Source organism: Gordonia sp. 852002-50816_SCH5313054-c, assembly GCF_001665925.1.
In the GTDB taxonomy this organism is placed as follows: domain Bacteria; phylum Actinomycetota; class Actinomycetes; order Mycobacteriales; family Mycobacteriaceae; genus Gordonia; species Gordonia jacobaea.
Genome location: NZ_LZTE01000029.1, coordinates 171,900 through 269,719, shown reverse-complemented (window position 1 = coordinate 269,719; position 97,820 = coordinate 171,900). Strand labels below are relative to the sequence as shown.

At 65.6% G+C, this 97,820-nt stretch carries 92 protein-coding genes and 4 tRNA genes (1 of these 96 only partly in view); 68 read left to right on the top strand and 28 right to left on the bottom strand.

All coding sequences use genetic code 11. The annotated features are described in order from the left end of the window. Positions 1-175: 175 nt before the first annotated feature. The 3 genes from A5788_RS05635 to A5788_RS05625 form a co-directional block, all read right to left on the bottom strand. Positions 176-1,489, bottom strand: coding sequence for a saccharopine dehydrogenase family protein (locus A5788_RS05635; RefSeq protein WP_049698663.1), 1,314 nt, complete (start codon positions 1,487-1,489; stop codon positions 176-178). 85 nt (positions 1,490-1,574) lie between these two features. Continuing rightward, positions 1,575-2,717 carry an AbrB family transcriptional regulator gene (locus A5788_RS05630; protein ID WP_049698664.1) on the bottom strand — a complete coding sequence of 381 codons (1,143 nt, stop codon included), beginning with the start codon at positions 2,715-2,717 and terminating at the stop codon, positions 1,575-1,577. A 59-nt stretch (positions 2,718-2,776) separates the two neighbouring features. Next, positions 2,777-3,394 (bottom strand): class I SAM-dependent methyltransferase, encoded by a 618-nt coding sequence (locus A5788_RS05625; RefSeq protein ID WP_049698665.1) that lies wholly within the window; start codon positions 3,392-3,394, stop codon positions 2,777-2,779. Positions 3,395-3,494: 100 nt separating this feature from the next. Between A5788_RS05625 and menD the strand changes: the two genes are divergently transcribed. From menD to A5788_RS24425, 5 genes are all read left to right on the top strand, one after another. Continuing rightward, complete coding sequence (gene menD, locus A5788_RS05620; RefSeq protein WP_064865277.1) at positions 3,495-5,192, top strand: 2-succinyl-5-enolpyruvyl-6-hydroxy-3-cyclohexene-1-carboxylic-acid synthase; 1,698 nt, start codon at positions 3,495-3,497, stop codon at positions 5,190-5,192. Positions 5,193-5,396: 204 nt separating this feature from the next. Then, entirely contained in the window at positions 5,397-6,128 is a 732-nt protein-coding gene (locus tag A5788_RS24550; protein ID WP_064865281.1) for a DUF3592 domain-containing protein, read from the top strand. Positions 6,129-6,138: 10 nt separating this feature from the next. Next, positions 6,139-7,296 carry a glycosyltransferase family 4 protein gene (locus A5788_RS05610; protein ID WP_049698667.1) on the top strand — a complete coding sequence of 386 codons (1,158 nt, stop codon included), beginning with the start codon at positions 6,139-6,141 and terminating at the stop codon, positions 7,294-7,296. A 13-nt stretch (positions 7,297-7,309) separates the two neighbouring features. After that, a complete protein-coding gene (locus A5788_RS05605) occupies positions 7,310-8,005 on the top strand; it encodes a demethylmenaquinone methyltransferase (protein ID WP_049699010.1) in 696 nt (231 codons plus the stop codon). Positions 8,006-8,106: 101 nt separating this feature from the next. Next, positions 8,107-8,370 (top strand): class I SAM-dependent methyltransferase, encoded by a 264-nt coding sequence (locus A5788_RS24425; RefSeq protein ID WP_331710812.1) that lies wholly within the window; start codon positions 8,107-8,109, stop codon positions 8,368-8,370. Between the two features lie 468 nt (positions 8,371-8,838). Here the strand turns inward: A5788_RS24425 and A5788_RS05595 are convergent, their stop codons facing one another. Both A5788_RS05595 and A5788_RS05590 read right to left on the bottom strand, forming a co-directional pair. Then, a complete protein-coding gene (locus A5788_RS05595) occupies positions 8,839-9,780 on the bottom strand; it encodes an oxygenase MpaB family protein (RefSeq protein ID WP_156525451.1) in 942 nt (313 codons plus the stop codon). Positions 9,781-9,900: 120 nt separating this feature from the next. Continuing rightward, positions 9,901-11,175, bottom strand: a complete 1,275-nt coding sequence (locus A5788_RS05590) for a geranylgeranyl reductase family protein (protein WP_064866758.1) — start codon at positions 11,173-11,175, stop codon at positions 9,901-9,903. 62 nt (positions 11,176-11,237) lie between these two features. Here A5788_RS05590 and A5788_RS05585 point away from each other — a divergent pair, with 62 nt between their 5' ends. Both A5788_RS05585 and htpX read left to right on the top strand, forming a co-directional pair. Next, entirely contained in the window at positions 11,238-12,251 is a 1,014-nt protein-coding gene (locus tag A5788_RS05585; protein ID WP_049698669.1) for a polyprenyl synthetase family protein, read from the top strand. 97 nt (positions 12,252-12,348) lie between these two features. Further along, positions 12,349-13,203 (top strand): zinc metalloprotease HtpX, encoded by an 855-nt coding sequence (gene htpX, locus A5788_RS05580; protein WP_005209130.1) that lies wholly within the window; start codon positions 12,349-12,351, stop codon positions 13,201-13,203. 148 nt (positions 13,204-13,351) lie between these two features. Here the strand turns inward: htpX and A5788_RS05575 are convergent, their stop codons facing one another. Next, entirely contained in the window at positions 13,352-13,843 is a 492-nt protein-coding gene (locus A5788_RS05575; RefSeq protein WP_049698670.1) for a YajQ family cyclic di-GMP-binding protein, read from the bottom strand. Positions 13,844-14,228: 385 nt separating this feature from the next. Between A5788_RS05575 and A5788_RS05570 the strand changes: the two genes are divergently transcribed. From A5788_RS05570 to A5788_RS05550, 5 genes are all read left to right on the top strand, one after another. Then, a tRNA-Tyr gene (locus tag A5788_RS05570) sits at positions 14,229-14,309 on the top strand. A gap of 124 nt (positions 14,310-14,433) precedes the next feature. After that, a tRNA-Thr gene (locus A5788_RS05565) sits at positions 14,434-14,506 on the top strand. 76 nt (positions 14,507-14,582) lie between these two features. Beyond that, positions 14,583-14,656, top strand: a tRNA-Met gene (locus tag A5788_RS05560). Positions 14,657-14,744: 88 nt separating this feature from the next. Then, the gene (gene rpmG, locus A5788_RS05555; protein ID WP_003929651.1) at positions 14,745-14,912 is read left to right on the top strand and encodes a 50S ribosomal protein L33; all 168 of its coding nucleotides are present in this window, start codon (positions 14,745-14,747) and stop codon (positions 14,910-14,912) included. Positions 14,913-15,205: 293 nt separating this feature from the next. Further along, a complete protein-coding gene (locus A5788_RS05550; RefSeq protein ID WP_049698671.1) occupies positions 15,206-16,291 on the top strand; it encodes a fused (3R)-hydroxyacyl-ACP dehydratase subunits HadA/HadB in 1,086 nt (361 codons plus the stop codon). Between the two features lie 151 nt (positions 16,292-16,442). On the opposite strand, the gene A5788_RS05545 is transcribed toward A5788_RS05550, so the two are convergent. Together A5788_RS05545 and A5788_RS05540 are read right to left on the bottom strand one after the other, a co-directional pair. Then, complete coding sequence (locus A5788_RS05545; RefSeq protein WP_049698672.1) at positions 16,443-17,759, bottom strand: diacylglycerol/lipid kinase family protein; 1,317 nt, start codon at positions 17,757-17,759, stop codon at positions 16,443-16,445. Continuing rightward, positions 17,759-18,760, bottom strand: a complete 1,002-nt coding sequence (locus A5788_RS05540) for a DMT family transporter (protein ID WP_049698673.1) — start codon at positions 18,758-18,760, stop codon at positions 17,759-17,761. The genes A5788_RS05545 and A5788_RS05540 overlap by 1 nt, the downstream gene beginning before the upstream one ends. Between A5788_RS05540 and A5788_RS05535 the strand changes: the two genes are divergently transcribed. Beyond that, positions 18,759-20,165 carry an aminotransferase-like domain-containing protein gene (locus tag A5788_RS05535; RefSeq protein WP_049698674.1) on the top strand — a complete coding sequence of 469 codons (1,407 nt, stop codon included), beginning with the start codon at positions 18,759-18,761 and terminating at the stop codon, positions 20,163-20,165. The two genes, A5788_RS05540 and A5788_RS05535, sit on opposite strands and share 2 nt — an antisense overlap. Before the next feature lie 93 nt (positions 20,166-20,258). Here A5788_RS05535 and A5788_RS24255 read toward each other — a convergent pair whose 3' ends face one another. Together A5788_RS24255 and A5788_RS24250 are read right to left on the bottom strand one after the other, a co-directional pair. Further along, positions 20,259-20,807 carry an endonuclease domain-containing protein gene (locus tag A5788_RS24255; protein ID WP_231894106.1) on the bottom strand — a complete coding sequence of 183 codons (549 nt, stop codon included), beginning with the start codon at positions 20,805-20,807 and terminating at the stop codon, positions 20,259-20,261. 6 nt (positions 20,808-20,813) lie between these two features. Next, entirely contained in the window at positions 20,814-21,158 is a 345-nt protein-coding gene (locus tag A5788_RS24250) for a type IV toxin-antitoxin system AbiEi family antitoxin domain-containing protein (RefSeq protein ID WP_231894107.1), read from the bottom strand. Between the two features lie 321 nt (positions 21,159-21,479). Between A5788_RS24250 and A5788_RS05525 the strand changes: the two genes are divergently transcribed. From A5788_RS05525 to rplA, 5 genes are all read left to right on the top strand, one after another. Beyond that, positions 21,480-21,552, top strand: a tRNA-Trp gene (locus tag A5788_RS05525). A gap of 38 nt (positions 21,553-21,590) precedes the next feature. After that, entirely contained in the window at positions 21,591-22,067 is a 477-nt protein-coding gene (gene secE / locus A5788_RS05520; protein WP_049698675.1) for a preprotein translocase subunit SecE, read from the top strand. Between the two features lie 82 nt (positions 22,068-22,149). Further along, a complete protein-coding gene (gene nusG, locus A5788_RS05515) occupies positions 22,150-22,998 on the top strand; it encodes a transcription termination/antitermination protein NusG (RefSeq protein WP_049698676.1) in 849 nt (282 codons plus the stop codon). A 101-nt stretch (positions 22,999-23,099) separates the two neighbouring features. After that, positions 23,100-23,531: a 50S ribosomal protein L11 gene (gene rplK / locus A5788_RS05510; protein WP_005209147.1), complete on the top strand. Its 432-nt coding sequence runs from the start codon at positions 23,100-23,102 to the stop codon at positions 23,529-23,531. Between the two features lie 115 nt (positions 23,532-23,646). Further along, positions 23,647-24,363, top strand: coding sequence for a 50S ribosomal protein L1 (gene rplA, locus A5788_RS05505; protein ID WP_005209149.1), 717 nt, complete (start codon positions 23,647-23,649; stop codon positions 24,361-24,363). 95 nt (positions 24,364-24,458) lie between these two features. On the opposite strand, the gene A5788_RS05500 is transcribed toward rplA, so the two are convergent. Together A5788_RS05500 and A5788_RS05495 are read right to left on the bottom strand one after the other, a co-directional pair. Further along, positions 24,459-25,391, bottom strand: coding sequence for an alpha/beta fold hydrolase (locus tag A5788_RS05500; RefSeq protein ID WP_049698677.1), 933 nt, complete (start codon positions 25,389-25,391; stop codon positions 24,459-24,461). Positions 25,392-25,461: 70 nt separating this feature from the next. Then, positions 25,462-27,033: an amino acid permease gene (locus tag A5788_RS05495; RefSeq protein ID WP_049698678.1), complete on the bottom strand. Its 1,572-nt coding sequence runs from the start codon at positions 27,031-27,033 to the stop codon at positions 25,462-25,464. 264 nt (positions 27,034-27,297) lie between these two features. Between A5788_RS05495 and A5788_RS05490 the strand changes: the two genes are divergently transcribed. Beyond that, entirely contained in the window at positions 27,298-28,254 is a 957-nt protein-coding gene (locus tag A5788_RS05490; protein ID WP_231894108.1) for an L-lactate dehydrogenase, read from the top strand. A gap of 37 nt (positions 28,255-28,291) precedes the next feature. On the opposite strand, the gene A5788_RS05485 is transcribed toward A5788_RS05490, so the two are convergent. After that, positions 28,292-28,615, bottom strand: coding sequence for a transcriptional regulator (locus A5788_RS05485; RefSeq protein ID WP_049698680.1), 324 nt, complete (start codon positions 28,613-28,615; stop codon positions 28,292-28,294). After that, positions 28,612-29,073: a hypothetical protein gene (locus A5788_RS05480; RefSeq protein ID WP_049698681.1), complete on the bottom strand. Its 462-nt coding sequence runs from the start codon at positions 29,071-29,073 to the stop codon at positions 28,612-28,614. Before A5788_RS05480 ends, A5788_RS05485 begins: the two co-directional genes overlap by 4 nt. 155 nt (positions 29,074-29,228) lie before the next feature. Here A5788_RS05480 and A5788_RS05475 point away from each other — a divergent pair, with 155 nt between their 5' ends. After that, positions 29,229-30,065 carry a DUF2786 domain-containing protein gene (locus A5788_RS05475; RefSeq protein ID WP_049698682.1) on the top strand — a complete coding sequence of 279 codons (837 nt, stop codon included), beginning with the start codon at positions 29,229-29,231 and terminating at the stop codon, positions 30,063-30,065. 10 nt (positions 30,066-30,075) lie between these two features. On the opposite strand, the gene A5788_RS05470 is transcribed toward A5788_RS05475, so the two are convergent. Then, positions 30,076-30,519, bottom strand: coding sequence for a hypothetical protein (locus A5788_RS05470; RefSeq protein WP_049698683.1), 444 nt, complete (start codon positions 30,517-30,519; stop codon positions 30,076-30,078). 112 nt (positions 30,520-30,631) lie between these two features. On the opposite strand from A5788_RS05470, the gene A5788_RS05465 reads away from it, so the two are divergent. After that, entirely contained in the window at positions 30,632-31,132 is a 501-nt protein-coding gene (locus tag A5788_RS05465) for a TIGR04338 family metallohydrolase (protein ID WP_049699012.1), read from the top strand. A 36-nt stretch (positions 31,133-31,168) separates the two neighbouring features. Here A5788_RS05465 and A5788_RS05460 read toward each other — a convergent pair whose 3' ends face one another. Beyond that, positions 31,169-33,226, bottom strand: a complete 2,058-nt coding sequence (locus tag A5788_RS05460) for a CocE/NonD family hydrolase (RefSeq protein ID WP_049698684.1) — start codon at positions 33,224-33,226, stop codon at positions 31,169-31,171. Between the two features lie 243 nt (positions 33,227-33,469). Continuing rightward, positions 33,470-34,708: a glycoside hydrolase family 76 protein gene (locus tag A5788_RS05455; RefSeq protein WP_049698685.1), complete on the bottom strand. Its 1,239-nt coding sequence runs from the start codon at positions 34,706-34,708 to the stop codon at positions 33,470-33,472. 292 nt (positions 34,709-35,000) lie between these two features. Between A5788_RS05455 and rplJ the strand changes: the two genes are divergently transcribed. The 15 genes from rplJ (at position 35,001) to A5788_RS05380 (ending at position 56,484) form a co-directional block, all read left to right on the top strand. Then, a complete protein-coding gene (gene rplJ, locus A5788_RS05450; protein WP_049698686.1) occupies positions 35,001-35,525 on the top strand; it encodes a 50S ribosomal protein L10 in 525 nt (174 codons plus the stop codon). 99 nt (positions 35,526-35,624) lie between these two features. Continuing rightward, positions 35,625-36,014, top strand: coding sequence for a 50S ribosomal protein L7/L12 (gene rplL, locus A5788_RS05445; RefSeq protein ID WP_049698687.1), 390 nt, complete (start codon positions 35,625-35,627; stop codon positions 36,012-36,014). Positions 36,015-36,353: 339 nt separating this feature from the next. Beyond that, entirely contained in the window at positions 36,354-37,613 is a 1,260-nt protein-coding gene (locus A5788_RS05440; RefSeq protein WP_049698688.1) for an ABC transporter ATP-binding protein, read from the top strand. Between the two features lie 2 nt (positions 37,614-37,615). Continuing rightward, the gene (locus A5788_RS05435) at positions 37,616-38,422 is read left to right on the top strand and encodes an MlaE family ABC transporter permease (RefSeq protein ID WP_005209182.1); all 807 of its coding nucleotides are present in this window, start codon (positions 37,616-37,618) and stop codon (positions 38,420-38,422) included. Between the two features lie 2 nt (positions 38,423-38,424). Then, complete coding sequence (locus tag A5788_RS05430) at positions 38,425-39,297, top strand: MlaE family ABC transporter permease (protein WP_005209184.1); 873 nt, start codon at positions 38,425-38,427, stop codon at positions 39,295-39,297. Positions 39,298-39,300: 3 nt separating this feature from the next. Then, positions 39,301-40,638, top strand: coding sequence for an MCE family protein (locus tag A5788_RS05425; RefSeq protein ID WP_049698689.1), 1,338 nt, complete (start codon positions 39,301-39,303; stop codon positions 40,636-40,638). Further along, positions 40,635-41,714: an MCE family protein gene (locus A5788_RS05420; RefSeq protein WP_049698690.1), complete on the top strand. Its 1,080-nt coding sequence runs from the start codon at positions 40,635-40,637 to the stop codon at positions 41,712-41,714. The genes A5788_RS05425 and A5788_RS05420 overlap by 4 nt, the downstream gene beginning before the upstream one ends. 2 nt (positions 41,715-41,716) lie before the next feature. Beyond that, positions 41,717-42,772 carry an MCE family protein gene (locus A5788_RS05415; protein ID WP_005209189.1) on the top strand — a complete coding sequence of 352 codons (1,056 nt, stop codon included), beginning with the start codon at positions 41,717-41,719 and terminating at the stop codon, positions 42,770-42,772. After that, positions 42,769-44,085: an MCE family protein gene (locus A5788_RS05410; protein ID WP_049698691.1), complete on the top strand. Its 1,317-nt coding sequence runs from the start codon at positions 42,769-42,771 to the stop codon at positions 44,083-44,085. The genes A5788_RS05415 and A5788_RS05410 overlap by 4 nt, the downstream gene beginning before the upstream one ends. Continuing rightward, entirely contained in the window at positions 44,085-45,419 is a 1,335-nt protein-coding gene (locus A5788_RS05405) for an MCE family protein (RefSeq protein WP_049698692.1), read from the top strand. The genes A5788_RS05410 and A5788_RS05405 overlap by 1 nt, the downstream gene beginning before the upstream one ends. Next, the gene (locus A5788_RS05400) at positions 45,420-46,697 is read left to right on the top strand and encodes an MCE family protein (protein ID WP_064866754.1); all 1,278 of its coding nucleotides are present in this window, start codon (positions 45,420-45,422) and stop codon (positions 46,695-46,697) included. It abuts the gene before it with no gap. Between the two features lie 81 nt (positions 46,698-46,778). Then, positions 46,779-47,411, top strand: a complete 633-nt coding sequence (locus A5788_RS05395; RefSeq protein WP_064866752.1) for a hypothetical protein — start codon at positions 46,779-46,781, stop codon at positions 47,409-47,411. After that, a complete protein-coding gene (locus A5788_RS05390; RefSeq protein ID WP_064866750.1) occupies positions 47,411-48,490 on the top strand; it encodes a hypothetical protein in 1,080 nt (359 codons plus the stop codon). Before A5788_RS05395 ends, A5788_RS05390 begins: the two co-directional genes overlap by 1 nt. 460 nt (positions 48,491-48,950) lie before the next feature. Beyond that, positions 48,951-52,448, top strand: coding sequence for a DNA-directed RNA polymerase subunit beta (gene rpoB / locus A5788_RS05385; protein WP_049699013.1), 3,498 nt, complete (start codon positions 48,951-48,953; stop codon positions 52,446-52,448). 79 nt (positions 52,449-52,527) lie between these two features. After that, positions 52,528-56,484: a DNA-directed RNA polymerase subunit beta' gene (locus A5788_RS05380; RefSeq protein ID WP_064866748.1), complete on the top strand. Its 3,957-nt coding sequence runs from the start codon at positions 52,528-52,530 to the stop codon at positions 56,482-56,484. Positions 56,485-56,680: 196 nt separating this feature from the next. On the opposite strand, the gene A5788_RS05375 is transcribed toward A5788_RS05380, so the two are convergent. Both A5788_RS05375 and A5788_RS05370 read right to left on the bottom strand, forming a co-directional pair. Next, the gene (locus tag A5788_RS05375; protein WP_064866746.1) at positions 56,681-57,052 is read right to left on the bottom strand and encodes a VOC family protein; all 372 of its coding nucleotides are present in this window, start codon (positions 57,050-57,052) and stop codon (positions 56,681-56,683) included. Between the two features lie 193 nt (positions 57,053-57,245). Further along, the gene (locus A5788_RS05370; protein WP_231894170.1) at positions 57,246-57,899 is read right to left on the bottom strand and encodes a TetR/AcrR family transcriptional regulator; all 654 of its coding nucleotides are present in this window, start codon (positions 57,897-57,899) and stop codon (positions 57,246-57,248) included. Between the two features lie 234 nt (positions 57,900-58,133). On the opposite strand from A5788_RS05370, the gene A5788_RS05365 reads away from it, so the two are divergent. From A5788_RS05365 to A5788_RS05320, 10 genes are read left to right on the top strand one after another with little or no spacing between them, the layout of a single operon-like run. Next, entirely contained in the window at positions 58,134-58,913 is a 780-nt protein-coding gene (locus tag A5788_RS05365) for an ABC transporter permease (protein WP_005206518.1), read from the top strand. 17 nt (positions 58,914-58,930) lie between these two features. Beyond that, complete coding sequence (locus tag A5788_RS05360; RefSeq protein ID WP_049698701.1) at positions 58,931-59,794, top strand: MlaE family ABC transporter permease; 864 nt, start codon at positions 58,931-58,933, stop codon at positions 59,792-59,794. Then, on the top strand, positions 59,791-60,813 hold the full coding sequence (locus A5788_RS05355) for a hypothetical protein (protein ID WP_064866742.1): 1,023 nt from the start codon (positions 59,791-59,793) through the stop codon (positions 60,811-60,813). The genes A5788_RS05360 and A5788_RS05355 overlap by 4 nt, the downstream gene beginning before the upstream one ends. Next, positions 60,810-61,868, top strand: coding sequence for an MlaD family protein (locus tag A5788_RS05350; RefSeq protein ID WP_064866740.1), 1,059 nt, complete (start codon positions 60,810-60,812; stop codon positions 61,866-61,868). Before A5788_RS05355 ends, A5788_RS05350 begins: the two co-directional genes overlap by 4 nt. Continuing rightward, positions 61,856-62,872, top strand: a complete 1,017-nt coding sequence (locus tag A5788_RS05345) for an MlaD family protein (RefSeq protein WP_064866739.1) — start codon at positions 61,856-61,858, stop codon at positions 62,870-62,872. Before A5788_RS05350 ends, A5788_RS05345 begins: the two co-directional genes overlap by 13 nt. Beyond that, positions 62,866-63,990, top strand: coding sequence for an MlaD family protein (locus A5788_RS05340; protein WP_064866737.1), 1,125 nt, complete (start codon positions 62,866-62,868; stop codon positions 63,988-63,990). The genes A5788_RS05345 and A5788_RS05340 overlap by 7 nt, the downstream gene beginning before the upstream one ends. Next, positions 63,987-65,018, top strand: coding sequence for an MlaD family protein (locus tag A5788_RS05335; protein WP_064866735.1), 1,032 nt, complete (start codon positions 63,987-63,989; stop codon positions 65,016-65,018). Before A5788_RS05340 ends, A5788_RS05335 begins: the two co-directional genes overlap by 4 nt. Then, positions 65,015-65,974 carry an MlaD family protein gene (locus A5788_RS05330; RefSeq protein ID WP_064866733.1) on the top strand — a complete coding sequence of 320 codons (960 nt, stop codon included), beginning with the start codon at positions 65,015-65,017 and terminating at the stop codon, positions 65,972-65,974. Before A5788_RS05335 ends, A5788_RS05330 begins: the two co-directional genes overlap by 4 nt. 27 nt (positions 65,975-66,001) lie before the next feature. After that, positions 66,002-66,871, top strand: a complete 870-nt coding sequence (locus A5788_RS05325) for a serine/threonine protein kinase (RefSeq protein ID WP_231894169.1) — start codon at positions 66,002-66,004, stop codon at positions 66,869-66,871. Continuing rightward, positions 66,868-67,458: a hypothetical protein gene (locus A5788_RS05320; RefSeq protein WP_064866731.1), complete on the top strand. Its 591-nt coding sequence runs from the start codon at positions 66,868-66,870 to the stop codon at positions 67,456-67,458. Before A5788_RS05325 ends, A5788_RS05320 begins: the two co-directional genes overlap by 4 nt. On the opposite strand, the gene A5788_RS05315 is transcribed toward A5788_RS05320, so the two are convergent. Then, complete coding sequence (locus A5788_RS05315) at positions 67,448-68,194, bottom strand: DUF5134 domain-containing protein (protein ID WP_064866729.1); 747 nt, start codon at positions 68,192-68,194, stop codon at positions 67,448-67,450. The two genes, A5788_RS05320 and A5788_RS05315, sit on opposite strands and share 11 nt — an antisense overlap. Further along, positions 68,191-69,714 carry a PepSY-associated TM helix domain-containing protein gene (locus A5788_RS05310; RefSeq protein ID WP_197494505.1) on the bottom strand — a complete coding sequence of 508 codons (1,524 nt, stop codon included), beginning with the start codon at positions 69,712-69,714 and terminating at the stop codon, positions 68,191-68,193. Before A5788_RS05310 ends, A5788_RS05315 begins: the two co-directional genes overlap by 4 nt. A gap of 243 nt (positions 69,715-69,957) precedes the next feature. Between A5788_RS05310 and A5788_RS05305 the strand changes: the two genes are divergently transcribed. The 5 genes from A5788_RS05305 (at position 69,958) to A5788_RS05285 (ending at position 75,817) form a co-directional block, all read left to right on the top strand. Further along, complete coding sequence (locus A5788_RS05305) at positions 69,958-71,619, top strand: flavin monoamine oxidase family protein (RefSeq protein ID WP_064866727.1); 1,662 nt, start codon at positions 69,958-69,960, stop codon at positions 71,617-71,619. Positions 71,620-71,666: 47 nt separating this feature from the next. Next, positions 71,667-72,464, top strand: a complete 798-nt coding sequence (locus A5788_RS05300) for a carbon-nitrogen hydrolase family protein (RefSeq protein ID WP_064866725.1) — start codon at positions 71,667-71,669, stop codon at positions 72,462-72,464. 330 nt (positions 72,465-72,794) lie between these two features. Then, positions 72,795-73,589: a hypothetical protein gene (locus tag A5788_RS05295; protein ID WP_231894168.1), complete on the top strand. Its 795-nt coding sequence runs from the start codon at positions 72,795-72,797 to the stop codon at positions 73,587-73,589. 54 nt (positions 73,590-73,643) lie between these two features. Then, the gene (locus A5788_RS05290; protein ID WP_064866723.1) at positions 73,644-74,849 is read left to right on the top strand and encodes a DNA polymerase IV; all 1,206 of its coding nucleotides are present in this window, start codon (positions 73,644-73,646) and stop codon (positions 74,847-74,849) included. Next, positions 74,849-75,817 (top strand): esterase/lipase family protein, encoded by a 969-nt coding sequence (locus A5788_RS05285; protein ID WP_064866721.1) that lies wholly within the window; start codon positions 74,849-74,851, stop codon positions 75,815-75,817. The genes A5788_RS05290 and A5788_RS05285 overlap by 1 nt, the downstream gene beginning before the upstream one ends. Here the strand turns inward: A5788_RS05285 and A5788_RS05280 are convergent. From A5788_RS05280 to A5788_RS05265, 4 genes are all read right to left on the bottom strand, one after another. Beyond that, positions 75,814-77,454 carry a SulP family inorganic anion transporter gene (locus A5788_RS05280; protein WP_064866719.1) on the bottom strand — a complete coding sequence of 547 codons (1,641 nt, stop codon included), beginning with the start codon at positions 77,452-77,454 and terminating at the stop codon, positions 75,814-75,816. The genes A5788_RS05285 and A5788_RS05280 overlap by 4 nt on opposite strands. Before the next feature lie 65 nt (positions 77,455-77,519). Further along, on the bottom strand, positions 77,520-77,882 hold the full coding sequence (locus A5788_RS05275) for an ArsR/SmtB family transcription factor (RefSeq protein WP_064866717.1): 363 nt from the start codon (positions 77,880-77,882) through the stop codon (positions 77,520-77,522). Positions 77,883-77,990: 108 nt separating this feature from the next. Further along, complete coding sequence (locus tag A5788_RS05270) at positions 77,991-78,491, bottom strand: SixA phosphatase family protein (protein WP_064866715.1); 501 nt, start codon at positions 78,489-78,491, stop codon at positions 77,991-77,993. Next, positions 78,488-78,838: a hypothetical protein gene (locus tag A5788_RS05265; RefSeq protein WP_064866713.1), complete on the bottom strand. Its 351-nt coding sequence runs from the start codon at positions 78,836-78,838 to the stop codon at positions 78,488-78,490. The genes A5788_RS05270 and A5788_RS05265 overlap by 4 nt, the downstream gene beginning before the upstream one ends. 61 nt (positions 78,839-78,899) lie before the next feature. Here A5788_RS05265 and A5788_RS05260 point away from each other — a divergent pair, with 61 nt between their 5' ends. After that, positions 78,900-79,769 carry a DMT family transporter gene (locus tag A5788_RS05260; RefSeq protein ID WP_064866711.1) on the top strand — a complete coding sequence of 290 codons (870 nt, stop codon included), beginning with the start codon at positions 78,900-78,902 and terminating at the stop codon, positions 79,767-79,769. A 33-nt stretch (positions 79,770-79,802) separates the two neighbouring features. Here the strand turns inward: A5788_RS05260 and A5788_RS05255 are convergent, their stop codons facing one another. Beyond that, entirely contained in the window at positions 79,803-80,261 is a 459-nt protein-coding gene (locus A5788_RS05255) for a flavodoxin domain-containing protein (protein WP_064866709.1), read from the bottom strand. Between the two features lie 263 nt (positions 80,262-80,524). On the opposite strand from A5788_RS05255, the gene A5788_RS05250 reads away from it, so the two are divergent. The 5 genes from A5788_RS05250 (at position 80,525) to A5788_RS24030 (ending at position 84,952) form a co-directional block, all read left to right on the top strand. Further along, complete coding sequence (locus A5788_RS05250) at positions 80,525-82,060, top strand: CoA-acylating methylmalonate-semialdehyde dehydrogenase (RefSeq protein ID WP_064866707.1); 1,536 nt, start codon at positions 80,525-80,527, stop codon at positions 82,058-82,060. Between the two features lie 5 nt (positions 82,061-82,065). Continuing rightward, positions 82,066-83,244: an acyl-CoA dehydrogenase family protein gene (locus tag A5788_RS05245; protein ID WP_064866705.1), complete on the top strand. Its 1,179-nt coding sequence runs from the start codon at positions 82,066-82,068 to the stop codon at positions 83,242-83,244. Between the two features lie 46 nt (positions 83,245-83,290). Then, a complete protein-coding gene (gene mmsB, locus A5788_RS05240) occupies positions 83,291-84,160 on the top strand; it encodes a 3-hydroxyisobutyrate dehydrogenase (protein WP_064866703.1) in 870 nt (289 codons plus the stop codon). Between the two features lie 102 nt (positions 84,161-84,262). Continuing rightward, the gene (locus A5788_RS05235) at positions 84,263-84,523 is read left to right on the top strand and encodes a hypothetical protein (protein WP_064866701.1); all 261 of its coding nucleotides are present in this window, start codon (positions 84,263-84,265) and stop codon (positions 84,521-84,523) included. Between the two features lie 222 nt (positions 84,524-84,745). Beyond that, a complete protein-coding gene (locus tag A5788_RS24030; protein WP_064866427.1) occupies positions 84,746-84,952 on the top strand; it encodes a hypothetical protein in 207 nt (68 codons plus the stop codon). Between the two features lie 34 nt (positions 84,953-84,986). Here A5788_RS24030 and A5788_RS05225 read toward each other — a convergent pair whose 3' ends face one another. Further along, positions 84,987-85,490 carry a MarR family transcriptional regulator gene (locus A5788_RS05225; RefSeq protein ID WP_049698724.1) on the bottom strand — a complete coding sequence of 168 codons (504 nt, stop codon included), beginning with the start codon at positions 85,488-85,490 and terminating at the stop codon, positions 84,987-84,989. Between the two features lie 89 nt (positions 85,491-85,579). Beyond that, complete coding sequence (locus A5788_RS05220; protein WP_064866429.1) at positions 85,580-86,227, bottom strand: TetR/AcrR family transcriptional regulator; 648 nt, start codon at positions 86,225-86,227, stop codon at positions 85,580-85,582. Positions 86,228-86,488: 261 nt separating this feature from the next. Between A5788_RS05220 and A5788_RS05215 the strand changes: the two genes are divergently transcribed. The 11 genes from A5788_RS05215 to A5788_RS05165 form a co-directional block, all read left to right on the top strand. Next, entirely contained in the window at positions 86,489-88,054 is a 1,566-nt protein-coding gene (locus A5788_RS05215; RefSeq protein WP_064866486.1) for an amino acid permease, read from the top strand. 134 nt (positions 88,055-88,188) lie between these two features. After that, the gene (locus A5788_RS05210) at positions 88,189-89,040 is read left to right on the top strand and encodes an urea amidolyase associated protein UAAP1 (protein WP_064866488.1); all 852 of its coding nucleotides are present in this window, start codon (positions 88,189-88,191) and stop codon (positions 89,038-89,040) included. A 289-nt stretch (positions 89,041-89,329) separates the two neighbouring features. Further along, the gene (locus A5788_RS05205) at positions 89,330-89,998 is read left to right on the top strand and encodes an urea amidolyase associated protein UAAP2 (RefSeq protein WP_064866431.1); all 669 of its coding nucleotides are present in this window, start codon (positions 89,330-89,332) and stop codon (positions 89,996-89,998) included. Between the two features lie 26 nt (positions 89,999-90,024). Next, complete coding sequence (locus A5788_RS05200; RefSeq protein WP_064866433.1) at positions 90,025-92,079, top strand: 5-oxoprolinase/urea amidolyase family protein; 2,055 nt, start codon at positions 90,025-90,027, stop codon at positions 92,077-92,079. After that, the gene (gene atzF, locus A5788_RS05195) at positions 92,076-93,755 is read left to right on the top strand and encodes an allophanate hydrolase (protein ID WP_064866435.1); all 1,680 of its coding nucleotides are present in this window, start codon (positions 92,076-92,078) and stop codon (positions 93,753-93,755) included. Before A5788_RS05200 ends, atzF begins: the two co-directional genes overlap by 4 nt. 102 nt (positions 93,756-93,857) lie before the next feature. After that, the gene (locus tag A5788_RS05190) at positions 93,858-95,465 is read left to right on the top strand and encodes a hypothetical protein (RefSeq protein WP_064907285.1); all 1,608 of its coding nucleotides are present in this window, start codon (positions 93,858-93,860) and stop codon (positions 95,463-95,465) included. A 66-nt stretch (positions 95,466-95,531) separates the two neighbouring features. Next, positions 95,532-95,759, top strand: coding sequence for a hypothetical protein (locus A5788_RS05185; RefSeq protein WP_064866439.1), 228 nt, complete (start codon positions 95,532-95,534; stop codon positions 95,757-95,759). Between the two features lie 153 nt (positions 95,760-95,912). After that, positions 95,913-96,107 carry a hypothetical protein gene (locus A5788_RS05180; RefSeq protein WP_064866441.1) on the top strand — a complete coding sequence of 65 codons (195 nt, stop codon included), beginning with the start codon at positions 95,913-95,915 and terminating at the stop codon, positions 96,105-96,107. 70 nt (positions 96,108-96,177) lie between these two features. Then, the gene (locus A5788_RS05175; RefSeq protein ID WP_049699019.1) at positions 96,178-97,074 is read left to right on the top strand and encodes a DUF3558 family protein; all 897 of its coding nucleotides are present in this window, start codon (positions 96,178-96,180) and stop codon (positions 97,072-97,074) included. Next, entirely contained in the window at positions 97,071-97,625 is a 555-nt protein-coding gene (locus A5788_RS05170) for a DUF3558 domain-containing protein (RefSeq protein WP_064866443.1), read from the top strand. Before A5788_RS05175 ends, A5788_RS05170 begins: the two co-directional genes overlap by 4 nt. 52 nt (positions 97,626-97,677) lie before the next feature. After that, on the top strand, positions 97,678-97,820 hold the start of the coding sequence (locus tag A5788_RS05165; RefSeq protein ID WP_156525448.1) for an SMP-30/gluconolactonase/LRE family protein. 802 nt of this gene lie beyond the right edge of the window; only the first 143 of its 945 coding nucleotides appear in the window; the start codon lies at positions 97,678-97,680; the stop codon falls past the right edge of the window.

The window sequence follows — 97,820 nt, the reverse complement described above, 5'->3', positions numbered from 1 at the left end:
GCCGGGGCCGCAGAATTCGCCATAGCCAATTCTCTCAAACCACGAACCATAAACTAATTAACGACACGCGACACTAGGGGTCGTCGGCGCGGCGGTGCGGCTATTTGGTGCCGTGCGGGTGTTGGGGCGGGGTGCAGTTGTTTTGCTTTAGCTGTTTGGCTTCAGGTGTTTGGCTTCAGTGCAGTTCGGTGACCTCGATTGTCGCGCCCGCGGTGTGGAGTCGGTCGATCAGTGCGTCGCCCATCGCGACGGCGGGTGTGAGAACGCCTGCGCGCGAGGGCAACTGGTGGCGGTTCAGTGCGAGTGTCAGTGCGCTCTCGCCGAGCATGACGGCCGTGGCCTTGTATCCGGGGTCGCCCTTCATCGAGAAGGTGGAGCGGAAGCGTCGACCGGTCGTGGTGCGCGTGTAGGTGCGGATCACGAAATAGCCGTTCTCCCGCGCCTTTTCGCTGGGACCGGAGCCCGGTTTCGGAAGCACGCGGTCGAGGAGCGCGCGCGTCGGGGTGAACGACATCGCGCCGAGGAACGCGCCGGACCCGATACCGACGGCGCCCGCGATGACCGTCGACACTCCCGGGACACCGCCGACGGACATGGTCTCGGCGTAGTGGAAGTCCTTGCCGTACGCGCCGTCGAGGAGTGCGTTGGAGCGTCGAACTATGCGCGTGTTGTGCGAAGCCATGAAGAACGGTGCGAGGGTTCCGCGCAGCGATTCGTCGACCTTGTGCGCGTTGATGATTCCGATGTCGCTCGGCTCCGACGACAGCGCGGCTCGCGGGGTCTGGGCGGGTGCGCCCGAGAGCGCCTGTGGGTTGAGTAGGAGGCGTCGGACGCTGGAATCCTTTGCCTGCTCGGCGATCACGCGCATCGAGTCGATGGTTCCGCCCGAGACGCCGCCGCGCATCGCAGCCACGACCATGGTGGTGTCGGTCATTTCGCCCGCGTCGGCATCGGTGACTCCGCGATAGAGCTCGTAAGCGGCGAGATCGGAAGGGACGGAATCGAATCCGCACGAATGCACGATGCGTGCGCCGGTGGCCTCCGCGATCTCGTGGGCTTTCTGGATGGAGTAGTGCACGAAGGGGACCTCGCCGGTGAGGTCGACGTAGTCGGTGCCCGCGCTGGCTGCGGCGACGACGAGTGCCTCGCCGTAGCGCAGGTACGGCCCGACGGTGGTGCAGATGACGCGCGTGCGGGCGACCATGGCGTCGAGCGATGCGGGCGACGACGAGTCGGCGACGATGAGCGGCCAGTTGCGAGCGGCGTCTGGCAGGCGGCGTCGGGTGTCGGCGAGTTTGGTCTCAGAACGCCCCGCGAGCGCGATGCGTGTTCCGGCGGGAGCATGCTCGGCGAGGTAGCGGGCGGTGAGTTCACCGACGAATCCGGTGGCGCCGAAGACGACGACGTCGAATTCGCGGATATCGGGCGCCACGGACGGGCTCGTCGAGGCTGACGACTGGATGTTTTCGGGCTGGCTTTCACCGGTCATGAGTTCAATGTATATGCGACTCCAGTCACAGTAACAATGGGCTGCGTCGTTGTACGGGTGCAGCGTCGCAGGTCAGGCACGGGTTTCAGGGGGTGAGCCTGCGGGCGGCCGCGCGTGCCGCGAAGGGCGCGACGAACAGCATGAGCAGTACGCGCAGGATCTGCGCCGCGACGACGAATGCGACGTTGGAGCCCGCGGCAGTCGCCGCCGCGAGCACCGCGTAGATACCGCCCGGGGTGGTGGCGAGGTAGCAGTCGAACATCGACTCGCCCGTCCACCAGGAGAGGAGCACGCCGAGCAGCGCGCAGCCGACGCCGATCGCGAGGATCAGCACGACTGCGGCGGGCAGGATGCGGCCGATGGCGCGGAGTCGGGGGAGCGTGAACCCGAGGCCCGCCTGCCAGCCGATCACCGCGTATGCGGCGGCGAGCAGGACCGAGGGAACGGCGGCGTCGCCTGCAATCCCGGTGAGTTCTGCTGCCGTTGCGAGGGCCATCGGGCCGAGGAGGCCCGCTGCGGGGAGGTGGATGAGTTTTCCGAGCGGGAGGCCGACCCCGATGCAGATCGCGAGGAGCGCGACGCCCGCGGCCTGTTCTGTCCAGGTCGGCCGGGCGACAACGACATTCGACGACGACGCGTGGAACACCAGCGACGCGACGAGCGGAATGGTGCTGGTCACGAGTGCGACCCGGACGTACTGGACGACCGCGACGACGCGCTCGTCACCACCTAGATCGCGGGTCAGCGCGACGAGACCCGACGCCCCGCCGGCCACCAGAGCGAGTGAGCCGGTCAGGGCGTCGACGTCGCGGTGCAGGCCGAGGAGCGCGCCGCCCGCGACCGATAGCGCGAGCGTGCCGAGCCCCACGACGAGGACCGGCAGCCAGGCGGAGCCGAGGCCCGAGATGGTCGTCGGATCGGCCATGGTGCCGATGTAGACGCCGACCGTGCCCTGCGCCGCCAACATCGCCGCGCGGGGGACCATCGGCGGGTCGGTGGCGTCGTTTTTGGCCTTGTCGGCGGGTTCTGTTGCGCTGTCGGGGTGTGGTGCGGCCGCGGTTTGGGTGCTTGTGTCGGCGAGCGTGCGTGGGCGCGGGGCGTATCCGACGATCGCGAGGAGTGCGGCGACGAGCAGTCCGGCGAACAGGGGTGCGGCGTCGACGTCGATGAGGTCCAGCAGGACACTGACGCCGACCGTGAAGGCGGCGAGCAGGAACCAGCGGGTCATTAGTCGAGCGTAGCGAGGGGGCGAGCGAGCGGTCGGGTGGAGCGAGGGGGCGGTTTGGGTCAGGGGGCGGTTGCGCTGCCCAGGCTGAGTGCGGCGAAGGGTCGGGGTGCGCCGTGTTGGTAGAACTGGTCGAGTGCGGTGAGGTCGAAACCGTTGTCCGTCAACAGTTTCGGGATGTCGCGGGTGAGGTGGCAGCCGCCTGCGGTGCGTTTCTGGATCGGTTCGAGGCGTCGCTGCCAGCGTCGGACGGCGTCGTCGGGCGCGGTGCCGTGTTCGAGAAAGACGACGGTGCCGCCGGGGCGCACGACGCGGGCGATCTCGGCGAGTGCGGCGTCGACGTCGGGGATGGTGCAGAGGGTGAAGGTCGAGAGCGCGGCGTCGAACGTGTCGTTGTCGAAGGGGAGGCGCTGGCCATCGAGTCCGGCGCGGCGGATGGGGACGGGCGAGGCGGTGACGTGCTCGACGGCCATGTTCCACGCGACGTCGGAGGGTTCGATCGCGTCGACGGACGTGACGGCGGCCGGGTAGAGGCCGACGTTGCGGCCGGAGCCGAAGCCGATCTCGACGACCCGGCCAGAGAGTGGCGTGCATGCGCGGCGTCGAAGAGGGTCGAGCATCGACGACCCGCACGTCACGTTGATGACGCGCGGCAGAACGTGATCGGTGTAGAAGCCCACTTGCCAACCTTCCGTCGAGCCGACGGCACGTATCGGAGATCACTTTAGGTGCGGACATAGGCTGGAGCTCATGAATTCCTCGACAGAGTCGACGAACTCCATGCCTGGCGCGGCGAGTTCCACGCCTGCGGAGGCGGGTGGGCCGAATCCGTCGACGTTGCAGGCGCGGGTGATCGTCGACGAGATGATCCGCGGAGGTGTGCGGGAGGCCGTGCTGTGTCCAGGGTCGCGCAACGCGCCGCTCGCCTATGCGCTGTACCTGGCGGATCGGGAGGGTCGGCTGCGGCTGCACGTGCGGATCGACGAGAGGTCGGCGGGGTTTTTGGCGTTGGGGTTGGCGGTGTCGTCGAGGCAGCCGGTGCCGATCGTGATGACGAGCGGCACGGCCGTCGCCAACATGGGGCCCGCGGTGTTCGAGGCGAACTACGCGCGGGTGCCGCTCGTCGTTGTCAGTGCGAATCGGCCGTATGAGCTGCTGGGATCTGGCGCCAATCAAACCGTCGAGCAGTTCGGGATCTTCGGGACGCAGGTGCGGGCGGCGATCAGCATCGGGCTGGCCGAGGAGGGCCTCGACGCGAACAGTCAGTGGCGTTCGGCCGTCGGGCGTGTGTTGGCGTCTGCGCGTGGTGCGCGGACGGGAAATCCCGGGCCCGTGCAGTTCGACATTCCGCTGCGCGAGCCGCTGGTGCCCGACGTCACGAGTACGTCCGAGGATCTCGGCGCGTTCTCCGGACGACCTGGCGGCGTGCCGTGGACGCAGGCGCCCGTGGCCAAGCTCGACGTCCCGCTGCCGATCGATCTCTCGCTGGACACCGTGGTGATCTCGGGGCACGGGTCGGGTGTGCATCCGGAGTTGGCGGGCGTGCCGACCGTCGCGGAGCCGACAGCGCCGCACGCCGCGACGCCGCTGCACCCGCTGGCGCTGGGATCGATCAAGCCGCAGCAGGCCATCATCTGCGGGCGTCCGACGCTGCATCGCGGGGTGTCGCGGCTGCTGGCCGATCCGGAGGTGCGCGTCTATGCGCTGACCACCGGGCCGCGCTGGCCGGACGTGTCGGGCAACGTCTACGCGACCGGAACGCGCGCGGAGGTCAGCGGCGAGCCGCGCGAGGAATGGCTCAAGGAGTGCGCCGCCCTCGAGCAGCGCGTGCTGGGAGCTGTCGACGCCGTGCTCGACGAACCGGGGCCGCCGACCGGGCTGCACGTCGCGCGCGTGGTGAGTGCTGCGTTGTCGGCGGGTGATCAGTTCGTGGTCGGGGCGAGTAATCCGATTCGCGACGTCGCGCTGGCGGGTCGGGTGTCCGAGGGTGTGCGCGTGCTGTCGAACCGCGGCGTCGCGGGGATCGACGGGACCAATTCGACGGCGATCGGCGCTGCGCTGGCCGGGGGTGCGGCGTCGACCGTCGCTCTGATGGGCGACCTGACGTTCATCCACGACTCGACCGGGCTGATCATCGGGCCGGGTGAGCCGCGCCCGTCGTCGCTGCGGATCGTCGTGGCCAATGACGACGGCGGCGGGATCTTCGGGCTGCTCGAGCAGGGCGATCCGCGGCTCGACTCCGGCGCGTTGTCGGGGGCGTACGAGCGGGTCTTCGGGACGCCGCACCGCACCGACCTGGCCGCCCTGTGCGCCGGGATGCGGGTGGCGCATCGTCGGGTGTCGCTGGGCGAACTCGCCGCCGTGCTTGGCGAGGAGCTGCCGGACGACGCCGGGGGCATCGAGGTCGTCGAGGTGGTCACCGACCGCGGCCGACTGCGCGACGTGCACGCCGCCATCGCCGCTCGGGTGTCGGGGTAGGGGTCGGGGCTGGCTTTGGGTCGGGCCGTGCTGCGCGGCTGGGGTGGGGTGGGGTGGGCGGCCGGCGGTGCGCGCAGAAAAGTGCACCCCCCCCTGGGGTGGTCGGGGTGTACCAGTACAGGTCCGCGGCCCACAGGACGTAGTTTTCTGCGCGAGGAGCCGCGCCCGACGGGGGCGTCGGACCCGGCGGTTATCCTGGCAGCCATGAATCCGACCATCCTGCGACGCGTGCAGAAGGTGTTGCTCACGCTCGGGATGGTCGTGACCGCGATGTGCCTTGTGCTCATCGTCGCGTGCTTCCGCAACGACGCGGAGATCGAGAAGCACAAGGCCACGGTCACCGCCGACGTCGTGTACGCCGACCGGCTGCACGCCAACGCGTACTTCCAGACGCCCGACGGCTCGGTGCACAGTCCGCGGCTCGGGCTGCTGTATCCGACGGAGCTGACCGCGGGCCAGCGGATTCGAGTCGACTACAGCACCGCCAACCCCGACCTCGCGAAACCGACAGGGCGCACCGCTGTGCTCTCGATCGTGCCCGCGGTGTCGGTGGCGGTGCTGGGGTGGATCGTCGTCGGGGCGCTGATGCTCGGCGTCGCGGAGTTCTCCCGACGCTGGGGCCGACGCCGCGCTGCCCTCCGCGCCGCGCGCGACGAGGCCGACGCGGGGAGCGCTGGTGCCCAGGCCGACGGTGGTGCGCGCGACGAGGCCGACGCGGAGGGCGCCGGTGCGCAGGCCGACGGCGCTGCGCGGGGCGAAGCCGACGCGGGGAGCGGCGCTGCGCGGGGCGATGACGGTGCACAGAGGTCCGGTGCGCAGGCGGAGGCCGAGGCGTCCTCGACTGGCGCGGAGTCCAAGTCGTCGGCTGCCGAGACTTCACGCGGAGTTTCGAGACCCGACACGTCGGCCGAGGTTGCCGGAAACCTCGGCCGCTGATTCTTGCGGCATGCGCGTCGCAATCGCCGCCGAGAGTTTCCTTCCGCAGGTCAACGGGGTCGTGAACTCGGTTCTCCGGGTCATCGACCACCTCGAACGTCAGGGCCACGAGGCCGTCGTGATCGCTCCCGACTCGGCGCGCGGCGTCGAACGTGGTCCGCGACTGGTGGGTCGGCGCACGCCGGTGCATCTGTTGCCGTCGGTGAAGGTGCCGCGGGTGTCGTCGTTGCCGGTGGGTGTGCCCGCGCCGGTGCTGTATCGGACCTTGCGTGATTTTCAGCCCGACGTCGTGCATCTCGCGTCGCCGTTCGTGGTGGGCGGGGCCGCGGCTGTGGTTGCTCGACGACTCGACATCCCCACGGTCGCGGTGTTCCAGACCGACATCGCGGGTTTTGCCGATGCGTACCGGCTCGGCGTGGCCTCACGCGCGGCGTGGCGCTACACCAAGCGTCTGCACGAGATGTGTGACCGTACGTTGGTTCCGTCGAGTGCGACGCTAAAATCGCTTGGTGCACATGGTGTTCCGCGCCTGTATCGGTGGGGGCGCGGCGTCGACACGCAGTTGTTCAATCCGACTCGGCGCGACGAGGCGCTGCGTCGTGAGTGGATGGGTGATCGGGAGCGGTTGGTCGTCGGATTCGTCGGCCGGTTGGCGCCGGAGAAGCACGTCGAGCGGTTGGCATCGCTCGCGCACGACGACTCGGTGCGGGTGGTGATCGTCGGCGACGGACCGGAGCGCGCGAGGTTGACGCGACTGCTGCCCGACGCGGTGTTCACCGGGGAGTTGCGCGGCGTCGAGTTGGCTCGTGCGTACGCGAGCCTCGACGTGTTCACGCATGCGGGCGAGCACGAGACGTTCTGCCAGGCGATCCAGGAGGCGATGGCCAGCGGGCTGCCGGTCGTCGGGCCGGACGCCGGTGGGCCGCGTGATCTGGTCTCGGCGTGGCGGACGGGGTATCTGCTCGAGCCGGCGTCGTACTCGGCAAAGTTGCCCGAGGTGATCGACGTGCTGCGCGACGACACGCATCGCGCGGCGATGGGGCGGGCGGGGCTTGCGGCGGTGCGCGATCGGACCTGGCCTGCGATCTGCGAGCAACTGGTCGGGCACTACCGCGCGGTGATCGCCGGGCAGAGCGGACTGACCGATTCGGAGCTGTTGGCCGGGTAGTAGCGTGGTCGGCATGGCCATCACCGACCGCGCAGGTCTCGACAAGGCGCCTGCCGAGGTCGCCGCGATGTTCGACGGCGTCGCGAAGCGCTACGACATCACGAATACTGTGCTCTCCTTCGCGCAGGACCGTCGGTGGCGCAAAGCGACACGCAAGGCACTGGCGCTGGGCCCGTCGGACGTTGTCCTGGATCTCGCGGCGGGGACCGCGGTCTCGACCGTCGAGCTGGGGGAGTCGGGGGCGACGTGCATCGCCGCCGACTTCTCGCTGGGCATGTTGAAGGCGGGCGCCGACCGCGACGTTCCCAAGGTCGCGGCCGACGCGCTGGCGTTGCCGTTTGCCGACGGATCGTTTGACGCCGCGACGATCTCGTTCGGGCTGCGGAACGTGCAGGACGTTCCACTTGCGCTGTCCGAACTGAGCCGTGTGCTGAAACCCGGTGGGCGACTTGCGATCTGCGAGTTCTCGACCCCGACCTTCGGGCCGTTTCGCACCGTCTACATGGAGTATCTGATGAAGGCGCTGCCCGTGGTGGCGACCAAGGTGTCGAGCAATCCGGCGGCGTATGTGTATCTGGCGGAGTCGATTCGGGCGTGGCCGGACCAGTTCGGGTTAGGCGACCTGATCCGCGCCGCGGGGTTCACCGACGTGCGCTGGCAGAACCTGACCGGCGGGATCGCCGCGGTGCACACGGGCCGCAAGGCCTAGGGCGACCGGATGCGTACACAATTGTGACGTGAGGGGGGCGCCGAGGAGATTATTGTCTTGGCGTCGCGCTGACGACCGAGTTGTGTACGCGCGCCGCGGGTGTGGCAGTTTGGCGGGCGTCGAGCAAGGTGTCACGCGGGCCTCGATCAGCGGGCCGGGTTCGGGCGCGCGCGGGTGCTGGCCTCGTAGATGTGTGTCTTATCGAAAGATGTGGGTGCTGCAGCACACAGATCCTTCGATTCGACACACATTTAGCCGCCGGGCACTGCTCGGCGCAGCTCTTGAGCGGCGCGGGGTTCACCGACGTGCGCTGGCAGAACCTGACCGGCGGGATCGCCGCGGTGCACACGGGTCGCAAGGCCTAGGGCGGCCGGGTGCGTACACAATTGTGACGTGAGCGGGGGGCCGAGGAGATTATTGTCTTGGCGTCCCGCTGACGACCGAGTTGTGTACGCGCGCTGCGGGTGTGGGGGCTGGGCGGGCGTCGGACAAGGGTGTCGCGCGGGCCTCGATCAGCGGGTAGGGGCACGATGGCGAAACCGCAGCTCCGCTGGTCGAGCGGACGCGAGCGCAGCGAGCACCCGGGTCGAGACCACTGCACCCGGTGGGTGATCTCGACAAGCTCGATCAGCGGCGCGGGGCTCGATCAGCGGGTCGGCTCGATCAGCGGGCGGGGCCCGGTCAGCGTGCTGGGTCTCGATCGGCGGGTCGGGTGATCTCGACAAGCTCGATCAGCGGGCCGGGGCCGGTCCGTAGATGTGTGTTCTGTCGAAGGTTGTGGGTGCTGCAGCACACACATCCTTCGGTACGACACACATTTGGCCGCAGGGGCGCTAGGCCGAGCTCTTGTGCGCGACAGGGCATCCCGTGGGGAAGGTGCCGAGGTCCTCGACGCGGTAGCCGTTCGGGTAGCCGCGGACCTCGGCGGTGTCGATGCCGAAGACCGGTTCGGTGCGGGGTGTGGCGAAGTAGCGGATCGCCAGGCCGCGCGCCTTCAGTCCTGCGGCGACGAGTACACGCTCGGCCCGTGTGGGGTGCGGGTAGTGGAAGGCGTCGAGGAGGGGTTCGTCCATGAGTGCGCGGGCGAGTCGTCGGACGAGCGGGGCGGGAAGGAGTCGGTACGGCATGAAGGTGGTCAGGAGGTCGAGCGTCGAGTCGGCAACGGCGCGGGAGCCTTCGCGGAAGTCGAAGTGCTGTTGCTCGTAGGAGTCCATGAGGGACTCGAACTCGGCGTAAGTGTCGGGAATGTCCTTGATTCCCATGTGCTTTCCGAGTAGGCGGTAGTAGTTGGTGAGACCGTCGATCTCGCGCTGGCTGAGTGTGCGCCACTCGTACGCGTTGATCCAGCGGGGTGGACAGACGACGAACGTCGCGAGGACGTAGAGCATGTCGTCGTTGGAAATGTCGTAGCGGCCGTGCATCTGATTGATCCGACGGACCGCCGCGTGCCCCTCGCTGCCCGGAGCGAAACCGTGCTCGACGGGTGCCGACAGGAGTAGAACCGTGTCGTCGTAGCGCTTCTGGGTTTCGTCGGTGAATTGCACTGTCTTGTAGAGCAATTCGCCGATCGACGGCACCGCGTACGTGCGGAACAGGGCAAAACTGAGCGCCTGCGTTGTGGCCCAGACGAACTCCTTGCTCGACAGTTCAAGGGCGTACGTGCGCGGATCGTCGGCTGGATCGACGGCGGCGAGTTCGTCGCGGCGACGGTACCGCTCGCGTCGACGCGCGGAGATGGTGCCGGAGAGCCGCGAAGGCAATGTCCGCAGATGCATTGTCCGCAGAGGCATGAGGGGCTCCCTTGTCGACGTTGTGGTGCATAACACATTCTCAATGGAACGTATCACGCAAAACGTCTCAAACCAATGGTCGACGCCTCGACGTGGAGCTATGGGTCAGGCGAACGGAGGCCGGTGGTCGATGCGCGTTGAGACGTGGCCTGCGGCACGCCAGGCGCGGGCGACGAGATCGGCGTCGTCGTCGGTGATGAGGTTGCCCATCACGCGCACGACGAGCGACATCAGCTTTGCCGACCGAATGCCCGGCCGCCCGAGCAGCGGCACGGCGCGAGGGACGGTCAGCACGCCGGCGAGGCGTCGAGCGGCCGAGAACGCCAGACCGTAATGCTCGACGAGGGTCTGCTGCCACTGCACGGTGTGGTCGGGGCTGCCGAGGCGCTGGGCGGCGAGGCGGCCGGTCTCGAGGGCGTAGTCGATGCCCTCGCCGTTGAGCGGATTGACGCATGCGGCGGCGTCGCCGATGAGCATCCAGTTGGGTCCGGACACACCCGTCACCGCGCCACCCATCGGCAGCAGCGCCGACGTCAGGCGAGCAGGCTTCCCGGTGATCTGCCACTCGTCGCCGACCATGCGCGCGTAGTGGTCGAGGATGGGCCGTAACGCCATGTGCGCCGGGCGTTTCGACGTCGCCAGTGCGCCGACACCGACGTTCAGCAGGCCGTTCGCGGTGTCGTGCTGATCCGGCCCGCCCCCTGCGCTCCCGAGCGGGAAGAGCCACCCGTAGCCGGGTAGCAGCTCGCCGTCGGGGGCGCGTAGTTCGAGGTGCGAGCCCATCCAGTTGTCGTCGGCGCGTGTCGATGGCACGTAGGCGCGTGCTGCGACGCCAAATGCGGTGTCGCGGTGCCATTCTCGGCCGAGCTTCTTGCCGAGCGTCGAGCGCACGCCGTCGGCGACGATGACCTCGCGCACGCGGATCGTGTTCTGTCGTTCCGGGCTGTCGACGGTGACCGTTGAGATCCGATCGCCGGACATCTCGACGTCGACGGCCTTGGCGCCCTGGAACATTCGGGCGCCGCGAGTGACGGCGAGTGCGCGCAGCTCGTCGTCGAGTTCCATCCGCGTGATGGCGCTGCCGTACGCGGGGAAGCGGCCGGCCGGCCACGGCACGCGCTGCGTGGCTCCCCAGCCGTGCAGTTCGAGGCCGTCGATGTGGGGGCTGGCGGCAAGGCGGTCGGCGAATCCGAGTTCGATGAGCTCGGCGGTCGCGCGCGGCGTCAGGCCGTCGCCGCATGTCTTGTCGCGGGGGAAGGTGGCGGCGTCGAGGAGGACGACGTCGAGTCCGGCGGCGGCGGCGTGGGCGGCGGCGGCAGACCCGCCCGGTCCCGCGCCGACGACGAGGACGTCGGCGCTCTCGGGGATCTGGCTCGTCACTCGACCAGTATGTGGCCTCCCGGCACGCTCGCCACACGCGCCCACCGACTAGGCTCGGCGGAGTGAAGTCGACTTTCGCGGGTCTGGATCTGGGTTCCGAAGAGTTCGCGGGCATGGTGCGGACATCGTTGGGCCAGGTAGAGGAATTGTTGCTGTCCGAGTTGGCATCCGGCGACGACGTCATGACCGAGGCTGCGAGCCACCTGGCCAAGGCGGGTGGCAAGCGTTTCCGTCCGATGTTCGCGATCCTGGCCGCCCAGTTCGGGCCGCGTCCGGACGCGAGCGAGGTGATCACGGCCGCGACGGTCGTCGAGATGATCCACCTCGCGACGCTCTATCACGACGACGTGATGGACGAGGCCCCGATGCGACGCGGCGCGCAGAGCGCCAATGCGCGGTGGTCCAACAGCATCGCGATCCTCTCCGGCGACTATCTGTTCGCCCGCGCGTCGCGCCTGGTGTCGACGCTGGGGCCCGACCCGGTGCGGATCATCGCCGAGACCTTCGCCGAGCTGGTGACGGGTCAGATGCGCGAGACCATCGGCGCCCGCGACGTCGACCCGATCGATCACTACTTGAAGGTGGTGTGGGAGAAGACCGGTTCGCTCATCGCGGCTGCCGGACGGTTCGGTGCGATGACCTCCGGTGCAACCTTGGACGACGTCGAGCGGCTCTCCCGACTCGGCGACATCGTCGGCACGGCGTTCCAGCTCTCCGACGACATCATCGATATCCGTTCAGCCACAGGCGATTCGGGCAAAACGCCCGGAACCGACCTGCGTGAGGGTGTGCACACATTGCCGGTGCTCTACGCATTGGCCTACGACGATGCGGCGTCGAATAGGTTGCGCGAGCTGCTCGTCGTCGACGGTGGTGCCGCGAGGCCGCTGACCGACGACGCCGAGGTTGCCGAGGCGCTCGGCCTGCTCGTCGAGTCGCGTGGCATGACCCAGGCCAACGCGACGCTGCGCGGATACGCAGACGAGGCGGGGCAGGTTCTCGGCGCGCTTCCCGAGGGGCCCGCGCATGCCGCGTTGACGTCGCTGGTCGATTACACGATCGCGCGCACCGGGTAACTCGCCGACGCCGCACGGAAACCCAACCGGACCCTGGATCGTTTGAGAAACTGAGAGCCCCGGCATCGCGTCGGAGGCGAGTTCGAACGAGGATCTGATGCGAAACGGTGTGAAGACGGCACTTCTGCTCGGCACGATGTCTGCGTTGATCGTCGCGATCGGTGCCTGTTTCCGGAGTCCGACGATTCTGTGGGGGTCGGTGATCCTTGCGATCGCCGTGAACGGCTACGTGTACTTCAACAGCGCCAAGATGTCGCTGAAGGCGATGCACGCGCAGCCGGTGACGGAGGTCGAGGCGCCCGTGATGTACCGGGTGGTGCGCGAGCTCGCGACGCAGGCGCGGCAGCCGATGCCCGCGCTGTACATCAGTCCGACGGAGTCGCCTAACGCCTTTGCGACGGGCCGTAACCCGAAGAACGCGGCGGTGTGCTGCACGGCGGGAATCCTGCGGCTCCTCGACGAACGGGAACTGCGCGCGGTGCTCGGGCACGAGCTCTCGCATGTCTACAACCGCGACATCCTGATCAGCTCGGTCGCGGGCGCGATGGCAGCGATCATCAGCGGTCTGGCGAACTTCGCGATGTTCTTCGGGATGTCGGGCAACCGCAACAACGGACCGAACCCGATCGCGCTGATCCTCATCTCGCTGCTCGGGCCGTTCGCTGCGACGTTGATCAAGCTCGCGGTGTCGAGGTCGCGGGAGTTTCAGGCCGACAAGTCGGGTGCCGAACTGACGAACGATCCGTTGGCGCTGGCGTCGGCGCTCGCCAAGATCTCCGGCGGCATCCAGGTGGCGCCGCTACCCCCGCAGCCCGACATCGCCGCGCAGAGCCACGCGATGATCGAGAGTCCGTTCCGCGCCACCGACCGCATGGCCAAGATGTTCTCGACGCACCCGCCGACCGAGGAGCGCATCCGGCGCCTGCAGGAGATGGCGCGCCGGGGGGTCTAGCGGGTCGTCGAGTCAAAAATCGACGAGCGTAGTGAGGAGGCTCGGAGCGAGAGCGGGCCCGCGCATCTGACTAGCGGGTCGCCGAGTGAGAATCGACGAGCGCAGCGAGGAGGCTCGGAGCGAGGGCGGGCCCGCGCATCTGTCCAGCTCAGCGGTAGTTGACGAACTGCAGGGCGATGCCGAAGTCCTCGCCCTTGAGGAGTGCGATGACGGACTGGAGGTCGTCGCGCTTCTTGCTCGACACGCGTAGTTCGTCGCCCTGAATCTGAGCCTTGACGCCCTTGGGGCCCTCGTCGCGGATCTTCTTGGAGATCTTCTTGGCGTGCTCGGAGTCGATGCCCTGCACGAGGTTGCCCGAGATCTTGTAGGTCTTGCCCGACGACTGGACCTCGCCGGCGTCGAACGCCTTGAGCGAGATGTCGCGGCGGATCAGCTTTTCCTTGAACACATCGAGAGCTGCCTGGGCGCGCTCTTCGGCGTCGGAGGTGATGACGATCGTCTCTTCGCCGGACCAGTCGATGCCGGTGTTGGTGCCGCGGAAGTCGTAGCGCTGCGAGAGTTCCTTCGCGGCCTGGTTGAGGGCGTTATCGACCTCCTGGCGGTCGATCTTGCTCACCACGTCGAACGATGAATCAGCCATGGATCACAGCGTAGCCCGACGCCGCTCGGGCCCGGGGCGAGTGGGGTGGTCTCGACAAGCTCGACCAGCGGGGTGCAGCTCGACCAGCGGGGGGCAGCTCGGGCGGTGGGTGGTCTCGACAAGCTCGACCAGCCGTTGGGGCTCGACCCGGCGGCGGGCGCTCGACCGGCGGTGGGTGGTCTCGACAGGCTCGACCAGCGGAGGGGCGCTCGACCAGCGAGAGGGTAGCTCGGCCGGCGGTGGTCTCGACAAGCTCGACCAGCGAGGAGCAGCTCGACCAGCCGTAGGGCGTCGGGCTGACCTGCGGGTTTGCGTCGAAGACAGGGGTTCGTTGTATTCTTCTCGGCGTTGTTCTTACGGTCGTGAAGGTCGTGGGAAACAGCACGGCAGATTGCCCGAGCGGCCAATGGGAGCGGACTGTAAATCCGTCGCGAAAGCTACGCAGGTTCGAATCCTGCATCTGCCACAACGAGGTGAACGTCTGGTCGGCGGTCCATCGGAGAGCTGTGAAAGCAGCGATTTGGTGAGCCGCCGCATCGGTGTGTAACCTCGTTAAGGCTCTCCGGACGCCCGCAAGGGCTGCCGGAAACGCCCCCTTAGCTCAGTCGGCAGAGCGTTTCCATGGTAAGGAAAAGGTCGACGGTTCGATTCCGTCAGGGGGCTCGGTAGGACTTGAACGCCCGACGCCGCAACGCCACCGCGAGGACTGCGTCCACGCTGACGGCGTTCATGTCACCATGGCGGTGTAGCTCAGCTGGTTAGAGCGCACGACTCATAATCGTGAGGTCGAGGGATCGAGTCCCTCCACCGCTACACGTAAGGCTTGTCGCGCGGCCCGGGTCGGGCGAGGCGGCGCCTAGTGCTCCGACGACCCAGACCCACCCGAAAGAAGGCGAACCCAGTGGCTTCCTCAACTGACGTCCGGCCCAAGATCACCTTGGCCTGCGAGGTGTGCAAGCACCGCAACTACATCACCAAGAAGAACCGTCGTAACGATCCCGATCGCCTCGAGATCAAGAAGTTCTGCCCGAACTGCGGCAAGCACCAGGCGCACAAAGAGTCGCGCTGATTTGTCGCTGAGGCCGATGGCCCGGAGCGTCGTCGGATGACGGTGTCAGTCAGGTTGTCGGTGCGCGATCGGATCGTCGAATCCGGTTTGCGTAGTTCGGCGTTGTGCGTCGTCGCGAGATGCGCACCCACGAGTTTTGTGCAACTGCGGGCTGTCTCACACGAGGCAGCCCGCAGTTGTCGTTCAGATGAACAAGTTCAGTACAGTTGCCAGCGAGTATGCGTCTCGACGATGAGCGGTCAGCCCTCCGTCCGTCGGACGTACAGCCAAGTGCAGCGTGAGGAGTCCCACCGATGTCACAGATCACCGATAGCGAGATCCAGGAACGGATCGACGCGTTGAAGAACGGTGTGAAACTGACTCCGGAAGAGATAGCGGCGCACACCACGTCGATGGTCGGTTTCAACTACACGGTCGACGACTACTACGAGGTCGGTCGTGAAGAAATCCGCAAGCACGCTCGTGCGGTGCAGGACGCACATCCCGTCCACTGGGACGAGGCAGCGGCTGCGGAGATGGGTCACGACACCCTGATCGCCGCGCCGACATTTGTCTCGGTGCTCGGGATCATCGCGCAGCGTCGGCTCTTCGAAGACATCGTCACCGGCTACGACCTGTGGCAGATCATGCAGACCGACCAGCGACTGATCTTTCACCAGCCCATCAAGGTGGGCGACCGACTGATCTGCGACGTCTCGCTGGAGTCGTTCCGGCAGATGGGTGGCGCGGACGTGATGGTCACCAAGAACATCATCTGGAATCAGCACGACGAGCCGGTCATGACGACATTCACCAGCCTTGTCGCGCGGGCTGCCGTCGACGCTGATCCCGAGGTCCTCGACGAGCTCGAGCACGTCATGATGAAGGTCGACAAGGAGCCGACGCTGCCGCGTAGCGTGCACGGACCGTTCGACCGCTACAACGATCCGGACCCGGTCGTTGCGCCGAAGCCGTACTCGGCGATCAACTTCGACGACCTCGAGGTCGGCCAGGAGCTGACCCCGATGACCAAGACCCTCACGCGCGGAAATCTGGTCAACTATGCGGGTGTCGCGGGAGATCCCAACCCGATCCACTTCTCCGACGAGCTGGCCAAGGTCATCGGACTCGAGACTGTCGTCGCGCACGGCATGCAGACGATGGGCCTCGGCGCGAGCTTCATCACCGAGTTCGTCGGCGACCCGGCCGCGGTCTACGAGTACAACGTGCGATTCACCAGCCCGGTGTACGTCTATCCCGACACCTACGCGAACGTCGACTTCACGGGCAAGATCAAGTCGCTCGACCCGGAGACTCGACGCGGCGTGATCAGCATCGTCGCCAAGCAGGGCGACCGCAAGATCTTCGGCCGCGCCCAGGCGCACGTGCAGTTCAACTGACGCCTGCGGCTCGGCGGGGTGGTCTCGACAGGCTCGACCAGCGAGGGAAGCTCGACCAGCGGAGAATGCGCTCGGCCGGCGGGTGGGGGCTCGACCGGCGGGTGGTCTCGACAGGCTCGACCAGCGGGTGGGGCTCGGCGCGCGGGAGTGGTCAGGCGGCCTGATGGGTCGCCACGTGGACCGGCTGCCCGAGGGCGATGCGGAAGAGGGCGCGCACCGAGTCGAGCGCGCCGTCGGGCACGTCGGCCGACGGTGAGGCGCCGGGGTGCTGGCGGGCAATGCGGGCGCGCAGCACCTGGTGGCGGATCTCGAAGCGCACGGGCGCGGTCAGTGTTGCGGCCTCGCCGTCGATTCCCGCGTTGAGGTCGGTGTCCGAATCGATCTCGAACGTCGGCGCCACCCATTCGCTCCACAGATGTTGTAGCCGTGTCGAACCGGGACGCGACGTCGGGTCGGCGATGACTGCGACGCCGAGCAGTCCGTCTTCGATGCTCGGGCGGGTACCCGATCCGATGATGTGCCCGAGGCGATACTGGTTGTTGGACACCATGATTGCGGCGACGGACTCGTGTTCTGTGCCGTTGGGGTCGTGCCAGGAGACCGATGGCTGGTCGGCGTTGGGTCCGAGGACCTGCGACGCGACGTCGAGCAGCGTTTTGGCTTTGGCGTTGCGGTAGCTCTCGCGTTGGACGGCCTCGCCGTAGACGCCGAGCGAGACGTTGTTGACGAAGACCTGTCCGTTGACGACGCCGAGGTCGACGCGACGTTCACCACCTTCGACGAAGGAATCGAGGGCTCCGACGGCGTCGTCGCGGTCGACGCCCAGGTCGAGTGCGAAGTGATTGCGGGTGCCCGACGGAATGCATGCGTAAGGCAGATCGTGCGTCGCCGCGACGTCGGCGACGACCGCCTGCGAACCGTCGCCGCCCGCCATCGCAAGTGCATCGGCGCCGTCGGCGATGGCGCCCTCCGCGAGGGCTCGCAGATCGTCGCCCTTGACCAGTTCGATGGTCCGGTAACCCCGACGTTCCGCTTCGTCGGCGAGGTGGAGGCGGTCGGCTTTGCCGTCGCCGGAGCGTCGGTTGTAGATGAGCACCGGGGCGCTCGGGGGTGCGACGACGGGCAACGGCACCGAGACGCGGAACGCTCGCGACGCCGCCGCGATGGCGATCGCGAACAGCGCGATGACGACGAGCGTGCCGATCAGCAACCACCAACTGCGCAGCACGACGATGACGATGGCGACCACAGCCAGGATCACCGCGATGACCAGTTCGGCGAGGCGTCGGTTCCCGATATTGAACAAGCCGTCGACGGCCAGTCCCGCAGCGACGAGCAGCAGCACCAGCGCGATGAGTCCGACGGGGAATTGCTTGCCCGCCGAGACGATGGCGATCACCACGCCGAGAGCGCCCGAGGCGAGCGAGAGGATGGCAAAACCGCGTCGTTGTCCCGCAGATTGTGTCATCAGCTCACGATACGCAGCCGACGAACAGTGAGGCGGGACATCGGGCTGCGGCGCATGGAACTGTCGCGGGATCGACTCCTGACAGTGAACGCAGCGCAGGCAATCACGGCGATGCCACCGGCTACGACCCCGAGCGAAACCCCCTCGTGCAGCAGCAGCGCGCCCCACGCCACCGAAAGGACGGGTTGGACGAGTTGCGTCTGACTGACGACGGTCATCGGCCCGATCGCGAGTCCGCGATACCAGGCGAAGAACCCGAGGAACATGCTGACGGCGCTGAGATATCCGAACGACGCCCACTGCGCCGCGCTGATGTCCGTCGGCGGTTGCAGGTGGATCGAGCGGGCAGAGACCATCGCCATGACAGGCAGCGCGAGCACCAGCGCCCAGCAGATCGTCTGCCACGCGCCGAGTTCGCGCGCGAGAATGCCGCCCTGGGCGTACCCGACCGCGCCGAGCACCACGGCGCAGAGCAGGTAGACGTCGTCGATACCGCTCGACGACGCTCCGCCGTGTGCGAGGAGCGCGAACGTGACCGTTGCGATGGCACCCGCGGACGCACCGATCCAGAACCGCACGCCGGGACGTTCGCGGGTCAGCGTGACCGCGACGACGGCGGTCATCGCGGGAAGCAGTCCGACGATCACCGCGGCGTGGCCGGAATCGGAGTGTCGCAGGGCCAGGGACGTGAACAGCGGAAACCCGACGACCACGCCCGCGGCGACCGGAAGCAGGCGAAGCCACTGCCGGACGGTGGGGAAGCGGGTGCGCGTGACTCCGAGCGCGATGACGGCAAGTGCTGCCGCGACGACGGCCCTGCCGCATCCGACCAGCAGCGGGTCGAGTCCTGCGTCGCCGCCGGAACCGACGGCGATACGGGTCAGTGGCACCGAGAACGAGAACGCGGCCACCCCGACGAAGCCCCAGACCAGCCCGCTCGACGGTGTCTGGTGCGATAGCGGCGTCGAACTTGGTGCGATAGCGCTACTATTGTCTCTCATGTTTGACGATAGCAGCTCGCGGATCGCGCAATACCTGAGATTGCTCGCCGAGCGTGAGCAGCCGGGATCGCGACTGCCGTCGACGCGTGCGCTGGCCAAGCAGTTCGGGGCCGGTCCGGTTACGGTCCAGCGTGCTCTCGCGGCGCTCGTTGCCGACGGCATCGTCGAAACGCGTTCTGGTGAGGGAACATTCGTCGCTTCTCGACGTTCCGCCCTGAGGCGCGACATTGGGTGGCAAACCGCAGCGCTCGGGCCGGAACGTTCCGGAATCCCCGCAACAGGGTCGACGCTGCGGATGGTCCCGCACGACACCATCGCCATGCACGGCGGCTACCCCGACGACGAGCTGCTACCGCAGGAACCTGTCGCGGCAGCGGTGCGTCGTGTGTCGCGAAGGGCTGAGGCATTCACGCGACCGCCTGTCGCGGGCGTTCCGGAGTTGCGTCGCTGGTTCGTGAGCGAGCTTGCCGGGGTCGAGGGCGGTGCCGGCGGTTGGCGTGACTCCGACGTCGTGATCACTTCGGGCGGGCAGGCCGCGCTCGCCGCGACGATGCGGGCGATCGCCGCTCCAGGTGAGGCGATCGTGATGGAGTCGCCGACGTACTGGGGTGCGATCGCCGCGGCACGCCAGGCCGGTCTGGTGATCGTTCCCGTCGCGCGCACCGGGGGCGCACCGAGCGCCGTCGACCTCGACACCGCGTTCGCGACGTCGGGTGCGCGCGTCTTCTACGCCCAGCCCAACTACGCCAACCCGACCGGCGAGCAGTGGTCGGCGCAGCAGCGGGCCGAGGTGCTCGACGTCGTGGCCGCGCATCGGGCCTTCGTCGTCGAGGACGACTGGGCCCACGACTTCGGTATCGACACCGTGCCGCGAACACTCGTCTCCGCGGACGAGAACGGGCACGTCATCTACCTCAGGTCGTTGACGAAGAGCATGTCGTCGTCGATCAGGGTCGCCGCGGTGATGGCGCGCGGCCCGGTGCGGCAGCGCATCGAGAGTGCGCTGGCGCTCTCCGACCTGTATGTGTCGCCGATCCTGCAGCTCGCCGCGCTCGACGTCGTGACCAGGCCCGCATGGCGCACATCGTTGCAGCGGCTGCGACGCGGACTCGGCGGGCGTCGCGACGCTTTGCTCGACGCGCTGCGCGCCGAACCGTCGTTGACGGCCACGACACCGCCGGGCGGTTTGCACCTGTGGGTTCGGCTGCCCGACGTCGGCGCTGGGGACGTGCCCACCGACCCGGACGTCGTCGCCGCGCGGGCGTTGGCGCGTGGGCTGTCGGTGGTGGCCGGCCGCGAGTGGTTCCCGGCCGAGCCGACCGGGCCGTACGTGCGCCTCAGCTACGCCGCCGCGGGACCCGACCGCTACGCCGAGGCCGTCGAGATCCTCGCGGGGTCGTGTTAGGTGCGTCGAGCTGTAGGGCGGCAGGGGTTGCGGTTGCCCAGACGTGCGGAATCCGAGCGTCTGGGCAACCGGAAGTAGGCGGGGGCGTTGCCGCTAGGCAGCCGCTGCGGCGAGGGCGTCGAGAACCTGGCGGGCCGTGGCGTCGGGGCGTCGAGTGATGTCGTCCCAGGTGAAGTTCAACATTCGCCAGCCGTCGGCGAGTAGGGCGTTGCGCTTGGTCCGGTCGCGTTGGAAGGTCTTGGCGTCGCGGTGGAACGCGAAGCCGTCGATCTCGACGATGAGTCGCGCGTCGCGGAACACGAAGTCGAGCAGGTACCCGAGGACCTCTGTGTTGGCCGTCCACCCGGTGATGCCGTGTGCGTCGAACAGTGCGGTCGTGGTGCGTTCGGCCTCGGATCTGGCACCGGACCGCAGTGCGTCGAAGAGTCGTCGGGCCTCGGGTGCCCCACGACGACGCGGGTAGCGGCGTAGCGCGTCGTCGAGTTCGGTGATGGTGACGCGGTGGGTGAGGAGTGCGTTGTCGACGGTCGAGGTGTCGCCGGCGGCGACGACGTCGAGCAGGGTGGTTGCCACCGACGCCACGCGCAGCCCGTCGACCACGACGACGTCTGGTTCGTGCAGACGGCGATGTGTGACCTCCACGCCCGACTACGCACCGGCGTGGCGGCCCTTGACCTGGGTGGCGACACTGATCTTCGACGGAAAAGCACTGGTCAGGCCGTGCCACCATGCGGCCGACGACCCGACGAGCACCGCGGATTTGCCGACGGATGCGACCGCGATCCGGACTCGGACTCGCGATGTGCGCGGATGGTCGACGGCGCGGAAGGTGGCCTCCGCCTCGCGCACCCACGTGCCCGCGGAGAGTCGACGCTGCACGGCGTGCCTGCTGACGCCGAGCGCTCGAGCCTGTGCGAGAGTGATGACGCCGTCGTGCGTCGACAGGTGCTGCGCGAGCGTGGTCATGCGATATCGGACGTGGTGAGTCGTCATGAGGTTCCATGTCCGAAGGTTCCTGCCCGGGCGCCGAAAACTTGCGGTTGCCCAGACGCGCGGAATCCGAGCGTCTGGGCAACCGCAAAAATTCGCGGATCGACGCAGGTCGGGATGGATCGGTACAGGAAGTGTTTTGGGTTAAGCGGGGCGGGTGTTCTACACTGAAGTGTCAGGTTTACCCTTGACTTGCGCGCCGCCCATAGGGTGGCGCGTTGGTTTTGTCGGCGACGGCCCATCGATTTCGGATCGGTAGGCTGGTTCCGGCAGGTCGACCATGACCGGCGACTGCAGAACTCGCAAGAGTCGACGCAGTCGCAAAGGGGCGTAGCTCAACTGGCAGAGCAGCGGTCTCCAAAACCGCAGGTTGCAGGTTCAAGTCCTGTCGCCCCTGCCCTGGAGAGGGCACACGTTGACGAGAGGACCTCGAAGGTGAGCAAGCGAGATCGAGCGGCCCGCGCCAAAAACGACGGGCAGTCCAACGCCGCCGATTCGGCAGCGGAGGAGCTCGAGACCCGCGACGACGCCGTCGAGGACGCGGATGCCGCAACCTCGGATGCGTCGTCGGACGATCTTCGTCCGAAGGGCAAGCGTTCGGGACGCGGTCGTCGCTCGTCGGCGAGTGCCGTCGACACGACAGATGGTGATGCGGATTCCGAAGGTGGATCCGCGGTCGCCGTCAAGGAACGCAAGGTAAAGAAGGCGTCCGAGCAGAGCAGCAATCCGTTTGTGCGGATCTGGGTGTTCATGCAGCAGGTCGTCTCGGAGATGAAGAAGGTCATCTGGCCTACGCGGCGCGAGACGATCACGTACACGATCATCGTGCTCGTGTTCGTGGTGGTGATGACCGCGTTCATCTTCGGGATCGACATCGGCTTCGCCAAGCTAGTTCTCTGGATCCTCGGCTGATTCGGGCTCACTCAGGTGAGCCCGCTCCCGACCGGGTCATCCGACGGACGACCAACTTCATGAAAGAGGAGCGTGGGCTGCAGTGAGCACCCCGGATAACGAGTTCGACCCGACCGACGCGGTCGAGACCGACGTCACCGACGCCGGGAGCGAAGCGACCGTGGACGAGACCGACGATCCGGGCACCGAGGCGCAGGTCGAGGCCGCACAGGACGACGCCGCTGCCGTCGACGGTGGCGAAGAGGCCGTCGAGCAGGCAGAAGCTGCCGAGGACGCCGCGGTTGATGCCGACGCTGTCGAAGCCGAGGAAGAGGTCGACCCCGCCGAGGAACTGCGCAAGCAACTGCGTCGCGCACCCGGCGAGTGGTACGTCATCCACAGCTATGCCGGTTACGAGAACAAGGTCAAGACCAACCTCGAGACCCGTGTGCAGAACCTCGACGTCGGCGATTACATCTTCCAGGTCGAGGTCCCGACCGAAGAGGTCACCGAGATCAAGAACGGCCAGCAGAAGAAGGTCAACCGCAAGGTGCTGCCCGGCTACATCCTGGTGCGCATGGACCTCAACGACGAGTCGTGGGGCGCGGTGCGCAACACCCCGGGTGTCACGGGCTTCGTCGGAATGACCAGCAAGCCGTCGCCGTTGAGTCTCAACGAAGTGCTGCAGTTCCTGCTGCCGCGCACTCCCGCGAAGAAGGCCACGGCCAAGGGCGCCGAGAGTGTCGAGCAGGCCGCAGCGGCCGCAACGGCGGTTGTCGAGGTCGACTTCGAGGTCGGCGAGTCGGTCACCGTCATGGACGGCCCGTTCGCGACGCTTCCCGCGTCGATCAGCGAGGTCAACGCCGAGCAGCGCAAGGTCAAGGTGCTCGTGTCGATCTTCGGTCGCGAGACGCCCGTCGAACTCGGCTTCAACCAGGTCGAGAAGATCTGATACCTGCCGAGAAGATCTGATACCTGCTCCGTACGGAGCAACACACAAGCTTCCACGCCTCCAGCGGACGTGGATCTGCAAGAAACAAACAAGGAACAAGGATGCCTCCCAAGAAGAAGAAGCTCGCCGGGATCATCAAGCTCCAGATCCAGGCAGGCCAGGCAAACCCGGCCCCGCCAGTGGGTCCGGCGCTCGGTCAGCACGGCGTGAACATCATGGAATTCTGCAAGGCGTACAACGCGGCGACCGAGTCGCAGCGTGGCAACGTCGTGCCGGTTGAGATCTTCGTGTACGAAGATCGCTCGTTCGACTTCAAGCTCAAGACCCCGCCTGCGGCCAAGCTGCTGCTCAAGGCCGCCGGTCTGCAGAAGGGTTCGGGCGAGCCGCACACCAAGAAGGTCGGCAAGGTCTCGATGGACCAGGTCCGCGAGATTGCCAAGACCAAGGCCGAAGACCTCAACGCCACCGACATCGACCAGGCCGCGAAGATCATCGCCGGTACTGCGCGATCGATGGGTATCACCGTCGAGTGAGCTTGCGAACTCGCGCAAGTTTGACCGTCGAAGGCTAGAAAGCCGCTGAGTGGGAGGGCCGGCTCGGCCCACACACCACCAACCCGAATCATCAATACGGAGAAAGAACAGAGCAATGAGCAAGAGCAGCAAGGCCTACAAGGCCGCGGCCGAAAAGGTCGACAAGGACAAGCTCTACAGCCCGCTGGAGGCTGCTGAGCTGGCGAAGGAAACGTCGTCGAAGAACACCGATTCGACCGTCGAGGTCGCAATCCGGCTGGGCGTCGACCCGCGTAAGGCAGACCAGATGGTTCGAGGCACCGTCAACCTGCCTCACGGCACGGGTAAGACCGCCCGCGTGATCGTGTTCGCCGCAGGCGACAAGGCCGCCGAGGCCGTGGCAGCCGGTGCCGACGAGGTCGGCGCCGAGGACCTGATCGAGAAGATCCAGGGCGGCTGGCTCGACTTCGACGCCGCGATCGCCACCCCTGATCAGATGGCCAAGGTCGGCCGTATCGCGCGTGTCCTCGGACCGCGCGGCCTGATGCCGAACCCCAAGACCGGCACGGTCACCACCGACGTGACCAAGGCAATCAACGACATCAAGGGCGGCAAGATCAACTTCCGCGTCGACAAGGCAGCCAACCTGCACTTCGTCATCGGCAAGGCATCGTTCGAGCCGAGCGCGCTCGCCGAGAACTACGGCGCTGCGTACGACGAGATCATGCGTGCGAAGCCGTCGGCCGCGAAGGGCCGCTACATCAAGAAGGTGACCGTCTCGACGACGACGGGCCCGGGCATCCCGGTCGACCCGGCCGTGACGCGCAACTTCACCGAGGCTCCTCAGGACTGAGAGCGTCATCTGTTGTAGCGCAACAGTTTCGAAGCCCCCGAACGCCAGTGGCGTTCGGGGGCTTCTGCGTTGGGACCTATCCGACGACGAGCTGCCTATCCGACGACGCGCTCGGCGAAGGCGATGATCTCGTCGGCGACCTCGTCGCGGATCGGTGGTTCGTTGTGTACCTCGTGCCGGTAGCCGGTGTAAATGCGGGTGCGCACGTCGGCGTGTCCGCTCGCGGCGAGCCGATTGCCGACGTGATAAGCGCCCTCGCCGAAGTTGGCGACCGGGTCGGCGTCGCCGGCAAGGATGAGGATGGGCAGGTCGGAGCGGACTGTCGGATACCAGGTGTCGGCGTTGACGGCGTCGTAGAGATCGACGAATCCGCGGATGAATCGCACGGACATGGGTGCGCCGAAGTTGTTGAACGGATCGCGGGCGTGGTCGCGGACGACCCCGGGATCGCGAGCCACCCACGCAGTGGGGAAGGCGTCGGAGCCGAAGCGCGCGGTGAATCCCTCGAACATCTGGCCCGCGTACGTCTCCGTCGCTGTCGACGTCGGGTCGGACTCCGCGGCGAGTGCGTCGCGGTCGAGGACGTCGTCGATGCCGTGGATCTGGGCGGCGATGCCGCAGAGGATGAGGCCCTTGAGCCAGTCGCTGTCGTCGGACACGAGACCTCGCGCGATCATCGAACCCCACGAGTGCCCGAAGACGACGTAGGGCAGGTTGGGGTAGAGCTCACGCACCTTGTCGCGCAGGGTGCGTTCGTCAGCCACCACGACCTTGTCGGCGTCGTCTCCGGCGTCGGCCCAGACTCCCGAGGTCATGGCCGTCTTGCCGTGTCCGGCGTGGTCGTCGGCGACGACGACGAACCCGGCGTCGAGCAGCTTGGTGATGAGCCGTAGGTAGCGGCGCGAGTGCTCACCTAGTCCGTGGACGATGTGGATGATGCCTCGTGTCTTGGTCGCGGGTTCGTAGACCCAACCGAAGATGGTGTCGCGACCGTTGGCCGACGTGAACTCGATTTCGTGAAGTGACAACGCTGTCCTCTTCCGACGGGCCGCGTGCGCGGCGTGACTGTGCCACGTTCGAGGCTAATCACGCACCGCCTCAGGCGTCGACGGGCGCGGCGTCGACCTGCTTGATCGGTCCGGTGAACCACTTCTTCACCGACAGGTGCCAGTAGCCGTAGAGCAGGATCAGTGCGCCGCCGACGAGCAGCGGGGTGTAGTTGACGTACTTCCACTCGAAGCTCGCGTCCCACGGCATGCCGCCGAGCGAGGTGGGGAACATGGCGACGAGCGAGGTCAGCGCGATCTCGATGAGAGCGATCGGTGCGATCCACTTGTACTTGGAGCCGAGCGTCCACGAGCCGGCCTCGAACGAGTCTCCCGCCTTCCAGCGGAAGTAGATCGGGACCGCGAAGCACAGGTACAACCCGACGACGCCGATCGAGACAACCGCGTAGAAGGCGACGGGTACGGGTGCGCCGTTGATGTCGACCGGCACCAGTGCGGGCAGCGTGATGATCGCGGCGATGACAGCTGTCACGACAACAGCGTTGGCGGGCATGCCATTCGAGCGGACCTTGGACCAGAGCTTGTGGCCGGGCACGGCGCCGTCGCGGCTGAACGCGAACATCATTCGCGACGCACTCGTCTGGCACGCGGCGGTACAGAAGAGCTGGCCCGCAGTGGAGATGATCAGGACGACGCCCGCCCATTTCGAGGTGAGTGCCTGGGTGAAGATCGTCGCGACGGCGCCGCCACCCTTGGAGACACCGTCTGCGTCTTGGACGGCGAACAGGAAGCTGAGCAGCAAGATCCACCCACCGACGGCCGAGTAGGCGATGGAACGCCAAATGCCCTGTGCCGCAGCGTTGGCCGCACCCTTGGTCTCCTCGGAGAGATGGGCGGAGGCGTCGTAGCCGGTGATCGTGTACTGGGTGAGGATCGCCGAGATGGGCAGCACGAACAGGATGAAGCCGAAGCCCGACGTCTTGCCTTCGAAGATGCCGCTGTTGTTGACGGTCTTGGCGAAGACGTCGGAGAAGGACGCGTGCTGATCAGGGAGCAGGAAGAGGATGAGAATGACTGCGGCAGCACCGAATACGTGCCACCAGACCGAGATGTTGTTGAGCATCGAGAGTAGGTGACCGGAGAAGATGTTGATCAGGGCTGAGCACGCCAGGATGATCAGGAAGATGACGAACACTCGGGTCAGGCTGTAGCCGTCGAGCCACGACTGGCTGAATGTGCCGATGGTGAGGTCGAGGAAGGTGGCTGCGCCATACGCGACCGAGGCAAGGATGGCGACGAGGCCGATGAGGTTGAGCCACCCGGTGTAGAAGCCGGCCTTGGCGCCGCCGAGTTTGGCTGCCCACCAATAGATTCCGCCCGACGTCGGGTATGCCGAGACGAGCTCGGCCATGCAGAATCCGATCAGCAGGATGAAGATCGAGACGATCGGCCAGCCCCATGCGATCGCGGCCGGGCCGCCGTTGTTCCATCCGAGTCCGAACGACGTGAAGCAGCCCGAGAGGATCGAGATGATCGAGAACGAGATCGCGAAGTTCGAGAAACCGGACCACGAGCGGTGAAGTTCCTGGGTGTAGCCGAGTCTCGCGAGGTGGGCCTCGTCGTCGGAAAGATCCTCGGCAAGGGTGTCATGGCCTTCAGGCATGGGTGAGCTCCCCCGGTAAGTGATGGTGCGACGCCACGTTGCGATGCGCAAGACCAGCAGAACATAAGCTCTCCGTGGCGATTTCGCATGCCAGAAACGGACATCGCGACGAATTCATGAGTGTGATGGTCATACCCGTCGTGAAACTGCGGTATGGACGGCGAGTGAAATGATCGGCGATCAGGCTGCGGGCGCGGCGTCTGCCGACGATAATCGGCACCAGGGGCAGGATTTCGGGGCAGCACGAGACACAGGCGGTTGAACGTGAGACAAGCCCGACCGAGCAAGTTGGCCATCATCGGCGCAGGCGCTGTGGGTACCGCCATTGCGTATGCGTCGTTGATTCGCGGTGTCGCGCGCACGATCGCGCTGATGGACATCAACACGTCGAAGGTGACCGCGGAAGTCCTCGACCTTTCGCACGGACTCGAATTCGTGCCGCGCGCCGACATCATCGGCGACGACGACGTGTCGGTCTGCGCGGACGCCGACGTAGTCGTGTTCACCGCGGGCGCGAAGCAGAAGCCCGGGCAGTCGCGGCTCGAATTGGCCGAAGCCACAATCAATCTGACGAAGAACATCCTGCCCGGTGCCATCAAGGTTGCGCCTAACGCGATCTACATCATGGTCACCAACCCTGTCGACATCGTGACCTATGCGGCGCTGAAATACAGTGGGCTGCCCAGCAATCAGCTGTTCGGATCGGGCACGGTGCTCGACTCGTCGCGTCTGCGGTTCCTCATCGCGCAGCACGTCGGCGTCGCGGTGCAGAACGTGCACGGCTACATCGTCGGCGAGCACGGCGACTCCGAGATCCCGCTGTGGAGTTCGGCGTCGATCGGCGGGGTGCCGTTGCTCGAGTGGAAGCCCCTGCCTGGCGGCCAGGCCATCGACGCACCGGCGCGCGAACGCATCCAGCACGAGGTGGTGCACGCTGCGTACAAGATCATCGAGGGCAAGGGCGCGACCAACTACGCCATCGGGCTCGCGACCACGCGCATCATCGAGGCGGTGCTCAACGACGAACACCGCGTGATGCCGATTTCGACCGTCACGGGCGGGTACGAGGGACTCGACGACGTATGTCTGTCACTCCCGACGCTCATCGACCGCAACGGCGCGGGCAGCCGACTCGAGATCAAGATGTCCGATGCCGAGCACGAGGGACTGATGAAGTCCGCCGAGACGCTGCGGGAGATGCAGGACAAGTTCGGGCTGTAGCGCCGCTCGGTGAGTTCGGGGTCGGGCGCGGCGTGGTCTATTCCGTGCTGGTCTGTTGCACGCTGTCTTGTTGCGTGCCGCCGACGATGGCCTGGAGCGCGGCGACATGGCCGTTGAAGGCCTCGCGTCCGGCGTCAGTCAGGCGGGCCCGGACGCTGCGTCGACGGCCGGTGCTCGGACGTTCGGTGCTCACGTAGCCTGCGGATTCCAGGGTGGCGAGCTGCTTGGACAGCGCTGAGTCGGACAGGGCCAGTCGTTCTTTGAGGTAGCCGAAATCGGCCCAATCGGCGGCGGCGAGGGTCGCGACGAGCGTCAGTCGGGTGCTCGGGTGGATCAGCTCGTCGAATTTCGGTGTGCTCACGCGCCCACTCGCCTGCGGATGTCGTCGAAGATCTGCGGTCCGCCGAATCCGAGTATCACCGCCACGAACACGGCCGCCCCGATAGACGGGTGCCGTGCGCCGTCGGCGTCGAGCACCAGTGCTGCCGCGACGGTCACGGCGACCGCGGTCAGCAGTATGCCGATGACGATCAGCGGGATGCGACGATCGGCGACGCTTCGGGCGGGGCGTACATGCGTGCTTGCGCGTCGGCCGTCGAAGAGTCGGGACGCGATCGCCGAGTGCGCGGCGCCGAACGCGATGGTGGCGACGGTCGTGACCCACGGGGGAGCGAATGCGCTGATGACACCGAGAACGATCCATGAGGCGGCCATCGCCCACCAGTAGCTGCGGGGGAGGCCGAGGTCGTCGGCGACCCGGCGACGTGCTCCGTCGACGGACCCGAGCGCCTCACGCGCCTGGTCGGGAGTGATGTCCATGAGGGTCTCCTCGATTGGAGGTCTTTGGCCGTGAGTGCTGGTGAGCCACTTTCCGTATAGGAAAGTAGTGTCTACTTTCCTACTGGGAAAGTCAAGGGATTCGAGAAATCCTGCGCGGAGTGGAACCAAACGGCAGTCGATCTAGTCTGATCTGTATGCGCGACGACAAACTCCTCACCCGGATCGCGGGGTTGCTGCGGCAGGCCGAGAACACCGACAACGAGCATGAGGCCGAGACCTTCATGCAGGCAGCGCAACGATTGGCGACGGCGGCCTCGATCGACCTCGCGGTCGCCCGTGCGCACGATCCAGCGGCACGGCGAAAGACGACGCCGATCACCAGACAGGTCGCGATCGGCGAGACCGGAAAACGTGGATTACGCACGTACGTGCAGCTTTTCGTCGCGATCGCGCGTGCCAACGACGTGACGGTCGACGTCGCGGGCAACAACACCTTCGTGCTGGCGTACGGATACGAGGCCGACATCGACACGTGCGAGGCGCTCTACACGTCGCTGCTGATCCAGATGGTCGCGGCGAGCGACGGTTACCTGCGGTCGGGCGACTACCGGGGCGAGACGTCGGCGCGGGTGGTGCGCAAGGGGACGGGCTGGCGGTCGCGGAGAGTTGTCGAACGTAAACCGCTCGCCCCGATCACCGCACGGTTGAACTTTCAGTCGGCGTTCGCCGAGCGGATCGGCGTGCGATTGACCGAGGCGCGCGACGCCGCACGGGAGGAGGCGGTGGCGCGTGACGACTCTCGCGAACTTCCCGCGGGCTCGACGTCGACCGCACTTGCGTTGCGCGACAAGGAACTCGAGGTGAGCAGCTTCTACAAGACCGAGTCGACGGCGCGCGGCACCTGGCGGCCGACGAGTGCGTCGTCCGGGTACTCGGAGGGCGCGCGTCAGGCCGGCGACCGCGCGGGGCGTCGGGCGAAGATCGGTGCCGATCGCGAGTTCGGTGCTGCCCGCGGGGCACTCGAGGGTTAGGGTGCGCGGCTCAGCGCATCTCGCCCTGCAGTGCTTGGGTATAGCGTTCGTTCTGGGCCGCGTCGGTGCCCGCGGGAAAAGTCAGCACGAGGTCGACGACTTGGAAATCTCCCGGATGTGCGCCCGCGTAGAGCTGCGCGCGGCCGGTGCTCGGAAACTGCATGAGGATCACTTGATCGGACTCGACGGCACTGCTGCATCCGGCCGCCGGACACCGCGCGGCGGTCGCGTCGTGACGGCCGGTGACGGGCAGTCCGGTGGCGGCGATGCGGTCGAGCACCTGGTTGAGCTGGGCGGGGTCGACCGGGTTGTCGACGTACGACGTCGAGGGCGCCGACACCGTGGAGACCTCACCCGACGACGAATTGCAGCCGGTCAGTGCACCCCCGACGATCGCGGCGCCGACGATCGCGATCGCGGCAGACTTCCCGATGGTGTGCGAGCGCGGCGTCATCGCGTGGACTCCCTGCGTGTCGAGGTGCGAAGTGCTGACCTCGTCGAGCCTAGTCACGGCGGGGTCGGCCCCGGAATGTGCGGTCGCCGGGTGCGAACGGTCGGGGAGCGTCGTGCCGCCGCGTGACACCCGACGTGAACGGTTCTACGAGGCCGAGCGCATGGTGTTCCGGCTGTTCGAGCGTGCCGGCGGTACGCACACGGTGCAGCTCGCGGGCACGGAACTCACCCTGCCCGTCGAGGCGCAGTTCGCCTCGGTCGACTCCATACGCGACTACGTCGGTCGCGTGCTGTCGATGCTGTCGGTGGCGCAGCGTTTCGACGCCGCGTCGACGCCGGTGACGGTGCGGGCGCGCCGCGGACACCGCTCGGCGCACTACGCGCGGCACCTGGACTCGGATCTGCGTGAGATCGCCATCCCCGACTCCGCCGAGGGTCGCTGGGCGCTGCGTGAATTGGTCGTGCTCCACGAGATCGCGCATCACCTCGACGATTCGGACGGCCCGGCCCATGGTCGGCAGTTCGCGACGACACTGACCGAACTGGTCGGGCTGGTCCTCGGACCGGAGGCCGAATTCGTCTACCGCGTGGTGTTCGCGGATTCGGGTCTGTGAGGCGTTCGACGAACGTGCCTCTTCGACGAACGTGCCTCAGAGCCCTTCGCCTGCAAGGAAAGTCAGGTGACTCGGATGCTCAGGGTCGAGGATCAGGCGTTGCCTGCGGCCGCGCGCCTTGACCAGGTCCGGCACGACGGTCAGGTAACGCGGGAAACTTGCCGCGTACACGTCGACTCGTAGCCGATGGCCGGGTTCGAGGACGGCGTCGGTCGGGACGAGATCGACGTCGATGCGTACCGGGGCGTCGGGCGGTACGGGCAGTTTGCGCTTGCGCGACAAGAAGTGGTGCGCGCCAACGAGACTGCCGTCCGAGGCGTAGGTCGATTTGCTGGGATCGAGCGCCCGATTCGACGCCGACAGGGCGCCGTTGGTCAGTACCTTCGACGTTCCGTCCGGCGCGACGTCGTTGACGGTGACGGCCCAGATTGCCTCGTGTGCGGTGGTGGCGACGTTGAGCCGTAGATTCATCGAACCGCTGATCGGTGTCTGCTGGGTGACGGGAGCGCTGGTGAACGAGAGTGCACCGCGTTCCTGGAATCGGGCGTCGGCGTTGAATGGCCTGCCGAGGGCCATCGTCGCGCCCGCTGTCACCTGCGTCATGTCGCGTGAGACGAGGCCGCGAACATCCGGGCGGACATGTAGCGAGGCGTAGTCGGAGCACGGGGTGGATTGCAGGCTGCCGTCGTGCACGCAATGTGTTGCGCTGGAAGAACACTCGCTGGAGAGGTAGAGCCGACGCGGCGAAACGCCCTGGCGCGGGAACGACTGACCAGCAGTCCACGTGCCGCCCTGCTGGCGCAGTGTCACCGGTCCGTAGTGTTCGACGCCGTTCGCGTGCCCCTTGAGCCAGCGGTCGAACCACGCGCGTTCGAGGACGTCGAGACGAGGTGGCGCGAACTTGCCGCCGTAGCCGGACCCGACGTCGAAGTGATAACCGTCTCCGACGATCAATTGCTTGCGGCCCGGTTCGAGGTTGAGGCGCTCGTAAATGCCTGTGGCACTGCGTCCGAAGAGGTCGTGCCATGCACCGACGGTGAGCGTCGGCGCCTCGATCCGGTCGACCTGCGGATCGCGGGCGTCGAAGTACGGGTCGTCGAAGATGCGGTCGTCGCGGGCGGTGAGGAAACCCCAGAGGAGCGAGGGGATTTCGGTGGCCGGTGACGCGACGCGGTCACGAAGCCAACGGAAGTGGTTGCCGCGCAGAACATCTCGCATCAGCGTCGACGGATTCGGTACCCACTTCAGGATGTTCACCACCGACAGCCATGCCGGGATGAAGGCGGAGGGCATGCCGCCGGTGATGTAGATGTCGCGCACGATGTCGTCGCAACCCTCGACCGCGAACACCGCGCCGAGCTGGGGTGGCCGCTTGTCGGCGGCCTGCAGCGAGTTGATGGCCGAGTACGACCACCCCGCCAGTCCGATCTTGCCGTTGCACCACTCCTGCTCGGAGACCCAGTCGATGATCTCGACGGAATCCTGCTGTTCACGCGGCCCGAGGATCTCCCATTTGCCGTGGCTGGCGCCGGTGCCGCGAACGTCGACGATGATCTGGGCGTACCCGCTGCGCACCAGGTTTCGATTGATCCCGAAGACGTCGATCACGCCGCCCGCGAGCACCTGGGTCAGAGTGGTCAGCCCCTCGAGTGCCGTGCCTGTCGCGTCGACCGATCGCGCAGCCGCGCGCACGGCACCTCCGAGGACGGGTGCGTGCATCGTGGTGTCGATGAAGTCGATCGCGGCGCGGTTGTAGGGGTTGATGTTGATGATCGCCGGATAGGGCGTCGTGACCACCTCGCCGAAACCTGTGGCAGGCCGAACGATCGTCGCCCGCAACTCGACGCCGTCGCTCATCGTCAGGGTGACATCGCGGTCGATCGAGACGCGGGGGTAGACCTGCGGGCCGTCGACCTGCTCGCGCCAGCGCATCGCACTGGCGCCTCCGGTGGGATCGCCGAGGGGGAGTGTGCCGAAGACGGGTGTGTCGGTGCTGGATCGGCGCAGTGATGAAGGGTCAACTGGAAATGGCTCGATGCGCGCGCGCTCTGTCGCCGCGTGCTCGTCCGCTGTCGGTCTCAACTGAAACGCCATGGTGCATCAGCCTGCCTTTGAGGTCACTGCACCTGCGTCAGCCGGTCGTTGTCCGGTGGGCGTGCCGCCGCGGATGCCGTCACTTCATCGTGTCGGTAGGAGTGACACGAACCGCGTTGTGGCACAGCCACAACCCCACCCAAATGTGGTCCACATCACTCCGGACCTCGACAATAGTGCATGTCGTGTCTCAGAACGCTAACTAGGGGGCGTCAATTTGGCGCTCAGTGCCATAATCGCAGGTCAGGGGCGAACATTTTGTTCGGATAGGCCGAGATCTATTGCGGCAGCGGCCTCGAGGACCATCCAACCGGACAGTTGAACCGACAGATCGCGTTCGGGAACCGACGACGAATTGACCGCTCCCGCGATGAATGCGGCGTCGGTACCGCCCCTGGTCGGCCGAATCGCCTGCTGGTGCCAGTCGGCGCTGAAGACCACGGTGTCGTCGACTTCTGCACGCGTGGACCACGCGGCGTCGGCGCTGCTGAGTACGAGTGCAGCGCTGCGTCGACGCAACTCATCCGCCCCGGGGAGATCGGCAGGGAGATCGGTGGCGACCAGAGCCAGATAGCGCGCGAGTACGCCCATGAACAATCCGCCGTCGCCGCCGCCCGCCCCGCGGATCACGCCGTCGGGGCACTCGTGTGCCTCGACCGCGGTCAGGAGTCGATCGATGCGGTCGAGGTGAACGGTCTCACGGGTGCGGCGTGCCGCCTCGACCTCGGACCCGAGTACGACGCCCTGACAGTAGGTGTAGATGGCGGTGACGCGTTCGAATCCGTCGCCCTGCGGCTTGATGCCATCGATGACGAGGTGGGAGTCGGGGTCGACGAGGGTGGTGTCCATCCAGTCGCACATCGCCAGCGCACGGTCGAGGTGGCCTGTGCGCGCGAGCAGGATGGTCGCCGGACCATTCGCCGGCGCATTGAAGAAGGTGTCGACGGTGCGCCACGGGATTCCGCCGCCGCGCTCGGGCTCCCATGCGTCGTACATGCGTTTACTCAGGGTGCGTAGCGCTTTGGGATGGTGGAGTTCGAGGTGGCGGTCGGCACGTTCGATCGCCAGGCCCAGCCAGGCCATGTCGTCGTAGTAGTTGTTGGTCCAGCGGCCGAGGTTGCGCAGCCGGATTCCGCGGAGCAGTCGGTTGGCGACGTCGGCGAGGTGCGGGTCGTAGGACATGTCGTCGGTGGGGCGATGGATCGCGGCGTCGACGATGAGGTCGAGAAGGTGTGCGTGCCACCAGTAGTGCCAGAATCCGAAGCGACTCCGGACGACGTCGAGCGGTAGTCTCCCGAGCGGCCAGGCGATCGTCGCGAGGCGGGTGCCGGGGACCCACCATGCGTGCCTCAGATGTCGGCCGAGAATGGCGTCGGCCGCGATCGCCGCTCGTGCGTTGGGTTCGGTGACAACAGATGCGTTGGGCTCTGGGACATTGGGTTCTGGTACACCGTCTGCGGACGATTTGGATGCATTCCCCATGGTCGGGTAGCCTATTACTTCGGTGTGACGTGTACATGTACGTCGTATCGGTTCAACCAGAGACCGTCGGTCATCGGGAGCGATTCCGATCGAAGGACGACTGCAGCGTCGAAAGACGCGAGGTCGGCGGCCCACGCAGGGAGAACGAGGAATAGTGGTGAGCGCCTGGCGCTCTGCCGAGAAGCTACGCCCCGTGCCATCTGCGTGCCGGGGCGTTTATTCGTTTCGCCCCTCCTTGCGGGTATCTGGTCCGAACTCTGACCAACTCGAGTGATGAGGAAGGAGGCGAAGTATGGCCAAGTCCGAAAAGATCGCAGCAGTCGCTGAGATCGCCGAGCAGTTCAAGGGCTCAACGGCGACGGTCGTCACGGAATACCGTGGATTGTCCGTCACCCAGATCACCGATCTGCGACGTTCCCTCGGCGAGGGCGCAACCTACTCCGTCGCCAAGAACACCCTTGTGAAGCGTGCCGCTGCTGAGGCGGGCGTTGAGGGACTCGACGAGCTGTTCTCCGGCCCGACCGCGATTGCCTTCATCGAAGGTGAGCCGGTGGTGGCCGCGAAGGCGATCAAGAACTTCGCCAAGGACAACAAGGCTCTGGTCATCAAGGGCGGGTACATGGATGGCAAGCCGCTGTCCGTTGCCGAGATCGAAACGATCGCCGACCTTGAGACCCGTGAGGTCTTGCTGGCCAAGCTCGCCGGTGCCATGAAGGGCAACTTGGCAAAGGCCGCCGGACTGTTCAATCAGCCGGCGTCGCAGGTGGCACGACTCGCTGCCGCCCTGCAGGAGAAGAAGGAATCCGCAGGCGAATAAGTACTTCGGTACTCATCCGCCAGCACACAAGCATTCCCCCGCGCGGGGATTGAACAAGACAAGATGCCCCGCGTGGGGACTTACAGGAAGGACGCCACCATGGCGAAGCTCACCGCTGACGAGCTCATCGATCAGTTCAAGGAACTGACCCTGCTGGAGCTCAGCGATTTCGTGAAGAAGTTCGAAGAGGTCTTCGAGGTCACCGCGGCCGCTCCGGTCGCCGTTGCCGCTGCAGGTGCCCCGGCTGCTGCCGGCGCCGAGGCTGCTGCCGAGCAGGACGAGTTCGACGTCATCCTCGAGGGTGCCGGCGACAAGAAGATCCAGGTCATCAAGGTCGTGCGTGAGGTCGTTTCCGGCCTCGGCCTGAAGGAGGCGAAGGACCTCGTCGAGGGTGCTCCCAAGCCGATCCTGGAGAAGGTCGACAAGGAGGCCGCCGAGGCCGCCAAGACCAAGCTCGAAGAGGCCGGCGCCAAGGTGTCCGTCAAGTAAGACGGGCTCTCAGGGCTCCCAGCCACGCTCTTCATACGAGCCCGGGACAGCATTGCTGTCCCGGGCTCGTTGCTGTCTCTGCCTGGCCCACAGTTGCCGTGCAATGTGACCGGCGACCTACTTTTGTTATGTCGGTGGCATGGGATACTCTCTTGGGCAGTCAGGTTACCGGCCGGTAATTGGCCAAACCTGAGAACCGCCGAGAGGCGGTGTGGCTACGGGGGAACTGTCCGCTAGAGTGACCCCAACCACAGTTGAGTCCACCTGCGTTGTGCCGCCTGCGTCCGATGTGTTGCCTTGGCTGCCGCGCTTCGGGACCCGAGTTTCTTGGAGGATGTAGTGGGTGTTGAGGTCAGCGTCGAGGGGCTCACCAAGTCTTTTGGTTCTCAGAACATCTGGCGTGATGTGACGTTGACCTTGCCGTCGGGTGAGGTGTCTGCACTGCTGGGGCCGTCCGGTACCGGTAAGTCGGTGTTCTTGAAGACGCTGATCGGTCTGTTGCATCCCGAGCAGGGTTCGGTGGTGATCGACGGCACCGATATCACCCAGTGTTCGGCCAAGGAGCTCTACGAGATCCGCAAGTTGTTCGGCGTGTTGTTCCAGGACGGCGCGCTGTTCGGATCGATGAGTTTGTACGACAACATCGCGTTCCCTCTTCGTGAGCACACGAAGAAGAAGGAAGACGATGTCCGCAAGATCGTGATGGAGAAGATCGATCTGGTCGGTCTGGCGGGCGCCGAAGACAAACTGCCGGGTGAGATTTCCGGTGGTATGCGCAAGCGCGCCGGGTTGGCGCGCGCGTTGGTGCTCGACCCCCAGATCATTTTGTGTGATGAGCCGGACTCGGGCCTCGACCCGGTCCGCACCGCCTATATCTCCCAGTTGCTGATCGACATCAACGCTCAGATCGACGCGACGATCCTGATCGTCACGCACAACATCAACATCGCCCGCACGATTCCGGACAACATCGGCATGTTGTTCCGTAAGGAACTGGTGATGTTCGGGCCACGTGAGCAGTTGCTGACGTCGGAGCAGCCGGTGGTCAAGCAGTTCCTCTCCGGTGATCGGTTTGGTCCGATCGGTATGTCGGAGGAGAAGGACGAGGCGGTGCAGAAGCAGGAAGAGGCTATGCAGGCCGCCGGCATCGGTGGTGGTGGTACGAAGGATGATTTCTCGGAGATCATTCCGCAGGTGCAGCCGAATCCGGGTATGCCGGAGCGCAAGGCCGTGGCCCGTCACCGCGAGCGGGTGTTGGAGTTGTTGCCGTCGTTGCCGGAGAACGCGCAGCGCGCGATCCGTGAGTCGATGGAGCAGGAAGACCAGATCCGCGAGGAATCCCGCGCCCACGCCGCCAACACGCAGGGCGTCGAATGGTCCGACACCGACGGCGAGGCGCAGGTCGGTAGCGAAAACGTCATGGTCGACACCTCCACCGATGTCATCGATCACGGTGACCGTAATCAGGGTGGGTACGGAAACGATTACGCCGGAGACGATGCGCAGACCCAACAGTGGGCTGTGCCTGAGGAAGCGAAGACTCAGCAACTCGAGTCGGAACGTCCCGAGGGTGGGCGTCACTACGGCGGGGGCTCTTAGGTATGACGAATGCCACCACGCGTGGCGTCGACAGAATCGCGCGGGCCGGTGAAGGTGCACTCGCCCAGACAGGCAATATCGTCCAGCTTTTCGTCGATGTAGCACGCCAGACTTTCGTGCGCCCATTCCAGTGGCGCGAGTTCATTCAGCAGGCATGGTTCATCGCCAGCGTGACGATCCTGCCGACTGCCCTCATCGCGATCCCGTTCGGCGCCATCGTGTCTCTGCAGACCGGTTCGCTGATCAAGCAGCTCGGAGCGGAGTCGTATACCGGCGCCGCGTCGGTGCTGGTCGTCATCCAGCAGGGCTCGCCGCTGGTCACCTCGCTGTTGATCGCGGGTGCAGCAGGCTCGGCGGTTGCCGCCGACCTCGGATCGCGGACGATTCGCGAAGAGATCGACGCGATGGAGGTGCTGGGAATCAACCCCATTCAGCGCCTCGTCGTACCTCGTGTGCTCGCGATGGTGTTGGTTGCGATCCTGCTCAACGGTCTGGTCGCCGTCGTCGGTATCGGTGGTGGCTACTTCTTCAACGTGGTCGTCCAGGGCGGAACGCCGGGTGCGTATCTCGCGTCATTCGGTGCGCTGGCCCAGCTTCCCGACCTCTGGATCTCACTCCTCAAAGCAGCCATCTTCGGTGTGATCGCGGGCGTCGTGGCGTCGTACAAGGGACTCACCCCGAAGGGCGGACCCAAGGGTGTCGGTGACGCGGTGAACCAGAGTGTCGTCATCACCTTCCTCCTGCTGTTCCTGGCCAACCTGATCATCACTGCGGTCTACCTGCAGATCGTCCCGCCGAAGGGGAGCTGACCATGGCCGGTGGAGTGACTATCGCCAAGAGCCGCCCCGAGTACTACATGTACGAGGCGCGCAAACAGCTCGGCAAACCGCTGAAGCTGCTCGACGGTGCGGGCGAGCAGATGTCCTTCTACGGACGCACGCTCGCGTGGATTCCGCGCACCCTGGTGCACTACACGCGCGAGGTCTTGCGCATTCTCGCCGAAGTGGCGTTCGGTTCCGGCGGTCTCGCCGTGATCGGCGGCACCGTCGGCGTGATGGTGTTGATGTCGGGGTTCACCGGCGTCGTGGTCGGTCTGCAGGGCTACGCCGCGCTCGACCAGATCGGCTCGCAGGTACTCACGGGCTTCTTGTCGGCGTACGTCAACACCCGAGAGGTCGCGCCGCTGGTCGCAGGTCTCGCGTTGTCGGCGACGGTCGGCTGCGGTTTCACGGCCCAGCTCGGTGCCATGCGGATCTCCGAAGAGATCGACGCGCTCGAGTCGATGGCCGTCCCGTCGATCCCGTTCCTGGTGTCGACGCGTGTCATCGCAGGCTTCATCGCGGTCATCCCGCTGTACGTCCTGGGACTGTTATCGGCGTACTTCGCCTCGAGAGTGGTGACGACTGTCTTCAACGGACAGTCCGGCGGCTCGTACGACCACTACTTCAACCTGTTCCTACCGCCAGAAGACGTGTTGTGGTCGTTCGGCAAGGTGCTGGTCTTCGCGTTCGTGATCATTCTCGTGCACTGCTATTACGGCTACTACGCAAGTGGTGGCCCCGCGGGTGTCGGCGTGGCCGTCGGACACGCGGTTCGAGCGGCGTTGGTCCTCATCGCCGTGCTCGACTTCTTTCTCGGCCTCGCCATCTGGGGGACGACGACGACTGTGAGAGTGGGGGGCTAGGCGATGACAGTGATTCGTCGCCGGTTGCTCGGACTGGTGTTCTTCATCGTGGTCGCACTGTTCTTCACGCTCACGATCATGAAATTCAACAAGGACTTCACGACGTTCACCGACGTCACGCTGAAGACCGACTCCGTGGGTAACGCGCTACCGACGAATGCTGACGTGAAAGCGCGCGGCGTCCTCGTCGGCGAGGTGCGCGACATCGAACCCGCAGGAAATGGCACGGTCAACGTGACGCTCGGCCTCAAGCCCGAGATGGCCGCGCAACTGCCTGCTGACACCACCGCGCGCATCCTGCCCAAGACGCTGTTCGGTGAGCGCTACGTCGCACTTCAGGTGCCCGAGCAGGCGTCGGGTCCGACGCTGGCCAACGGCGCGACGATCCAGACCGACACGAGCGGCAACGCGAAAGAGGTCCAGGATCTCCTCGACCGTCTGCTGCCTGTCCTCGACGCGATCCCGCCGCAGGACCTCAACGTGACCCTGACCGCGCTTTCTCAGGCGCTCTCGGGTCGCGGTGAGCAGATCGGTACGACGCTCGAAGAGCTCAACACCATCTTCGGTCGTCTGTCGACACCGAAGAATCTCAACTCGCTCGAGGGCACGTTGCAGGGCCTCGCGTCGTTCTCGAAGACCTATTCGACGGCGTTGCCCGACGTCATCGACGCGCTCGACAACTTCCGCACGACCAACAAGACGATCGTCGATCGTCAGGGCGATCTGCGGACGTTGATCGCAACGCTCGGAACCGCGTCGACCGACACGACCAACTGGTTGCAGCAGAACGGCAACAACCTCGTCGATCTCGTCACCGACTCGGAGCCGTTCCTGACCGGACTCGCCAAGCAGTCGCCGACGTTCGTCTGCGCCTTCCACAACTTCGCGACGCTGATCCCGGAATCGGAGAAGATCGTCGGAAAGGGCACCAAGAATCCCGGTGTGCGCGTGAATCTGCAGTTCGTCAATCCGCGCGGTCGCTATCTGCCCAACCAGGACGAGCCGCGGTTCTTCGACCAGGATGCCCCGGCTGTCTGCTACGACCCGCCGACCAACGGCCGCCCGTTCCCGCAGTACCCCGGCGGTAGCCTCGCCGACGGCTCGTACCAGCCGCCGTCACGCAACCCCGGCCCGACGACTGTCCAGAAGCTGCCGCAACCGCAGTTCACGAAGACCCCTGTCGGGACAATCCGCGAGAACTCGTTCGACGATCCGACCTACCGGGCGCAGCTGAAGGTGATCTACGGCGCGGCCAGCGGGACCGAACCCGACGACGTGCCCACCTGGACCACCATGATCGGTGCTGCGCCACTGCAGGGAGCGCAGGTGCACATCAAATGAAGTCCATTGTGGGGCCGTTGACCAAGCTGATCGTCTTCGCTGTGGTCACCGTGGTCGCGACTGCGCTGCTCGCGCTGACCATCGCCAACATCGGTGGTGGGGCAGACAACGACTACAAGGCCGTGTTCTCCGACGCGTCGATGCTCAACAAGGGCGACGACGTGCGCATCGCCGGTGTGCGTGTGGGGCAGGTCAGCAACGTCGAGGTCTACGACAAGAACCGGGCACAGGTCTCGTTCAACGTCGACCGCCAGCTGCCCGAGGGTGCGCAGATCTACATCAAGTACCGCAACCTCACGGGTCTGCGTTACCTCTCGGTGGAGAAGGGTGCGGGCGATGCGTCGCAGACCGTGAACCCCGGCCACACCTTCGGCGCGAACCCGAACGAGAACAACACGCATCCCGCGGTCAACCTGACGCAGCTGTTCAACGGCTTCAAGCCGCTGTTCCGCCAGCTTCAGCCCGAAGACGTGAACAAGCTCTCCGACGAGATCATCAAGGTCTTCCAGGGTGAGTCGAGCAACGTGTCGAGCCTGATCAGCGATACTGCCGATCTGACCAACTCGATCGCCGACAAGGACGCCGTGATCGGCGACCTGATCACCAACCTGACCAAGGTTCTCGACACGGTCAACCGTAATGACGAGCAGTTCACCGCGCTCCTCGACAACACCGAGCAGTTGGTGACGGGCCTTGCCGCACAGCGCGGTTCGGTCGGTTCGGCGATCACGTCGGTCTCCAACCTGACAGCGGTCACGGCGTCGATCCTCACGTCGACGCGACCGTCCATCCAAGGCGACATCGCCGGCCTCAAGCAGGTGGCCGACCAGGTCAACAAGCGTCGCGACGACGTCGCGCAGATCCTGACCAACCTGCCGATCAAGCTCCAGAAGATCGGCCGTGCGGCGACATTCGGTTCCTGGTTCCAGTTCTATCTGTGCGGAATCGACGTCGTCGCAGGAAACGGCAAGTCGACGCTGCTGACGCAGCCGCTCGTCCCGCTTCCGTACATCAACCACGTCCTTTACACCAGCGCGGCAAGCCGTTGCTGGAAAGACAACCAGCCAGGGGGGTGAGCATGGCAGACGGAACAGCCCAGAAGAAGCCGGGGCACAAGCGATTCGGTGGGCATCGCAGCCCCGTCAGTATCGGTGCGATCGGTATCCTGATCCTGCTCATGATGGCGGTGTCGGCGTTCTACCTGACCTCGTTGCCGCTCGTCGGTGCGGGTGCCCAGTACACGGCCAAGTTCACCGAGGCCGCCGGGCTGCGCAAGGGCGCCGAGGTGCGCGTCGCGGGCGTGAAGGTCGGTGAGGTCAGCGACGTCTCGCTCGACGGAAACCGCGTCGACGTGAAATTCCGCGTGACCAACACGTGGATCGGCGATCAGACGCAGGCGTCGATCCAGATCAAGACGGTGCTGGGGCAGAAGTATCTGTCGCTCAATCCCCGTGGCAGCAAGATCGCCGACCCGAGTGTCGCGCTCACCGATACGGTGTCGCCCTACGACGTGATCGAGGCGTTCTCCGACGCCGCCGACTCGGTCGAGACCTTGAACACCGATCAGCTCGCGACGTCGATGAAGGCGATCTCCGACACGTTCTCCGGAACGTCGGGCGATGTCGGACCTGCGCTCGAGGGCGTCACGCGTCTGTCGCAGACGATCGCCAGCCGCGACCAAGAGGTGCAGAAGCTTCTCGAGGCGACCAAGAGCACGTCGAAGATTCTCGCCGATCGCAACCAGGAGTTCGTGAAGCTGATCGCGGGTGCAGGCCAGTTGCTCGACGAGCTCAACAACCGCCAGAAGAACATCTCGGCGCTGCTGAAAACGACGACGGCACTGAGTGATTCGCTGAGTGGGATCGTTCGGGACAACGAGGCTCAGATCGGCCCGGCGCTCGACTCGCTGAAGGGTGTCAACGATCTGCTCAAGGAGCAGAACAAGAACCTTCAGGACACGATCACGTACATGGCGCCGTTCTATCGGCTCTACGCGAACGTGCTCGGCAACGGTCGGTGGTTCGAGTCCGTGGTGACCAACCTCCTGCCGCCTGCGCTGCCGCAGCAGAACACGACGCGCCTGCCCAACAAGCAGGCGAACCAGAACAACGGTGGAACGGAGGCAACCGGATGACCACCCCGGATCTGTCCAAGACCTCCGGTCCCGGACGTTGGTTCACCCCACGCCACATCGTGATCATCGTGCTCGGGTTGATTCTCGCGCTGATCGTCGCCGGTGCGCTGTGGTGGGTCTTCAGCTCGATGGGGACCACCAAGATTAACGCGACGTTCGCGCGGACCGTCGGTATCTACAAGGGTTCCGACGTCCGGGTTCTCGGCGTGCCCGTCGGCAAGGTCGACTCGGTCACCCCCGACGGCCAGACCGTCAAGGTGACGATGACCGTGAACCGCGGCGTCGACCTCCCCGCCGACGTGCGTGCGGTTCAGGTGATCCCGTCAGTGGTCGCCGACCGTTACGTGCAGCTGACGCCCGCCTATTCGGGTGGCCCGAAGGCGCCGCGAAACATCACGCTGACCGAGAAGCAGACGATGGTTCCCGTCGAGGTCGACAAGATCTACGAGAGCGTCGAAAAGCTGTCGAAGGCGTTGGGTCCCAACGGAGCCAACAAAGACGGCGCGGTCAGCGACCTCGTCGCGGTCGGCGCGCAGAACCTCGAGGGCAACGGCGCCAAGCTCGGCGATGCCATCGAGAATCTGTCCAAGGCGACGACGACGCTGTCGGACTCGCGCGGCAACATCGTCGACACCGTCAACAACCTCGACGTGTTCGTCGGAGCGTTGAAAGAGAACGACTCCCAGGTACGCCAATTCAACAACCAGATGGCGTCGTTCAACACGTTCCTCGCGGGGGAGCGGCAGCAACTGTCGGCCGCGCTGAACAAGCTGTCGATCGCGCTCGGCGACGTCGCGACGTTCGTCGCCGACAACCGCGAGCAGATCGGCCAGACCGTCAACGATCTCAAGCCGACGACCCAGGCGCTCGTCAACACTCAACAGAGTCTCAAGGAGACGCTGACCGTGCTGCCGCTGACGATCAACAACCTGATCAACGCGTACGACGCGGAGTCGGGCACGATCGCCATGCGTCTCACGCTGCCGGACCTGCAGGACCCGACACAGTCGACCTGTCAGTTCCTCGACCTCGGTGCGCTGCTACCGGGCAATCCCGCGGCAGATCAGTTCAGCGACACGCTCAAGCCGTTCATCAACCAGTGCAAGACGATCGGCAAGCAGATCACCAACAACGTGCTCACCCCGATCCTGCCGGTGTTGCCGTTCGGCATCATGAGCAACAACAAGCTGCAGAAGTACCCGGTGCCGGGAACCGTTCCCGGGACACCCGACCCGCAGGCGAACCCGGGACCGGCGACCAAAACGCCGGCATCGGCGAAGCCGTCGGCCACACCACGGTCGGGAGGTAACTGATGACTCGGCGTCTCGGTGAGTTCGTTCCGCGCGCGTGGCGTGGGGTCATCGCCGCGGTGGTGGTGCTGACAGCGGTGCTGACGGTCGCGGGCTGCGGGTCGAATGGTATCCAGTCGATCCCGCTGCCCGGCGGCGTCGACGTCGGCGACAACCCGCGCACCTACAAGATCCAGTTCTCGAACATCCTCGACCTGGTTCCGCAGTCGGTGGTCAAGCGTGACGGTATCCCCGTCGGGCGTGTGACCAGCGTCGAGATCCCGAAGAACGAATGGTTCGCGCTGGTCACCGTCAAGGTGAAGAACGACATCGACCTGTCCGATCAGGCCGGCGCGGCGGTGCAGCAGACGTCACTGCTCGGCGAGAAGTTCGTCGCTCTGACAGAGCCTGCGAACAGTGCGTCGTTGCCACGCCAGGACCAGTCGACGGCGATCCCGCTGGATCGCACTCGTACCGCAACCGATATAGAGCAGGTGCTCGGTGCGCTGTCGATGCTGCTCAACGGTGGTGGGATCAACCAGCTCGAACCGATCGTGACCGAGCTCAACAAGGCGCTCGACGGTCGCGCCGACAAGGTGCACGACCTGATCGGCAACGCCAGTTCGCTCGTGGCAGGTCTCAATCGCCAGCGCGACTCGATTCTCGCGGCGATCGACGGCCTCGACAGGTTGTCGGACAGGGCCGCGGCGCAGACGACGCAGATCGACCGCATCCTCAAGGAACTGCCTGCAGGTGTGGCGGTGCTCGAGGAGCAGCGTCCGCAGTTCGTCGACCTGCTGACCAAGCTCGACAAGCTCGGACAGGTCGGCACCGACGTTCTCGGACGATCGCACGATGCGTTGATCACCGATCTGAAGGCGCTGCGTCCCGTGCTCACAGAGCTCGCGAAGGCTGCCCCGGATCTCATCACCGCGGCACCGCTGATGCTGACGCACCCGTTCCCGGATTCGTTGCTGCCTGCTGTTCAGGGCGACTCGACGAACCTGTTCATGACGCTCGACCTGCGGCTGTTGAACCAGCTCGAGGCGTTGGGAGTCGGACAGGGCACGCCGAAGTACCAGCCGTCGCAGCGTCACAGCGTTCCGGTGAATCAGAGCAACCCGTACATCAACGGGAACGGCCCGCGCTACGGCTGGCCGACCATCACGTTGTTGCCGCCCGCTCCCAATGCGACACCGGGTCCGAACACACCACCGTCGGGTGGCCGCTATCCGGCATCGGCGACGGTCCCGCGCGGCAGTGGGGCGTCGGCGGCCAAACCCGCCAACTTCCCGGCGCCGGCGTCGAGTGACCAGAGGTTCATCGATGGTCCGCTGAAACTCCTGGGGGTCGGATAGATGATCAGCAGACTCGCGAAGATCCAGCTCATCTTGTTCGTGGTCGTCGGCCTGGTCGCGATCGCCTTTGTCGGCGCCAAGTACGCACGACTCGACAAGACGGTCGGCATCGGCACGTACACGGTGACGGCGTCGCTGAAGGATTCGGGCGGCATCTTCACCAATGCCGAGGTGACCTACATGGGCATCCCGGTCGGTCGTGTCGGCAAGCTCGAGCTGACAAAGACCGGAGTGAACGTCGCACTCGTCATCGACTCGAACTCGCCGCAGATCCCGGCGGATTCGGTGGCGGTGATCGCGAACCGTTCGGCGATCGGTGAGCAGTATGTCGACCTGCAACCGCAGTCGACGGGCTCGCCCTACCTGGCCGACAACTCGACGATCACGCGGTCGTCGGTTCCACCACCACTCGAAGACGTCGTGTCGTCGGCGATCGACTTCACGCAGTCGATCCCGATCGACGACCTGCACACGGTCATCACCGAGCTGGGCAAGGCGTTCAACGGGCAGTCCGAGAACCTGACGCGGCTCGTCGACTCGCTCGGCAAGCTCTCGCGCGCAGGTGTCGACAACCTCGACCAGACGATCTCGCTGATCAACAACGCGAACGTCGTGCTGGCGACGCAAGCCGAGCAGTCCGATCAGATCCTCGCCTGGTCGCGCAGTCTCGACCTGGTCACCGCGACGCTCGCGGCGTCCGACCCGGACCTGAGGCGATTGCTCACCACCGGAACGACGTCGGCGACGCAGATCTCGAATCTGATCCAGAAGAACGGCGGCGACATCGGCAAGGTCGTCGGTCAGCTCTCCGAGGTTGCACGCACGATCCAGCCCGCCGGCTACATGACGAACGGAACGTTCGCGATGCTGTCGGCGCTGTCGGCGGGTAGCCATTCACCTGCGCCCGGCGATGGCCAGATCCACTTCGGCATCGTGCTCGAGACCAATAACCCGCCGGCATGTACGCGTGGTTACGAGTCGACCGACGCCATGATCGACAACATCCGTAAGAAGGACCCGACATTCGACATCCGCTACGACGAGTTCCCGTTCAACACGCAGGCGTCCTGCAACGTCCCGTTCGGAAATCCGACCGGTGTGCGCAGCGCCAAGCGCGTGGAGTACGCGAACCCGAACACACCTCAGCCCTGGGATTCGACCCCGAAGAAGGATCCGGACAAGCTCAACCTGACGCCGCTGGCCACGCAGTTGGCGGCGATGATGGGCGTCCGTCCGGTGAAGCCGGGTGGGTTCGGCACCGACGGATTCGGTGGCTGACCGGCGGGAGCGCCGCGTCGTCGACGATGTGTGTCGATCGAATTGGCTCTCTCTCAGGTGTGCTCGCTACAGTGACGCCCGATGACCACCATGACTGACCCGACACAGGCGTCGGAGCCGACGAACGCCAACGACGGCACATGGCGCAGCCACCCGCTCGTCGGCGTGCTCGCCATCGTCGCGGTGCTTGTCGCCGCTGCGTGTGTCGCTTTCTTCGGCTACCGCGCCTACGAGGTGTACTTCGTCGAGAAGCCGATCCAGACCGCGCGCGACGAGGCGGTGTCGGGTGCCGAGCAAGCGATCATCAACGTCACGACCGTCGACCCGAAGAACACCGCTGACTGGAAGCGTCGCGTCGACAGCTCGTTGACCGGCAAAGCCAAGGAGCAGATCACCGCTCAGGACGTGACGACGCTCAATCAGCAGATCACGCAGGCGGGGCCGCAAGCCGCGACGCTGACGTCCCGGCTCAAGCGGTCGGCTCCGACCGAGGTCAACGCCGACGCCGGCACGGCGAAGGTGCTGATCTACGTCGACGCCACGGCCAAGCGGGCCAACGAGGCCGGCGTGACCCAGACGATGGGCTTCTCGGTCACCATGACGGACGTGGACGGCACCTGGAAGGCGTCGAACATCTCTCCGCTGGACGGGATCAACGTAGAGGAGCCGGGACAGTCGGGCTCCGGTAATCAGCAACAGGGAGGGGGGAACTGATGGCACGCCCACCGCGTAAGCCGGGCAACGGCCCGTCCCGTCGACCCTCCGCATACCGGCCACGAGTCGCCGGCCGCGGCCGTACCTCGGCCGCCGGCGACCCGCAGACGCCCGAAACCACGGAGACCCCGGAGGTCGCGGAGACCACCCGGAGTCCGGAGACTACGGGGATTCCCGAGGTCGCTGAGACTTCGCCGGTCGACGCCCCGGCCGCCGAGAGCGCAGACGCCGAAGCCGTCGAAACGGCCGAGGCTGCTGAGAGCACCGACGTCGCTGACAACAGCGCAGAGAGCGCCGAAGCAGCCGAAAAGGCCGAGGCCGCTGACACAACGGATGCCGCCGAAACCACGGAAGCCGCTGAAACCACTGAGGCCGCCGAAACCACCGACACCGGCCCGTCGCTCGAGAAGTCCGACTCCGACGTCGCGGAGGCACGTCCGACCGCGAAGACCCGACGTGTCGCACGCGTCTCGACGATCAAACCCAACACCGCAGCGTCGCAAAGTACGACGACGCCGGTGTCGACGGATCAGGCCTCGAAACCACGCAGGGGCGCTTCACCGTCGTCGTTTGTGAAGCTGAGCCGTCGCACGTTGACGGTTCTCGGCATCATCACGGGCGTGCTCGCGATCGCCGCGATCGTGCTGGCAGTCCACCCGGGCGCGACAATCGGTTCGAACAAGGCATTCATCGACCAGGCAGCGACCAGCGAACTGGTGTCCCAGGCCCAGACCAAGGTCTGCACGGCCAACTCCGCCAACGGAACGAAGTTCGACGAGTGGTCGAACAACGCGAGGTCGGGACTGACAGGGGAGGCGCTCGCACAGTTCAACAAGCAGGTCGCGCCCCTCAAACAGGTCATGGAGCAGGCCAAAGCCACCACCGACTGCCAGATCGACGCGATCGGCGTGCGCGACCTCACCGGCAGCGGCGACGGTTCCCGCGCTGTCATCGTGGTCAACATGATCCTGTCCGGCACCCAGAACGGCGTACCGACACAGAGCCTCACCCCGCGCTACCAGGTGAACATGGAGAAGCACGGCGACTCGTGGCTCATCGCCAAGGTCGCAGATATCTGAGTCGCCCGACCGCGGCTCCTCGTCGTGCAAAACTGCCCAGCGCGGCCATGTGGCCAGCGCGTGTTCTACGCGCGTCGTGATGCTGAACAGTCGACGCTTTGACCCCCTCGACGCGGCATCACGCAGGTGAGGCGCTAATTTTCTTACACAAATTGGCGCGTACCGCTTGACGTGGCGGCGTTGGCGGGCCAATCTGTGACCAGCGATTGCAGCGCGGGCAGCCACCAGTGCGAAATCGTTTCCAGACGCTACTTGACAAAGTGCGTCTATTTTCTGCTACAGTTGGACGTTGCGCTGGCTGCCTCCTGTCCATCTGTCGATTCTCCTTCTGGCCACATTCTCCTCTGGTGTGTGCATGGTGATCGCGATCGAAGGTTGTCACCAGCGAACGGCCCACCAAGCCACTTAGCGCTTGTTGCACACACCGCTAGGCAGAACCCTCGTGTTGGAAGGACGCACCTTGGCAGTCGATCGCCAGTCCACCTCAACCACCATCCCGAATGCGCCGCACCGCGCATCGTTCGCGAAAATCAGCGAGCCTCTGGAGGTACCGGGCCTCCTTGATCTACAGCTCGATTCCTTCGAGTGGCTCGTCGGCTCCCCCGAGTGGCGCGCCAAGGCCATCGCCCGTGGCGAAGAGAACCCCGTCGGCGGTCTGGAGGACATCCTCCACGAACTGTCGCCGATCGAGGACTTCTCGGGCTCGATGTCGCTTTCCTTCTCCGACCCTCACTTCGACGAGGTCAAGGCCTCCGTCGAGGAGTGCAAAGACAAGGACATGACCTACGCGGCGCCCCTGTTCGTCACCGCGGAGTTCATCAACAACAACACCGGTGAGATCAAGTCGCAGACCGTCTTCATGGGCGACTTCCCGATCATGACCGACAAGGGCAGCTTCATCATCAACGGCACCGAGCGTGTCGTCGTGTCTCAGCTCGTCCGTAGCCCAGGCGTCTACTTCGACGCCTCCATCGACAAGGCCACCGAGAAGACCCTCCACACCGTGAAGGTCATCCCGGGCCGTGGCGCATGGCTGGAATTCGACGTCGACAAGCGCGACACCGTCGGTGTGCGCATCGACCGCAAGCGTCGTCAGCCGGTCACCGTGCTGCTGAAGGCTCTCGGCTGGACGAACGAAGAGATCAGCGAGCGTTTCGGGTTCTCCGAGATCATGATGTCGACCCTGGAGAAGGACAACACCGCCAACCAGGACGAGGCGCTGCTCGAGGTCTACCGCAAACTACGTCCGGGCGAGCCCCCGACCCGCGAGTCGGCCGAGAACCTCCTCGAGAACCTGTTCTTCAAGGAGAAGCGCTACGACCTCGCCCGCGTCGGCCGCTACAAGGTCAACAAGAAGCTGGGCCTCACCGACAACCCGATGACGGGCGAGTCGGTCCTCACCCGCGAAGACATCGCCGCGACCGTCGAGTACCTCGTGCGTCTGCACGATGCCGACCCGCACACCGTGTCGTTCTCGCAGGTCGCCGGACCCGACAGCCTCGAGGTTCCGATCGAGGTCGACGACATCGACCACTTCGGCAACCGTCGTCTGCGCACCGTCGGCGAGCTCATCCAGAACCAGATCCGCGTCGGACTCTCGCGTATGGAGCGCGTCGTGCGTGAGCGCATGACGACCCAGGACGTCGAGGCGATCACCCCGCAGACCCTGATCAACATCCGTCCCGTCGTGGCGGCGATCAAGGAGTTCTTCGGAACGTCGCAGCTCTCGCAGTTCATGGACCAGAACAACCCGCTGTCGGGTCTGACGCACAAGCGTCGTCTCTCGGCTCTGGGCCCGGGTGGTCTGAGCCGTGAGCGTGCGGGCCTCGAGGTCCGCGACGTCCACCCGTCGCACTACGGCCGCATGTGTCCGATCGAGACCCCTGAGGGTCCGAACATCGGTCTGATCGGTTCGCTGTCGGTGTACGCACGGGTCAATCCGTTCGGCTTCATCGAGACGCCGTACCGCAAGGTCGTCGATGGCGTCGTCAGCGACGACATCCAGTACCTGACCGCGGACGAGGAAGATCGCTTCCTCATCGGCCAGGCGAACACCAACTTCGACCTCAACGGAACCATCACCGACGATCGCGTGCTGGTCCGTAAGAAGGGTTCGGAGGTCGAGTTCGTCGGCGCGAGCGACGTCGAATACCTCGACGTCTCGCCGCGACAGATGGTGTCGGTCGCTACCGCGATGATCCCGTTCCTCGAGCACGACGACGCGAACCGCGCCCTGATGGGTGCGAACATGCAGCGTCAGGCCGTGCCGCTGGTCCGTAACGAGTCGCCGCTGGTCGGCACCGGTATGGAGCTGCGTGCGGCGGTCGACGCCGGCGACGTCATCGTCTCGGGCAAGACCGGTGTGATCGAAGAGGTTTCCGCCGACTACATCACCGTGATGGCCGACGACGGCACCCGCGACACCTACCGGATGCGCAAGTTCGCCCGTTCCAACCACGGCACGTGCGCCAACCAGCGCCCGATCGTCGACGAGGGACAGCGCGTCGAGGCAGGCCAGGTCCTGGCCGACGGTCCGTGCACCGAGAACGGCGAGATGGCACTGGGCAAGAACCTGCTCGTGGCGATCATGCCGTGGGAGGGTCACAACTACGAGGACGCCATCATCCTGAGCCAGCGGCTCGTGGAGGAGGACGTGCTCACCTCGATCCACATCGAGGAGCACGAGATCGATGCCCGCGACACCAAGCTCGGGGCCGAGGAGATCACGCGTGACATCCCGAACGTCTCCGACGAGGTCCTCGCCGACCTCGACGAGCGCGGCATCGTGCGTATCGGTGCCGAGGTCCGCGACGGCGACATCCTGGTCGGCAAGGTCACCCCGAAGGGCGAGACCGAGCTGACCCCGGAAGAGCGTCTGCTCCGCGCGATCTTCGGTGAGAAGGCTCGCGAGGTTCGCGACACGTCGCTCAAGGTGCCTCACGGTGAGACCGGCAAGGTCATCGGCGTCCGCGTCTTCAGCCGCGACGACGACGACGATCTCGCACCCGGTGTCAACGAGCTGGTCCGCGTGTACGTGGCCCAGAAGCGCAAGATCCAGGACGGCGACAAGCTCGCAGGCCGCCACGGCAACAAGGGCGTCATCGGCAAGATCCTCCCGCAGGAGGACATGCCGTTCCTGCCCGACGGCACCCCTGTCGACATCATCCTGAACACCCACGGTGTTCCGCGTCGTATGAACATCGGTCAGATCTTGGAGACCCACCTCGGGTGGATCGCCAAGACCGGCTGGAACATCAACGTCGCGAATGGTGTGCCCGACTGGGCGTCGAAGCTGCCCGAGGACATGTACTCGGCCGAGCCCGACACCAACACCGCAACCCCGGTGTTCGACGGCGCCCGCGAGGAGGAGCTGACCGGACTGCTGTCCTCGACGCTTCCGAACCGCGACGGTGAGGTCATGGTCAACGGCGACGGCAAGGCGATGCTGTTCGACGGTCGTTCCGGCGAGCCGTTCCCGTACCCGGTGTCTGTCGGCTACATGTACATCATCAAGCTGCACCACCTGGTCGACGACAAGATCCACGCTCGCTCCACCGGTCCGTACTCGATGATCACCCAGCAGCCGCTCGGCGGTAAGGCCCAGTTCGGTGGCCAGCGCTTCGGTGAGATGGAGTGTTGGGCCATGCAGGCGTACGGCGCTGCCTACACCCTGCAGGAGCTGCTGACGATCAAGTCCGACGACGTGGTCGGCCGCGTCAAGGTCTACGAGGCCATCGTCAAGGGCGAGAACATCCCCGAGCCGGGCATCCCCGAGTCGTTCAAGGTGCTCCTCAAGGAGCTGCAGTCTCTCTGCTTGAACGTCGAGGTGCTGAGCTCCGACGGTGCGGCGATTCAGATGCACGACACCGACGACGAGGATCTCGAGCGCGCAGCCGCCAACCTCGGCATCAACCTGTCGCGCAACGAGTCGGCCACTGTCGACGACCTCGCGAACTGATCTCGCTGCCGCCGGTCACGGAGTTTCCGTGACCGGCGGCCAACGGCCCTTTATTGACAGAGCTCTGGAAAGGTAACAAGTGCTCGACGTCAACTTTTTCGACGAACTGAAAATCGGTCTTGCAACGGCCGACGATATCCACAACTGGTCGTACGGCGAGGTCAAGAAGCCGGAGACCATCAACTACCGCACGCTCAAGCCCGAGAAGGACGGCCTGTTCTGCGAGAAGATCTTCGGACCTACTCGCGACTGGGAGTGCTACTGCGGCAAGTACAAGCGCGTGCGCTTCAAGGGCATCATCTGCGAGCGCTGCGGCGTCGAAGTCACCAAGGCCAAGGTGCGTCGTGAGCGGATGGGCCACATCGAGCTGGCCGCACCGGTCACCCACATCTGGTACTTCAAGGGTGTCCCGAGCCGCCTGGGCTACCTGCTCGACCTCGCGCCGAAGGATCTCGAGAAGATCATCTACTTCGCCGCATACGTCATCACCTCGGTCGACGACGAGCTCCGCCACAACGAGCTCTCGACGCTCGAGGCCGAGATGGAGGTCGAGAAGAAGGCCGTCGCCGATCAGCGCGACGCCGACCTCAACGAGCGTCAGCAGAAGCTCGAGGCCGACCTCGCCGAGCTCGAGGCCGAGGGTGCCAAGGCCGACGTGCGCCGCAAGGTGCGCGACGGTGGCGACCGCGAGATGAAGCGGATGCGCGACGCAGCACAGCGTGAGCTCGACGCTCTCGAAGAGCTGTGGGACAAGTTCGTGAAGCTCTCCCCGGGCGATCTGATCATCGACGAGAAGCTCTACCACCAGCTGCAGGACCGCTACGGCGAGTACTTCACCGGTGCGATGGGCGCCGAGGCGATCAAGAAGCTCCTCGAGACCTTCGACATCGACGCCGAGGCCGAGTCGCTGCGCGAGACCATCCGCAGCGGTAAGGGTCAGAAGAAGCTGCGCGCGCTCAAGCGACTCAAGGTCGTCGCGGCGTTCCAGCAGTCGGGCAACTCGCCGCTGGGCATGGTCCTCGACGCTGTGCCGGTGATCCCGCCGGAGCTGCGTCCGATGGTGCAGCTCGACGGTGGCCGCTTCGCGACCTCCGACCTCAACGACCTCTACCGTCGTGTGATCAACCGCAACAACCGCCTCAAGCGACTGATCGACCTCGGTGCTCCCGAGATCATCGTCAACAACGAGAAGCGGATGTTGCAGGAGTCTGTCGACGCCCTGTTCGACAACGGCCGCCGCGGCCGTCCGGTCACCGGACCGGGCAACCGTCCGCTCAAGTCGCTGTCCGATCTGCTCAAGGGCAAGCAGGGTCGTTTCCGTCAGAACCTGCTCGGTAAGCGCGTCGACTACTCGGGCCGTTCGGTCATCGTCGTCGGCCCGCAGCTCAAGCTGCATCAGTGTGGTCTGCCCAAGCTGATGGCTCTCGAGCTGTTCAAGCCGTTCGTGATGAAGCGTCTCGTCGACCTGAACCAGGCGCAGAACATCAAGAGCGCCAAGCGCATGGTCGAGCGTCAGCGCCCGGCCGTGTGGGACGTCCTCGAAGAGGTCATCGCCGAGCACCCCGTGCTGCTCAACCGTGCTCCGACGCTGCACCGCCTGGGTATCCAGGCCTTCGAGCCGCAGCTCGTCGAGGGCAAGGCCATCCAGCTGCACCCGCTCGTGTGTGAGGCGTTCAACGCCGACTTCGACGGTGACCAGATGGCCGTGCACCTCCCGCTGAGTGCGGAGGCGCAGGCCGAGGCGCGCATCCTGATGCTGTCGTCGAACAACATCCTGTCGCCCGCGTCGGGTCGCCCGCTGGCCATGCCGCGTCTGGACATGGTGACCGGTCTGTACTACCTGACCACCCTCAAGGAGGGCGCGGCAGGCGAGTACACGCCGGCAACCGACGACGACATCGAGCGCGGCGTCTACTCGAGCCCGGCCGAGGCCATCATGGCCGTCGACCGCGGTGCGCTCACCGTGCAGTCGCGCATCAAGGTGCGTCTGACCGATCAGCGTCCGCCTGCCGACATCGAGGCCGAGCAGTTCCCGGATGGCTGGAAGTTCGGTCAGCCGTGGGACGTCGTGACGACGCTGGGTCGCGTGCTCTTCAACGAGCTGCTCCCCGTCGAGTACGCGTATGTCGACGAGCAGATGCCGAAGAAGCGTCAGGCCGCGATCATCAACGATCTCGCCGAGCGCTACCCGATGATCGTCGTCGCACAGACCGTCGACAAGCTCAAGGACGTCGGCTTCTACTGGGCCACTCGTTCGGGTGTCACCGTGTCGATGGCCGACGTGCTCGTGCCGCCGGCCAAGGCGGAGATCCTCGAGCGTTACGAGGAGCGGGCCGACGGACTGGAGCGCAAGTTCCAGCGTGGTGCCCTCACCCCGGACGAGCGTCGTGATGCTCTGGTCGAGATCTGGAAGCAGGCCACCGAGGAAGTCGGTAAGGCCATGGAGGACTACTACCCGGACGACAACCCGATCACCATGATCCCGAAGTCCGGCGCGACCGGAAACATGACCCAGGTGCGAAACCTGTCGGGCATGAAGGGTCTGGTGACGAACCCGAAGGGTGAGTTCATCCCGCGTCCGATCAAGTCCTCGTTCCGCGAGGGTCTGACCGTCGCCGAGTACTTCATCAACACGCACGGTGCTCGTAAGGGTCTGGCCGACACCGCACTTCGTACGGCCGACTCGGGTTACCTGACCCGTCGTCTGGTCGACGTGAGCCAGGACGTCATCGTCCGCGAGACCGACTGTGGCACCGAGCGCGGCATCAACGTGTTGCTCGGCGAGAAGCAGCCGGATGGTTCGATCATCCGCGACGCGCACGTCGAGACCTCGGCGTACGCCCGCACCCTGGCCGCCGACGCGGTCGACGAGAACGGCAACGTCATCGTCGAACGTGGTCACGACCTCGGCGATCCGGCCATTGAGGCTCTGCTCGCAGCAGGCATCAACCAGGTCAAGGTCCGTTCGGTCCTGACCTGCGCGACCGGCACCGGCGTCTGCGCCATGTGCTACGGCCGTTCGATGGCGACCGGCAAGCTCGTCGACATCGGCGAGGCCGTCGGTATCATCGCGGCCCAGTCGATCGGTGAGCCCGGTACCCAGCTGACGATGCGTACGTTCCACCAGGGTGGCGTCGGTGACGACATCACCGGTGGTCTGCCGCGTGTCCAGGAGCTCTTCGAGGCGCGCGTACCCAAGGGTGTCGCACCGATCGCGGAGGTCTCCGGACGGATTCGCCTGGAGGACGACGACCGCTTCTACAAGATCACGATCATCCCCGATGACGGATCGGAAGAGGTTGTCTACGACAAGATCTCGAAGCGTCAGCGTCTGCGTGTCTTCAAGCACGACGACGGCTCCGAGCGTCTTCTCGCCGACGGCGACCACGTCGAGGTGGGCCAGCAGCTCATGGAGGGTTCGGCGAACCCGCACGAGGTGCTGCGCGTCATGGGTCCGCGTCAGGTGCAGGTGCACCTGGTCAACGAGGTCCAGGAGGTCTACCGGAGCCAGGGTGTGTCGATCCACGACAAGCACATCGAGACCATCGTGCGTCAGATGCTGCGTCGCGTGACGATCATCGACTCGGGTTCGACGGAGTTCCTGCCCGGCTCGCTCACCGAGCGTGCCGAGTTCGAGGCCGCGAACCGGCAGGTCGTGTCCGAGGGTGGCGAGCCCGCCGCCGGACGTCCGGTCCTCATGGGTATCACCAAGGCCTCGCTGGCGACCGAGTCCTGGCTGTCGGCGGCGTCGTTCCAGGAGACCACGCGTGTCCTGACCGATGCGGCCATCAACAGCCGCAGCGACAAGCTGATCGGTCTGAAGGAGAACGTGATCATCGGTAAGTTGATCCCGGCTGGTACGGGCATCAACCGGTACCGCAACATCGAGGTCCAGCCGACCGAGGAGGCCCGCGCGGCCGCCTACGCGGTGCCGTCCTACGACGACACCTACTACAGCCCGGACGGCACCTTCGGTGCTCCCGCCGGCGCTGCGGTTCCGCTGGACGACTACGGTTTCGGCAGCGAGTACCGCTGATCGGCGGCAACCCGCTGATCGGCGGTAGCCCGCTGATCGAGCTCGCTCTCGCTGATCGAGCCTGTCGAGATCATCGCTGATCGGCGTTAACCGGCTGATCGAGCGGTAACCCGCTGATCGAGCCTGTCGAGATCACCGAAACGGCCCCGCACCTCACGAGGTGCGGGGCCGTTTTGCGTTCCGATGCGTCGGACGCTCACTCGTAGCGGTAGGGCAAATACTGCACGTTCCAGTGGTTGCCGTCAGGATCGTCGAAGTAGACGAAGTGGCCCCACGACTGGACGTCGACCTCACTGGCGTCGACGCCGGCGTCGAGCAGCTCCTTGCGCGCAGCCTCGATGTCGGAGACGCAGAGCATCAGTGTTCCGGCGTTGGGTGGCGCGGCGTCGACGATGCCCCGGCCGAAAGCGATCGAGCAGCGCGAGCCGGGCGGTGTCATCTGCACAAACCTGATCTCGTCGGTGGGGGACGAGTCGTGGTCGGGGTTGAACCCGATCCTGGTGTAGAAGTCCTTTGCTCGATCGACGTCGGTGACGGGCAGAAACGCGACTTCCAGTGTCCAATCCATGATTGTGGCCTTTCAGGTGGGGCGCTTCGAGGTTCGAGCCGAGTGCCGATCACTCGACGAACCGAGCATCGCAGCCAATGCGGTCATATCGGGTCCGCAATAGAAACCCGGCGCCGCCCAGTCGACGCGACGAGACGCCCACTCGACGCCCCCGCTGATCGCGCGCAACCCCCGCTGATCGAGCTTGTCGAGATCACCAGAACATCGGGGCGAGGAACTTCGAGGCGTAGTCGCGCAGCGCGTCGGCGTCGTCGATGTCGACGGTGTGCGAGTCGGTGAGCGCGAACGACATGATCAACCGAAACAGTGTCTCCGACGCGAGCCGCAGGTCGGCGTCGGGCATGTTGGCGCCGGCGGCGCGCAGGGAGTCGACGATGCTCTGACTGAACTGCCCGACCATTTCCACCACGTACGGGCCGTCGAATCCGATGATCAGGTCGGCGGCGCCCGGCTCGTCGGCGAGTATTCGGGTGACGAGTTCATTGCTGCGAGCACGCGTGATGGACACCTGGAACCCCTCGATCACCGCCTCGCGCGGGTCGAGGTCGCGAACAGCCTGTTGCATCTCGGAGAAGAAGTCCCTGCGCAGTTGCAGCACGACCTCGGCCAGGAGCGCATCCTTGCTGGGGAAACGGCGATACAGCGTGCTGCGGCTGACGCCTGCGTCGCGGGCGATGCGGTCGATGTTGGCTCGACGGACCCCGGAGCGCACGAACTCCGACGACGCCGCGTCGATGATCCGACGCTCCTGTTCCTCGGCGCGTCGACGACGCGACGCACCCAGCATCGTCATCGCCGAACCCGCGTGGGTCGACGACGCGGTCGAGGCTGAGCCTACTTCTGACACTCGTGAACCATAACTCACTCCAACGTTTCACGATCTCAAACACTCGACACCGACGGTATCGAGCATCGAGCGTGCGACGAGCTCGTGTTTCTGCAGTTGAAAGCGGATCTATAAATGAGTGTGTGACAGCGGACACATGGATATGTGATACTCGCCTCGGCGCGAAGAATGAAACCGGGATGTCTGATACGTCCCAAAACCAAACAAGTGCTTGATTGACTATGGGGGTTGCGCGTGCCGATGGCGCAGAGTGTGCAGGGCTTCGGCCGCACGGTCAGGCTGGGCGTGCGCACCTCTGTCATCGCGACCACCGACATCGTTGGCGGCAGGTTCCCGATCCGCGAGGCGACCGTTCAGGCGTGGTTCCTGCTCAGCATCACGGTTTTGCCGGCCCTGCTGATGGCCGTACCGTTCGGAGTGATCATCGCCGTGCAGATCGGCGGCCTCACCAGCAACCTCGGCGCAACCTCGATGGCCGGAGCCGTCGGCGGCATGGGCGTCATCCAGCAGGGCGCGCCGATGGCCGCGGCACTTCTACTCGGTGGTGCAGGGGCGTCGGCGATCACGGCGGATCTGGGAGCTCGCACGGTCCGCGAGGAGATTGACGCGATGCGAGTCCTCGGCATCGATCCCACGCGCCGGCTCGTCGCACCGCGGATGGTCGCGATGGTGCTGGTCGCCCCGGTTCTCTCGATCCTGATCATCGTGATCGCGGTGGCCGCGAGCTTCATCGTGGCGATCGTCGGACAGGGGGTCATCGCGGGCTCGTATTGGCAGTCGTTCGGCAGCTACGCGTCGACCACGGACCTCTGGATCTGCCTTGGTAAGTCGGTCATCTTCGGTTTCGTCGTGGTGGTCATCGCGAGCAGACGAGGGCTCGAGGCCGCCGGGGGTGCCCGCGGCGTCGCCGACGCTGTCAACGCGGCCGTCGTGCTCGGCATCGTCGCGTCGATGGTGATCAACGTGATCATCACCCAGGTCACGACGCTCTTCATCCCGCCGCAGGTGATCTGACATGGCGGTGATCTGACATGGCGCAACGCGCCGGGAGCTACATCCCGAGTACCAAGTTCCCGCGCTTGGAGAGAGTCGCCGACGACGCGGGCCGCCCCTTCGAACACATCGGCCGCCAGGTGACGTTCGTGCTCGACACCATCGCGGGTCTGCCGCACACGGTGCGCGCGTATCGCAACCAGACCCTCGCGGCGTTCGCCGAGACCACCTGGGGCAACGGCTCGATCCTCGTCGGCGGCGGGATCGCGAGTGTGCTTGCAATCCTTGGTGTTTCGGTCGGCGGCATGATCGGCATCCTCGGTGTCACCTCGCTCTCATCGCTCAACCTGTCGCCGATGGCAGGCCTCATCACCGGGTACGCCGCCACGCGTGAGATGGCCCCGATCGTCGCGGCAGTGGGGTTCGCCGCGCAGGCAGGATGCCGGATGACCGCCGAGATCGGCTCCATGCGCATCTCGGAGGAGATCGATGCCCTTGAGGCGCAAGCGATCCGGCCGATTCCGTTCGTGGTGGGCACACGCGTCATCGCGGGCGTCCTCGCCATCGTGCCGTTCTATCTGATCTCGCTCTGCCTGGCCTATCTGTCTTCGCGGCTGGTCGTCAGCGTCGTCTACGGCAATTCCGCGGGCGCCTACGACCGCTACGTCGAGGCGTTCGTGAGTCCGGTCGACGTCGTCTATTCGACGATCAAGGTCGTCGTCTTCGCGGTTCTGGTGATCATCGCGCACACCTATTATGGCTTCTTCGCGAGCGGCGGTCCCGAGGGCGTCGGCATCGCGTCCGGGCGGGCGATCCGCGCCAGTCTCGTGCTGATCGTGGCGGCCGACATGGTGATGTCGCTGATGTTCTGGGGTCTGAACTCGGGGCTGAACTTCGCATGAGCAGGGCACGCGAACTCTCCCCGGCCGCGCTGCGCAAGCGCGGTATCCTCGCCGTTCTCGTAGCCGCCGCGGTTGTCGCCCTCGTCGTCATCAAACCCTTCAGCGGAGGCGACGACTCCGTGCGCTTCGCCATCGACGCCCCGTCGCTTCCCGACGGCGTGCAAGAGGGCGTGCCCGTCGATATCCGCGGCGAGACCGTCGGAGAGGTCTGCGGCCTCGACATTTCGCGACGCGACGTCACGCGCATGGAGGTCTGCGTCAACCGGGACGCCATAGGCGAACTGACCGAGAACACGGCGGTCAGCTTCGTGTCCCGCAACCTCTTCGGCTCCGACGCCGTGCGTCTGAACCCGACGGGTTCGGGCTCGTCGGTCACCAGTGGCAGCGCCATCACGCTCGCACAGGCGCCGTCGGATTACACCGTGACGGCCACCGTGCGCAGTGCGGGCTCCTTCACCCTGCCCGTGCTGTCCCCACAACTCAGCGACCTGCTCAAGCAGGTGAGCGACACCACGATTCGCCTGTCACCGTTCCTGACCGCCGCAACCGTCACCCTGCAAACAGTGCAGCAGGGACAGCGCACACGCCTGAATGCGCTCTTACCCACTGCCGCAGACGCGTTCAGCGGTGTCGGTGCAGCGGCAGCGGGCGCAATCAAGGGACTCAACATCTTCAACTCCAACCCGCTCCTCCTCGACCACGGTTACGTGCTTCAGGTCGCGCAGATGATCGGCGACATCGGAGATCTGTTCGGCGGCATGGGATCACTGTTCAACGGCCTCGCGCCGTTCGGCGCGTTCATGGACCTCACCAACGCATTCACGACGCCGCTCGGGCAAGGACTCTCGGGTGTCACCCCCGCACAGGTCGGCACACTGATCGATCATTTCGGCAACGCGTTCCACACCGATCCGACGACGGGCCGGACCACCTTGTCGGTAACCGCGCACCTCGACGTCGTGCCCGGTGCTTCGGCGCCGTTGAACCAACTGCTGTCGAGAGTGGGTGGCGGTTCGTGAGAAACGCGTCGTCGGCGACGAAACGACTGCTGCTCGTGGCGGCCGTCGTGATCCTCGCCCTCTATGCGATCGTGCAGGCGATCAACCGGCCCGTCGGCGGCGACGTCGAGACCTACCGCGCCGAGTTCTCCGACGTGTTCGGGCTGCACAAGAACGCCGACGTCCGCGTGCGCGGCGTCCAGGTGGGCAAGGTGACCGACATCGATCTCCAGTCGACCGGCGTAGCGATGGTGACTTTCACTGTGCGCCAAGAGAATCGGCTCACCAGTCGCGATCAGCTCGCGATTCGATTCCAGAACCTCGTCGGCCAACGCTACCTCGCCGTCACCAAAGCAGAAGTCGCACAGAAGGCGGAGGTGAACGGGACCGTCAGCACGACCACGCCAACGGATGCGGCGCCACTCGACCCCGATCAGGTGATTCCCGCGGCCAAGACGAGTGGCTCCTTCGACATCACCAAGCTGTTCAACGGATTACGACCGCTGCTGCAGGGCGCCGACCCCGAGGTGTTCAACACCTTCGCCACCAACATGCTCCATCTGCTCCAGGGCGAGGACGGCGTCGGACTCGGCGACGTCCTCGCCGACGTCGAACGTCTCACCCGATTCGCCACCGACAAGAAGGCCCTGATCTCCACGATCGTCAACAACCTCGGCGTCGTCTCCGCCGCGTTGCAGGGCAAGTCAGAGATCATCGGGGTGCTCATGAAAGGCCTCGGCGTACTCTTCGACACTCTCGAGACCAAGCTCGATCTGCTGAAGTCCGCATTCGGCAACGGCTCCAGGGTGTTTCCGCCGATCGTCGACCTGCTCTCGAACCTGTTCGACCTCACTCTCGGCGGCCACGACAACGTCTCTGCGCGCATCATGCAACTCGTCCCAGACACCAACCAGTTCGCCGAGGTGCTCGGCGCGTTGCCGACCTTCCTTGCGACCGTGAACGCGTCGATGAGTCACCTGGGCTTCGACGCGACGTGCTCGCGCGGCGAGGTGGCGCTGCCGGAGATGGGGCAGGTCCTGCTCGGCGGAGGGAAGGTGACGTTGTGCAAGGCCTGAGCCGACTATCCGACTTCGCTGTCCGCGACCAGGTCTCCCGCAGAGCCGAGATCTCCTGGGCCGTCGGGGTTGTCGCCGTTGTGGCCGTGCTGGTGGTCGTCGTCGGCTTCCTCTACATCTCCCCTCCCGGGCGCGCAATCGTGCACGCGGTGATGTCGGAGAGCGGTGGCATCAAGGGCGGCACCGAGGTACGCATCGCAGGCGTGACCGTCGGCAAGGTCACCGATGTCGCGTTGTCCGACGACAAAGTCGACGTCTCACTCTCCGTCGACCGCACGGTCTTCCTCGGCGACCAGACCTCCCTCGACGTCCGGATGCTGACCGTGGTCGGGGGAGCCTACGTCGCACTGCTGCCCGCAGGAGATAAACCTCTGGGCGACTCCGTGATTCCCGCTTCGCGCACCTCAGTGCCCTACTCGATCTCCGAGGTGCTCGACGCGGCAGCCAAGACCACGTCGGGCATCGACACGCCGACGATGCGCGGCACCGCGGTGGCGCTGACCAACAGCCTCGACGCCGCGCCCGGCGCCATCCGCGGCATCATGTCCGACGTCGACACCCTCACGGGCTTGCTCGACAAGCAGCAGGATCAGATCAAGAGCGTCGCCGACATCGGCGGCGAATACAGCACCGCCATGGCGGCACAACGAGCCACTCTCGTCGAAATGATCAACCGTATTCACGCCGTATTGCCGCTCATCATCGGGTACAAGGATCGCGGCATCATCACCTACGACGCCCTCGCGTCGCTCGTGCTCTATGTCGGCGACGTCCTCGGGGAGCCGTATCAGGCGCGCATCAAACCGCCCCTGCGCAAGATCATCGCCTCCGCGGGCGAGACCAAAGACATCGCGGCAAAGATGAGTGTCGCGATCACACAGTTGCGCGACATCGCCGACAAGCTCAGTCGCACAGTGCATCCCAATGGCGCGGCACTCGACTTCGGTGACCAGGTGATCGACGACTCGTCGATCTGCATACCCATCGCGGGCCGCACATGTTGACCGCACGAGCACGCCGAATCGACAGCAGGGTGATCGCGCTGGTCGCCGCGATCCTCGCCGTTGCGCTGCTTGTCGGTGCGGTGGTCGTCTACCTGCGGTCGACGTCGAACAACGCGCGTGCCCTCTGCGCCCAGCTACCCGATTCGGCGGGCCTCTATGCGGGAAATGCGGTCAACATCCGGGGCGTCAAGGTCGGAACAGTGACGTCGCTGAACCCCGAAAACGGTTACGTGACAGTGCACATGAAGGTCGACGACCGGCGGCTGGCTTCCGACCTCAAGGTGGTCGCGATCAACAACTCGGTGCTCGCCGACCGTCGTCTCGAACTCGTTGGCACCGACGCACGCGGCGGCCCCGAACTCGCCGCGCAGACATGTGTTCCGCTCTCTCGGACGTTCACGCCCATCTCGGTCAGCGATGCGTTCCAGTCGTTCACGACGATGTTCAACGAGGTCGGGGGAGTGGGTACCGATACGAAAAAGCCGGTGGGAGAGCTCATCTCGGTCACCTCGCGGGAGATCAACGGCAGCGGCGGCGACATCAACAAGTCCATCAAGAACATGTCGAGTCTGATGGCAGCACCCGACGAGTTCCTCGCGCAGATGCGCTCGATCTTCGACAATCTGGCGACGCTCACCGATGTCACCACCCAGAACTGGGATGACCTGCGCGACATCGGGACCAACTCGGCGTCGTTGACCTTCATGATGGGCAGGCTGATCGAAGACTTCGTCTACATCTTCAACGGATTGTCGGAGGCCGCGCCCGCGATCGACGACCTTCTCGGCGACCTTCTCCCGCCGTTGCTCGACACGGCCGACGTCGCGAAGCCACTGATTGATCTCGGTATCGCCAAAACCCCTGACCTGCTTGTCCTTCTGCGTGAGATCCCGGGAATCGCGACGTCGGCGTCGGCCATGATGAGCCGGTCCGCGCGGGGGGTTCCGGTGTCTGTGTCGGGGCCGAAGGTGCTCACCAGGACCCCGAGTAGCGCGGCACTGTGCGGACTCCTCGACCGCAGCGGTGCCGGTCACTGCGACGTCCGCACCGGACAGACGGCGGTGGTCGATCTCACCGGTCTGGTTGGTGCTGCGATTGCGGGAGGTCTCGGCCGATGATGCGTCGTGGAGTCTCACTTGTCCTGTGCGTATTGGCCGTGGTGGCAGCGCTCGTCGTCGTCGCGGTCGGCCGTGGGACCAATCCGGCGAATCTGTTACCGAGACTGACCTCCTCGTCGTCGAATTCGACGACGCTCTACGTCGACTTCTCGTCGGTCGTCAACCTCCCGCTGGGCGCGCGGGTGCTCTCGCGCGGCACCCAGATCGGCACCCTGGAATCGATCGAACTCGTCCCCAACGCCGCGCGGCTGACCCTCGGCATCACGCCGGAAGCCCAGGTGTTGCGCGGCTCGAAAGCCGAACTGCGACAGTCGACGATGCTCGGCGACATCTACGTCGCGTTGATCCCGCCCGCCTCCTCGAGCGCGCCACTCCTGCATGACGGCGACGTGATCGGTCTACACGACACAGACCCCGGCCCCCAGATCGAAGACATCATCACCAATCTCGCCGACTTCATGGCGGGCGGTTCGGTGATGCGAGTGCAGGATTCGATCCGCAAGGTCAACGAGTCCGTCGACATCAAGAACGGTGACCTCCCCGCGGCATCGCGCGTCGGCGCCCACGATATCCAGGATCTCGCACGCGGCACCGACGAGCTGAACTCGATGATCGACACACTCGATCAAACCAGCCGCCAGATAGCCTCTGACCCAGCTCTTCTCGCGATGTCGATGGGGCCGCAGGGCCAGTTCACCCTGGGCTCGGTCATGGATGCGATCAGTGAGGGATTCAAACTCGTCGCGGGCTCCAGTGCTCTCGCGATCGGTCTGAGCTGGCTCACGCCGAGGCTCGCCGAGCTCAACCCGTTCCTGGAGAAGATCACGCCCCTGCTGCGCAGCTACTCCGCGACGTCGACCGAATTCAACGGCAACATCGGCAAGGTCGTCGACGTGACGCAGACAAAACTCCTCCCGTTCGCCAAGAACGGCGGGATCTCCGTCGACAAGATCACCGTGGGTGGGGATCGTCGGGAAGCAACCCGGTCGGTGACGGCGGTGTTGCGCATGATCGGAGCGGTCCGATGAAGGCGCGCTACATGTTCTCCATCGTCGCGACAGTGGCGGTGCTCATCCTCGCTGTCGCCTACCTCTCGGTGGGCGTACTGAAGATGCGCGTCATCTCCGACCAGACGACCGTCACCATCACCGCGCCCAAATCCAATGGTCTGCATGCCGGTTCGGCTGTCTTGCTCCGCGGAGTGTCGATCGGGAGTGTGTCTTCGGTGACCTACACCGGCGGCAACAACATCGACATCGAGATCTCCTACGACGCCGCGCATCAGATACCGTCGAACAGCAAACTCGTCATCGAGAACCAATCGATGATCGGGGAGTCGGGACTCTTCCTCATTCCCCCGAAAGACGATGCGGCCCAAAACATTCGTAGTGGTCAGACCCTGACCGCAACCGTGGTCGACGTCCCGGCGTCGGTACCGGAGCTCCTCGGCTCGACCCAGACGCTGCTCGATCAGGTCGACCCGACACTCGTCAACGATCTCGTCGACACTCTCGCGACGGCACTCGCCGGAACCGAGTCCGACGTCGAACGCCTCACCCCGGCCGCGCAGGTACTCGCGGCGACGATGATCTACTCGCAGCCGGCCATCGAGAAGATCATCGGGAACTCGACGACGATGCTGGAGGACGGCGCCTGGATCGGTCCTTCGCTGCGTCCGACTGCTCCCCAACTCGTGTACGCGGGCACCAGCGTCCGTGACGTCGTGACCGCGGTCAAGCCATTCGCGGTCTCCACCGACGGCGGAAAGAAGATCCGGGATCGTTGGAAACCGTCGTTGAATCGGTCCGCTGAGTTCGTGAACACCATTGCACCCCCATTGGGGAGTATCGCCGACACACTGCTCCCGGCCGCACGGCAGTCGGGTTCGGTGCTGGCCCAGATCAACATCGCGACGCTGCTGGAGCAGGCAATGAAGGTCCTGCCCGGCGACAGCCTGCAACTAACCGTGACCCCGCCGAGATGACAGCCCGAGGCAATAAGGAGCCAGCCCATGACGACCGACCTGCACACCACGACCAACGACGCCGAGCCGGAGAACGACGTCGAGCCCGAGAACGATGGCGCCGGCGAGTCTGACACCACCAATCCGCCCGCCGAGAAGCCGGCCGCCGGGAAGGCTGCTGCCGAGAAGGCTGCCGCCGAAAAGCCCTCAGCGCGAGCTCAGTTGGCCGAGTATTTGACGGTGCGTCGCCACCCTGTTGTCGCGGCGGTCAGCATGCTGTGCGTCGCCGCGCTGGTCGCGGTCGGCGTGCTCGCCTACCTCCTCGTGCAGCGATCCGACGACCTCGCCGCCGAGCGCCAACTGACCGCCGACAAACAGACAGCCGAGACCATCGCGGGCAGGTATGCGGTCGGCGCGGCGACATTCGACTTCAACAATCTGCAACCGTGGTCGGCAGCGCTCAAGAACGGCACTGCGCCGGAACTCAATTCGCGCTTCGACGTCGCGGTGAGCACGCTGACACCACTCATCCAAGAGGTCCAATGGGTGCAGACCGCGAAGCTGATAGCGGCGAAAACCGTTGACATCAGGGCTGATCGGCAGTTCATCGTGCAGGTCTTCGTGTCGACGCACATGACGAGTACGCAGAATCCGAAGGGACTCAACACCGTCACCCCCTACACCATCACGCTCGATCGCGATAGCAAGTGGCTGATCACCGACGTCGCCGGGATCGCAGGCGCGGCGCAGGACGGCTCGTCGGGCAGCGGCAGCCCGAATCTCACGCAGACAGACGCGGGCACCGGAACCCAGGGCAGCAGCACTCAAGGAAATGGCAACCAGGGAAACAGCAACCAGGGGAGTGGCAACGGCACGGGCGGTCAGGCCCCGGCCGCCCCCGCGCAGCCGACACCGTGACCTCGTCCACGACCACTCCGGGCGGACGCCGCTGGTCGGTTGTGCTGCTCGTCGTGGCAGCGGTGGGAGGCGTTGCCACGACGATGACGTGGGTTCGGGCGCAGGGGTCGGTCATTCCGGCGTCGACCGATCTGACCGACCAGGCCGTCACACGTTCGGGAGCACCCGAAGAGCTTGCCGCGCGCGGCGTCGTGAGTCTTGCCGGAGCGATCGCGCTGGTCGCAGCCTGCCTCCTCGTCGCGCTGGCGCTGTGGGCAGTCAGCCCTGGCTATCGGTACGCGCGCGCGGGCTACGCCGCGATCGGGGTCTCGGCGGTCGGCATCGCGGCGGTGGTGTGGTTCCTCATGGATGCGGCGGTGCATTCGTCGGTCTTCGGCGGGGCGGTCGACGTCCAGACCGACACCGTCGGGGTGTCCGCATGGCCACCGATCACGCTGTGCTGCTTCGTGATCGCCTGTCTCGTGGGTGTGATGCTGGTGCCGCGAGCGGGTCGAGACGGTCACACTCCAGCCGATGACCGCGCACCAGCCAACGACGTTCCCACAGAACCCTTTACGACGCCGCGTCCCCCAACGCTCAGAGCATGACGCCGAACATGATCGACATCCCCGCCGCCATGCAGATCTGCGAGATGTCGCCCGCGAAGGCGAGTACATCCGACGTCGTGCCCGCGCGGCGTCGTCGATCGAGGTAGCGGTACAACCACACGACTGCGGCGATGGCGAAACCGATGGTGAGAATCCAGTTGATCGGCGTGATGTACGCCGGTTGGCTGGTGCCGGTCATGTCCATTCCCGGCATGTCCATGCCGCCGGAACCGTGGTCGTGGGCGAGCACGAGCTCACCGAGCGCCGACGTGTATTCGACTGCGCCCGAAGCACTTGCCGAGGTGCTCCCAGGGAGCAGGCTGCCGTTCATCACGGCGTACATCCACGCCATCGCGCCCATCATGACCGCGTGATACACGGCGACCGATCGCCCGAACACCGAATCGGTCGCGGGGACGCAACCACAGTTCGCCCCGCAGGTGCACACATCGCCACACCCGCATTCCGGTTCGGCGAGAACAGAACTCGGGAATGCGAGAGTCGCCAGAAACCAGATGGCAGCGACGATGAAGAAGACCATCGGGCCTGTGGTCGGCCAGCTCATCGAGAACGGCCACGCCATCACGATCATCGCGACGGCCATGATCAGGTGCAGCACGTGTCCGACGTAGGCGGGCCAGCGAAGCGGTTGGCGCACCATTGCGTACACGGTCAACGCCGCGGAGATCACGAACAGGATCGTGACGACCCAGCGGAGTGCGAGATTGTCGATCATCGGGCACTCTCGGTTGCTGCCGTAGCCGGTTGCTCATCGGAGGGGCCGTGCTCGTGTCCGTGCGGAGGGGTCCCCGAACCGCGCCGCGAAGCAACGATGCCCCACACGGCGTCGACGATCACGAACATCGCCAACGGAATTCCGAACCACGGCGCAAACCACCCGAGTACCGCGACCACGACGATGAGCGCAACCGCCTCACCGGGCAGGAGCGAACTCAGCGACCCTCGCCCCGGCGCCTTGGGCAGTCCACCTCTCGTGGGACGCCGCCGCCACCACATCAGGTAGCCGCGGACGATCACGCTGATCAGTCCGATTCCCAAGAGCACCAGGATGATCTGATTGATGATGCCGAAAAGGCCCATATGTGCGCTGATGGCCCAGTCGGTCATTTTCGCCATGAACGGCCACTGCGCGAAGTTCACCCGATCGACGACAGCAAATGTCTTGGGGTCCACCGCGATCGCGTCGTACCGGGTAGGGAATCCGCGATTGTTCTCGTTCACCGACCACGCCGCGCCCTCCGCGGACGGCGGCGTGATGACCATCGGTGCGCGCAGACCCGCTTGCGTGGCGGTGTTGTCGACGGCGGTGAAGTCCGACGGCGTGATCGTCGGCGGGGCTTCGGCTGTCTCGTCACCCCCGTGGTGATGACCTTCGCTCGACGACGCGGGCGATGTCGAGACCGCGGGCGTCGTCCACGACAGTTCGGTGCGCAACTCAGAGATGCTCGCGCCCGCATACCGCGACCAACTCAATCCCGACGCCGACAGCGCGACGAGTCCGATGATGATCCACGTGCCGACGGCCCCGTGCCAGGTCAATGTTCGACGACGCTTCGGAGCATCGCGGTCAGGGGTGAGCACACGGTTGAGCTTGTGGGTCCGTCGTCGATAGCCGATCCAGAGGACCAGCCCGCCCAGCGCCGTCACCCAGAGCCAGCTCGCGGCGATCTCGCTGTAGTTGCGGCCGACGACACCCAGGTGCAGGTTGCGGTGCAGGTCGTCGAACCACGTGCGTACCGGCAGCCATTCGCCCATCGTGGTCAGCGATCCGCGCACGTCACCGGTGTACGGATCGACGAAGACGGTGCGTGTTCGGTCAGACGGCAGGTCGTCGACGCTCAGTGTCACCCGCGTCGTCGAGTCGGCCTTCGGCGCAGGCGTCACCGACGCGATGCTTCCCTCCGGATGAGCTCGACGCGCCGCAGCGACCTGATCGCCGAGCGGAAGCCGCTGTGTGCCGACATTGTCGACGGTGAGCTCATGGCTGTAGACGGCCCGGTCGACCTGCGGGATGAGTGCGTACAGCGTGCCCGTCACGGCTGCGACCAGTAGGAACGGGCCGATCAGGATTCCCGCGTAGAAATGCCAGCGCAGCAGGAGCGGACGCCACCGCTGTGCCGCCGACGGGGCCGGCCGCGCACCTCGCGCATCACGATCTGGTTCGACGGCTTCTGATTCGCCGGTCTGGGGTTCGACGGTCTCGGACTCGGCGGGCTTGTCTGGCGCGGAATCCACGGGTGGAGGGCTGACCACGGCTTCGGTGACTTCCTTCTCGGGATGGCTGCACTGCCGCCGGTTTTCCGACGGCACTGTGAGGAGTAGTCGCCTCGGCCCCGCTTGCGGTTCCCGCAGATCTTGGATGACCTGGGTCACTGTCGACCGTGCGCTCGAGACCGTCGACCGTGCGCTCCATCACGCCGACCGTGCACGCGAGGCAGAAGTCCCGCACGTCAGCGCGCCAGACCATAGGGTTGATACGTGCAGCCAGACGCACCTGTCACCATCTTCGGCCCCGACTTCCCGTTCGCATACGACGACTGGATCAGCAATCCCGCGGGTCTCGGTCGTGTGCCCGACGACGCGCTGGGCGCGGAGGTCGCGATCATCGGCGCCGGTATGGCGGGCATGGTCGCCGCGTACGAGTTGATGAGGGTCGGTCTGCGGCCCGTCGTGTACGAGCCCGATCGCATCGGTGGCCGGCTGCGCTCCGAGCAGTTCGTGCCGGGAGAGCCCGAGGTCGCCGAGCTCGGCGGCATGCGGTTCCCCGTCTCGTCGAGCGCGTTCTTCCACTATGTCGACGCACTCGGTCTGCGCTCACGCCCGTTCCCCAACCCGCTGACCGAGGCGGCGGGCAGCACCGTCATCGATCTCGGTGGCGAGACGTTCTACGCCAAGACGCTCGACGACCTGCCGCCGATCTACCGCGAGATCTCCGACGCCTGGGATTCGGCGCTCGAACGCATCGCGGGATTCTCTGCGCTGCAGGATGCGATCCGCGCTCGCGACACCGCGACGCTGAAATCGATGTGGAATGAGCTCGTCCGAGAGTGGGACGACCGCAGCTTCTACGACTTCCTCGCGACGTCGAAAGAGTTCGGTAACGCGACCTTTCGGCATCGAGAGTTGTTCGGGCAGGTCGGATTCGGTACGGGCGGGTGGGATTCGGACTTCGGCAACTCGATGCTGGAGATCCTGCGCGTCGTCGTGACGAACTGTGACACCGACCAGCGGTTGATTGTCGGTGGGGCAGAACAGGTTCCGCGTCGACTGTGGTCGGCCACACCGCATCGCATCGCGCACTGGCCGGTGGGGACGAGTCTGTCGTCACTGCACAGTGGTGCGCCACGCGCGGGCGTTGCCGCGATCCGACGACTCGGCCCCGACCGCATCGAGGTCACCGACCGCTGGGGCGACTCGCGGGAGTTCTCCGCCGTGGTCGCCACCTGTCAGGCGTGGCTGTTGTCGACCGAGATCGAGTGCGACGAATCGTTGTTCAGCCAGGACCTCTGGATGGCGCTCGATCGCACCCGCTACATGCAGTCGTCGAAGACATTCGTCATGGTCGACCGTCCCTTCTGGACCGACACCGACCCGGCGACCGGCCGTGACGTCCTGAGCATGACGCTCACCGATCGCCTCACCCGCGGCACCTACCTGTTCGACAACGGCCCCGACCGTCCCGGCGTCATCTGCCTCTCGTACACGTGGATGAGCGACGCGCTGAAAGTGCTGCCGCATCCAGTCGACCGCCGCGTCGAACTCTCGCTTGCGGCACTGAAGAAGATCTACCCCGACCTCGACATCGCGTCGCACATCGTCGGCCGCCCGATCACCGTCTCGTGGGAGGACGACCCCAACTTCCTCGGCGCGTTCAAGGGTGCACTGCCCGGCCACTATCGCTATAACACCCGGATGTACAACCACTTTCACGGTCAAGAGAATCTGCCCGACGCCGAGCGGGGCATCTTCATCGCGGGCGACGACGTCTCGTTCACGCCCGCATGGGTCGAGGGCGCGGTGCAGACAGGCCTCAACGCGGTCTGGGGAGTGATCACACATTTCGGCGGCGCCTCGCACCCGTCCAATCCCGGGCCGGGCGATCTGTTCGCAGAACTCGGACCCATCGACATAGGGCCGTGACCGCCGTCCCGCCATAGAAGCGCGTCCCACCGCAGAAAGAGACTTGGATGACCACCGATCGACTACGAATTGCGTTGTGGCAGTGCCACTCTGTCGCCGACGACATCGAGGGCAATCTCGACCGACTCGAGCAAGCTGCCGCGGAGGCCGCTGCACTCGACGCCGACCTGTTGATCACGCCCGAGATGTACCTGACCGGCTACAACATCGCGCCGAGCACTGCGCGACGCCTCGCCGACCCCGTCGACGGCAGGCTCGGCAACGCCGTCGGTGGCGTCGCGCGTCGCACCCGGATCGCGATCCTGTACGGATGCGCCGAACTCGACGACTCGGCCGTCTACAACACCGTGAGACTCGTCGATGCGAACGGCATTTCCCTTGCCTCGCACCGGAAGACGCATCTGTTCGGCGACGTCGACCGCGACGCCGTGACCGCGGGTATCGCCCCGCCCCCGGTGATCGACATCGGCGGCTGGAGTCTCGGTCTGCTCATCTGCTACGAGGTCGAGTTCCCAGAACTGGTGCGCGACCTCGCGGTCCGTGGCGCAGAGGTGATCTGTGTTCCCACCGCCAACATGCCCGAGTTCGACGCCGTGCAGACGGTGCTGCTCCCGGCCCGCGCCCTCGAGAACACCGTCTATGTGGCATACGCGAACTACTGCGGCGTCGAGGGCGACCTCGCATACGGTGGCCTCAGCGAAGGCATTGGCCCGGACGGTCGGGTGCTCGCGCGTGCCGAGCGCGAACCAGAACTGCTGGTCGTCGACGTCGAGCGAAAAGTGCTCGACGACGCGCGCGAGCGATTCACTTACCTGGACGACAGACGCTCAGATTTGTTGTCGTAACGCGAGGCGTCTCGGGCGCGACACATCATCCGTTGATTTCAATATGAAGTTTGGTTCAGCAATTATTCAGTCCTCGCATCTGCGCAGGTCGAAGGCCCTCTGTGAGACGCTTGGACGAATGTGTCGACAGTCACGTCGGGATGTGGACATGACCTACGGCCGTGTTCTACCGTTACCTACGGGTCAGTAAGCTACCGGCTGGTAGCGATGCTTTTGGGGTCACTTTCACCACGACGGTGTTCGCTAAAGCGTGCGCTCTGCTCGGCGGTGGTGACCCCTTTTTCATGCTGATCTGTCATCCGATCGAGTGTCGACGAAGGGGGCGGGTTCATGACCGAGACGGCTACGGATATCGGAGTGTCCACACATACAGGACAGGTGCGTTCGAGGGGTTCGCGCTCGTCCGAAGCGCAGCGGCAGGGACGAGGTGCGCGACGACAGCAACGCGCGCGCGCCTTCCTGCGGCCTGCGGTGTTGATCGAGGCGATCGAGGTCGAAAAGCTCATCGTCATACCCGGACTCGACGTTCTGCTCGCTGAGCCGGAACGCTTCGGACTGATCAACGAGACGTCGGCAGCGTTGCGTCAGGCGGTCGACCGGCACGAGACCGCGGTCGACGTGCTGATCGGCATGCTCATCGATTCGATCGGCGACGACGAGAGTGCCGCAGACCAACTCAACAGTGCTCCCGTGGTGCTGCCGGTTCGGGCATTGCAGAGCATCGTCGACGACTACCGGGACAGCAACGACGTCGCGAAGGTCGACGTGGTGCGGCTGGCCTTCCTCTTTGTTGCGGTTCATGCACTCACCGACCCGACGAACTGTGCGACGGCCTCCCGCAACCTCAACCTCGTGCCGCCGCCACTGCACCGCGACCGCGCTGTGCTCGGGCGGGTCATGGCCCACGCCCTGCCCACCTTCACAGCACGCGACCGCGACCTGTTCGCCGTGTACGTCAGCAAGGCGAGCGCGTTCTTCGCCGTCCCGGCTCCGGCATCGCCGACGTCCGAGGACGACGGTGCCACCGACCTCGCGATTGTCCGCTACAACGCCCACGCCCTGCGCACCAGTTGCCAGCACGTCGGGCTGGGCGGCAACGCTGTCCGCGTCGCCGGCTTGGGCTGACCAGCAGCGAACGTTTCGCGGCGCGGTGCGCAGCGCGACCGTAGGCTTTGACGTGTGAGCACCGACCGGCCGCAACGCTTCCGGTGGCTCCTGCACTTCGATCTCGACCAGTTCCAGGTCTCGGTCGAGCGTCTGCGGAGTCCCGAGCTCGCCGACGTCGCGCTCATCGTCGGTGGTAACGGCGACCCGTCGGAACCGCGCAAGGTCGTGACATGTGCGTCGTACGAGGCTCGCGCGCACGGCGTCCGCGCGGGCATGCCCCTGCGCGCCGCGCACCGCAAGCTACCCGACGCCGTGTTCATCCCCCTCGACACCGAGGCATACGACGCCGCGTCGGCGGAGGTCATGGACACGATCCGCGGACTCGGGTATCCGGTCGAGGTGTGGGGCTGGGACGAGGCATACGTGGGCGTCGAAAGAGAGGGCATCGAAAGAGAGGGCGTCGAAAGAGAGGGCGTCGACGACGCCGCGATCACCGAGATCGCCACCCGCATGCGCACCGCGGTTCTCGGCGCAACTGGTCTCGACTCGTCTGTGGGGATCAGCGACAACAAACAGCGGGCGAAGATGGCCACCGAGTTCGCGAAGAAGCCCGACCGTCTGCCCCCGCGAGACCCCGCAGGCGTCTCGACCTTCCTGCCGGTGCAACCGTTGCCCGACAAGGTCTTTCTGCTCGACGACCGCAACTGGATAGAACTGATGGGGCAGCGTCCCACCAGGGATCTATGGAGTGTCGGACCCAAAACCGCGCAGAAACTCAGCGCCAACGACATCGACACCGTCGACGACTTGATCGCGACACCCCGCGACGACCTCATCTCCACATTCGGTCCGCACCAGGGCAATTGGCTCTACGTGCTGTGCCGGGGCCATGGCGACTCGACGATCACCGCAGAACCGTGGGAGGCGCGCTCGCACTCCAAGTCACGGACCTTCCCGGCCGATCTGACATCGGTGGACGAAAAACACTCTGCGGCGCAACAGTTGACACGAGAACTGCTCGACCAGGTGATCGACGAAGACCGCGTGCCGTTCCGGATCGCGGTCACCGTGCGGACGTCGACCTTCTACACCAGGACCAAGTCGCGCAAACTCGCCGCACCCACCGTCGACATCGCAGAACTCACGCCGGTCGTTCTCGACCTCCTCGACCGCTTCGACGCCGACCGCCCCGTGCGACTGCTCGGAGTACGCATGGATCTCGTACCCCTCGACGCTCAGCCCACTGTCGACACCGATCTCGACGTCGAGGTGACCTGATGCAGCAGAACAGAATTCGCTCAGTGTGGCCGGCCATCATGGTGACGTTGACAGCCGTGCTCGCACTCGTGCTCGGCCCGGCATCGGCGCACGCCGCGCCCCGGCTCCCCGTCACCTACAACTTTCTCGACGGCGCACGCGCAGAGCTCGCTCACCCGGGTGGCTCACTGCCGGGCACCAACGACTTCTCGTGCCGTCCGACGCCGCGCCATCCCCGACCGGTCGTCCTCGTACACGGCAGTGGTGGTGGGCAGCAGACGAATTGGGCGACGCTCGCACCCGTGTTGGCCAACGAGGGCTACTGTGTCTTCGCCCCGACATACGGAGCCTTGTCGACGCAATGGCCCGCATCGGCGCTCGGTGGCCTCGGCCCCAAAGAAGACAGCGCATGGCAACTCGCGTCGTTCATGTCGAAGGTCATGGCTGCGACGCACAGCGACCAGGTCGACGTCGTCGGGCATTCACTCGGCACCGAGATCCCCACCTATTGGATGAAGTACCTCGGCGGACGCGGCCATGTGGCGCACTACATCTCACTCGCCCCGTACTGGCGCCAGGGACCCGACGACGACGATGCGCGCGGTGAGGCGGTGGCCGAGTTCCGACGAGCACTCGGTGTTCCGACACCGAAACGCCCGAACTGCCCCGACTGTGTTGCGCCGCCCCGCGATCTGGACTTCAACCACGCCGTGCGACAGCCGACTCCCTACCTTCCCGGAGTGAGCTACACGAACATCGTCACCAGATTCGACGACATCGTCACGCCCTACTGGGTGGGAATTCTGCCGGGCGGTCCCGGGACGTCGGTACGCAACATCGAGTTGCAGGACGGGTGCGACCGCGACTTCGCCGACCATCTGTCGATCGTGTCCGACCGTCGAGCGGTCGCGCACGTCCTCAACGCGCTCGACCCCGCACATCCGCGTCCGGTGCCGTGCGTGTTCGTGCCACCCATCACAGGTGGCTAGCCCGCAGGGGAGACCCGATCGTTCGCGACATGTTCGCGGGCATGGGTGATCGCGTCGTCGAGGTTGGTCATCAGATGATTTTCGTGACGGAGTTCGTCGATCACCCCGACGCCTTCGAGCAGCTTGAGATGGTCGTCCTGCACGCCCTTGATGATGACGGTGATGCCGCGGCCCTCGAGGTCGGAGACGATCTCTGCGAGCGTGTGGGCCCCTGTCGCGTCGAGCATCCCGAGATGCGACATCCGGATGATCACCACCCGTACCGTGGCGTCGGAGTGGGCGCCGGACGAGATGGCCGTCGAGATGCGTTCTGCCGCACCGAAGAACATCGCTCCGTCGAGTCGGAGCAGTGCGATGGCCTCATCGCCCGGTTGTGCTGGTCCCGGTAGCTCTTCGCGCGTCACACTCGACCGCTTCGCGACCTGCCGCAGTGCGAAGAACGCTGCGACGACAATGCCGATCTGTACCGCCTCGATGAGGTCGAAGCACACGGTGATGACTGCCGTCACCGCGAAGATGAGAGCGTCGGATCGGGTGGAACGCATGATCTTTCGGACCGTCGACGACGAGATCATCCGAAAGCACGTCACCATGAGCACACCCGATAGCGCGGCCAGCGGGATCTGTGAGACGGGACCCGTTGCAAGGTACACCACACCGAGAAGGAACACGGAGTGCACGATGGCCGACACACGTGTGCGTGCTCCCGAACGCACGTTGACCGCGGTCCGCGCGATCGCTCCGGTCGCGGGCATGCCGCCGAACATCCCCGACGCCACGGACGCGAGTCCCTGGCCGGTGAGTTCGCGGTCGGGATCGTATGGGCCGGTCGGCGACATCGTTGCGGCGACCCGTGCTGACAGCAGCGACTCGATCGCCGCGAGCGCTGCGATGGCAACAGCAGCTCCTGCAAGGGATTTCATGGTCGAGACGTCGAGGTGGGGTAGCGCGGGTGCAGGCAGATGTGAGGGGAGTTCGCCGATTCGACGCACCCCCAGGTGCATGAACCCGACGATCACGGTCACCAGGATGACGGCGGTCAACGACTCGGGAATGCTCCGATGGATGCGCGGCAACCCGACCATCAGCACGGCGATCACGGCGACGATTCCGAGGGTTTGGAGCGCGACGCTCCAGTCGGCATGCGTGACAACGTGAATGGCTGCCGGAAGGGTGCGTTCACCCTTCGGTGCGTCGGCGCCGAACGCGGCGGGAACCTGCTGCAAGAAGATGATCACGGCGATGCCGAGTGTGAACCCCTCGATCACCGGCCACGGAATGAACGTGACAGCCCGTCCGAGGCCGACGGCTCCCGCGATCAGCACGATGAGTCCGGCCATCACCGTGACCAACGCGATCGATGAGATCCCGTGCGCCGCAACGATCGGCGCGAGGATCACGGCCATCGCACCCGTAGGGCCGGAGACCTGTACGTGCGAACCGCCGAAGATCGCGGCGACGAGGCCTGCGACGACAGCGGTGATCAGGCCCGCGGCCGCTCCGACGCCCGAACTGATACCGAAGGCAAGGGCCAGCGGGAGTGCGACGACGCCGACCGTGATACCGGCGACGACGTCGGACTTCCAAGAACGACGTAGTCCGGCGTAGTCGCCGGTGGTGGGGATGAGTCGCAGCATGCGGCGCGGGGCGATCGCATGCAGCCACGCTGAGCTTCGGCGCCTCGGCCCTGTGGCCGTCGCGCTCACTGTGCGACGACGGGCGGGAGCGCAGCCATCGAATCGAGTTGGTCGCGTTCAGCACCGAGCGTGTCGGCGAGGAAGCCGCGCGCGGTCACGAGAAGGTCCGCGACCTTGGGGTTCGCCAGGCTATAGAAGACAGCGTTGCCGACGCGTTCGCTGTGCACCACGCGATGCCGCTTCAGGACGGCAAGGTGCTGCGACATCGTCGTCGGTTCGAGCCCCGTGATGGTGAGCAGTTCGCTGACGGGCGTCGGCCCACCGTTGGAGCTGAGCACCTCGAGCACGCGGATCCGAACCGGGTGTGCGAGTCCCTTGAACAGATTTGCCTTGATTTCGTAGAGCGGTTGCGGCCAGTTGGTCGTCATCTGCCGACCTCCTCGGTGATTGATGTGGGCGATGAAATGATGGATTGATAAATTGCGCAATCCATTGATAGCACTTCTGGCATCTCGGGTCGAGTCAGGTGTGACGTACTACGCCTCGGCGCGCGGTATCCGGACGCCGAGGAGTTCGGCATCGGGATCGGCGTCCAGGCCCAGGCGATCCCAGTCGAGGGTCACCGCTACCACGGCGTATGCCGAGGTCGGGAACCGTTCGATGTATCCATCCGGGTCGAGGGTGAGTGCCGTCTTCGGCATGCCCGGTTCGTGTCCGACGACGAGAACGGTCGACGCATCGGCCGGCGCGTACACACGCACGACCTCCAGGATGTCGACGGGTGATCCGCCGTAGATTTCGTCGAGGAAGGTCGTCGGCGCGCTGATGCCGGTGCGCTCGAGCGTCTCGCGTGTGCGTGTCGCGGTCGAGCAGAGCACGGCGTCGACTCGGAGATCCTCTGAGCGAATCCACTCGCCTGCGAGCGCTGCTTCTCGACGGCCGCGGTCGGCGAGCGGGCGGTCGTGGTCGGCGACACCCGGCGGGTAACCGGACTTGCCGTGACGCATCAGTACCAGCGTGCGGGGTGCTGCGCTCATGCGATGTTCCGCGAGCGGCCTGCGCCGTGATCGCCGCGCTGGCGGGCGTCGGCGATACGCAGCACCGTGACCGTGGCTCGCCACGCCGCGGACTCTTGCCGACAGAACTGCGCGTGGTCGTTGTCGCCCGTTGTCGACGCCTCATCGGCCTGGGCCTCGAACTCGTAGGCCTCGTCGAGGCAGTCGGCGATGATCGACAGGACGGTCGTGTGGTCGGTGTGCGCGGCGTCGAGGACCTTCGTGATCGTCTCGGCGTCGAGGGTTGCGAGTTGCTCGAGTTCGGTTCGGAACCACGCGATCGCGCGTGCGTCGTCGTGCCCGGAAGTGCCGTGATGTGTGCCCCGCATCTCTTCAGATTAGTGGGGGACACCGACGCAAAGCCGCTACGACACCGTTAGCCTGGATTTCGTGCATTCCTGGCTTCCCGCGCTGCTGGCTACTGCCGCAGCACTCCTCATCGCCGGGGGTACGGTGCTCCGGCAGCGTGCCTCTCGGGCGTCGGGGGCCATCACGCCGGGCTGGTGGCTCGGAGCGGCGATCGCGATCGCCGGGTTCGCGCTCCAGGCGTCGGCTCTCGGATTGGGGTCGATACTGCTGGTCCAGCCGCTCGTCGTGCTGGCGGTGTTGTTCGCGTTGCCGCTCGAAGCGTGGGCCGACCATCGGCATCCGCAGGCCAAGGAGTGGGCCTGGGGTGCGATTCTCGTCGGCTGTGTCGCGACCTTCCTGCTCATCTCGCGCCCCGAGCCGTCGCTTCGACGACCCAACGACATGGTCGTGTGGGGGGCCGTCGCGGCGGTCGCGGCGGTCGTCGTCGGATGTGTCGTCCTTGCCGAGCGATCCACCCCGCACTACCGGGCACTGTTCTACGGACTGGCCGCGGGGACGCTGTTCGGAGTGTCGGCGCTCCTGGTCAAGACGGTGGTGTACCAGGCGATTCACCACGGCATCCACACCTTCGCCAAGCCCGAGATCTACCTGCTGGTTCTGGTGGCGACCGGAGCCGTGGTGGCCCAGCAGAAGGGGTTCGGCGCGGGCGACCTGCAGACGTCGTTCCCGGCCATGAACGTGATGGAACCCGCGGTGGCGATGGCCCTCGGCGTGGTGCTCCTCGGTGAGAATCTCAAGGTGTCGGTGCCCACCGCGCTGTTCCTCGGGATCGTGCTCGCCGCGATGGTCCGATCCGTCGTCGAGCTCGCGAAATCGTCGGCGGTGCGAGGCGAAGAACGCGAGGCGCAACTGCGTGACTCGGCACCCTCGCCGATCCGCAGGGTCGCCTGACGGGAGTCGACGACGCCGCGGGCCCGGGGACGTTCAGGCGTCGACGGACTCGATCACGTTCGCGATGCTCTGCGCCCATTCGGTTGCGGCCTTCGCAGGCTTGATCGACGACGAGTTGTCGTGGCGGTGATGTTCTCCGACCTGGGTCGCTCCGTGGCGGGTGAGGAGCTCGGCCATGAGCTCACCGCCGCGGTTGAAGGTCTCGCCGTAGATGGTGTCGCCGAGTCCGAACACGCCGAACCGCACGCCGGACAGGTCCGGGGTGGTTTCGGTGATCTCTTCGGCGAAGGGCTCGGCACCCGTCGGCAGTTCGCCCTCGCCGTAGGTCGAGCAGACGACGACGAGGAAGTCGTCGGGGTCGAGATCCTCGACGGCGAACTCGCTCATGTCGTAGATCGACGGATCGTGCTCGGCAGCCAGGACATCGGCGATGGCGTCGGCCACGAGCTCTCCGTTGCCGGTCTCGGTGCCGTAGAGGATGACGACGGACACGATCTACTCCCTTGATTCTTCGCGTGATGGATGTGGGCGCGGTCGACGGGCGATCGCAACCAAACGAAGGCTACCCTAACTGGCCACTTGGGCGCACCGGAGCCTTCTTCGACTCCTTCGTCGGAAGGCGTTTACGAAATTACTTGGATGTCCTAGTATGTGTGGGTACAGGGTCTGATGGCTCACATCTCCCGGCCCCATAAGCGTCACGACACTCGACGTCCACAATCCGAACCTCCACAACCCAGAACAGGTGATCACCGGTGACCGCTGATGTATCCGTACCGTCCATTCCGCACTACCTCAACGGTGCGCGCGTCGAGGTGACAGATGGACGTCACGCCGACGTCTTCAACCCCAGCACCGGCGCGGTCCAGGCCTCCGTTCCCCTCGCGAGCACCGACGACGTCGCCGCCGCTGTCGCAACCGCCGTCGAGGCGCAGAAGGAGTGGGCCGCGTGGAACCCGCAGCGTCGCGCCCGCGTGTTGATGCGCTTCGTCGACCTGGTCAATCAGAACGCCGACGAGATCGCGACGACGCTCTCGCTCGAACACGGCAAGACGCACGCCGACGCCCTCGGTGACATCCAGCGCGGCGTCGAGGTCATCGAATTCGCCATCGGCATACCGCATTTGATCAAGGGTGAGTTCACCGAGGGTGCCGGCTCGGGCATCGACGTGCACTCGATCCGCCAGCCCCTCGGCGTGGTCGCGGGCATCACCCCGTTCAACTTCCCGGCCATGATCCCGTTGTGGAAGGCCGGGCCGGCACTCGCATGCGGCAACGCCTTCATCCTCAAGCCGAGTGAGCGTGACCCGTCGGTTCCGGTGCGTCTCGCCGAATTGTTCACGCAGGCAGGTCTTCCCGACGGCGTGTTCCAGGTGGTGCACGGCGACAAGGAGGCCGTCGACGCGCTGCTGAACCACCCGGAGGTGAAGGCGCTCGGCTTCGTCGGTAGCTCCGACATCGCGCAGTACATCTACTCGACCGCCGCCGCGAACGGCAAGCGCTCGCAGTGTTTCGGTGGCGCCAAGAACCACATGATCATCATGCCCGACGCCAATCTCGACCAGGCAGCCGACGCACTGATCGGGGCAGGCTACGGCAGTGCGGGCGAGCGATGCATGGCGATCAGTGTTGCCGTTCCGGTAGGGGAGCAGACCGCAGAACGGTTGCGCGCCAAGCTGATCGACAAGGTCAACGCACTGCGCGTCGGCCACAGTCTCGATCCCAAGGCCGACTACGGCCCACTGGTCACGGCGGCGGCACTCGAGCGCGTCAAGGGCTACATCGGCAAGGGCGTCGAGGAGGGCGCAGAGCTCGTCATCGACGGCCGCGACCGCAGCAGCGATGAACAGACGTATGGCGACGACGATCTGTCGAACGGCTTCTTCATCGGCCCGACGCTCTTCGATCACGTCACCAAGGACATGTCGATCTACACCGACGAGATCTTCGGTCCGGTGCTCTCGATCGTGCGCGCCGGCGACTACGAGGAGGCACTCGCTCTCGCGTCGGATCACCAGTACGGCAACGGTGTTGCGATCTTCACCCAGGATGGCGACGCCGCCCGCGACTTCACCGCGCGTGTCGACGTCGGCATGGTCGGCGTCAACGTGCCGATCCCGGTTCCGGTGGCCTACTACACCTTTGGCGGTTGGAAGCGTTCCGGATTCGGCGACCTCAACCAGCACGGACCTAGCTCGATCCAGTTCTACACCAAGACCAAGACCGTCACGTCGCGCTGGCCGTCGGGCGTCAAGGACGGGGCAGAGTTCGTCATCCCGACGATGGACTGAGGGCGATGACCACCACCGCTCCGGCCGGAACCGCGGTCGGTCTCGACGACGACGAGCGCGTCATCGTCGAGACCGCCGCGGCGTTCGCGGCCAAAAGGCTTGCGCCACATGCCCTCGAGTGGGACTCGACCAATCACTTCCCGGTCGAGGAGTTGCGTGAGGCGGCTCAACTCGGGATGGGCGCCATCTACTGCTCCGAGGATGTCGGCGGAAGCGGACTGCGTCGACTCGACGGAGTGCGGATCTTCGAGCAGCTCGCCTACGCCGACCCGGCGGTCGCCGCATTCCTCTCGATCCACAACATGTGCACGTGGATGGTCGACAGCTACGGCACCGATGAGCAACGCGCGCACTGGATTCCACGCCTGGCGAGCATGGAGACCATCGCGAGCTACTGTCTGACAGAGCCGGGTGCCGGTTCCGACGCTGCGGCGCTGTCGACCCGCGCGGAGAAGGTCGGCGACCACTATGTGCTGTCCGGCGTCAAGCAGTTCATCTCCGGAGCCGGGTCGTCGGATCTGTATGTCGTCATGGCGCGCACGGGTGGCGACGGACCGAAGGGCATCTCGACGTTCCTCGTCGAAAAGGCTTCCGACGGGCTGAGTTTCGGCGCGCAGGAACACAAGATGGGGTGGCACGCGCAACCTACCGCGCAGGTCATCCTCGACGAGGTGCGTGTCCCCGCCACCAACCTGCTCGGTGAGCAGGAGGGCATCGGCTTCGGGATCGCGATGAACGGGCTCAATGGGGGAAGACTCAACATCGCGGCGTCGTCTCTCGGTGGTGCCCAGGCTGCTTTCGACAAAGCGGCGTCGTACGTCGCGTCGCGAAAGGCGTTCGGGAACAACCTGATCGACGAGCCGACGATCCGCTTCACCCTTGCCGACATGGCCACCTCGCTGCAGACCTCGCGCCTGATGCTGTGGCACGCGGCGTCGTCTCTCGACGCGAATGCGCCCGACAAGGTGGAGCAGTGCGCAATGGCGAAGCGATATGTCACCGACGCCTGTTACACCGTCGCCGACCAGGCGCTGCAGCTCCACGGCGGCTACGGCTACCTCACCGAGTACGGCATCGAGAAAATCGTCCGCGATCTGCGCGTGCACCGCATACTCGAGGGGACCAACGAGATCATGCGCGTCGTCGTGGGTCGGTCGGTGGCCGCACGGTTCCGCGAGTCCTGACCAACTCCACCTGACCACACACACTTCAACACAGGGAGAATCGACAATGACGACGATCGCCTTTCTCGGACTCGGCAACATGGGCGGCCCCATGGCCGCCAACCTCGTCAAGGCCGGACACACCGTGCACGGGTACGACCCCGTTCCCGAAGCGGTCAAAACCGCCGAAGCCGCAGGCGTGCAGACTTTTCCGACGGCGGTCGAAGCGGTCGCCATCGCCGAGGTCGTGATCACGATGCTCCCGAGCGGAGCCATCGTCAAGAAGCTCTACGACGAGATCCTCCCCGCCACCGCCACGGGCGCGCTACTCATCGACAGCTCGACGATCTCCGTCGCCGATGCACGCGAAATCAATTCGCGCGCAGCAGATCACGGGTTCGCACAGGTCGACGCCCCGGTCTCGGGCGGCGTGAAGGGCGCGGTCGCCGGCACGCTGGCGTTCATGGTCGGCGGCACCGAGGAAGCGTTCGTCGCCGCACGGCCGACGCTGGAACCGATGGCGGGCAAGATCATTCACTGCGGCGACTCCGGAGCGGGTCAGGCGGCGAAGGTGTGCAACAACATGCTGCTCGCCGTCCAGCAGATCGCGGTCGGCGAGGCGTTCGTGCTGGCCGAGAAGCTCGGCTTGTCCGACGACGCGCTCTACGACGTGGTCACCGGCGCGACCGGAAACTGCTGGGCCATCGAGACGAACTGCCCGGTCCCGGGCCCGCAGCCGACGTCGCCCGCGAACAACGACTTCAGGCCGGGCTTCGCCACCGCGCTGATGAACAAGGACCTCGGCCTCGCGCTCGACGCCATCGCCGACACCGGTTCGCGCGCGCCACTCGGCGAGCACGCCGCCGCCCTCTACCGCGCCTTCGCCGAACAGCACTCCGACCTGGACTTCTCGGCGATCATCACGACCCTGCGCTGAGCGCACTACCCGCTGGTCGAGCTTGTCGAGACCACCCGCTGGTCGAGCCCGACCCCGCTGGTCGAGCCTGTCGAGACCACCAGCCGCCCGAGCTCCTACTCGATGGTCGAGCTCGACCCGCTGGTCGAGCTGAACCCGCCGGTCGAGCCCACCCGCTGGTCGAGCTTGTCGAGACCACCCGCCGCCCGGGCTGAACCCCCGCTGGTCGAGCTCGACCCGCTGCTTGAGCTTGTCGAGACCACGCCGTCGGCGGCGCAACCCGCTACGGCCGCGGATCAGTATGACGCGCAGCCCGAAATGTGTGTCGTATCGGAAGATGTGGGTGCTGCAGCACACAGATCCTTCGGTTCGACACACATCTAGCCCGGCCGGGCTGCTGGCGTGCATACGGGTCGCAAGGTCTAGCTGGAGCCGGGGTGCGTACACAATCGTGACGTGAGCGGGGCGCCGAGGAGATTATTGTCTTGGCGTCGCGCTGACGACCGAGTTGTGTACGCGCTGTGCGGGTGTGGTGTTTGGTGGGCGTTGGGCAAGGTGGCGCGGGCCCCGACCAGCGGAGCACCCGGGTCGAGAGCACTGGGCCCGGTGGGTGATCTCGACAGGCTCGATCAGCGGGTGGGCTCGATCGGCGGGGTGGGGCTCGATCGGCGGCCGAACGGCTTCGCGGCGGAGGGCGACTACCTGATCGACGTCGCGTTTCCCGCCGCGATGCTCGCCGTCGAGATCGACGCTTCGCATACCACCGGGATGCCACGGCTTTTCAGCATGACCGCACTCGACGCAACACCCTGATCGGGACGCGATCCAGGTGCGGGGCGATCCAGGCTCAGAAGTCGCCTGCGTTGTGGCGCAGCTCGTGGATCGCGTCGACGAGGCCGCTGATCTGGTCCGAGGTCATTCCCACATCGGCGAACACCTCGCGGTTGAGCGTCGCGGTGGCGTCTTCGACCGTCGAGCGGCCCAGGTCGGTGATCTCGACGAGCGTGGTGCGGCCGTCGGTGGGGTGGGGGAGGCGTCGAACGAGTTGCGCCTCCTCGAGGCGTCGAATCGCATGGGTGACGCTGGTGACGTGCACCTGTAGGCGGTCGCTGGCCTTGGTGATCGGCAGTGCACCGTTGCGCGAAAAGGCAAGCAGCCGAAGTAATTCGTAGCGCGAGAAGGTCAGATCGTAAGGGCGGAGCGACGATTCGACGCGGGCCAGCAGGATCTGGTGGGCCCGCATCACGGACGTCACCGCGACCATCCCGTCTGCGACGTCGCCCCAGCCGGCCGACGTCCAATTGGCCTTCGCCTCGGCGATCGGGTCGAACTCCATGCTGTGCCCTGCCATGGCTGTCAGCCTATCTGCCGTCGACGCCGCCGGATGCCGCCCGGGGCTCCGCGCGTCTGCACTGCCGATCGAGCCGACGCTCCCGAGCGTCAGTCGCGGCTGCGGTGCGTGAGCAGCATCTCGATCGCGCCCACAATCGTGTCGACGAGGTCGGCGGCGGTGCGGCCGTCGAGTTCGTCGCGTTGCTCGTCGGAGCGGAGCATGATCATCGATTCGACGAGGCGGAAGGGGAGCAGGCTGCGGGTGTCTGTGGGGTCGTCGAGTACAGCCGCGGCGAGGGTTTCGTAGGCGGCGGCGAGTTCGCTTCGCGCTGTGCGGAATTGGGCGTAACGGTCGTCGCCCACCTCCGGGAGCAGGTACAGCGAGCCGAGGTTCCAGCGTTCGTCGACGAGCTGTGTGGCGTCGAATCGTGCGAGGTCGAGGAGTCGGTCGAGGGGTGCGCGGTCGTCGTCGAGCAGTTCTCTTGCGCGCTCGAGAGATCCGACGACGGTGGCGTCGAGCAGTGCGGCGAGAATGTCGTCCTTGTTCTTGAAGTAGTGGTACATCGACGCCTGGCGGATGCCGACGGCCTCGGCGATCATGCGTGTCGACGTCCCGGTGTAACCGTGGCGGCAGAAGAGTTCGGCTGCGGCGTCGAGGATTTCCTCACGCGCGGTGGCGCCCCGCCTGCGCTGTTCGACGAGGCGCGGTCGGCCGGGGCCTGGCGCCACTCGGCCTTGCCGGGACGCAGTACTCATCTGGAAGCTCTTTCATTCGTGCCGAGGCGTGGGTTGCGGCGATAGCGTCATCGAGTCTAGTCCGACCGATTCGCGGGAATTTCGCGATCTGAGCCCGCCGCAACGCGTGGGGTCGAAGCGACCTGGACCTCGTAACACGCTCGTAGCGTGAGTTTCCATCCCCGCAACATATCTGTCACCCGATAGAAAAAGCTCGGGCGTTATCTATCAACTGGCAGATAAACCCGCTCAATGTGGAGCCTCACCTCGAAGGAACTGACGATGACCTCCACCGCACAACCCGACTCCAAGGCTCCCGCCGGCACCTCGCCTACGAGCGACGTCGACGACGCCGACTCACTCGCCCAACTCGGCTACAAGCAGGAGTTGCACCGCGGCATCGGAGGATATGCCGCATTCGCCTCCGGCTTCTCGTTCGTCTCGATCCTCACCACCGTGTTCGCGCTGTTCGCGCTCGGCTTCGGTCTGGGCGGTCCCGCGTTCTTCTGGACCTGGCCGATCGTCTTCGTGTGCCAATTCTGCGTGTGCCTCGTCTTCGCGGAGCTCTCCGGGAAGTTCCCCGTCGCCGGAGCCGTCTACCAATGGTCTCGACGACTCGCCGGTGACGGAGTCGGCTGGTTCGCCGGTTGGTTCATGCTCGTCGGTTACATCGTCAGTGTCGCGGCACTGGCCATCGCGATGCAGAGCGTGCTTCCCGAGATCTGGTCGGGCTTCCAATTCGTCGGCGACGACACAAGTCTCACGTCCGTCTCGGGTGCTACGAATGCGATCATCCTGGGCACCATCACGATCATCGGCTGCACGATCATCAGCGGCGTCGGCGTGAGCTTCATGGGCAAGATCACCGTCACGGGCGTGACCATCGAGATCATCGGCGTCGTGGCGCTCGTCGTCGCGATGTTCATCAAGGCGGAACGCTCACCCGCGGCGGCGATCGCGAACACCGGAGAACACGGACAGGGACTCGGCTACTTCCCGGCCTTCCTCGCTTCGATGCTCATGGCCTGCTACGTGATGTACGGATTCGACAGCGCTGCAGAGCTTTCCGAAGAGACCAAAGATCCTCGACGCACCGCGCCGAAGGCGATCATCAACGCGCTGCTCGTCTCGTTCGTCGGCGGAGGTCTGATGATCATCGGTGCGCTCATGGCCGCTCCGTCACTCGGTGCGCCGGAACTCTCCGCTCAGGGAATCGCCTGGGTCATCACCTCGCAACTCAACACCGTCCTCGGTAAGGCGCTGCTGATCATCGTCGCGATCTCGATCTTCTCCGCGACTCTCGCCATTCAGGCGTCGGCATCCCGAGTGATGTTCTCGATGGCACGCGACAATCGCCTCCCCTTCGGTTCAGCACTGGCAAAGGTCAACCCGCGCACCGGAACTCCCGTCATCACCGGCATCGTCGTCTCGGCGTTGGCGATTCTGATCTTGCTCGTCAACCTCGGGCAGGCGGGCGTCTTCGCTGCGATCACCAGCGTGTCGGTGGTCATCGTGTACCTCGCCTACCTGATGGTCACGGTGCCCGCACTCATCCATCGCCTGCGCGGAACCGAATTGAGCCACGGCCGACCGGTTTTCGGCCTCGGCAAGCGGGGCATCCCGGTCAACATCATCGCCGTCGTCATGGGTGGCCTGCTGATGGTGAACATCGCCTGGCCTCGCGCGGAGGTCTACGACCCCGACGGCGGCAACTGGGTACTGCAGTACTTCGCGATCCTCTTCGTCGCGGCGACGCTGATCGTCGGATTCCTCGCGTACCTCAAGGTCAAGGGACAGCCGGGAGCGCCGGAACCCGAAGACGCACTAGTCGGACGCAAGCGCTCGTAGCGATTGCCGCAATATCGATCAACTGATCGGTTTGTCAACCGAGCGACGACGCCCTGCCGGACCGTATCGAGTCCGTGCAGCCGACCACCGGGACGACCCGGAACCTCGCCAGCTCATTCTCGAAGGACGTCGACATGACCACCTCGACCACCACCTCTACATCCTCCACCGCCGGTGCTCGCGCGCATGCTCGTGCACAGGCGGGAGCCATCACCGACTCCATGCCCGTGGTGCCCGCCACCGACTGGCCGACGACGATCACCGACGTCGACTCGTCGACGCTCACCTGGGCCGAGACGGTTCCAGGCGGCAGGTACACCACCAAGGTACTCGCCCGCGGGACCCGAATCCGATTGCGCGACATCACCGGTGACGCGTGTGCACACCTGCTCCTGTGGCGCGTCGACGCCCCGTGGGAGCGCCTGAACGTCGCCGACACCGTCAAGGTGCCCTGGCAGGCCTACCTCACCACCGGTCACCCGCTGCTGAGCGATCAGGGCAGGGTGCTCGCCACCATCGTCGATGACACCAGCGCGAACCACGACGCGCTCACGGGCACAACCACACTCGCCGACAACGCCGCCAAATACGGCCACGGAGAGGCATATTCGACGACTCCCGCGGGGCGTGAGCTTCTCAAGCTGGCTGCGGCCAAGAACGGATTGACGCCCACCGATGTGGCGCCATCGCTCTCGCTCTTCGAGGGAGTGAAGGTCGACGACGAGGGATCGTTCGAGTTCCAGGGGAGCGCGGGCGCAGACAAGAGCGTCGACCTGCTTCTGCACCTACCGTGCATCGTGGCGATCGCCAATACCGCGCACCCGCTGGACCCCAGCGCGGAGTTCCGTTCGGGGCCTCTCGAAGTGCTCGCCTGGCGTGCCACCGACGACCTCGACGCGCTGCTTGCCGGCGTGGCCGACCGCGACCCCGAATACCAGCGAGCCGTCGCCAACAGCGAAGACGTGTACGGCGCGACGCGCTTCTGACGCGAAGTGGTTTCGACTCGGGTGCTCGCTGCGCTCGCGCCCGCTCAACCAGCGGGAGGCTCGCGCCCGGCTCAACCGGCGGAACACCAGTGGTTTCGACTCGGGTGCTCGCTGCGCTCGCGCCCGGCTCAACCAGCGGGAGGCTGGCGCCCGGCTCAACCAGCGGAACCGTTGAGCAGCGCCGAGAGCGAGCCGGTTCCCGCTGGTTGAGCAGCCGCGAGGAACGAGCGGCGTGTCGAAACCACCACCCCACCCCCGAACTCAACACATCCGAACGCAAGGACCAATCATGACCACCACGATCAATCCCACCACCGCCCCGGCGGCCGACCTCGCGCTCGTGCCCGGCGACGTCATCTACGACGGCATCGTCGCGGAGCGCGCTCCCTGGTCGGAAGTCGTTGCCGCGGGCGACGTTGCGACCATCGTCGACCTCCACGGCAACCAGGCCGTCGACACGCTGTTCTACGGCGGTCACGACCACTCGATCCGCTACTCGGCGCAGACAACCATTGCCGCGCAGGGGAATATCTTCCTGACCACCGGCACGGTCATCCGCGACCAGGAGTCGCAGCCGATGATGACGATCGTCGCCGACGAGGTCGGCAATCACGACACCCTCGGCGGTGCGTGCTCGCAGGAGTCCAACACGCTGCGCTACGGCCACCACACCAAGCATCAGCACGCGTGTGTCGAGAACTTCCTCATCGGCGGCTCACGTCACGGCCTCGGCAAGCGAGATCTCGTCGGGAACGTCAACTTCTTCATGAACGTGCCCGTCGACCCCGACGGTGCACTCGGAATCGTCGACGGCCTGTCCGCACCGGGCAAGCGCCTCGCACTGCGCGCCGAGGTCGACACCCTCGTGCTCGTGTCCAACTGCCCCCAGATCAACAACCCCTGCAACGGATTCGAGCCGACTGCCGTCCGCGTGATCGTCACGCGGCCGCGGGGCTGACCGAGTACCGACCGCCAGGAGACGAGATGAACAGCCAGACAACACAGTTCGACGGCGTCGACGTGCTACGCGCCGGACCCATGACCACCATCCAGGATTGGCCCGGCCGCGTCGGTTACTGGAAGGTCGGGGTCCCGCCGTCGGGTCCGATGGACGACCTGTCCTTCCGGCTCGCCAACATGGCCGTCGGAAATCCGGTCGACGCCGCGGGGCTCGAAGTGACGATGCTCGGACCGCGCCTGCGCTTCTCGACGTCGGCAACGGTTGCCGTGACCGGCGCTCCGGTCGCGTTGACCCTCGACGGAGTCGTTGTGCCCCAATGGGTCCCGCTCACAGTGCCGGCGGGCGGTGTGCTCGACGTCGGAGCCGTCGGCTCGCTCGGACTTCGCGTGTACATCGCGATCTCCGGGGGTGTCGAGGCCGAGGAGTACCTCGGCAGCCGGTCCACCTTCACGATGGGCAAGTTCGGCGGACTCGACGGTCGCGTCCTCGCCGACGGTGACATTCTGGCGCGCGCGGGTCTCCCGACCGGGAACCCGACGCGGATTCTCACCGAGGAGCAGCCCGCGTTCACGAATGCATGGCAGCTCGGGGTGACAGTCGGACCGCACTCGGCCCCGGAGTTCTTCACGCCAACCGACATCGCCGAGATCATGGGCACCGACTATCAGGTGCACTTCAACTCCGACCGCACCGGCATCCGCCTGGTCGGTCCCAAACCGCAGTGGGCGCGGACCGACGGCGGCGAGGCAGGGCTGCATCCGTCGAACATTCACGACAACGCGTATTCGGTTGGAGCGCTGGACTTCACCGGCGACACCCCGATCCTGCTCGGTCCGGACGGACCGAGCCTCGGCGGGTTCGTCTGCCCGGTGACGGTGACGGCGTCGGAGCGCTGGAAACTCGGGCAGCTCAAGCCCGGTGACACGGTGCGGTTCGTCGCGGTCAAGGCGGCGGAGGCGGCGTCGCCGGCAGAACTGGGTCTGGCACGCAGAGCGTGCTTCGTCGACGTGCTCTCTCGCGGAGGCGATTCCGACAGCGGAATCCTGGGAACCACGACGACGGCCGACGGCACCACGTCGGTGACCTACCGCCGCAGCGGAGACGACAACATCCTCGTCGAATACGGCGACATGCGACTCGATCTCGCTCTTCGTGCCCGTGTGCATGCGCTCGCCGAGCGTATCGAAGCGGAGAACCCCGCGGGCCTCGTCGACCTGACGCCTGGGATCAGATCGCTTCAGGTGAAAGCAGATCCGACGAAGTGGTCGCAGCTCGCCATGCGGGACTGGCTCATCGAGTGTGAGAGCCAGTTGCCGGCAGCGTCGGAACTCGTAGTACCTAGCCGCACAGTGCATCTGCCGCTGTCGTGGGACGACCCGGCCACGCGCGAGGCGATCGAGCGCTACATGCTCGGTGTACGCTCCGACGCACCCTGGTGTCCGTGGAACATCGAGTTCATCCGACGGATGAACGGACTCGACTCGGTCGACGACGTGCATCGGATCGTGTTCGACGCCGACTATCTCGTCCTCGGTCTCGGAGACGTGTATCTCGGTGCGCCCGTGGCAGTTCCGCTCGACCCCCGGCACCGGCTGGTCACGACGAAGTACAACCCGGCACGCACCTGGACCCCCGAGAACGCTGTCGGCATCGGGGGTGCCTACCTGTGTATTTACGGGATGGAGGGGCCTGGCGGCTACCAGTTCGTCGGCCGCACCACGCAGGTCTGGAACCATCGCTATCCGCAGCAGGCTCCAGGGTTCGATCCTGAACATCCCTGGCTGCTCCGCTTCTTCGACCGCATCAAGTGGTACCCGGTCGGCGCCGACGAACTGCTGGACATGCGGGCCGACGTCGCGGCGGGCCGCGGCGACAGCGTGAAAATCACCGAAGGCACCTTCTCATTGGCAGAACACGAGCGCTTCCTCGCCGACAACGCCGACGCCATTGCCGCATCCCGCACGACGATGGAGTACGCGCGCGCCGAAGAGCGTGAACGATGGTCCTTGGCCGGAGAGTTCACGACGACCGAGCAGAATGAGACCGACAGCTCCGATCCGAAGGGGAAGGTCGCATGACCAAGATCGACGACATCTACACCGCGATCCGCGACGCCGACCGGCCCGAGGTGTTCATCACCCTTCGCCCGCAGGCCGACGTCGCACGCGACTACCAGCAATCCGTGGCGAGCGATGGACCGCTGGCCGGAGTGACCCTCGCCGTGAAAGACAACGTCGACGTCGCGGGATTGCCCACGACCGCAGCGTGTCCCGGGTATGCCTACGTGCCCGATGCAGATGCGCCCACGGTTGCCGCGCTGCGCAAGGCCGGCGCGGTCGTCATCGGAAAGACCAACCTCGACCAGTTCGCCACCGGTCTCGTCGGAACCCGTAGTCCCTATGGCGCCGTGCGTGATTCACGGCGCACCGATCGAATCTCCGGCGGGTCGAGTTCCGGTTCTGCGGTTGCCGTCGCACTCGGTTTCGCCGACATCGCGATCGGTACCGACACCGCAGGGTCGGGCCGTGTTCCGGCAGGTCTGCAGGGGATAGTCGGCGTGAAGCCGACCGTTGGCGCGATCTCCACCGACGGGATCGTGCCCGCGTGTGCCGACTACGACGTCCCGACGATCTTTGCCGCCGACCTCGAGCTTGCGAACCTGGCCACCGCAGTGATGGCCGAGGCAACCGGCGAGCGGCCATTCGACACCGAGAGTCGGCTTGCAGCGCCCGAGGCTCCGATCATTGCGGTGCCCGCCGACCTCCCCGAGCTCGACGACCGCTGGCGCGACGCCTTCCGTGAGGCTGTGGCCGCGGCCGAGGCTGCGGGCTTCATGATCAAGACGGTCGACCTGACGCCCTTCCTCGCCGCAGCACGACTGCTCTACGACGACGCCCTCGTGTCGCAACGTTACGACGCCGTCGGTGAGTTCATCGACAGCGCAGCGGACTCCGACGATGTCGGACTCGATCCCGTTGTGGCACAGATCGTGTCGAAGGCATCCGGCTACACCGCCGTCGATCTGCTCCGTGCGCGACGTCGACTCGCCGAGCTCAGGGCGTTGGCGATGGAGCAATGGGGTGACGCGACGGCACTGATGGTGCCGACCGCGCCGTTCCACCCACGGATCGACGAGGTCGCCGCCGACCCGATCAGCGTCAACAGCCGGATGGGCACGTACACGAACTTTTGCAATCTGTTCGACCTCTGCGGATTGGCGGTCCCGGCAGGCGTCGTCGACGAGGCCGACGGAACCCGATCCCAGTTCGGTATCACGCTCCTCGCGGGTGCACACGAGGACGCGGTCCTCATCGATCTTGCTCGGCGACTGCGGGTTTCGGCAGCCGATTCCCGGCACGGCGCGTCGGCACCCACGTGGCCCGAGCGGGTCGCGCCATCGGTCGAGCTCGCCGTGTTCGGCGCACACATGGCTGGTGGCCCGCTGACGCACGAGCTCAGCGACCGCGGCGCGCGCTGGGGTAGGGAAGTACGCACAGCGCCGTCGTATCGTCTTGTGGCACTGGATACGACGCCGCCCAAGCCGGGTTTGATCCGCGACCTCGATGCGGGTCGTGTCATCGAAGGGGAGAGCTGGGTCCTGTCGCCCGCGGCGCTGGGCGAGTTCCTCGCCGCGCTGCCGCAACCGATGATGCTCGGCAAGGTCGAGCTCGCCGATGGCGACTGGGTGGTCGGATTCGGATGCGACGCGCAGGCCGGCGAGTCGGGGCGTCCGCTCGACCGCACGCGGTGGTGAGGCACTTTTCTTGAAACCGTCCGTTCTCGCCGAATCGTGGTGATTGAATCCTCCTAGCTCGGGGACGGTACTCGAGCCGATGTCTCGGAGGGGGCAAGCCACATGGCTCAATCGGCGGTGAACGGTGCGCGGCGCGGTGGAGTTCGTCGAGCGGAGAAGCAGGATCGACGCCGCAAGCGCAAAGCCGGTCAGCGAGCCGCCGCCGGCGCCGTGGCGGTGGCCGCCGCAACCACGCTGAGCTTCGGGCAGACGGTCGGGGCAGGGCACGCGGATGCCGGGGTCGCCGACGACATCGTCAATTCGATCGTCGATGGGGCCGGAACGGTCGCGGGCGTGTGGAACATCGACGTCTGCGCCACCGGCGAGACGAAAGGAAACGCCAACTGCGACGCCGCGACAAAGCTCGGGGTCGCGGTGGTCCTGCCGGACGAGATCTCCGTCATCCCGAGCGGCAACAACACGGCGCATGGATCGGCCGTCGTCAAGGGGTCGGGTTACGAGTTCGCTTTGGCGGGTCGCGAGGGCAAGGCGACGGCGATCGCTTACCTGCCGGTGAGTCTCGCGACCGCGGGGGCGACAGATGGACGTACTGCCTGGTCGTTCGCCGTGCTCGGAATGGCGAACGCATGGACGACGGATGCCACAGATGTCACGGCCTGGCACGACGGACCGCGCTTGACCAGCGTGCCGGGCGTGAAGTCGGTCGGCTGCTACGGAGGATTGACCGCAGGTTATGCCGAAGGTGTCGGCGCATGCAGCAATGTCCTGGGGACATTCGATTTTCGCTACTCCGAGCTCGACGAGACCAAGCACAACCTGACGATTCCCGAGGTTCAGTTCGCACTCACCGACCCGACCGCGGTGCTCTCGGATCCGGCGGGCGTTTTCGCGGACGTGATCAGCGACCTGCTGCAGGGTAGAACTCCTACTCTCAGCAAGGATTTCACTCGACTCACGGTCGGAGGCGACCGGACGGATGCGTATGGTCTACCTGTATTGCTCACCCTCACAAGCGATTACGGCACGCAGGCGCCCATCGTGGTGCACTGGCTCGGCTCGTCGGTGACGTTCAATCCGACGGTGACGGTCAACGGCAAGGTCAAGCCGAATCATCTGGGACTTCCCGTGATCACCCTCGGCGACGTCGACACGGCGCAGTTGTTGCCAACAGTCGACATCCCCGAGATCGCGTTCCCGTTCGGGGTGCCGTCGGTGGGCCCGTTCGGCGGGTCGAGCAGCGCCGCTAGCACGTCGAAGATCACCGCCCTCCGTGCGAGCAGCACGAGCGAGGCCACTGCTTCCACAGAGACCGTCACCGAGACCCCTGCGGCTTCGAGCGGACCGATCGCCGCCAACGAAAGCAGCACGGCAACAGAGCAATTCGACGCTCCTTCGGTACCGGAATCGACAGCTGATGCCGCGCAGAGGGATTCGTCGAGTCTCGGCGCTTCAGGATACGTGGGCAAGCATCGCTCGCTCGACGACTACGTGGGCAAACACCGTTCGACCGACGGCACAGGCGACCGGGCCGACGCGTCGTCGAACAGCTCCCCGAGTGCCGAAGCCACGACCGACTCTTCTGACACCAAGGCTCTCGACACCCAAGCCCCCGACACCCAAGCCCCCGACACCCAAGCCCCCGACGCGAATGCCTCCGAAGCCGCATCGGGGTCAGCGCAGTCGACCGTTAGCGCTGCGGGCGGACAGTAGCCTTCCACGCGATCTGACTGTTTGTTACAACGGAAGAGGCCGATCACTCGACACGAGGAGACGACGATGAGCGGACCGATCTCAGGCGAAGACCTGCCCGAAGGCGTCGTCGACCCCGAAGCGCCACTCGACGACGAGCCCGGCGAATCGCTTGCCGACGATGCGCCGCTCGACGAGTTCGTGGACCCCCTTGCGGGAGTCGAACCGCCACAAGCCGACGACATTCCGAGCGCCGATTACGTCGAACAACACCTCGACGTCGACGAGGTGGAACCACCCCGGCGCGACGACTGACCGCAAAACCCCATTTGACCCTGAAACGTCGGCAGGCTCGAGAACCCCGTTGGCTACAGTGGAGCCACCGAAGCAGGTTCGGCCCCGATGTGTCGCCGACCGCTCGCTCACCGGAGTCAAGCGGTCGACGGTGGCGCACGCTAGGAGGAAGTCATGGCGATCGATCCCGCAAAGAGCAAGGCAGTCTCGCAAGTGGTGCGCGAGCATCCCGGAATGAGCCTTGTGGCAATCTCACCCGGCATCGTGGTCTTTCTCCTGGTAGGAATCTTCGCCAATTGGTTCCTGGCGATCGTGCTCGGCGTCGCAATGGTCGCAGGCGGGTACTACGTGCTGACGCGACAGAAGTGAGCAGGGCATAACCGGTGCGAGTACGACTGCGGACGGCTGACGCTCACTCGTGGGCAACGAGGCCCCGACGGTGAGCGCACGCGTCGACGCCTACATCTGGGCCATCCGGCTCACAAAAACACGTTCGGCTGCAGGTGACGCATGCCGCGGTGGTCATGTCCGGGTCAACGGGGCGACCGCGAAGCCCGCGCAACACGTCAGCATCGGCGACGAAGTGCGGCTCCGGCTGGGTGGTCGTGAGCGCATCGTCGAGGTGACCCAGGTGATCACCAAACGAGTGTCGCCCGCAGCGGCGTCGGCCTGCTACATCGACAAGAGCCCACCCCCGCCTGCCAAGGAGATCCTGGCGAGTCAGCCACGACGCGATCGCGGTGCCGGCCGGCCGACGAAACGCGAGCGACGCGAGATCGACAAGCTGATGCGCGGTGGCTTCCTCGTGTCCTTGGCGGTAGTGATCGCGCTGATCGGCAGTGCCTGCTCGTCGGACTCCGACGATTCGGGAGGCAACAGCAACGGCAACGCTGCGGCGCCGCCGGCGAAGGCGGGGTCGGGTCCGTTCTTCGGTGAATGCGGAGGCGTCACCACAGAGGAGGTCAACAACCTCACAAAACTCGGCACGCTGACCAACACGGTGAACAATTCGTCGGTGTGTGAGTGGTCGTCGAGCGCTGATCGCACCGGACCGGTGGCATCGTTCAACTGGTATCGCGGCTCACCGATCGGACGTGAGCGCGCCACCGAGCAACTCTCCCGCGAGTCGACCAAAGACATAGAAATCAACGGACACAAGGGATTCATCGCATCCGACACAGGCATCTGCGAGATCGGAATCGCCTTCGGTGCCGACTTCTTCGAGTGGTCGGTGAGCGCCGGTACCTCATCACTGAGCGCGCAGGCCCCCGACACCCAACAGATCTGCGACGCCACGCGTGAGCTCTCCGCGATGTCGATCGAGCGTGCGTCATGAGGCGCGTGAGACGCGTCGTCGTGCCGTTGCTTGTCGCTCTGGCCGTGCTTGTCGGCGCGCTTTCGGGCTGCACCGTCGACGGCCAGGCAGTCTCGTCCGAACAGGCCAACGCCGATCAGCCCGGCAACGTCGACACCGACCGATTCGACAAGTTGACCCTCGAATGCCAGGTGCTCTCGACAGCTCAGATCGCCAAAGCGGTCGGCGGAACGACGGCTCGGGGCACCTTCAACGGCGCGATCTGCCGATGGATCGTCGACGGGCCGGTCGCCGCGAACGTCACCTTCAACTGGTTCGAATGGGGCGACTTCAACGTCGAGAAAGACACCGCCAAGCGGCTCGGCTACACAACCGAGAACGTCCGCATCGTGAGTCAGGCTGCGTTCACGCAACGCGACCCCAGGCGCCCAGGGGTGTGCGGCGTGACCAGTCGCGCGCCCACACGTGGCGTCTACACGTTCTGGGTCGAACCGATCGGCGGAGCAGCAGCTGCCGACCCGTGCGCCGCCCCGACGAAGCTGATGGAACTACTCCTCAACGGTGGTCAATAGTCGCTGCCGATATCCACCGACCGGCGCCGCCGCGCTCGCCGAGGCATGATCTATGCCCATGGGAGACTCCGGGTTTCGATTTTTGCGTGCGCTACTCGTACCGGCGCTGGCGGCACTTGCGATCGTGGGCGTCGGATCGGTCGCCGACGCGGCCCCGGGCACCCGGTGTGCCGGCGCGACGGTCACCACCAGGAC

Coding starts and splice junctions, on each gene's coding strand:
- A5788_RS05635 (WP_049698663.1), bottom strand. CDS start 1,489: ATGACCGGTGAAAGCCAGCCCGAAAACATCCAGTCGTCAGCCTCGACG.
- A5788_RS05630 (WP_049698664.1), bottom strand. CDS start 2,717: ATGACCCGCTGGTTCCTGCTCGCCGCCTTCACGGTCGGCGTCAGTGTC.
- menD (WP_064865277.1), top strand. CDS start 3,495: ATGCCTGGCGCGGCGAGTTCCACGCCTGCGGAGGCGGGTGGGCCGAAT.
- A5788_RS24550 (WP_064865281.1), top strand. CDS start 5,397: ATGAATCCGACCATCCTGCGACGCGTGCAGAAGGTGTTGCTCACGCTC.
- A5788_RS05610 (WP_049698667.1), top strand. CDS start 6,139: ATGCGCGTCGCAATCGCCGCCGAGAGTTTCCTTCCGCAGGTCAACGGG.
- A5788_RS05605 (WP_049699010.1), top strand. CDS start 7,310: ATGGCCATCACCGACCGCGCAGGTCTCGACAAGGCGCCTGCCGAGGTC.
- A5788_RS05595 (WP_156525451.1), bottom strand. CDS start 9,780: ATGCATCTGCGGACATTGCCTTCGCGGCTCTCCGGCACCATCTCCGCG.
- htpX (WP_005209130.1), top strand. CDS start 12,349: ATGCGAAACGGTGTGAAGACGGCACTTCTGCTCGGCACGATGTCTGCG.
- A5788_RS05575 (WP_049698670.1), bottom strand. CDS start 13,843: ATGGCTGATTCATCGTTCGACGTGGTGAGCAAGATCGACCGCCAGGAG.
- A5788_RS05550 (WP_049698671.1), top strand. CDS start 15,206: ATGTCACAGATCACCGATAGCGAGATCCAGGAACGGATCGACGCGTTG.
- A5788_RS05545 (WP_049698672.1), bottom strand. CDS start 17,759: ATGACACAATCTGCGGGACAACGACGCGGTTTTGCCATCCTCTCGCTC.
- A5788_RS05535 (WP_049698674.1), top strand. CDS start 18,759: ATGTTTGACGATAGCAGCTCGCGGATCGCGCAATACCTGAGATTGCTC.
- A5788_RS05540 (WP_049698673.1), bottom strand. CDS start 18,760: ATGAGAGACAATAGTAGCGCTATCGCACCAAGTTCGACGCCGCTATCG.
- A5788_RS24250 (WP_231894107.1), bottom strand. CDS start 21,158: ATGACGACTCACCACGTCCGATATCGCATGACCACGCTCGCGCAGCAC.
- rplK (WP_005209147.1), top strand. CDS start 23,100: ATGCCTCCCAAGAAGAAGAAGCTCGCCGGGATCATCAAGCTCCAGATC.
- rplA (WP_005209149.1), top strand. CDS start 23,647: ATGAGCAAGAGCAGCAAGGCCTACAAGGCCGCGGCCGAAAAGGTCGAC.
- A5788_RS05495 (WP_049698678.1), bottom strand. CDS start 27,033: ATGCCTGAAGGCCATGACACCCTTGCCGAGGATCTTTCCGACGACGAG.
- A5788_RS05480 (WP_049698681.1), bottom strand. CDS start 29,073: ATGGACATCACTCCCGACCAGGCGCGTGAGGCGCTCGGGTCCGTCGAC.
- A5788_RS05475 (WP_049698682.1), top strand. CDS start 29,229: ATGCGCGACGACAAACTCCTCACCCGGATCGCGGGGTTGCTGCGGCAG.
- A5788_RS05470 (WP_049698683.1), bottom strand. CDS start 30,519: ATGACGCCGCGCTCGCACACCATCGGGAAGTCTGCCGCGATCGCGATC.
- A5788_RS05460 (WP_049698684.1), bottom strand. CDS start 33,226: ATGGCGTTTCAGTTGAGACCGACAGCGGACGAGCACGCGGCGACAGAG.
- A5788_RS05455 (WP_049698685.1), bottom strand. CDS start 34,708: ATGGGGAATGCATCCAAATCGTCCGCAGACGGTGTACCAGAACCCAAT.
- rplJ (WP_049698686.1), top strand. CDS start 35,001: ATGGCCAAGTCCGAAAAGATCGCAGCAGTCGCTGAGATCGCCGAGCAG.
- rplL (WP_049698687.1), top strand. CDS start 35,625: ATGGCGAAGCTCACCGCTGACGAGCTCATCGATCAGTTCAAGGAACTG.
- A5788_RS05435 (WP_005209182.1), top strand. CDS start 37,616: ATGACGAATGCCACCACGCGTGGCGTCGACAGAATCGCGCGGGCCGGT.
- A5788_RS05430 (WP_005209184.1), top strand. CDS start 38,425: ATGGCCGGTGGAGTGACTATCGCCAAGAGCCGCCCCGAGTACTACATG.
- A5788_RS05425 (WP_049698689.1), top strand. CDS start 39,301: ATGACAGTGATTCGTCGCCGGTTGCTCGGACTGGTGTTCTTCATCGTG.
- A5788_RS05420 (WP_049698690.1), top strand. CDS start 40,635: ATGAAGTCCATTGTGGGGCCGTTGACCAAGCTGATCGTCTTCGCTGTG.
- A5788_RS05415 (WP_005209189.1), top strand. CDS start 41,717: ATGGCAGACGGAACAGCCCAGAAGAAGCCGGGGCACAAGCGATTCGGT.
- A5788_RS05410 (WP_049698691.1), top strand. CDS start 42,769: ATGACCACCCCGGATCTGTCCAAGACCTCCGGTCCCGGACGTTGGTTC.
- A5788_RS05405 (WP_049698692.1), top strand. CDS start 44,085: ATGACTCGGCGTCTCGGTGAGTTCGTTCCGCGCGCGTGGCGTGGGGTC.
- A5788_RS05400 (WP_064866754.1), top strand. CDS start 45,420: ATGATCAGCAGACTCGCGAAGATCCAGCTCATCTTGTTCGTGGTCGTC.
- A5788_RS05395 (WP_064866752.1), top strand. CDS start 46,779: ATGACCACCATGACTGACCCGACACAGGCGTCGGAGCCGACGAACGCC.
- A5788_RS05390 (WP_064866750.1), top strand. CDS start 47,411: ATGGCACGCCCACCGCGTAAGCCGGGCAACGGCCCGTCCCGTCGACCC.
- A5788_RS05375 (WP_064866746.1), bottom strand. CDS start 57,052: ATGGATTGGACACTGGAAGTCGCGTTTCTGCCCGTCACCGACGTCGAT.
- A5788_RS05360 (WP_049698701.1), top strand. CDS start 58,931: ATGGCGCAACGCGCCGGGAGCTACATCCCGAGTACCAAGTTCCCGCGC.
- A5788_RS05355 (WP_064866742.1), top strand. CDS start 59,791: ATGAGCAGGGCACGCGAACTCTCCCCGGCCGCGCTGCGCAAGCGCGGT.
- A5788_RS05340 (WP_064866737.1), top strand. CDS start 62,866: ATGTTGACCGCACGAGCACGCCGAATCGACAGCAGGGTGATCGCGCTG.
- A5788_RS05335 (WP_064866735.1), top strand. CDS start 63,987: ATGATGCGTCGTGGAGTCTCACTTGTCCTGTGCGTATTGGCCGTGGTG.
- A5788_RS05330 (WP_064866733.1), top strand. CDS start 65,015: ATGAAGGCGCGCTACATGTTCTCCATCGTCGCGACAGTGGCGGTGCTC.
- A5788_RS05325 (WP_231894169.1), top strand. CDS start 66,002: ATGACGACCGACCTGCACACCACGACCAACGACGCCGAGCCGGAGAAC.
- A5788_RS05315 (WP_064866729.1), bottom strand. CDS start 68,194: ATGATCGACAATCTCGCACTCCGCTGGGTCGTCACGATCCTGTTCGTG.
- A5788_RS05300 (WP_064866725.1), top strand. CDS start 71,667: ATGACCACCGATCGACTACGAATTGCGTTGTGGCAGTGCCACTCTGTC.
- A5788_RS05295 (WP_231894168.1), top strand. CDS start 72,795: ATGACCGAGACGGCTACGGATATCGGAGTGTCCACACATACAGGACAG.
- A5788_RS05285 (WP_064866721.1), top strand. CDS start 74,849: ATGCAGCAGAACAGAATTCGCTCAGTGTGGCCGGCCATCATGGTGACG.
- A5788_RS05280 (WP_064866719.1), bottom strand. CDS start 77,454: ATGCTGCGACTCATCCCCACCACCGGCGACTACGCCGGACTACGTCGT.
- A5788_RS05275 (WP_064866717.1), bottom strand. CDS start 77,882: ATGACGACCAACTGGCCGCAACCGCTCTACGAAATCAAGGCAAATCTG.
- A5788_RS05270 (WP_064866715.1), bottom strand. CDS start 78,491: ATGAGCGCAGCACCCCGCACGCTGGTACTGATGCGTCACGGCAAGTCC.
- A5788_RS05265 (WP_064866713.1), bottom strand. CDS start 78,838: ATGCGGGGCACACATCACGGCACTTCCGGGCACGACGACGCACGCGCG.
- A5788_RS05245 (WP_064866705.1), top strand. CDS start 82,066: ATGACCACCACCGCTCCGGCCGGAACCGCGGTCGGTCTCGACGACGAC.
- mmsB (WP_064866703.1), top strand. CDS start 83,291: ATGACGACGATCGCCTTTCTCGGACTCGGCAACATGGGCGGCCCCATG.
- A5788_RS05235 (WP_064866701.1), top strand. CDS start 84,263: ATGGTCGAGCTCGACCCGCTGGTCGAGCTGAACCCGCCGGTCGAGCCC.
- A5788_RS05225 (WP_049698724.1), bottom strand. CDS start 85,490: ATGGCAGGGCACAGCATGGAGTTCGACCCGATCGCCGAGGCGAAGGCC.
- A5788_RS05220 (WP_064866429.1), bottom strand. CDS start 86,227: ATGAGTACTGCGTCCCGGCAAGGCCGAGTGGCGCCAGGCCCCGGCCGA.
- A5788_RS05215 (WP_064866486.1), top strand. CDS start 86,489: ATGACCTCCACCGCACAACCCGACTCCAAGGCTCCCGCCGGCACCTCG.
- A5788_RS05210 (WP_064866488.1), top strand. CDS start 88,189: ATGACCACCTCGACCACCACCTCTACATCCTCCACCGCCGGTGCTCGC.
- A5788_RS05205 (WP_064866431.1), top strand. CDS start 89,330: ATGACCACCACGATCAATCCCACCACCGCCCCGGCGGCCGACCTCGCG.
- A5788_RS05200 (WP_064866433.1), top strand. CDS start 90,025: ATGAACAGCCAGACAACACAGTTCGACGGCGTCGACGTGCTACGCGCC.
- atzF (WP_064866435.1), top strand. CDS start 92,076: ATGACCAAGATCGACGACATCTACACCGCGATCCGCGACGCCGACCGG.
- A5788_RS05190 (WP_064907285.1), top strand. CDS start 93,858: ATGGCTCAATCGGCGGTGAACGGTGCGCGGCGCGGTGGAGTTCGTCGA.
- A5788_RS05185 (WP_064866439.1), top strand. CDS start 95,532: ATGAGCGGACCGATCTCAGGCGAAGACCTGCCCGAAGGCGTCGTCGAC.
- A5788_RS05180 (WP_064866441.1), top strand. CDS start 95,913: ATGGCGATCGATCCCGCAAAGAGCAAGGCAGTCTCGCAAGTGGTGCGC.
- A5788_RS05170 (WP_064866443.1), top strand. CDS start 97,071: ATGAGGCGCGTGAGACGCGTCGTCGTGCCGTTGCTTGTCGCTCTGGCC.